Annotated in this window: 90 protein-coding genes (1 of these 90 running past the window's edge); 36 read left to right on the plus strand and 54 right to left on the minus strand. The window is 64.5% G+C overall.

The features are described 5' to 3' along the window. Positions 1-259: 259 nt before the first annotated feature. A complete protein-coding gene (locus tag K7W42_RS11585; RefSeq protein ID WP_224574803.1) occupies positions 260-772 on the minus strand; it encodes a hypothetical protein in 513 nt (170 codons plus the stop codon). 54 nt (positions 773-826) lie between these two features. Continuing rightward, positions 827-1450 (minus strand): hypothetical protein, encoded by a 624-nt coding sequence (locus K7W42_RS11590; RefSeq protein WP_224574806.1) that lies wholly within the window; start codon positions 1448-1450, stop codon positions 827-829. 102 nt (positions 1451-1552) lie between these two features. Here K7W42_RS11590 and K7W42_RS11595 point away from each other — a divergent pair, with 102 nt between their 5' ends. The 6 genes from K7W42_RS11595 (at position 1553) to K7W42_RS11620 (ending at position 9610) form a co-directional block, all read left to right on the plus strand. Beyond that, positions 1553-1777, plus strand: a complete 225-nt coding sequence (locus K7W42_RS11595; RefSeq protein ID WP_224574808.1) for a helix-turn-helix domain-containing protein — start codon at positions 1553-1555, stop codon at positions 1775-1777. A 296-nt stretch (positions 1778-2073) separates the two neighbouring features. After that, entirely contained in the window at positions 2074-4956 is a 2883-nt protein-coding gene (locus K7W42_RS11600; protein WP_224574810.1) for an eCIS core domain-containing protein, read from the plus strand. A gap of 96 nt (positions 4957-5052) precedes the next feature. Continuing rightward, the gene (locus K7W42_RS11605; protein WP_224574812.1) at positions 5053-5862 is read left to right on the plus strand and encodes a hypothetical protein; all 810 of its coding nucleotides are present in this window, start codon (positions 5053-5055) and stop codon (positions 5860-5862) included. A gap of 352 nt (positions 5863-6214) precedes the next feature. Next, on the plus strand, positions 6215-6559 hold the full coding sequence (locus K7W42_RS11610) for a hypothetical protein (RefSeq protein ID WP_224574814.1): 345 nt from the start codon (positions 6215-6217) through the stop codon (positions 6557-6559). A 568-nt stretch (positions 6560-7127) separates the two neighbouring features. After that, complete coding sequence (locus K7W42_RS11615) at positions 7128-8699, plus strand: TnsB C-terminal domain-containing protein (protein WP_224574816.1); 1572 nt, start codon at positions 7128-7130, stop codon at positions 8697-8699. After that, positions 8696-9610, plus strand: coding sequence for a TniB family NTP-binding protein (locus tag K7W42_RS11620; RefSeq protein ID WP_224574818.1), 915 nt, complete (start codon positions 8696-8698; stop codon positions 9608-9610). Before K7W42_RS11615 ends, K7W42_RS11620 begins: the two co-directional genes overlap by 4 nt. A gap of 683 nt (positions 9611-10293) precedes the next feature. Here K7W42_RS11620 and K7W42_RS11625 read toward each other — a convergent pair. After that, the gene (locus K7W42_RS11625; RefSeq protein ID WP_224574819.1) at positions 10294-10704 is read right to left on the minus strand and encodes a M1 family aminopeptidase; all 411 of its coding nucleotides are present in this window, start codon (positions 10702-10704) and stop codon (positions 10294-10296) included. Beyond that, positions 10701-11669: a gluzincin family metallopeptidase gene (locus tag K7W42_RS11630; RefSeq protein WP_224574821.1), complete on the minus strand. Its 969-nt coding sequence runs from the start codon at positions 11667-11669 to the stop codon at positions 10701-10703. The genes K7W42_RS11625 and K7W42_RS11630 overlap by 4 nt, the downstream gene beginning before the upstream one ends. Positions 11670-12622: 953 nt before the next feature. Between K7W42_RS11630 and K7W42_RS11635 the strand changes: the two genes are divergently transcribed. Then, positions 12623-13375, plus strand: coding sequence for a M23 family metallopeptidase (locus tag K7W42_RS11635; protein ID WP_224574823.1), 753 nt, complete (start codon positions 12623-12625; stop codon positions 13373-13375). After that, positions 13372-14571 (plus strand): LysM peptidoglycan-binding domain-containing protein, encoded by a 1200-nt coding sequence (locus K7W42_RS11640; protein ID WP_224574825.1) that lies wholly within the window; start codon positions 13372-13374, stop codon positions 14569-14571. Before K7W42_RS11635 ends, K7W42_RS11640 begins: the two co-directional genes overlap by 4 nt. A 217-nt stretch (positions 14572-14788) precedes the next feature. Here K7W42_RS11640 and K7W42_RS11645 read toward each other — a convergent pair whose 3' ends face one another. After that, positions 14789-15217: a winged helix-turn-helix transcriptional regulator gene (locus tag K7W42_RS11645; RefSeq protein ID WP_224574826.1), complete on the minus strand. Its 429-nt coding sequence runs from the start codon at positions 15215-15217 to the stop codon at positions 14789-14791. An 89-nt stretch (positions 15218-15306) separates the two neighbouring features. Between K7W42_RS11645 and K7W42_RS11650 the strand changes: the two genes are divergently transcribed. Then, positions 15307-16119, plus strand: coding sequence for an SDR family NAD(P)-dependent oxidoreductase (locus tag K7W42_RS11650; protein WP_224574828.1), 813 nt, complete (start codon positions 15307-15309; stop codon positions 16117-16119). A gap of 63 nt (positions 16120-16182) precedes the next feature. On the opposite strand, the gene K7W42_RS11655 is transcribed toward K7W42_RS11650, so the two are convergent. The 6 genes from K7W42_RS11655 to K7W42_RS11680 all read right to left on the minus strand — a co-directional run bounded on the left by K7W42_RS11655 (position 16183) and on the right by K7W42_RS11680 (position 24958). Next, a complete protein-coding gene (locus K7W42_RS11655; RefSeq protein ID WP_224574830.1) occupies positions 16183-18012 on the minus strand; it encodes a glycoside hydrolase family 3 protein in 1830 nt (609 codons plus the stop codon). Between the two features lie 29 nt (positions 18013-18041). Beyond that, the gene (locus K7W42_RS11660) at positions 18042-19103 is read right to left on the minus strand and encodes an ABC transporter ATP-binding protein (protein ID WP_224574832.1); all 1062 of its coding nucleotides are present in this window, start codon (positions 19101-19103) and stop codon (positions 18042-18044) included. Further along, on the minus strand, positions 19090-21024 hold the full coding sequence (locus tag K7W42_RS11665) for a dipeptide/oligopeptide/nickel ABC transporter permease/ATP-binding protein (protein WP_224574834.1): 1935 nt from the start codon (positions 21022-21024) through the stop codon (positions 19090-19092). The genes K7W42_RS11660 and K7W42_RS11665 overlap by 14 nt, the downstream gene beginning before the upstream one ends. Beyond that, the gene (locus K7W42_RS11670) at positions 21021-22007 is read right to left on the minus strand and encodes an ABC transporter permease (RefSeq protein WP_224574835.1); all 987 of its coding nucleotides are present in this window, start codon (positions 22005-22007) and stop codon (positions 21021-21023) included. The genes K7W42_RS11665 and K7W42_RS11670 overlap by 4 nt, the downstream gene beginning before the upstream one ends. A gap of 60 nt (positions 22008-22067) precedes the next feature. After that, positions 22068-23696 carry an ABC transporter substrate-binding protein gene (locus K7W42_RS11675; RefSeq protein WP_224574836.1) on the minus strand — a complete coding sequence of 543 codons (1629 nt, stop codon included), beginning with the start codon at positions 23694-23696 and terminating at the stop codon, positions 22068-22070. A 74-nt stretch (positions 23697-23770) separates the two neighbouring features. Then, complete coding sequence (locus K7W42_RS11680) at positions 23771-24958, minus strand: ROK family transcriptional regulator (protein ID WP_224574837.1); 1188 nt, start codon at positions 24956-24958, stop codon at positions 23771-23773. Positions 24959-25149: 191 nt separating this feature from the next. On the opposite strand from K7W42_RS11680, the gene K7W42_RS11685 reads away from it, so the two are divergent. From K7W42_RS11685 to K7W42_RS11695, 3 genes are read left to right on the plus strand one after another with little or no spacing between them, the layout of a single operon-like run. Further along, positions 25150-25614, plus strand: a complete 465-nt coding sequence (locus K7W42_RS11685; protein WP_224574838.1) for a universal stress protein — start codon at positions 25150-25152, stop codon at positions 25612-25614. Continuing rightward, positions 25615-26112 carry a MarR family winged helix-turn-helix transcriptional regulator gene (locus K7W42_RS11690; RefSeq protein WP_224574839.1) on the plus strand — a complete coding sequence of 166 codons (498 nt, stop codon included), beginning with the start codon at positions 25615-25617 and terminating at the stop codon, positions 26110-26112. After that, entirely contained in the window at positions 26109-28175 is a 2067-nt protein-coding gene (locus K7W42_RS11695; protein ID WP_224574840.1) for an MDR family MFS transporter, read from the plus strand. The genes K7W42_RS11690 and K7W42_RS11695 overlap by 4 nt, the downstream gene beginning before the upstream one ends. Positions 28176-28602: 427 nt before the next feature. On the opposite strand, the gene K7W42_RS11700 is transcribed toward K7W42_RS11695, so the two are convergent. The 16 genes from K7W42_RS11700 to K7W42_RS11750 all read right to left on the minus strand — a co-directional run bounded on the left by K7W42_RS11700 (position 28603) and on the right by K7W42_RS11750 (position 43810). Continuing rightward, entirely contained in the window at positions 28603-29217 is a 615-nt protein-coding gene (locus tag K7W42_RS11700) for a helix-turn-helix domain-containing protein (RefSeq protein ID WP_224574841.1), read from the minus strand. Continuing rightward, on the minus strand, positions 29214-30719 hold the full coding sequence (locus tag K7W42_RS11705) for a hypothetical protein (protein ID WP_224574842.1): 1506 nt from the start codon (positions 30717-30719) through the stop codon (positions 29214-29216). Before K7W42_RS11705 ends, K7W42_RS11700 begins: the two co-directional genes overlap by 4 nt. Next, positions 30712-31425: an ATP-binding cassette domain-containing protein gene (locus tag K7W42_RS11710; RefSeq protein ID WP_224574843.1), complete on the minus strand. Its 714-nt coding sequence runs from the start codon at positions 31423-31425 to the stop codon at positions 30712-30714. The genes K7W42_RS11705 and K7W42_RS11710 overlap by 8 nt, the downstream gene beginning before the upstream one ends. Further along, positions 31412-31960 (minus strand): hypothetical protein, encoded by a 549-nt coding sequence (locus tag K7W42_RS11715; RefSeq protein WP_224574845.1) that lies wholly within the window; start codon positions 31958-31960, stop codon positions 31412-31414. The genes K7W42_RS11710 and K7W42_RS11715 overlap by 14 nt, the downstream gene beginning before the upstream one ends. Continuing rightward, positions 31941-32849, minus strand: a complete 909-nt coding sequence (locus K7W42_RS11720) for a hypothetical protein (protein WP_224574847.1) — start codon at positions 32847-32849, stop codon at positions 31941-31943. The genes K7W42_RS11715 and K7W42_RS11720 overlap by 20 nt, the downstream gene beginning before the upstream one ends. Then, positions 32846-33814: a DUF6895 family protein gene (locus tag K7W42_RS11725; RefSeq protein WP_157457628.1), complete on the minus strand. Its 969-nt coding sequence runs from the start codon at positions 33812-33814 to the stop codon at positions 32846-32848. The genes K7W42_RS11720 and K7W42_RS11725 overlap by 4 nt, the downstream gene beginning before the upstream one ends. Continuing rightward, complete coding sequence (locus K7W42_RS11730) at positions 33811-36498, minus strand: insulinase family protein (protein ID WP_224574849.1); 2688 nt, start codon at positions 36496-36498, stop codon at positions 33811-33813. The genes K7W42_RS11725 and K7W42_RS11730 overlap by 4 nt, the downstream gene beginning before the upstream one ends. Then, positions 36498-37277, minus strand: coding sequence for an ABC transporter permease (locus K7W42_RS11735; protein WP_157457630.1), 780 nt, complete (start codon positions 37275-37277; stop codon positions 36498-36500). Before K7W42_RS11735 ends, K7W42_RS11730 begins: the two co-directional genes overlap by 1 nt. Further along, a complete protein-coding gene (locus tag K7W42_RS11740) occupies positions 37270-38202 on the minus strand; it encodes an ABC transporter ATP-binding protein (RefSeq protein WP_224574851.1) in 933 nt (310 codons plus the stop codon). The genes K7W42_RS11735 and K7W42_RS11740 overlap by 8 nt, the downstream gene beginning before the upstream one ends. Positions 38203-38315: 113 nt before the next feature. Continuing rightward, positions 38316-38444 (minus strand): hypothetical protein, encoded by a 129-nt coding sequence (locus K7W42_RS22970; protein WP_255639246.1) that lies wholly within the window; start codon positions 38442-38444, stop codon positions 38316-38318. 12 nt (positions 38445-38456) lie between these two features. Further along, positions 38457-38585 (minus strand): hypothetical protein, encoded by a 129-nt coding sequence (locus tag K7W42_RS22975; protein ID WP_255639247.1) that lies wholly within the window; start codon positions 38583-38585, stop codon positions 38457-38459. A gap of 12 nt (positions 38586-38597) precedes the next feature. Next, positions 38598-38726, minus strand: coding sequence for a hypothetical protein (locus tag K7W42_RS22980; RefSeq protein WP_255639248.1), 129 nt, complete (start codon positions 38724-38726; stop codon positions 38598-38600). An 11-nt stretch (positions 38727-38737) separates the two neighbouring features. Then, positions 38738-38866, minus strand: coding sequence for a hypothetical protein (locus K7W42_RS22985; protein ID WP_255639248.1), 129 nt, complete (start codon positions 38864-38866; stop codon positions 38738-38740). Positions 38867-38959: 93 nt separating this feature from the next. Further along, positions 38960-39085 carry a hypothetical protein gene (locus K7W42_RS22990; protein ID WP_255449180.1) on the minus strand — a complete coding sequence of 42 codons (126 nt, stop codon included), beginning with the start codon at positions 39083-39085 and terminating at the stop codon, positions 38960-38962. 318 nt (positions 39086-39403) lie between these two features. Next, positions 39404-40543 (minus strand): FAD-dependent oxidoreductase, encoded by a 1140-nt coding sequence (locus K7W42_RS11745; RefSeq protein WP_224574853.1) that lies wholly within the window; start codon positions 40541-40543, stop codon positions 39404-39406. Positions 40544-40990: 447 nt separating this feature from the next. Next, the gene (locus K7W42_RS11750) at positions 40991-43810 is read right to left on the minus strand and encodes an AfsR/SARP family transcriptional regulator (protein ID WP_224574855.1); all 2820 of its coding nucleotides are present in this window, start codon (positions 43808-43810) and stop codon (positions 40991-40993) included. A 1293-nt stretch (positions 43811-45103) separates the two neighbouring features. On the opposite strand from K7W42_RS11750, the gene K7W42_RS11755 reads away from it, so the two are divergent. Both K7W42_RS11755 and K7W42_RS11760 read left to right on the plus strand, forming a co-directional pair. Then, positions 45104-49069, plus strand: a complete 3966-nt coding sequence (locus K7W42_RS11755; RefSeq protein ID WP_224574856.1) for an Ig domain-containing protein — start codon at positions 45104-45106, stop codon at positions 49067-49069. Positions 49070-49213: 144 nt separating this feature from the next. Further along, complete coding sequence (locus K7W42_RS11760) at positions 49214-51610, plus strand: Hint domain-containing protein (protein ID WP_224574858.1); 2397 nt, start codon at positions 49214-49216, stop codon at positions 51608-51610. A 141-nt stretch (positions 51611-51751) separates the two neighbouring features. Here K7W42_RS11760 and K7W42_RS11765 read toward each other — a convergent pair whose 3' ends face one another. The 3 genes from K7W42_RS11765 to K7W42_RS11775 form a co-directional block, all read right to left on the minus strand. Then, positions 51752-52498 (minus strand): carbonic anhydrase, encoded by a 747-nt coding sequence (locus K7W42_RS11765; RefSeq protein WP_224574860.1) that lies wholly within the window; start codon positions 52496-52498, stop codon positions 51752-51754. Between the two features lie 436 nt (positions 52499-52934). Further along, positions 52935-53918, minus strand: coding sequence for a DUF3103 family protein (locus K7W42_RS11770; RefSeq protein ID WP_224574862.1), 984 nt, complete (start codon positions 53916-53918; stop codon positions 52935-52937). 401 nt (positions 53919-54319) lie between these two features. Then, a complete protein-coding gene (locus tag K7W42_RS11775; protein ID WP_224574864.1) occupies positions 54320-55498 on the minus strand; it encodes an epoxide hydrolase family protein in 1179 nt (392 codons plus the stop codon). A 46-nt stretch (positions 55499-55544) separates the two neighbouring features. Here K7W42_RS11775 and K7W42_RS11780 point away from each other — a divergent pair, with 46 nt between their 5' ends. After that, entirely contained in the window at positions 55545-56081 is a 537-nt protein-coding gene (locus K7W42_RS11780) for a CGNR zinc finger domain-containing protein (RefSeq protein ID WP_224574866.1), read from the plus strand. Here the strand turns inward: K7W42_RS11780 and K7W42_RS11785 are convergent. After that, positions 56078-56683 (minus strand): TetR/AcrR family transcriptional regulator, encoded by a 606-nt coding sequence (locus K7W42_RS11785; protein ID WP_224574868.1) that lies wholly within the window; start codon positions 56681-56683, stop codon positions 56078-56080. The two genes, K7W42_RS11780 and K7W42_RS11785, sit on opposite strands and share 4 nt — an antisense overlap. 74 nt (positions 56684-56757) lie before the next feature. Between K7W42_RS11785 and K7W42_RS11790 the strand changes: the two genes are divergently transcribed. Both K7W42_RS11790 and K7W42_RS11795 read left to right on the plus strand, forming a co-directional pair. Continuing rightward, positions 56758-57162 (plus strand): VOC family protein, encoded by a 405-nt coding sequence (locus K7W42_RS11790; RefSeq protein WP_224574870.1) that lies wholly within the window; start codon positions 56758-56760, stop codon positions 57160-57162. Between the two features lie 383 nt (positions 57163-57545). Next, positions 57546-58304, plus strand: a complete 759-nt coding sequence (locus tag K7W42_RS11795; protein WP_224574872.1) for an SDR family oxidoreductase — start codon at positions 57546-57548, stop codon at positions 58302-58304. Positions 58305-58347: 43 nt separating this feature from the next. Here K7W42_RS11795 and K7W42_RS11800 read toward each other — a convergent pair whose 3' ends face one another. Beyond that, positions 58348-58899: a dihydrofolate reductase family protein gene (locus K7W42_RS11800; protein WP_224574873.1), complete on the minus strand. Its 552-nt coding sequence runs from the start codon at positions 58897-58899 to the stop codon at positions 58348-58350. A 362-nt stretch (positions 58900-59261) separates the two neighbouring features. Continuing rightward, positions 59262-60212, minus strand: coding sequence for a tyrosine-type recombinase/integrase (locus K7W42_RS11805; RefSeq protein WP_224574874.1), 951 nt, complete (start codon positions 60210-60212; stop codon positions 59262-59264). Positions 60213-60499: 287 nt separating this feature from the next. Between K7W42_RS11805 and K7W42_RS23270 the strand changes: the two genes are divergently transcribed. From K7W42_RS23270 to K7W42_RS11820, 3 genes are all read left to right on the plus strand, one after another. After that, positions 60500-62143, plus strand: coding sequence for a GGDEF domain-containing protein (locus K7W42_RS23270; protein ID WP_224574875.1), 1644 nt, complete (start codon positions 60500-60502; stop codon positions 62141-62143). Positions 62144-62274: 131 nt separating this feature from the next. Further along, a complete protein-coding gene (locus K7W42_RS11815) occupies positions 62275-62478 on the plus strand; it encodes a CopZ family metallochaperone (RefSeq protein ID WP_224574876.1) in 204 nt (67 codons plus the stop codon). A 1-nt stretch (position 62479) separates the two neighbouring features. Further along, positions 62480-62782, plus strand: a complete 303-nt coding sequence (locus K7W42_RS11820; protein ID WP_224574877.1) for a metal-sensitive transcriptional regulator — start codon at positions 62480-62482, stop codon at positions 62780-62782. 118 nt (positions 62783-62900) lie between these two features. Here K7W42_RS11820 and K7W42_RS11825 read toward each other — a convergent pair whose 3' ends face one another. Next, the gene (locus K7W42_RS11825) at positions 62901-64748 is read right to left on the minus strand and encodes a cellulose binding domain-containing protein (RefSeq protein WP_224574878.1); all 1848 of its coding nucleotides are present in this window, start codon (positions 64746-64748) and stop codon (positions 62901-62903) included. A 544-nt stretch (positions 64749-65292) separates the two neighbouring features. Continuing rightward, positions 65293-66789 carry a sensor domain-containing diguanylate cyclase gene (locus K7W42_RS11830; RefSeq protein WP_224574879.1) on the minus strand — a complete coding sequence of 499 codons (1497 nt, stop codon included), beginning with the start codon at positions 66787-66789 and terminating at the stop codon, positions 65293-65295. A 74-nt stretch (positions 66790-66863) separates the two neighbouring features. On the opposite strand from K7W42_RS11830, the gene K7W42_RS11835 reads away from it, so the two are divergent. The 5 genes from K7W42_RS11835 to K7W42_RS11855 all read left to right on the plus strand — a co-directional run bounded on the left by K7W42_RS11835 (position 66864) and on the right by K7W42_RS11855 (position 76102). Continuing rightward, entirely contained in the window at positions 66864-68684 is a 1821-nt protein-coding gene (locus K7W42_RS11835; protein WP_224574880.1) for an ABC transporter ATP-binding protein, read from the plus strand. Positions 68685-68852: 168 nt separating this feature from the next. Then, positions 68853-70691, plus strand: a complete 1839-nt coding sequence (locus tag K7W42_RS11840) for a sensor histidine kinase (protein ID WP_224574882.1) — start codon at positions 68853-68855, stop codon at positions 70689-70691. Between the two features lie 136 nt (positions 70692-70827). After that, entirely contained in the window at positions 70828-72108 is a 1281-nt protein-coding gene (locus K7W42_RS11845; protein WP_224574925.1) for an AMP-binding protein, read from the plus strand. A gap of 262 nt (positions 72109-72370) precedes the next feature. Continuing rightward, positions 72371-73645: a S8 family serine peptidase gene (locus tag K7W42_RS11850; RefSeq protein WP_224574884.1), complete on the plus strand. Its 1275-nt coding sequence runs from the start codon at positions 72371-72373 to the stop codon at positions 73643-73645. 30 nt (positions 73646-73675) lie between these two features. Then, positions 73676-76102, plus strand: coding sequence for an EAL domain-containing protein (locus tag K7W42_RS11855; protein WP_224574886.1), 2427 nt, complete (start codon positions 73676-73678; stop codon positions 76100-76102). 74 nt (positions 76103-76176) lie between these two features. Here the strand turns inward: K7W42_RS11855 and K7W42_RS11860 are convergent, their stop codons facing one another. The 8 genes from K7W42_RS11860 to K7W42_RS11895 all read right to left on the minus strand — a co-directional run bounded on the left by K7W42_RS11860 (position 76177) and on the right by K7W42_RS11895 (position 82273). Continuing rightward, a complete protein-coding gene (locus K7W42_RS11860) occupies positions 76177-76881 on the minus strand; it encodes a histidine phosphatase family protein (protein ID WP_224574888.1) in 705 nt (234 codons plus the stop codon). Continuing rightward, positions 76878-77963 (minus strand): phosphotransferase family protein, encoded by a 1086-nt coding sequence (locus K7W42_RS11865; RefSeq protein WP_224574890.1) that lies wholly within the window; start codon positions 77961-77963, stop codon positions 76878-76880. Before K7W42_RS11865 ends, K7W42_RS11860 begins: the two co-directional genes overlap by 4 nt. Before the next feature lie 4 nt (positions 77964-77967). Continuing rightward, positions 77968-78747 carry an SDR family oxidoreductase gene (locus K7W42_RS11870; RefSeq protein ID WP_224574892.1) on the minus strand — a complete coding sequence of 260 codons (780 nt, stop codon included), beginning with the start codon at positions 78745-78747 and terminating at the stop codon, positions 77968-77970. 90 nt (positions 78748-78837) lie between these two features. Beyond that, positions 78838-80061 carry an acyl-CoA dehydrogenase family protein gene (locus K7W42_RS11875; RefSeq protein ID WP_224574894.1) on the minus strand — a complete coding sequence of 408 codons (1224 nt, stop codon included), beginning with the start codon at positions 80059-80061 and terminating at the stop codon, positions 78838-78840. Beyond that, entirely contained in the window at positions 80058-80402 is a 345-nt protein-coding gene (locus K7W42_RS11880) for a hypothetical protein (RefSeq protein WP_224574896.1), read from the minus strand. The genes K7W42_RS11875 and K7W42_RS11880 overlap by 4 nt, the downstream gene beginning before the upstream one ends. Beyond that, on the minus strand, positions 80396-80881 hold the full coding sequence (locus tag K7W42_RS11885) for a macro domain-containing protein (protein WP_224574897.1): 486 nt from the start codon (positions 80879-80881) through the stop codon (positions 80396-80398). Before K7W42_RS11885 ends, K7W42_RS11880 begins: the two co-directional genes overlap by 7 nt. Next, positions 80878-81468: a hypothetical protein gene (locus K7W42_RS11890; protein ID WP_224574899.1), complete on the minus strand. Its 591-nt coding sequence runs from the start codon at positions 81466-81468 to the stop codon at positions 80878-80880. The genes K7W42_RS11885 and K7W42_RS11890 overlap by 4 nt, the downstream gene beginning before the upstream one ends. Positions 81469-81496: 28 nt before the next feature. Then, positions 81497-82273, minus strand: coding sequence for an SDR family oxidoreductase (locus K7W42_RS11895; RefSeq protein WP_224574901.1), 777 nt, complete (start codon positions 82271-82273; stop codon positions 81497-81499). 183 nt (positions 82274-82456) lie between these two features. Here K7W42_RS11895 and K7W42_RS11900 point away from each other — a divergent pair, with 183 nt between their 5' ends. Then, positions 82457-83905 carry an NAD-dependent succinate-semialdehyde dehydrogenase gene (locus tag K7W42_RS11900; protein WP_224574903.1) on the plus strand — a complete coding sequence of 483 codons (1449 nt, stop codon included), beginning with the start codon at positions 82457-82459 and terminating at the stop codon, positions 83903-83905. A gap of 206 nt (positions 83906-84111) precedes the next feature. Here the strand turns inward: K7W42_RS11900 and K7W42_RS11905 are convergent, their stop codons facing one another. The 10 genes from K7W42_RS11905 to K7W42_RS11950 form a co-directional block, all read right to left on the minus strand. Continuing rightward, positions 84112-86079 (minus strand): ATP-binding protein, encoded by a 1968-nt coding sequence (locus tag K7W42_RS11905; RefSeq protein WP_224574904.1) that lies wholly within the window; start codon positions 86077-86079, stop codon positions 84112-84114. Beyond that, on the minus strand, positions 86079-86453 hold the full coding sequence (locus K7W42_RS11910) for a hypothetical protein (RefSeq protein WP_224574906.1): 375 nt from the start codon (positions 86451-86453) through the stop codon (positions 86079-86081). The genes K7W42_RS11905 and K7W42_RS11910 overlap by 1 nt, the downstream gene beginning before the upstream one ends. A 241-nt stretch (positions 86454-86694) precedes the next feature. Beyond that, entirely contained in the window at positions 86695-88746 is a 2052-nt protein-coding gene (locus K7W42_RS23275; protein WP_224574907.1) for a C39 family peptidase, read from the minus strand. 98 nt (positions 88747-88844) lie between these two features. Further along, on the minus strand, positions 88845-90629 hold the full coding sequence (locus K7W42_RS11920) for a VgrG-related protein (RefSeq protein ID WP_157457663.1): 1785 nt from the start codon (positions 90627-90629) through the stop codon (positions 88845-88847). A gap of 3 nt (positions 90630-90632) precedes the next feature. Then, positions 90633-91271 (minus strand): CIS tube protein, encoded by a 639-nt coding sequence (locus K7W42_RS11925; protein WP_224574908.1) that lies wholly within the window; start codon positions 91269-91271, stop codon positions 90633-90635. A 22-nt stretch (positions 91272-91293) separates the two neighbouring features. Further along, complete coding sequence (locus K7W42_RS11930; protein WP_224574909.1) at positions 91294-96138, minus strand: FHA domain-containing serine/threonine-protein kinase; 4845 nt, start codon at positions 96136-96138, stop codon at positions 91294-91296. Then, positions 96135-97094 carry an FHA domain-containing protein gene (locus K7W42_RS11935; protein WP_224574910.1) on the minus strand — a complete coding sequence of 320 codons (960 nt, stop codon included), beginning with the start codon at positions 97092-97094 and terminating at the stop codon, positions 96135-96137. The genes K7W42_RS11930 and K7W42_RS11935 overlap by 4 nt, the downstream gene beginning before the upstream one ends. Continuing rightward, positions 97094-99196: a putative baseplate assembly protein gene (locus K7W42_RS11940; RefSeq protein WP_157457666.1), complete on the minus strand. Its 2103-nt coding sequence runs from the start codon at positions 99194-99196 to the stop codon at positions 97094-97096. Before K7W42_RS11940 ends, K7W42_RS11935 begins: the two co-directional genes overlap by 1 nt. A 26-nt stretch (positions 99197-99222) precedes the next feature. Beyond that, positions 99223-99636 (minus strand): GPW/gp25 family protein, encoded by a 414-nt coding sequence (locus tag K7W42_RS11945; protein ID WP_157457667.1) that lies wholly within the window; start codon positions 99634-99636, stop codon positions 99223-99225. A gap of 40 nt (positions 99637-99676) precedes the next feature. Then, positions 99677-100501 (minus strand): Pvc16 family protein, encoded by an 825-nt coding sequence (locus tag K7W42_RS11950; RefSeq protein WP_224574911.1) that lies wholly within the window; start codon positions 100499-100501, stop codon positions 99677-99679. A gap of 281 nt (positions 100502-100782) precedes the next feature. Between K7W42_RS11950 and K7W42_RS11955 the strand changes: the two genes are divergently transcribed. The 6 genes from K7W42_RS11955 (at position 100783) to K7W42_RS11980 (ending at position 109102) form a co-directional block, all read left to right on the plus strand. Then, complete coding sequence (locus K7W42_RS11955) at positions 100783-102408, plus strand: phage tail sheath family protein (protein ID WP_157457668.1); 1626 nt, start codon at positions 100783-100785, stop codon at positions 102406-102408. An 88-nt stretch (positions 102409-102496) separates the two neighbouring features. Further along, the gene (locus K7W42_RS11960; RefSeq protein WP_224574912.1) at positions 102497-102961 is read left to right on the plus strand and encodes a phage tail protein; all 465 of its coding nucleotides are present in this window, start codon (positions 102497-102499) and stop codon (positions 102959-102961) included. A gap of 22 nt (positions 102962-102983) precedes the next feature. Continuing rightward, entirely contained in the window at positions 102984-103388 is a 405-nt protein-coding gene (locus K7W42_RS11965; RefSeq protein ID WP_224574913.1) for a hypothetical protein, read from the plus strand. Then, positions 103385-103555, plus strand: a complete 171-nt coding sequence (locus K7W42_RS11970; protein ID WP_224574914.1) for a hypothetical protein — start codon at positions 103385-103387, stop codon at positions 103553-103555. The genes K7W42_RS11965 and K7W42_RS11970 overlap by 4 nt, the downstream gene beginning before the upstream one ends. After that, positions 103552-104115, plus strand: a complete 564-nt coding sequence (locus K7W42_RS11975; RefSeq protein WP_224574915.1) for a phage tail protein — start codon at positions 103552-103554, stop codon at positions 104113-104115. Before K7W42_RS11970 ends, K7W42_RS11975 begins: the two co-directional genes overlap by 4 nt. A gap of 4240 nt (positions 104116-108355) precedes the next feature. Then, entirely contained in the window at positions 108356-109102 is a 747-nt protein-coding gene (locus tag K7W42_RS11980; RefSeq protein WP_224574916.1) for an eCIS core domain-containing protein, read from the plus strand. A 54-nt stretch (positions 109103-109156) separates the two neighbouring features. On the opposite strand, the gene K7W42_RS11985 is transcribed toward K7W42_RS11980, so the two are convergent. Then, positions 109157-111154 (minus strand): glycosyl hydrolase family 18 protein, encoded by a 1998-nt coding sequence (locus K7W42_RS11985; RefSeq protein WP_224574918.1) that lies wholly within the window; start codon positions 111152-111154, stop codon positions 109157-109159. 401 nt (positions 111155-111555) lie between these two features. On the opposite strand from K7W42_RS11985, the gene K7W42_RS11990 reads away from it, so the two are divergent. The 4 genes from K7W42_RS11990 to K7W42_RS12005 form a co-directional block, all read left to right on the plus strand. Further along, a complete protein-coding gene (locus K7W42_RS11990) occupies positions 111556-112419 on the plus strand; it encodes a MurR/RpiR family transcriptional regulator (protein ID WP_224574919.1) in 864 nt (287 codons plus the stop codon). Between the two features lie 36 nt (positions 112420-112455). Next, positions 112456-113712, plus strand: a complete 1257-nt coding sequence (locus K7W42_RS11995; protein ID WP_224574920.1) for an ABC transporter substrate-binding protein — start codon at positions 112456-112458, stop codon at positions 113710-113712. 142 nt (positions 113713-113854) lie between these two features. Next, entirely contained in the window at positions 113855-114760 is a 906-nt protein-coding gene (locus tag K7W42_RS12000; protein WP_157457672.1) for a carbohydrate ABC transporter permease, read from the plus strand. Between the two features lie 139 nt (positions 114761-114899). Next, positions 114900-115343, plus strand: partial view of a carbohydrate ABC transporter permease gene (locus tag K7W42_RS12005; RefSeq protein ID WP_224574921.1) — the 5' portion only. Its footprint extends 435 nt past the window's final position; only the first 444 of its 879 coding nucleotides appear in the window; the start codon lies at positions 114900-114902; its stop codon lies beyond the right edge, outside the window.

Genomic DNA, 115343 nt, shown 5'->3' on the forward strand with positions numbered 1-115343 from the left:
GTGGGGGCGGGTGGCAGGAATGCTTGGGTGTGCTTGACTGAAGCGGTTGGGGAGGACGAAATCCTCGGCGTCTTGCCCGTGCTCCCTGCGTCAGTTGGGGACAGATCAAGGGGGCGTTCGGCGCATTCGCCGTCCCACCCAATTGCTTTGGTGCGCTTAAGCGTGACCGACTGAATCAGGGATCAATAGGTGAAAACTCGGCTATCCGGTTTCTTGCTACCGCGATGCCGAGGTCAGGTTGCCAAAACCGGGCGAGGCATCAAATGTATGGATCGTCTATTTTGAGCTCGCGTGCCTCGTTCAAATCAAATGTGAACGCCCTAACAAGAAATTGCTTATTTATTGACGTGCTACGTACGATTACGTCAGGCAACTTCGTCCGGTTGATCTCAATCTCCACATGCCAAACAGAGTTATTCCTCAGTTCGGCAACGTCTTTAGACGTTAGGGGTAAATCATCGGGCAGGGCATCATCACAATGGATGAACCACCCAAGTTGTTGCATATCCGTCGTCTCAAGAAGGGCGAGGCGGTAACCCCTCCACCATGCGACAGCATAGTCTCTCCCTTCAGCTTTCGGAGATGAGAGTAGTCCTGAACTCAGGATGCGATCGTAAGGAATAATCTGTTGAATAAGCAGAGCAGAGCCATACCGTTTGCCACATAGCATGCTTGGATTTTTAGCGCGTTCCTTACTTTCAGCTAATCTTTTCAAGTAAGCTGCCGCATCACTCGTAAAGTGAATACTTTGCGCTCCATCCGCGACTAACATACTCCCGACCTCACAAGCAACTCCCCGATTGGGAGACCCAATGCTTAATCCTATTCATTTTGATGGGAATGAAGATGATCTGTAAAACGTGATACTTGATGATACAAAGTTTATAGTGACTTTTTGCCAATCAACCCTTATTTCGCTCTGTCCTTTAGCATATATATCAAGAGTTTTTGCATTTTTAGGAACTAATATAGCATAATTACTATTTTTATAAAAAAGTGGCCTTAGTGGGCCATTATCTATTTTCGCCGCAAGTGTGAGGGGTGGCATGACGGAATTACCTTTATCGAAACCAAGCTGATATTTGCTTGGATCAAAAAATATATTCGTTGAGCGATTTTCAAAACCGTAAAATCTATTTTCCAGAAAAATCCTCCCAGTATTGATGTAGCCCTCTCTAAAAATATTTGAGAAGCTACTTAAACTTTTTGATTCAATTGTCAATGTCCTTGCACTGAAATCCGGTTTAAAAACATAGCCGCAGAATGATATGGGGGATTTAACAGCGTCAAAAAACTCTAAGTTTACCGTTCTCGGTTCATCTGGAAAGACGGCCTGCGACTGGTATGTCGCTCGGCTCATGCTGGCCAGCATGAGCCCCTTGCAATTGGCCGGAGTGGCTGCATGCGCGAAGGAGAAGACAAAAAATACGATTGGGACGAAATTTTTCATATCTGAGAAGCCTCCTATAGAGCCTTTCTAGACTAACATGGCTTTAATCAACATGGCTTTAACTGCATGGCCTGAACCTAACAGCATCTCCACGCTGGGTTGGTGGCAAAAACGGACAAGGGGCCCACCCCCTCAAGGCTGACTTTTGGTCGCCGACTACGTGAAGAACGGCAAAAACGGGGGATGACGCTGGAGGACTTGGCTGAAGCTTCGGGGATCACATGGTCTTACATCGCGCAAGTCGAGGTCGGCAGGCGCAATATCAGTGTGGACAACATGCATTTTCTGGCGACGGGTGTCGGCTTGCCTCTCAAGGATTTGTTGTAGAGCGCACGGCTGAAGTAGCGGGTATGCAGGCGAAAGATCGCCCGAGCTCTCTGTGGATTAAGTTTTCAGACCTTGAAAAAGATGATCTATAGCTGTATTCAATCCCCTCTTATCCGCCGATAGAGTGTGTGATGCTACCTCCCTCATCGGTGTTAGCTCTGGTCATAGTCGATATGACAAATTTATTCGGGGGAGGCGTCTTAGAAACGTCTACTCACAGCCGGTTAGCGCGAGCTGGTCATTTTCGCAGGTAACACGCGCGGGTTGTCGGTAAGCTACGTGCCAGGAGGGTGCTCATGACCTTTAACCCCAAGAAACCTGCGCCTGGTACCGCGCCGGCGGTGGCACCATTCCTAAGGAACCGTCAGCAGGACGCGAATCATCTGGCGCAGCCCGCCGAAGCGCTCGTCACTCCGGTGCCCTTTGGGTTGAGCAACTCCCGATCTGCTTCCGCTCCACTCCAACGTGCCCAGGTGGCACCAGTGTGGACTGCAGCCTCGCTGCTTGCGGCCGATCAGACCAGCATTCAGCGGGCGGCAGCGGCGGTGCAGGCTGGCGAGACCGCGGTTCGAGTCTCAGCCGATACCCTGGCCGCCCGTGGCCTGTGCCCCTCACCGGCCAGCAGCTTGCAGCGGCACCGGCCAGCTGATCCACCTGTACGGCCAGCTCTCTCCCCACTGCAGCGGCAAGCCCTGACCGACACTGGCCGGCAGACTGTCACCGCTGCATTGACACGCGACGCCCGATACATCCCTGGTGCGGTTCGGGCTGAGCTGGCGGTGGACGCGCTCCAGCGCGCGGTTGCGCAGGGGGCAGATGGGGCCGCTCTGCACACACATATTGTCTCCCTCGCCATGGCATCTGTGGAGCAGCAGACTGTTCAGCGTGCACTCCAGCTGCAACGGCAGCGGGAAGCCAGTGCGGCCATGCACCGTGAAGACTACACACTACAGGTGGTCCATCAAGGGCTTCAGCGTCAGTTGGCTGAAGCCCAGGCGCAACACGCCGAGGCCACGCTCGGGACGGTCACCGAACGGGTTCGGGCCCGGCAGGGCGGTGGGGAGCTGTTACCTGCCAGCGTGCAGCGTCATCTGGAAGTGGGCCTCAATGCCGATCTCAGTCGCGTGCGTATCCATACCGACGGCGAGGCAGCCAAGCTGGCAGCCAGTGTGCAGGCCGAAGCTTTCACCACGGGTCAAGACATCTACTTCGCTGCCAACCGATACGATCCGAACAGCCCGAATGGTCTGAAACTGCTGGCGCACGAGGCGACCCATACGGTCCAACAGGCGCAGGGCAAGGTGCAGCCTGGCCTGGATCCAGACGCGGCCCTCGAGGCACAGGCGCAGCAGATGGGCGAGCGCCTGGCCACCCTGCCAAGCACTAGCGTGCCGTCATCTCGCACGCCAACGGTGGAATCGGCCTTAGCCCGTTCGGCAGTGCAACGCAGCGTCTCACCTGTCTTCCAGCGCAAGACCGCGCCACCGACCGCCGCTGGCGTGGTGGCAGCACTGCGTCAGCCTGGCCCCGCCCAGGCGATCATCGCTTCTGCTCTCAACCAGAACCTGCCAGACGAATTCTGGACGGATGTCATGGCCTCGGGAAGCCAAAAGTATGGCCGTGAGTGGGCCGACGCCGCTCTCAAAAAGCTGCCCGCCCCGATCAAGGCCAAACTGACCCTGGCCCTGCTTGGTGGTGAACAGGAACTCACCTACGCGGCGTTCGTCAATCAGCTGGCCTACCTCGTCTACAGCAATGATCCCAGTCTGAGTGACTCCAAACAGATCCCAGGCAATACGGCCAAGAGTGCGCAGGGCATCCTTCAAGCCGGTGGTTATCAGGCACATCCCACCATCCAGGGATACTGGGGCTTTCAGATGCGGGTCTTCACGCCTATTAAGGGCCATCCCTCACCTGTCTCCAAGAAGACCATCGTGGCCTTCCGAGGCAGTGAGGGGGTCATGCCGAATCCTTTGGCCTATGCACAGGCCAGCCAGGATCCGAAGTTTCCCAAGCAAAACGAAAGCGGTCTGGACACCATGACCGATCTCGCGGCCTACCACACGGGCTATTCACAGTACGAGGTCAATGAGAAGCAGATCATCGGGCCTGTGCTGAAGGCGTACAGCGGCGACTTGGTGGCGACCGGGCACTCACTTGGTGGGGCCCTGGCCCAAATTGCCGTGGTGAAAAACCCGAGCCGCTTCAGCGAGGTCTACACCTTCCAGGGCGCCAACATCAAAAAGAGCGATGTGGAGAAGCTCGCCGCGATGAAGAAGGTCAAAGCCAGACATTACCGGGTCACGGCAGACGCCGTGCCATCTTCCGGCGAAAAGGGCATTCCTGGACAGGTTTACGAGTTTGACCGGAAGGCCGGCACGGCTGGGCTCAGTGTGAATTGGCGCACCGGTCAGACCAAGTTTTCCCCGGACGCCTCGGACGGCCATAACGCGCCCATCCTGCTGGAGGTGTTGCAGGATCTTCAGGGCCAAGGCCTCGCCAAGAACGCGTTGGCCCAAAATCTGGTCAAGAATGGTTCGCAGGATCCCAACGAGCTGGGGGGCTTCAATACCCAGATGCCACTGCTGCGCACTGTCCCTTCGGCCTTGGATACCACGCCTGGCAAAGAGGGGCTGAAACAGGCGGTGACCGGGGTCGCGTTCCTGCCTCAATTTCAGACGACCTACGAAAACAACGTCATCTACAACATTCTGTTGGAGCAGACGCTGCCTCTGCTTCAGCAGATCACGGTGCAGAGTGTCAAGAATGCCGCAGAGCTCGTGCGGCGCCTGACCGCGGTGGGCGCCAAGGTGGAGACCTTCAAGCTGGCGCACACCCCGCAGTCCCTCAAGATGCTGGAGGTGATCTACGCGGGTCCACAGGCGGCTAAACGCGCAGCGGTTGCCGATTACAAGGCCAAGCTCAAGACAAGCCAGAACATGGCCATCAGCCCTTACAATCCACAGGTGCTCAAGGCGATGGAAGCGCAGTATGAGGAATTTGTCCAGCGCAAGCAGCGCTTCATCGAACTCGATATCCCTCAGAAGATTCTGGACGAGAACCTGGACCGATTGACGGACCTGGGCCGCCTCCTTGACCTGTGGTACACCGTGCATCCGAGCGCAGATGCGCTCTTCTCAGCTGCCCGCTCACTGTCCACCACGCCCCGGGCACGCTGATGACCTGCCCACCCGACCTCCAGGACCGGTGCCATGCGTTTATCCCTTACTTTTCTCCTGCTGATGACCATGACTGCCTGCCGACCAGGGGGGACCGTGACTGAGTCCTCCCCAGATGACGCGTTCCAGGCAGTTCAATCGGCCATCAAGGCGGTTCCCGACCTTTTCTGGATGCCCTGTCAGGGCGGGTCGAGTGATTACCGGTACGTCGCCTGTTATCTGGACGACAGCGGGAATCAGACGGAGAGCTTCCGGCGAGTCGTGCAGCAGTTGGAAGACGCTGGTTTCATGTCCACTTCCCAGGGCAACGAGGACACGGCCCTGAGTACTGTCCTGATGAGAACTGTACCGTCAGCCGAACTGAACGTAACGTACAGCGGCTCTACGCTCCGCGTTCTGATGCAACATCCGGAGACAGGCAAGTTCGGGGCGCCGCCCCGAAAGGAGGGCGCCCCGCCTGCGTTTACCACGACGTACGCGCGGCAAGACAATCAGGGGTTCGCCCGGCAGATGCTCTACAACCTCCTCATTCGGGGCGGCATGAGTCTCAGTGCGATTGCAAACGCCATCCAGACCTGTCCCGAAGAGCAACCTAGCCAGCTCTGCGCCCGAACGGGCTGGACCCAGGCGGACTTTGAGCAAGCCATGGTCGACGACTATTTCGCTGGGAACCGCGAGGTTTTCTCCCAGCTCAATGCCCAACCCACATTCACCTACAACGAGGAGCCGCTCGTCGAGCGCAAGGCCATTGAGACGCCAGCTATTTGGGTGCAGAAGAACGGGAATGGCACGTGGACCAGTCGGGATCGGCAACGGTACCCCGGTGTGGAGGTCATCCTCCGATTCAAACCTGAGCAATCTGGGGAACTTCAAATGCAAGTGCTTAGCGTATCTCGTCAGCCTTAATCATCCTCGTAGCTTTACAGCTTGCAGCTACGTCTGTTCTCCAGTCCCAGTCAGTGCTTATCAGGTGCTGCGTGTCGCCACCCAGAGTGAATGCGGCTGATCTCCTGCCACGAAGGGTCTTCGACTGATCAAGGTCCCACCACGCTTTGAGAGTCTGGCCGACGATGACGGGTTATGACTCCTCGCGTAGTTGGGCCTTTTGATTTCGACCCCAACACGCCCAGCCAGCGCACAGTGCGTGAGACTATTCAGCCCCTGAAAAACTGCGAAGGCAACACCCTCTCCGCAAAACTTAGGGACCCTAAGCCCTGTGCGGCTGAAATAACAGCTCCTTCTCGGATAGGCTGACATCATGGCGCAGCCGAGGAAACGTCGTGGCTACCGCTCCATCATGGTTGACGGGCAACACTACACCTGGCGTTTTCAAGCTGGGCAGAATGCAGGTGTGTTGACGGTGCTCAGTCCTGATCAACCGGCAACCCGCTTCACCGTGCATCTTCCTGAATCTCTGGATCCCTGGCTTTCCGAGTCACAGCCTAAAGTGATGCCCGCTGTCACGCCAGCCGTTGTCGCTGCAATTCTCCGAGCGGTGGTTCAAGGTGACTGGTCTATGGACCAGTCGAAAGCAGCCCACAGGATGGAGTGGCGCGATGGGCTTCTTTACCAACGCCTCCTGGATATCCCAGCCACAACGTGATGCAGGCCAAGAGCACAGCCGCAGAGAACGATCAATCTCGCTTCTCAAAGCAAGTCGCGACCGCACGAAAAACGTCTTCAACTGGGCGTAGACTAGACGCTCAGCCCAATACTCGACCTCTGAGGAGGATCATCATGCCGGGGAAGAAGACAGGACAGGCTGCCACGTCCGCCGCTTCGAACATCATAGGGGCTGGCCGAATAGCTGATAGCTCAACATCTGCGGCAGGCAGTATAGCTGATAGCTCAACATCTGCGGCAGGCAGTGCGCTGCCACAGGTCAAATCTGGGAAGAGCACCAGCGAACAAGCCGCTTAGGGTGCCTCTGAGATGCTTCGGAGCAAGACTCAGTCCAAACGTCCAGGAAGGCAGTTGGCAGCCCACTGGCTTGGAAAAAGTAGCAGGCCGTTTCCACCCGAAATCTATTGTGCGTATCAGACGGCTGCCCTTGAAAGAGGACTGTGGACCTGAGCCACGGACGACTTGATGGCTCGGGCCTGCACCTCTTGGCGCTGTTTCCTCAAATCAATGTTTCGGCTCATAGGAACTGCTCGTGCGGAGGACAACGCGTGACTCAAGCTGCCTTGCGACAAGCCGTGATCTATCTCGACAGCCTTCCCGCTGGCGCGCCTCTTGAGCCATACCTGATGAGTTTGACCGCACAGATCGGATGCTCGACTCGTACTCTTCGGCGACATCTTCACCACTACCGTGCGGCCGGCCGCACCTTCCCTGAATGGCGGCGCACGGGCACCCGACACCAGTTGTCATCCGAAGTGGAAACCCTGATTCAGGACACTTTGCTCAGGGCTTATTTTCGTCCTGAACACCCCGATCTCAACGAAGTGGTGCTGGACATTCAAGCGGAATGTCACGCGCAAGGCTGGTCACGTCCGTCGTATGACACAGTCCGGTCCCGGATGCTGGCCCTCCGGACACCAGCACTCATTGCACGGCGTGACAAACGCGAGGAAACCAAACGACTGTTGGCCACGCCAGGGATTGCCGAACGAGGTCAGCATCCCTTTGACCTGGTGGCCATGGATCATTCACCCCTAGATGTCCACCTTGTGCATCCGGTGACGCGCCTGTCCATGGGGAGAGCCACTTTGACCCTTGTGATTTGCACCTGCTCCCGGCTGATCCTAGGCTTTCTGGTCTCTTTTCAGAAGCCCAGCATCATGTCGGTGGCACTCGCCCTCTCACACGCGGTCCTGCCGAAGGAAGCGTGGCTCCGCGCCCGGGGGTTCGATCCTTTCGTCTGGCCCGTGGCTGGTCTGCCTCAGGCGATTCAGGTGGACAACGCCCGGGAATTTCACAGCGCCGCGTTTGAAACAGCCTGTGCCCGCTGGAATATTCAGATCCATTACCGCCGCAAGGGTCGACCCCGTGACGGCAGTTTGATGGAAAACGTGCTGGGGACGATGAACCGGGCCCAGCATAGCTTGCCAGGAACAACGTTCAGCAATCCTAGAGAACGGCAGCGCTACCCCTCAGAGGACAGGGCCGTGATGAGTCTTATAGAGTTTGAAGTGTGGCTGACACACAAGGTGATCAGTTACAACCACCGTTGTGGCCGGTCTGAAGGCTGGGCTCCTGCCCAGCGGCATGCGCTCGGGGACTTCACCTCTCGACCGGTCCACGACCCCGCAACCTTTACGCTGGATTTCCTACCGCAGGAAGAGCGGGTCGTGACCGAGACAGGCATTGAACTGTTTACAGACCAGTACTGGACGGAGGAGCTCAAACTTTTTGCAGGCCAGCGTGTCCTGGTCAAGTATGACCCGCTGAATCTGGGTCATATCTGGGTCTACGACTCGGTGCGGCGGGGGTATCTGGAGGTGCCATACCGCGATGCCACCAAGGCCCCGAAGAGTTACTGGACGTACCTGGCTGAGCGGCGCGAACGAACACGTCAGCGCGACGAGGTCCAGTTGACACGTGTGCTCAGCCACCATAGGCAGGCAAAGGAAGTGGTTAAGGCCGCAAGTCAACACACGCGCCGTGCCAAAAGGCAACAAGGTCACGTCCGTTCCTTCGATCTGGTGTCTCATGCCCAAGGTGCCCCTGCGCCCACCCCTCAGGCTGAGTTGAACTGGCCCAGTGCAGAGACGCCCCTTGAGCCCTGGCCGATTTCATGACGGCACCACTGTTTGGTCAGCCAGCCTACGAGCATCTCAGTCCAGAGACACGAGCCGTCGTAGGAATGAACTCGAAAGTCAGAGAGGACTGGCTTTACCAAATGCCTTTCTTCGCCTATGACGCCATGTGGCCGATCTTCAATGAGGCAATGTTTTTGGCACGCCAACCCCGGCTCCCCAGGCCGCACAACTTGCTGATTGAAGGGCCCACCAACAGTGGAAAGTCTGCGCTTCTGGCACTGATTGCGGCCGCCTTGAAACCAGGCGGTGATCACGCGCTGGATCACCCGGTGCCGGTCATGCTTTATAAATGTGCCAGTGGGGTGAGACGAGACGATCTGGTCGACGGATTCCTGAGAGGCAGTGGCCTGGAGATCCTTCCCCGCCGGCGCCTGCGGGCCGGTGACCTCATCCACTATGCGCCCATCATGCGCCTTCGGGGTCCACGGGTGGTGCTGATTGATGAGGTGCATAATCTATTCAGCCGCGCCGGCAGCAAACACACCGTGACCGATACCATTCCAACGCTGCGCGACCTGTCGATGCAGTGCCAAGTGCCGCTGATCGCCGCCGGCGTGAAAAAGGCGTTGTATGCCATCCAGTCTGATCCACAACTGGAAAATCGCTTCACTGTGATGAGGCTGCCACCGCTTCAATCAGGAGCACCCTTTGTGCGGATGCTGATGGCCTTTGAGCGGTGGCTCCCGTTGCCAGAGCCATCCCAGCTTCGGCAACCTGCGTTTGCGCAGTATCTCTACGACCTCAGCGGCGGTTGGATCGGTGAACTCAAAGATGTTCTGCACCGTGGCTTGAGATATGCAATCCAGCATCAAACGCCCTGCCTCATCGTTGACCTGATGCAGGCGGCTGGCTGCCTGAGTGCGAAGGAACGCCGAGCTGTCGACATCTGATGGATGCATGTCTTAGCCAAGCTGAGGCTGGATGCATCTGCTGCCTCCTTGACAATCTGACTCAATTCTGATGACAGATAGCGTCGTTGCGCGCAGGGGGTAAGGACAAAAGGTTCCGTACTGCTGACCTTCTTAATTTGATATCACACAGTATCAAAATAGGCATCACAGCTGTCAGGATCTAAATACCCTCGACACCGCGTAGAGCATCCTTCCTCTGCTTCTGGTGACCTTGGAATATTTACCCCGTCTAGGACAGGGTTTTCAAGCCTAGTCAGATTGGTTAAGGTGCCCCAGCCTCCATCCGTCCCTGTCTTTGGAGTTCTACTGCCTGCCGGAACAGAGTCGGCAGTTGGAGGCCGTACTTGCACCTGAATACTGAGTGCCACACAGCGACTAAGCGGAATGGTGAAGAACACAACTATTTAACACTAATTGAGATTGTTGTCAAAAGCCCTCCCTGAAAGACCCCTCCTGTACCCCTCAAAACGGCTTGGCGGCCTCTTCCTGGCCTTCCTATGAGCAAGGTTATTTAAAGAGCGTGTCAGACGCAGAAACTCAAGAGCCGATCAACTTGAAAGATCTAGCGCTGACCACCAGCCCACATGCTAGACACAACAGCATCCCGCTCAGGCATAGATCAGCCTGTCTCGCACATCGCGTTGAAGCTGAAGAACGGCAGCCTAAGATTTTGGAAACGGCGGCATCACCGCATCGTAAATCCAGCGCTGCAGCATCAGCGTGACGCTGGGCTTACCGGTCAGTTCCGCAGCCGCGCGAATGAAGTCTGGCGTGCTGACATTTTTGTACGCAAAGCGCTGGTAATAGCCGCGTAGAAAGCGCTGAAAGGCCGCGTCGCCTACGGTAGCCCGTAAGGCGTGCAGCACCAGAGCGCCCCGTTGGTAGACGCGCGGCGCGAAGAGGTCATGACGGAGAGTCACGTACGGTGCAGGCATGCGGGACGCCTGAGCCTTATTCAAGCGTGTCAGCACTCGCTGCTTGAGGCTGGCGGCGTCCCGCGCGACCCACAGGTCTTCAAAGTAGGTGGCAAAGCCTTCACTCAGCCAGATGTCCTGCCAGTTGGCGGGCGTCACGCTGTTGCCAAACCACTGGTGTAGCCGCCGGCACCGCCTCCCAGGGCCTTGCCGGGATAGGTAATGAGTGCCTGCGTCTCCAGCGCGTAGTCGTCCTGCCCCTGGGTATAGATCAGGCCGAAGGTCTCAAAAGGATAGGGTCCAACCTGCTGCTCCATAAATTTAAGCATGGCCGGAAGCTGCTGCCAGTTGGCCTTCTGAAAATTTGCACCGAGCGCGGTCGGTATGCTGACCATCGCCTCTAGCCCCGCACGCAGCGGCAGAGTGACCTGCGTGTAGCGGTCAATGTGGACCGTGGCCAGATACGTCGCCATTGGACTATCCATGTCATAGGTGAAGGTGCGGGTGCCTGGGCCGCTCACAGTACTGGTCAGCTGCCCGTTGGCAACTGCCCGGAGAGTATCAGGCACCGTGACATGGAAGGTGTAGGTGGCCTTGTCCGACGGAACGTCGTTGCAGGGAAACCACGACATCGCACCGTCCGGTTCGTTCAGCACGTAACTGCTGCGGCGGATGGTCTTCCATCCCACCCCATCCGCGACACCATTGACCACACTGTCACCCGGCTCCAAAACTTGCTGCGGGATACCGCCGTAGTGGATGACCACCTGAAAGGCTGCGCCGGCGGGCAGGGCTTCAGGCAGCTGAATACTCAGGCGATCTGGTGACTGAGAGAACGGAACCAGCTGACCGTCCACCAGAACGATAGTGACTGGTAAGGCATGCAGCGCCAGGGTCAGCTCACTGGCGTCTTGCTTAAGCGAGCCGCTGAGTGTGGCGACGCCGTCCAGCAGCTGGGTGGCCGGATCACTGGTGAGGTCCAGGTCATAGTGCTCCACGTCAATGGCCGGATCCCGCAGCGCCGTTTCAAGGGGTAGACGGGCCGTTGCCGGAGTGGCGACAGTGCTGGCCAGGAGTGAAGGGGTGCAGAGGGTCAGCCACAAGGGCAAGACTAGGCGCTTCATACGTGGTCCTGGGCGGCAGAGGCCATAGCGCCGCTGAGCTTGGGCCACTGGCGCTCGACATCTCTCTGCGGAGCCACGCGCGGCCTCACCGCATCATTCAATATGGCCAAGTCGTTCATTCTCGGATTGCTTTCCCGGACACAACCCACCATCGGCCTGAGATGGTCAGTGCTCTGAATGATAGAGGACGGCAGCCCAGCCGTCTGGGCAGAAAATGAAGTCAGAGCAAGCGGAGATGTTTGAGCCATGTTGAAATCCTTGGGTTGGCGAGGCGAGAGGCGCGGAGCAGCGTCTTTCTGCTGTGGCCGCGCACTGAAATGGGGGAGGGGCCGTCTGGTCTATCCCCTAAGGTACGGCAAGTGGGACGCAGACCAGGAGATCATTTCGTGGGTTCTCAAGACAGCAGTTCAGCGGAACATCCCAGGACCGCTGCTGATTGCAGCGCATCTGAAACATTAAATTTCAGTCGTTCCATGTGGCCATGAAACAGCCGTGGGTGCGGCCCAATCACATGGCAACGCAAACCAGGCTTTCTGGTTGCGCTTCTGCAGTAGTGCTTGGGGCTGTCCAGCAGCTGTCCTCTGTTGTGACGCCTCATGATTGCAGTTGGCAAGCAGAGCCGTCAGCACACCTAGTTGCCAAAGGAGAGGCTGCTTTACAGATATGGATGAGGTGGGGCGGTGAGATTCCATTTGAAGGGCAACACCCAGGAACGGGCCGGCCTCACCCAGCAACTTCTGCCCTGCTCAATTGGTGCCGAACTCACGCCAGTATGCTTCCTGCACCAGAGCGTCACCTGAAAGCAAGTCATCTGGCCCGGCTTCCCGTTCGGAGCCTCATGATGAGATGGAATGCCCTCAGCTCACTCTGTGCCCACACCTGCTCCCGAGCTCTTTGGCTCTCCCCTGGGCCACATGCTTGCCGTTTCCAGCCGTTATTTAGGACGGCACCGCATGACCGTAGGCTCGGTGGTGAAGTTCTGCCTGCTCTGTCTGACGGTCTGTCCTACAGGCATCGGAACGGCCTCAGCGCACTCGGGCAAGCCCGCCGCCTTCTCCAGCCTGCCGCGCCCTACAGGACAGTACGGGCTGCCTTTTGCCTCGCCGCCTGGGCCAGACACCTGGTTGCTGGGTCAGTTCTATGGCAACACGGCCTTTGCCTACGAGCAGCGGCGCACCCTGTACGGCAACGGTCAGGGCATGCACTTTGGGCTGGATTTCAGCGCGCCCTGCGGCACCCCCGTCGTGGCGATTACCGATGGGGTCGTCTCGGAGGTGGACGGCCCGCACGGTTCTGCGCCGCACAACCTGGTGATCAACCATCCAGACGGCCTGTCCAGCCTGTACGGGCATCTGCTGAGTAAGCCAGCGGTCAAAGTAGGGCAGCGTGTGCGGCGCGGCGAGGTGGTGGCCCGGTCGGGCGACTCGCAGGGCACGTGCGTGTCTGAGCCGCACCTGCATCTGGAGATCCGCGACCACTCGCATCAGCTGCTCTTTAACCCAGTGGGCTACCTGCGGGCCGACTGGGCTTCTCTGGGGTTGGTCAATCCAGATATGGCCGGCGCGGGTTTTCAGCAGGACCTGCGCCAGCCCAGCGCCTGGCAGACGCCCGAAGATCAACCGAGCGTCCGACTGCACGGCCCGCTGCTGAACAATTTCGCGCAGCCCTGGCCGCCCCTCGCTCCACGTACGCCGGTGAAGAAATGAGGCGGAATCTGTTCTGGCGCTTCACTCTGCTGGCAACCCTCCTGACTTCTCCAGCGCTGGCGGCCACCTACACGGTCAAGGCGGGCGACACCCTCTACAGTTTGGCCCGGTCGATGGGCCTTACGGTGGCGCAGCTTCAGGCACTCAACGGCCTAACCGGGACGAATCTGAAGGTGGGCCAGGTGTTGGCGTTGCCCGGCGTGGGCGTTCCGTCCGTTTCACCCGCGCCCTTATCCGTCCCAACCCCTTCAGAGGTGCCGAATCTAGATCCTGCTGCCGGGCGTGTTTCCCGGTCCGGCTGCTGTCCCCACCCTGTCTGGGCGGCAGATGGAGAATCCCTGCTGTTCTTGGATCGGCCCGCGAGTCGGGAAGTGGGCCTGTACAGCGTCCCAGCCGACGGCACAGAGCCGAGCGGCACATGGCGCCTTCCGCCGACGCTGCTTTCAGAGAGTGGCCTGTATGGGTTGCAGCCCACAGGCGCGGCGACGGCGCGGGCCGTACCGCTCGGCGACCCCTTAGGGGTACCAGTTACGGTGCCCACCAGTGGCCGGGACGCTATGTGGTCGCTGGGTGGCCGCCTGGCCTGGCCGACGTACGGCGCAGGCGACCGGACCGACTGGATTCCCCTCACCGTCTTTGCCGCCGATCCTTTCCGGGGGAAGACCCCGGTTGCTTCCCGCCCGGTGGTCACTGTGTATGGAGGACGGCTGGTGGGCTGGCTGAACGAAGACACGCTGCTGGTGACGGGGCGCCTGGCCCGGAATGATGCCCGGCGCTCGGTGCTGACGGTTGACCTGGCCACAGGCCGAACGCGCGTATTGGCGCAGGGCCAACAGCTGAGCGGTGTGCGGGCCAGTCCGGACGGCACCCAGGTCCTGTTCCAAGTCACGCTGGACACGGCAGGACGCAACGGGTTATTTGTCGTCGCCGTGGCCGGCGGAGCGGCCTGGCCCGTGCCGACCTTCGGCTCTGGCCGCTGGCAAGACAACACGCGGCTGCTCCTCATACCTTACGAGCCTGGCCTGGCCTCACACCGTCTGTTGCGCGTCGACGTGACCACAGGGCAGACGGAAGAACTTCTGTCCCTTGCCGACAAGATCGCGGGCGACGACTGGCAGGTGGCGCCAGATGGCCTGCGCGTGGTCTACCGCAGCGCGCAGGACCAATCGCTGCGCGTCCTGCCTGTTTTGCGCTAACCAGCCAAGCGGAGGTCGCCTTGAAGGTCGCTGTGCACCTGCTCGTCGAGCCGGCGGAGGGTGGCGCGCCCCAGCCGCCTCTCCCCTGTCCTATTGAACTGGTCGTGCGCGAGTTCTCGGGACTGGCCCCTTCAGACCTGCACAGACACCACCCTTGAGACGCTCGACTCGCTGATGCCAGCTGGCGGTCAGCTTTGGCGTATCTGTGCCACACGATTCATTCGAGATGTGTCCGGCGCAGGTCGGCCATCTGCTGCACCTGATCTGCACGGTTGGCCGCCGGGTCGCCCGCGAGATAACGCTCCTCGACCGGGCGATACTGGTAGCTCCACTCGCTGATCGCCATCAGGACCGGGTAGAGAGCGACGCCCTTCTCGGTCAGCCGGTAGATGACCTTCTGGGCATGGTCCGGGTCGGGGGCGGCAGTCACGATGTCCTGTGCCAGCAGCAGTTTCAGGCGGTCAGCCAGGATGTTCGACGAGATGTGTTCCTCGGAGGCCAGCATCTCCCGGAAATGGCGCTTGCCCCCGAACATCAGGTCGCGGACGATGAGCAGCGTCCAGCGGTCGCCAAAAATGTCCAGCCCCAGGCTCACCGGACAGCCCGAGCGAACGGAGTCGTCGCCTTGCTTCTTCACTGGTTGCATTATCGCACCAGTTTAACTAGGCTGCAACCGGTTCGGGAATGCAACCGCTTTTGATTCGGCTCTGCCTGTCCCGGCCAGGAGGCTTACCCATGCCGAACGACCTGCACACCAACGCCGACCCGCTCACCTCTCTGCCGCACGATACCCGGCTCGCGGGCCAGAAGGCCATCGTCACCGGCTCCACGAGCGGCATCGGTGAGGCCATCGCCCATGTCCTGGCCGCCTCGGGCGCCGAGGTCGTGGTCAGTGGCCGCGACGCCGCCCGCGCCCGGCGGGTCGCGGACGCCGTCACCTCGGCCGGGGGCCGGGCCTGGGCCGTGCCCGCCGACCTCTCCGGCTCCTACGCCGAGCTGCGGGCCTTCGCGCAGGCGGCCACGGCAGCTTTCGGCGGCGGGGTGGACATCCTCGTCAACAACGCCGGGGTCTATCCGGTCACGCCGACCGAGCTGCTCCCGGACCACGACCTTGACGCGCTGCTGGCCACGAACATTCGGGCGCCGCACGTGCTCGTCGCGGCGCTCGCACCCGGTATGGCCGCGCGGGGATCGGGCCACATCGTCAACATCGGGTCCTGGATGGGCCGGGTCGGCACCACCAGCGGGGCGATGTACACCGCCTCTAAGGCCGCCCTGGAGCAGATGACCCGCAACTGGGCGGCGGAATACGGCCCGCGCGGCGTCCGGGTCAACACGGTCGCCCCCGGCGCGACCCTGACGCCGGGCAACGCCGACCTCGCCGCCGTCCTCGACGCGATGACCTCCGCGACCGTGTCCGGCCGGCCGGTCCGGCCTATCGACGTCGCCTACGGCGTCCGGTTTCTCGTCTCTTCCGAGGCCGCGTTCGTCCAGGGCAACATTCTGGATGTCGACGGGGGCATGCTCAGCACCAGACTCCGGTTCTAGGGGGGCTGCCGGGGGGGCGCCCGGTCTCTCACCGGCGCGCCCCCCTGGCCCCACTTCCAGGCTTCAGCCCGTGACCGGCGAGCGCTCCTCGGCCACGTCGGTCGTCTGCCCGGCCCCGACCCGGAACAGCGCGTCCGAGCCCTCACGGCGCGGCAGGTCGGCCAGCGTGCGCGGCCAGTCGAAGGACAGCCGCCCGGTGAAGGGCCGCGCGCCCAGCAGCACGTCGGCCAACCCAGCCCCCTCGCTGCCGGGCAGCCACGCGGCGACGAAGGCGTCCCAGCCTTCCAGGTCCGGCGCGACGATCAGGGGGCGGCCCGAGTACAACACCACGGCCACCTGGTCGCAGCGGGCCCGCATCCGCGCGACGAGGGCGCGGTGCTCGTCGGTCAGGGCCAGCGACGAGCGGTCGCCCATGCCCTCGGCGTAGGGTTCCTCGGCCAGTACGACGAGGCCCACAGGAAAGCGTTCCTCGCCCTCGCCGGCCGGGGCATACTCAATCCGGCGCCCGCCGGCCCCGGCCCGCAGCCCCTCCAGCAGCGTGGTGCCGGTCGTCGTCGCGCCCTCGCCGCCCATCCAGGTGATCGTCCAGCCGCCGCATTGCAGGCCCAGGTCGTCGGCGGCCTTTCCGGCCACGAGCAGGCGGGCATCTTCGGGCAGCGGAAACACGCCTCCGTTCTTGAGGAGCACGGCCGACTTGGCGGCGGCCTCGCGGGCCAGGGCGCGGTGGGCGTCCGAGCCGACCTCGGAGAGCAGCGCCGGGTCGGTGTGCGGTTGCCCGAACAGCCCCAGGGCGTGCTTGGTGTTCAGGATGCGGCGCACGGCGTCGTCGATGCGCTCGCCACTGACCTCGCCCGCCTCCACAGCGCGGCGCAGCGAGGCGATGAAGCTCTCGTAGTCGAAGGGCACCATCACCATGTCCACACCCGCGTTGACGGATTCGCGCACGGCCGTGTCGAAATCGGGCGACACCTGCTGCACGCCCTCCCAGTCGGAGACGACGAAGCCCTCGAAGCCCAGCTCACCCTTGAGCACGTCGGTGATGAGATAGCAGTGCGCGTGCATCTTGAGGCCCTGCCAGCTGCTGTAGGAGACCATCACGTTCAGGGCCCCGGCCTCGATAGCGGCGCGGTAGGGCGGCAGGTGTACGGCGCGCAGCGTCTCCTCGTCAATGGTCGAGTCGCCCTGGTCGATCTGCCACGCCCCCTTGTCGAGCAGGGTCACGAAATCCTCGCCCATCTGGGCGATCGCCAGCGTGCGGTCGTGGTCGGGGTCGGTCATGCGGGCGCGCTTGCCGCTGCCCCAGTCGGTCGCCCCGTCGGCGATGAAGTGCTTGACCGAGGGCAGCACGGCGGTGGCTGAGTTCCAGCCCTCGCCCTTGAAGCCCTCCACGAGCGCGGCGGCCAGCCGGCCCACGAGCGCCGGGTCCTGGCCGTAGCCCTCGTAGCTGCGGCCCCAGCGGAAGTCCTGCGGGATGCTCACGGCGGGCGCGAAGGCCCAGCGCACATTCGTGGCGGCGGCCTCCAGCGCGGTCGCGCGGCCGATGCGGCGCAGCAGTTCCGGGTCGTTCGTCGCCCCCAGACCGACGTTATGCGGGAAGATGGTCGCCCCCACCACGTTGTTGTGCCCGTGCACGGCGTCCGAGCCGTAGAGGAGCGGGATCTTCAGGCGCGACTCCTGCGCCTCGGCGATAAAGGCCGTCACCATGTCGCGCCAGCCCCGGGGGCTGTTGGGGTCGGGGTTGCCGCCGCCGCCGCTCAGGACCGAGCCCAGGCCGAGGCGGGCCACGTCGCCGGGCTTCACGCTGTTCTTTTCGGGCTGGGTCATCTGGCCGATCTTTTCGTCCAGGGTCATGCGCGCGAGGAGGTCTTCTACGAAGGGGATGTGCTGGGGCATGGAAACGTCCTTGTACGGAAAAATCCGGATCAGATCTGGGCGTGGGGGGCCGCAGGCCGCTGGGAATGGCCCTGCTGTTCGGGCAGGGTCGGCTGCGCGGCCAGCACCGGGTCGTGGAGGATGCAGCGGGCCTGGTGCCCCGGCCCCACGTCGTACAGACGGGGCAGGCCCTCGCGGCACGCGGCGCGGGCGTGCGGGCAGCGCGGCTCGAAGGGGCAGCCGGGCGGCAGGTGGCCCAGGTCGGGCACCTCGCCGCGCGCCTCCAGCGGGCCGGCCCCGAAGTTGCCCTCGGGCTTGGGCGCGGCGCTCCGCAGCAGCTGCGTGTAGGGCATCTGGGGGGTGCCGATCACCGCCTCGGAAGGGCCGATCTCGACGAGGTGTCCGGCGTACATCACGGCGACGCGGTCACTCATGTAGCGCGCGCCCGCGAGGTCGTGGGTGATGAACAGCATGGACAGGCCCTCCTGGTCGCGCAGGTCGAGCAGCAGGTTCATGATGTCGAGCCGGATGGACACGTCGAGCGCCGAGGTCGGCTCGTCGGCCAGGATCACGCCCGGGCGCGCGGCCAGGGCGCGGGCGATCACCACCCGCTGGCGCTGCCCGCCCGAAAGTTCGTGGGGCCGTTTGGCGGCGTAGTCCGCGCCGGGCGAGAGGCCCACGCGCTCCAGCAGCGCCGCCACCTGCGGCCCCACCTCGCGCCCGCGCGCCAGTCCGTGAATCTGGAGAGGCCGCCCCACGATGTAGCCGACCGTGTGCAGCGGGTTGAGGCTGGCGAAGGGGTCCTGGAAGATCATCTGGACCTGCCGGCGAAACGACTGCAGCGAGCGGCCCGAGAGCCGCGCGGGGACCGGCTGGCCGTTCAGGCGCAGCGCGCCGCGCGTCGGCTCGTGCAGGCGCGAGAGCAGGCGGGCGACGGTGCTCTTGCCGCTGCCGGACTCGCCCACCAGCCCCAGCACCTCGCCGCGCCCGAGGGTGAGGGTCACGTCGTTCACGGCGGTCACGCTGCGGCCGGACCTCCCCACGGTGAACACCTTGGTCAGGCCATCGAGTTCCAGGGCGGGGACGGTCGGCATGGCGTCAGTCGGCGGCATCGGGGTACTCCTGGGGTTTGACGGCGCTGGAGTGCAGGAAACACGCGACGCGGTGGCCCGGCGCGATCTCCACGCTGGCGGGTTTCTGTGTGTCGCATCTGCCGGGCATGCGGCTCGGGCAGCGGTCGAAGAAGGGACAGCCCGGCAGCTCGGCGCTCAGCGGTGGCGGCCGGCCCGGAATGCCGCCCCGGCGCTCGCGCGGGCCGTCCAGCGGCGGGAAGGCGTGCATCAGGCGCTCGGTGTAGGGGTGCAGCGGGCGGGCATAGAGGTCGGCGGCCGGCGCCTCCTCGATGATCTCGCCCGCGTACATGATGGCGATGCGGTCACTCATCTCGACGAGCAGCGACAGGTCGTGCGTGATGAAGATGACCGAGATGCCCAGGCGGCGGCGGGCCGCGTCGATTTCCTGGAGAATCTGGCGCTGCACCACCACGTCGAGCGCCGTGGTCGGCTCGTCCATCACGACGAGTTTGGGTTCGAGGGCCAGCGCGATGGCGATCACCACGCGCTGCTTCATGCCGCCGGAGAGCTGGTGCGGGTAGGCGCCCAGGTAGTCCGGGCGGATGCCCACCAGCTCGAACAGCGCGCGGGCGCGGGCCTCCAGCCGGGCCGGGTCCTTCACGCCGTGCGCCTGCATCGCGTCGTACACCTGTTCGCGCACGCGCAGCACGGGGTTGAGGATGTTCATGCTCGCCTGGAACACCACCGAGTAGTCGCGCCAGCGCACCCAGCGCAGCTCCTCGGGGCTCAGCGACAGCAGGTCCTGGCCCGACAGGCGCGACTCGCCGCCGAAGACCGTGCCCGGGGCTTCGAGCAGCCGCGTCGCCGCGAAGGCCAGGGTGGACTTGCCGCAGCCCGACTCGCCCGCCAGCCCCACGAACTCGCCGGGCGCGATGTCCAGCGACACGTCGCGCACGGCCCGCACGCGCCCGCTGCCCGCGCGGCCGGTGCGCGGCGTGAGGTAGCCGGCATCGAGGTGCGAGACGGCCAGCAGCGGCGCGGCGGTCGGGGCGGGCGTGGCGGCCAGGGCCGGGGCCGTCTTCGCCCGGCCCGCCGGACGCCGGTCCCTGCGGCGGCCCATCCCCGCATTCACGATGCGCGGGTTGGTGATCTCGTCGATGCCGAAGTTGATGAGCGCGAAGGCCGTGCCCAGCAACGCGATCATCAGGCCCGGCGCGGCGATCCACCACCACGCACCCTGGAGGAGCGCGCCGCGCGCCCCGGCCCAGTACAGCATGGTGCCCCAGGTGACCTGCGATACGTCACCCATGCCCAGGTAGGCCAGCCCGGCCTCCGAGAGCACGGCGTAGAGCGCGGTGCCGAAGAAGCTCGCCGCGATGAGGCCCGCGAGGTTGGGCAGCATCTCCGCGAAGATGATGCGCAGCGGGCGCTCGCCCGAGGCGATGGCGGCCGACACGAAGTCGCGCCCGCGCAGCGCCAGCGCCTGCGAGCGCAGCACCCGCGCCCCCCAGGCCCAGCCGGTGAGCGCGATGACGATGATGATGGACCACACGCCGCCGCCCCGCAGGAAGGCGCTGGCGATGATGAGCAGCGGCAACCCCGGCAGCACCAGGAACACGTTGACGAGCACGTTGATGGCCTCGTCGGTCTTGCCCCCGAAGTAGGCCGCCGTGAGCCCCAGCGACGTGCCGATGAAGGTGGCGACGATGCCGGCCGCGAAGCCGATGAGCAGCGTGAGCCGCGCGCCGTACAGCAGTTGCGTCCAGATGTCCTGGCCCAGCGCGGTCGTGCCCAGGAGGTGCCCGGCCTGCGGCGGCAGCCACGTCCCGAAGTCCTGCGAGGTGGGTGAGTAGGGCGTAAGCAGCGGCGCGAAGAGCGCCAGCGCGAACATGAGGAGCAGCAGCGCTGCCCCGGCCGCCGCGCGTGGCGAGCGCCGCAGGAAGGTCAGGAGATTTCTCATCCGGCCTTCCCGTCGCGCACGCGCGGGTCGAGGACGGCGTACAGCGCGTCCACGATGAAGTTGGCGATGAGCACCGCCAGCGCGATGAACAGGAAGATGGCCTGCATGAGCGGGTAGTCCAGGGTGGTCACGGCGTTGTAGAGCTGGAGTCCCAGCCCCGGGTACGAGAACACCGTCTCGGTCAGGATACTGCCGCCCACCACGAAGCCCAGCGCCATGCCGAAGGCCGTGAAGCTCGGCAGCAGGGCGTTACGCAGCACGTAGCGGTTCAGCAGCCGGCCTTCGCTCAGGCCCTTGGCGCGGGCGAAGGCGACGTAGTCCTCGCCCATCACACCCATCACGTTGTTGCGCATGGTGATCAGCCAGCCGCCCGCCGCCGTCACCACGATGGTCAGGGCCGGCAGCGCGGCGTGACGCAGCAGGCTCTTCCACCAGTCGGCGCTGAACTGCGTCAGGAAGGGGTCGAGGCTGCCGCTCAGCGGAAAGGTGCCGGTGCGGAAGGCCAGCAGGTACAGCAGCAGCAGCGCGAACCAGAAGTACGGCATGGAGTTCAGGAACAGGGCGATGGGCGGCAGGGCGTCGGCCACCCGCCCCCCCCGGCGCCACGCGCTGTAGAGCCCCAGGGCGCTGCCGAGCAGGAAGGCCAGGACGGTGCAGACCCCCACCAGCCCGATGGTCCAGGGCGCGGCCTGGGCGACGATGTCCACGACCGGCGTCGGAAACTGCCCGATGGAGCGCCCGAAGTCGCCGCGCAGCATGTGGCCCAGGTAGGTGACGTACTGCGTCAGGAGGTTGCCCTGGTCGTTCAGGCCGTAGGCGACCGTCAGGGCGTCCACCGCCGAGGGGTCGAGCTTGCCCTGGTACTTGGCGAGCATGGCGCCGATGGGGTCGCCGGGCACGAGGCGCGGCAGGACGAAATTGAGCGTCACCGCCGCCCAGAGGGTGAGCAGCAGAAACAGGAATTTGCGCAGCAGGTAGGGCATGGACACCTCGAACAGACTCGGCCGGGAGGCGGGCAAGACCTCCCGGCCTCCCCGGCGGGCTTACTTGGGCTTGACGTTCAGGTACAGCAGGCGGGCGCCCGCCGTGTCGTCGGCCGTCCCCGCGTTGTAGGGGTTCTGGGCAGTCGGGAAGCCGGTGAAGCGCACCGTCGAGTAATTCGAGAACTCCGAGCGGTCCGTCAGCGGCAGCCAGGGCATGTCGGTCATAACCGCCTTAACGATGGTCGCCATGGCCTTTTTCTGAGTGGCCGCGTCGCTGGTGCTCTGGAACTGTGTCAGGGCCGCCGTGACGGCGGGGTTGGTGTAGCGCGAGAGGTTGCTGGGCGCGGTCTTGCCCACCGGCGCGCTGTACTCGGGCCCGAAGCTCTGGTTGAACAGGTAGTAGGGGGTCGGGCCGCCGCCCCAGCCCCAGCTGATGCCCATGTCGAAGGTGCCGGTCTGCAGGCCACCCGCGTAGCTGCTCCAGGCCTGCTGGTCAATCTGGGTGTTCAGGCCGATCTTCTTGAGGTCGCCGCCGATGACCTGCGCCATCGTGATGAAGTCGGTCCAGCCCGCGCCGACCAGAATCTTGAAGGTGGGCAGGGGCTTGCCGTCTTTGCCCAGACGCACGCCCTGAGCATTCTTCTTGTAGCCGGCCTTGGTCAGGGCGGCGTCGGCGGCGGCCATGTCGTACTTCAGGCTGGGGGTGCCGGCCGGGAGCCACTGCGCCTGCTGCCCCGGGATGATGCCGCTGCTGTGCGCGGCCTTGGCGGCCCCGGCGTAGGCCTTCTCGGCCACGTTCGCAGTGTTCACCGCCTGCGAGATAGCGCGCCGGAAGGCTGGGTCGTTGAAGGGCGCCTTGGTGGTGTTGAAGTATAGGTAGTTGTCACCCGTCACCGGCCACCAGAACTGGTTGTTGGGGCCCTTCTTCTGGTAGCCGTTCACGGGGTCGGCCTGCCCGACGTAGCCGTAATCGGCCTCACCCTTAAGCAGTTTGAGAAGCGCGGCGTCGTTGCTGTTCGTCGAGACCCACACCACCGCGTCGATGTAGGGCTGGCCCTTCATCCAGTAGTTGGGGTTTTTCAGCACGCGCAGGGCCTGCTGACTGTAGGCGTCAAAGGTGAAGGGGCCGGTGCCCACTGGCTTGGCGTTCGTCTCGGTGAGAGGCGAGCTGATCTTGCTCCAGATCGCTTCGGGCACGATCATCTGCCCGGCGATGTAGGGGAAGATGGTCGTGTTGGCCTTGGAGAAGGTCAGGATCAGGGTCGTGTCGTTCGTGGCCTTGGCGCTCGCCAGCCCGTTTTTCCAGATGGCCGACGTGTCCAGCGCCGGGTACTGCTTGAGGTAGTTGAAGGTAAAGGCCGCGTCGCGGGCGCTAAAGGCCGAGCCGTCGTGCCACTTCACGCCGGGGCGGGTGCTGACGGTCAGGGTCTTGTTGTCGGCGCTCCAGGTGTACTTGGTGCCTAGGACCGGCGTCACCTTGCCGTTCAGGGTGTTCACGTAGAACAGCGACTCGTAGATGGCGCTGTTGGTCGGCAGCAGGTGCTGGTCGCCCGGCGCAAACGGGTTGAAGTTCTGCGCGCCCCACTGGGTCGGACGCACCACGGTAAAGACGTTCTTGGGCTGCTGCGCGTGGACGGAGACGGTCAGGGCAGCGGCGAGCACGGCGGTCAGGGTGAGGCGCTTCTTCATGGACGGTCCTTTCGGGACCAGAGCGGGTCCCGGCGCACAAGACAGGGTGTGCTGCGTCAACTGGATTGGGGGGTTTAAGTCGCTGCGGCTTCAGCTGGTGGAGATGGAGAGGACTCGCCAAAAAACTGCTCGACCACCAGGCCAGCAGCGCCGCGCGCCCAGGCGTCGTCGCCCCACGGGTCAATCAGGAGTGGGAGAGTCTGGGCGTCAGCGGTATGCAGGTGGGCGTAGAGGGCGGCGCGCATCGGCGCGAACAGCGGCTCGCCTAGGCGCACGCCCTCGCCGCCCACGATGATCAGTTCGGGGTCCAGCCAGTTGGCAGCCTGCGCCAGCGCGCGGCCCAATCGCGTGCCGGCGTCCGTCACCAGGGTCAGAGCGCCAGGGTCCCCGTCCGCCACCAGGGCAGCAAAGTCGACGGCGTTCGGCACATCTGCGCCCGACTCGGCCAGTTGCTGCGCCAGGCTGGGCTCGGCGGCGTAGGCCTCCAGGCAGCCGCGCTTGCCGCACTCGCACACCCGGCCACCCGGTTCCGAGAGCAGATGCCCCAACTCGCCTGCGCCGCCCCGGCCGCCCCGGTACAGTTCGCCTCCCAGCACCAGCCCCGAGCCGATGCCGCGCCCCACCGTGACCACCAGAAAGTCGCGGGCGTGCTTGCCCCGGCCCACCAGCCGCTCGGCGGTGGCGAAGGCGTTCACGTCGTTGTCGGCCCACACCGGCACCCCCAGGGCGTCCGAGATCAGGCCGGTGATGGGCACCTCGGTCCAGTCCAGCCGGTAGGACTTCAGGCAGGTCCCTGTGTGCGGGTCAATGTTGCCCGGCAGACCCAGCCCCACGCCGCCCAGCCGGGCGCGACTCAAGCCCGCTTGTGCCAGTAGCAAGTTGGTGGCTTCCACAGCGGCGGCCGTGACCCGTTGCGGGGTGTGGTCGCTGTACGTCACGGTCAGGTCGCCCAGGACACTCAACGAGAGATCGGTCAGCACCGCTTCCAGATGGGTCTCCATCACCTTGAGTCCCACGGCGAAATGCCCGGCATAGTTCACGTCCAGCGGTACCGCCCGACCCCGGCTGGTGTGCTGGGCCTGCTCAACCAGCAGGGCTTCGGTCAGGAGGTCGGCCGTTACGAAAGAAACGGCGGCGGGACTGAGTTGGGTTCGTTCCGCCAGTTGGGTTCGGCTGAGCGGGCCACAGCGGCGAAGCTCGTTGAGAATCATGGTTCGGTGGATGACCCGCGCGGCTCGCTGGTCCACTTTCTGGGAGCGCATCTCGTCTCCTTTATTTAATTAATTTAATGGGTCTACAGTACCTCCGGCAAAAAGGAGCTGTCAAGCCAGGAAGGTCAGGATCAGGCCGCCATGCTCCTGCATACATTTTCACTGAGCAAATCGGCGCCTTTCTACTTATTCACTCAAGGCAAACTATTGCCATTAGATAACTATTGGCTTAGAGTGAGGGTATGTCTCCCCTCCCTCCCCTCTATTCGCGCCTGCTTGTTGCGACGGGCGGCGCTCCTCATTCGGTGCTGGCGGTTGAGCGGGCCGCGCAACTGGCCGAGCACTACGGCGCGGCCATTCATCTGGTCACAGTGATTCCTCAGGGTCAGGGCGGGCTGGAAAACGTTGCACTGGCCCTGGGTGCCGGCGGCCCCGATACCCGCACCGCTCAGGCAGAGCGGCAGCGCTTTGAAACGCATTTGCAGCAGACCGCCCAGGCGCTGCGGAGCCGTGGCCTGACGGTCCGGGAACACCTGGTCACTGCCCTTAAACCCGCTGACGCCATCCTCACCGTTGCCCACGACGTGCAGGCCGACCTGATTGTTCTGGGGCGGCGCCATACCAGTGCCTGGAGTGCGGCTCTGGCCGGCAGCGTGTCCGATATGGTCAGCCACGCCTCGCCCGTTGACGTTCTGGTGGTGCGCTGAGTGGTCTCGCCAGCGACAGATGCTCCTGCGGCGCTGCCAGAAGATGCGGTCGCGCGCTTTCTGGGGGGCCTCTGGCAACTCAACCGCCGCTTGAAACAGCTGGCCGAACCGGTTCTGGCCGAGGCCGGAGAACTGGACCTGCAGCGGTTCATCCTGCTGCGGGCCGTCGAGCGCGGCGTCGTCTACCCCAAAGACCTGTCCGCGCACCTGGGCATCATTCCGACGCAGCTCAGCCGCCTGCTGGAGTCCCTGGTGGCTCGTGGCTGGCTGGAACGTCAGCTGGACCCGGAAGATTCCCGCCGCATTCGGCTCAGCCTCACGCCGACGGGCGCCGCCCTTACCCAGCAGGCCAGTCAGGCCATTCAGCAGGTCATTTCCGCACATTTGCAGGGCATGGGTGCCGAGCGGCTCTCGGCCTTGCTGGCGGCCATTGACGTGTTGGCCATGACCGATTCTCTGCCTTCGCCCATCACCCCACCTCGCCCGGAGTCCGAATGACCACCTCGACACCTGTGGCCCTCACAGGCCTGAAACTCACGCCCGCTCAGAGGAATCTGAGCCTGATCTCTCTCATCCTGGCTGTGCTGCTGGCCAGCATGAACCAGACCATCGTGTCCACGGCCGGCCCGGCCATTCAAAAAGCCCTGGGCATTGAGAACAGCCTGTATTCCTGGATTACCACCGCCTACCTGCTCGCCAGCACCACCCTGGTTCCCATCTACGGCAAACTCAGCGACCTGTGGGGCCGCAAGGTCATCCTGATCTTCGGCACGGTGCTATTTATTCTGGGGTCCATCGTGTGTGGTCTGGCCGACGGCGTCGGCGGCTTGATTGCCGGGCGCGCCGTGCAGGGGCTGGGCGGCGCTGCACTGATCGGCCTGATGTACGCCGTCATCGCCGATCTTTACCTCCCGGAAGAACGGGGGCGTTACACCGGTATCATCGGCGCCGTGTTCAGCCTCTCGACGGTGCTGGGCGCGGTGGTGGGCGGCTACGTGACCGACCACTTCGGCTGGCACAACGTCTTTTTCATCAGTGTGCCGCTGGGCATCGCGGCGCTGGCCTTCATGCTGTTTATGCCGGCCTTGCGGCAGGAACGTGAGCGGGCGCCCATTGACGTGCCGGGTGTGCTGCTGCTCAGCGTGTTCAGTATTTCGCTGTTGCTGGCGCTCTCGCTGGGCAAAACCACCGTGGCCCCCGGAGAGAGCGGTTTCCTCTGGGGCTCGTGGCAGATTCTGAGTCTGGGCGCGGTGGCCCTCGTGACGTTCCTCGCCTTCCTGGCCACCGAGCGCCGCGCCGCCGATCCCATCATCGACATCCGCATGTTCAAGGACCGCACGTTCTCGGTGGCCATGGCGATCACCTTTCTGCTCGGGGTGGTGTTCTTCGCGGCGACCGTCTTTCTGCCGCTGTTCATGGTGAATGTCATCGGGCTGTCGGCCACCAACGCCGGGCTCACAACCTTTCCGCTGACCATCGGTCTGGTGCTCAGCAGCATCGTGGCGGGCCAAGTGTTCGCGCGCACAGGGCGCATTAAACCCATCATTGTGCTGGGCACGGTCATCCTGCTGATCGGGTTTGCCCTGATGGGCTGGACCCTCAGCCCGCAAAGCACGCAGTTTGAACTGACCTGGAAGATGATCGTGGTGGGGCTGGGGCTGGGGCCTGTGCTGCCGATGCTCACCCTGGCGATTCAGGGCACCGTCCATCCGCGCGATATCGGTTCGGCCACCGGGGCCAGCAACTTCCTGCGTTCTTTGGGCAGCACCATCGGGGTGGCAATTCTGGGCACCCTGTTTGCCAGCACCCTGAAAGACAACATTCAGACCAGCGTGACGGCGGCCACCACCACCCTGCCCGCCGCCGTGCGCAGTCAGTTCAGCCCCGCTGGCGGCGCCAGTGTGGGCAGTCAAGGTTTTGACGCGGCCCAGGTCAAGCGTCAGGTCAACGAGCGTTTCGACACCCAGCGGGACCTGTATACCTCAGCGCTGCGGGACGGAGACCAGGCCGCCATACAGAAGATGCTGGCCGACCCGCAGACGCCCGAGCAAGTGCGCGCGGTGCTAAACCAGGGCGGCTTTCCCGGTGCGATTGACGGGCAGTTTGAAGCCCAGCGGCAACTGCTGCGGCGGGCCATCGTGGGCCGTGAACCGGCGGCCATTGCCGCAGTGGTGCAGAGTCCCCAGACCCCAGCCCAGGTCCGCGCGCTGGCCCAAACTGGGGCTGGCGACCAGGGACCGCAGGCCTTTGCGCAGGTGGAGGCTGGCCTAGCGGCTCAGCAGCAGGCGGCGCGGGCCACCCAACCGGCAGCCCTGCTCGCCCCCGTGCTGAAGGGGCTGGAGGCCACCCGCGCGGACGTGCTGCCCGTGATTGACCGGGTGGGCCTGGGCATCAAACAGGCGTTTACCGGGTCAGTGGAACTCCTCTATCAGGTCGGCCTGGGCATCACCGTGTTGGCCTTGCTGCTCAGTTTCCTGCTGCCCGAGGCCGAACCCCGCGAAGTCGCGCGTGAGACCCTGCTTGAAGATGAATTCCGGTCCACGGAGATCGGAACCGATTGAAGGTGAAAAAGGGGGCGGCGTCATATCCACATGACGCCGCCCTTTTTCTTTGTCTGACCAAGGCGTCCTCAACTCCCTTTGGGTACATCCTGAGTCGCGCGGTACACGTCCAGAAGTCAGGCGGATCGCATAGCAACTGGCAGAGCACTTCACCTCGAAATGAGCCTGGTCATCTATTGCCTTCCAAGCACTGCTTGAATCAGCGGAACAGGAACCTGGCCCTGAGGTCTTTCAAACACCCTGAGGTGAGTGGGCCAGCACGGCTTCCCAGAAGAGCGAGTCATCACGGAAAGCGGCCTTCGTGGACATGAATAATGTTCGCCGCCGGGCCTTGAGCTGGCTCTCCTGCACCTCAGCTATGCGGATCACACCTGCCTCAACTTGGCCCAAGCGGTTCATGGACGGCCGCCCCGCAGGCCACAACTGGTCAAGAAGCGCAGAGTCGGCGCTGGGCCAGACGCATTCTGGCCTGAACCATCCCGCGCCGCACGTCTTCCCGTGGCAGCCGCTCGTTCAGCGCCTCGATAAGTTCCAGGTCGTCTGGAAAGCGGGCAACCAGCGTCCACAGAGGCTCCAGCTCCTGACTCAGCAGGGCGGCCTGCCGAATGCTCTCGTGCAGATACTCGCGGTACTCGTTCACCGCCGGGGCATCTGACAGGGGAAGCAGTTCACCCCGGTACAGCAGCGCGGCCTCACGGGTCCGGCCCTCCATCAAGAGGTCCTGCACGCTCAGAAAGTCCGCGCCCACCACCCGCACCAGCCGGTAGGGTTTACTGCTCAGCTCCACCAACTTGGAGAGGCGGTGGACTTCGACGGCCTGGTTCTGGGTGTCGCTCCATTCACCGTACAGCGCCGCCGAGAGCTGCCCCCCGGTCAAGCCGTTGGGGTTCGTGGCCAGAATCAGCAGAATCTCGCAGAAGCGGCGGCGCAGTTTGAGGGTCTGGCCGTCCAGTGTGGCCTGCTCGGCACCCAGAAAGGTCAGGTAGAGCCCGGTCGTGTCGTGCAGCGCAACCGGCGGCAGGGTGGTGGCCGGAGTGGTCATACGGGTACCTCCGAGAAGCGGCGGGGCAGGCGGCGGATCAGGTGCGCGGCGCTAAGGACGGCGCTCAGGACCAGCACGAGAGGGGTGTGCTCGGGGTTCAGGGTGTCCAGGGCCCCCAGGTGATTGAACGGCCCGAGATACCACGCCAGAAACAGCAGGCCCTCGCTGGCGGCGTCATTGACCGCCAGGTCACGCAGGGTCAGCAGCAGCAGCGCGGTCAGCAGCGCAGACGCCAGCAGCGCCAGGCTCAGGTCGGGGCGGGTGGGCAGCAGCACCAGCAGCGCACCTGACGCGGGCACCAGCAGCGCCGCAAACGCCGTCGCGGCTCGGACCAGGGGCAGTGCCGGGCCAGCCGGTACGGTTCCCAGCAGGGCTTCTACACCAGCGGCGCGGTCCTGAAACAGCACCCGCGTGGCCACCGGCACGCCCACAATCAGCAGCAGAGGCAGCAGCGGTGAACCGGGATTGGCGGCGGCACTCAGGCCCGCCGCGCCCAGCAGGGCCGCCAGCAGGGGCAGCCAGCGCGGCACACCCAGCAGCGCGGCGCGCAGGTCCAGCGCAGCCAGCCGCAACCCTGACCGGGCCGGCAGGGGCCAGGGCCGCAGGGTGCGGGCTGCACCCACGGGACGCGCCGCACGGGGCTGGCCACGCCTGGGGTCAAACAGGGCCGCCACACCCACCAGCAGCGCGGCCAGCGCCAGCGGCAGGGCCCGTTCGGCAACCTGGGCGGAGGTCCAGGTCAGCCCCGTCCAGGGCTGGGGCACCAGGGGGGCGGTGCGGGCAGCCAGGCCCACGTTCACGCCACTTTGCGCCAGGGTGAACGGCTCCGGAACATGGCCCGTCAGGGCCAGCGTCGCCTGCCGCAGCGGCTCGCGGACGCCCAGCAGGTCTGGGACGGGCGCGGGCGTGCCCAGCGCGGCACCGACCAGCGCGGTCCAGAGCATCATCCCGGCCACGCCGCGTCCCAGACGGGCGCGGGGCATCACGGCGTCCAGCAGGGTCCCCAGGGCTGCCACGAGGGCCAGCACCGGAAAGGCAATCAGGACGCCGGGCAGCAGCAGACCTGAGAGGTCAGGCGCGCCTGTGGCCTCGGCCCGCGCGGCCACCACGGCGGCGCTGCCCAGCAAGACCACACCCCACAGGGCCCACAGCAGCAGCGTGTCGGCCAGGGTGCGCGCGCCCAGCAGCGCCGCGCGCGAGGCCGGGCTGGCCGTCAGAACGGGCCACACGCCAGCCGCCGCGTCGCGCTGAGGCCGGCGGCCCACCAGAAAGAAGGCCGCCAGGCTGAAGGCCAGCGCCCCCAGGATGCCCGTCACCAGGCCGACCCAGGCCCATGAGTAGGCGCCGCGCTGGCCGTCCACACTGAGGGTCAGGTAGGCCGCGTCCCTGGCAGGCAGGTACAGCGCCGTGACCACCACCATGCCCAGCACCAGCAGAGGCAGCCCACCCTGCCGCGCCCGCAGCCGCAGTTCCAGCGCCAGCAACCGCAGCAGGTCAGGCACGGGCCACCTCCCATTCGGGAAGGGGGAAAGGGCCGCTAACAGGAGCAGGCGCGCGCCGCTGCACCGTCTCTCCGGCAATGACGCCTCCTTCCAGGGTCAGGAGCCGGCCGGCTGCCGCGTCCAGGTCTTCTTGAATATGCGTGACCAGCAGCACGACGGCGCGCGTGCCCTGCTCGCGCAGCAGCGCCTGAAAGCGCGCGCGTTCCTCGGCGTCCAGGCCCACGCTGGGCTCGTCCAGAATCAGCAGGGCCGGGTCGCCCAGCAGCGCCTGGGCAATCAGCACCCGCCTCGCCATACCGCCCGAGAAGGACCCGATGGGCCTCCCTGCGTGCGCACTCAGATTCACGGCGTCCAGCAGCGCCGGAATCTGGGCGTCCACCGCGCGCGCGTTCAGACGCTTGGCAGCCCCCATGTACTGCAAAAATTCAGTGGGCGTGAGCTGCGGATACGCGCCCCCAGCCTGCGGCACGTAGCCCAGCACGCGGCGCAGGGCATTAGGGCGCCGCGTCACGTCCTGCCCGTCCCAGACCAGCTGGCCCCCACTGGGGCGCTGCAGGGTCGCCAGAGTGCGGATCAGCGTGCTCTTGCCAGCTCCATTTGCGCCGACCAGGCCAGTCACGCCGGGGCGCAGGCTCAGGGTCACGCCGCGCAGCGCCTCCACGCGGCCGAAGCGCACCCGCAGGTCGCGCACCTCAAGCGTGGACACGGGCCACCTCGCTCAGTTCGTAGGCCGCCAGCGCGCGGGTGACCGCGTGTGTGGCTGGCAGGTGGAAACGCAGGGCCGCCTCGTGCCGCGCAAACGGCGCGGGCCGCAGTGGATTGAGATACCCACACGCCCCGTCGGCCCGCTGCTGGAAAGCCAGGAAATCCGCCACGTCCACGGCGTGGGGGCTGCGCCAGTGCAGCAGCAGCTCCAGCAGCGCCGCAGCGAGGGGGAGGTCATTGTCCCGGCAGGCCGCAAACGCGCAGCCGGGCACGACCATGCCGGCCAGTGGGTCCAGCCCGGCAGGGTGCGGCTGGGCCAGCGCCGCCCGCACCTGCGCCTGAAGCGCCGCCGACTCCAGGTCCAGCCAGGTCGCCAGGGGCAGGGGCTCGGCCTGCGCTGGCAGCGCCGGCACCGTCAGGCCCGCGCAGGCAACCGTGCCGCGCGCCAGCTGGGCCGCGTCTTCTGAAAGGGGCAGGGTCAGCAGGTCCGCTGCCCAGCGGGCAGCCGCTTTAAAGTCAAAGGGAACGACGCGCATCTTGTGGGTCTCCTGAGGGGACTAGGGGCTCTAATTGGCTGGCGGCGGCGCCCAGATTGGCGGCCACCACGGGCCACAACCAGCGGTCCTGAGGGTCTGGCCAGGCCGCCAGGGTGTCTGCTACGAGTTGCAGCGCGCGGCGCAGCAGGGGCGAACTGGGCGCGGCGCTCAGGGCGTGGGCCAGCGCGTGGTCGGCCGCAGCCCGCAGCGCACCCTCACGGTCGGCCGTGTCTGGGGCCTGCAAGCCCCGCAGCGCGTGAATGAGGTTGGCCGCCGTGACCCCGGTGCTCCAGGTCGGCACCCCGAGGCCGCCGCTGCGGGCCGCGCGCAGCAGATAATTCAGGACGCTGACCTTTTCGTAGCACCAGAGCCAGGTCGGGGCGCTGGTGCCCAGGGCAGAGGTCTGCGCCACGTCCGCCGGAACGGGCAGGGCCGCGCGGCTCAGGTTCAGGCCGTCGGCCTGAAGGGCGTGCAGGTGCACACTCAGGTCCAGCAGGTGCATGGGCGTCCATTCGGCGCGGGTGAGCAGCTGGGCGTCCAGCGTGCGCTGCACCGGCCTCAGCACGCCCGGCAGGGCCGCCCAGTGCCGGTGCCACAGGTGCAGGGCCGGCAGGGCCGGGTGCAGCCACTCGGCGTTCGTGAGCAGCAGGTCCTCCCAGAGGGGATGACGCAGCAGCGCGCCCATCACCCGCTGAAGTCGGGTGTCGCCCGGCAGGGCCAGCCCGGCGGGCAGGCACAGCAGGCTGCGGCAGATGGTCGCCAGTTGCTGCACGTCCCGGCTTGCTTCCGGGCCGAACACCTGGCGGGGCAGCGTGTCGTTCAGCACCGTCAGCCACGCCTGGGTTTCCAGAGGGGCAGCGGGCACTGGCGGCGGCAGGAGCGCCGTCATGAGGCCACCGGCACTTTCGTGCCCAGCGCGGGCAGTTCGGGGAGATTGTGGGCCGCAGGAAACAGGGCAGGCATCGCCGCGCCCAGCATCACCAGCGTGGTGTGGTAACTCTGCGTGAAGCGGTAGTGGCCGGCCTGGCTGTCAGGCGCCGCGTCGTCCCGCCCAGGGCGGTAGCTGGGGGCAGGGACCGCCCCGCACGGCAGTTGCAGGGCCGCCAGCCGCTCCCAGGCCAGGCGGGCCGCTGGCGAGTCGGTTTCACCCAGAAAGGCCAGGCACATCAGCAGTTCGCCGCTCAGGTCTGCGTTGCCCGCGCGCAGGGTCAGGCCCAGCGCCCCGCACAGGGTCTCGCCCAACCCCGCTGTGTCTGACCAGCACGCCCTCAGGTCCGCCTCGCCCAGGTCCGCCAGGTAGAAGAGGGTGTGCGTCAGTGAATACAGGTCCGAATCAGTGCAGTGGGGCAGGGGCCGCCCCGTCCCCAGCACCGTGCGGGGCAGGTCCGGGAGCAGCGACCGGGGGTCAAAGTGCAGCTCGGCGCGCGCCACGCTGTAGGCCAGGTCCATCGCGCGGTAGGGCGTGCGGCTCACCCGCACCAGGTCGGGCAGGCCGGTCTGCCGGTAACGGGCGAGCAGGCCGTCCCGCGCCGCGGCGCGCCCGCACAGCGCGTCAAATTCATCGCGCAGGGCGAAGACGATCAGGCCCGCCGGGTCCTGATGCGCGAAAGCGGCGAAATCGTAGGTGCTGAAGGTCTGTGCGCAGAAGGCCGCCAGGGCCGCGAGGTGCGGCTCCTGATGGTGCAGACCGCGCCGCAGAAAGGGGTTCAGAACGAACACCAGTTCAATGAACGGCTTGACGCGCAGCGAATGGTCCGACACGAATGCGTGGTCGGGATGAAAGGCGTCCAGATGCGCCGACACCCACGCGAGCGCGCGGCGAAAGACTGGCAGCGCCGGATGGTCCGTGGTCATAGGGCCCCCAGGGCAACAGCGGGAACCGCCAGCGAAGGGCGGGCAGGGGGAAGACTGGGGGCGGTCAGGCTGGCCGCCACACGGTCCAGATCGTCTGGTGTGGCCGAAAGCAGGCCCCGCAGGAACGCCGCGCGGTGCGGCGCGAACCCGAACTGGGCGTCCAGGGCCGCCTGCCGCGCCTGCATGGCCTGTGAACGCAGGGGAAGCACCTGCCGCACCGCGCCCAGCCGCGCGGCTTCCAGGGCCTCGCCGCGCAGGTCGGGCAGGTGATGGGCCGCCGCGCGGAAGACTTCCAGCGTGCGCTCTGGGTGCGGGTCGCGCGCCGAGACGGCCAGCATGACCCCCGCTTCTGGCAGGGCGCGAACCGTCACGGCGTACGCGCCGCCCTGTGCCCGCACCGGGGCGTGCAGCGCGTCCTGAAGGGCGCGGCCCAGCAGGGCAAAGGCCGGGGCGCTGGGGTGCGCGTACGGCACCGTCGGCCAGGCCAGCGCCGCCGAGCCGGTCAGCGCTGGCCAGGTCGATTCGGCGCTCAGAGGGGGCAGCGCGCCGCTGACGCCAGTCGGCAAGCCCGCCAGCAGGGGCCGCAGCACGGAAGGCAACGCCGCGCCGGGTGCGTCGGCCACAACTACCGCGCGCAAGCCTTCGCGGGACCACAGGGCGGCATGCAGGGCGCGCAGCGTGCTGTCCAGCGCTGGGTGGGCCGCCGCCGCCGCCAGCAGGTCGTGTCCGGTGGTGCCGTCGCACAGCTCCCGGACCCCAAAACCGGGATTGACGGCCAGCGCGGCGCGCAGCATACCCAGTTGCGCCGCCTGCGTGGCCAGGTGGGTGCGCAGCTGGGCGGCCCGGTCACGCAGGGCCTGGGGGGCGTCCACGGGCACGGGGCTCAGGGCTGTCCAGTCCTGGCCCAGCCGGGCCAAGACGTCGGGCATGCGGCCACTCAGGCCCCGCACGTTCAGGGTGACGCTCAGGGTCACCTGGGCCGGATCATGTGGATCGTGCGTGGTGTCCGCATTCACGCTCCAGGTTGCGCCCAGGGCCTGCACTTCACGCGTTAGCGCCTGCCCCAGCGGGCTGCGCGGCAGCACAGCCAGGTAGGCAGGCAGCCAGCCCAGCAGCGTCAGGGGGCTCCTGAGATCCCGGCTGACGCTCAGTTGCGTCAGGGCGCCCGTCACCTGCGCCGCCTGCACCGGTACATCGAGAACCTCGCCCGCGTGAAGTGCCGGCGCGCGGGGCAGGCGAACCCGTTCGGCCAGCGTCCCTGAGCGTGCGCTGATCTGGGCGGGGGCGTGAGTCATCTCAGGGGCGCTCATCTCGGCCGGCACCGGGACCCCGGTGCGGGGGACGGGGTCAGCCGCCAGGGCCAGCTGCACCACGCTGCGGTGCGGATTGTCTACCACCAGTCGGCGGGCCAGGTCCGTCAGGAAGCCCGGTAGGTCCGGCAGGCTTTGAAGCGTCTGCACCGCGCCCGCCAGCGCCTGCGGCAGCGCGTCGTGGCCGTGGTGCGCCGCGCCCAGCACGTCAAACGACAGCTGGACGCCGTATGGAAAGCCGTGGTGCTGGGTGTCCAGGGCGCTCAGGGTGTAGCGGCCCAGCGCCGCGCGCGCCTCTGACTCAGACAGTGGGGTACGCACCACGTTCAGGAGGGTCTCCAGCAGTACGCTGCCGTCCACGGCCGCCGCCACCCCGGCGGCCAGCACGGGCTGGGCGGTGTCCGCGTGCAGGCCACTGCCGTCGGCCAGTGGGCCGCCCAGCACCCGCATGGCACGCGGCAGCGGCGCGTCCGGGTGGCCCAGCAGGGCTAGCCCCAGCACATTCAGGCCCTGAACCTCCAGCGGAGTCAGGTTGGCCGGCAGGGCCCACGCCACCAGGGTCTGCGCGCTGCTGGGGTGCGTCACGGTCCACTTGGGCACCCCGGCCGAGACCGGCTGTGGCGCGGGGGCCGCCTCACCGCGCCGCAGCTCCCGCAGCACCTCGTTCACGCGCCGAGTCACCTCGGGCAGCGGCAGCAGGCCGTACACAAACACCGTGAGGTTGGCCGGCACGTAGTGCTGCGCGTGGTAGGCCCGCACGGCCTGCACCGTGAGGTCTGACAGGGCTTCAGGTGTGCCGCCCGATTGCCAGGCGTAGGGCGAGCCCGGAAACAGCGCCGCGCCGGCCGCTTCGCGCAGCCGCCGCGCCGGGTGGGCCTGCGCCCCACGCATCTCATTCAGGATGACGCCGCCCAGCGAGCCGTCGGCCTGCACGCGCCACGCTTCTTGCCGGAACGCTCCGTCTTCCAGCAGCGGATGAAAGGCCGCGTCCAGCAGGAAGTCCAGGGTCTCCAGCAGGTCGCCGGGCACCGTGCCAGAGGCCGTGAACGCCGTCCAGTCGCGGGTGGTGCTGGCATTCAGGTAATCCAGCAGTTGCCAGCGCTGCCACGCCTGAAAGGCGTCCCGGCCGGGAAAGCGCCGCGAACCCATCAGCACCAGATGTTCCAGAACGTGTGGGTGCCCCGCGTCACTCCAGGCGGGTGTGCGGAACGAGACGCTCAGGGCGCTGCTTTCGTCAGGCGCCGCCACGTGCAGCAGCCGCGCGCCGCTCTCGTGCCGGTACTCTCCGAACGACCCGCCCAGGACCGGCAGGGGGCGCAGCCGCTCCAGGCGGAACCCATGCAGGTGGGCGGCCGGGGGGCAGGGGGGCGTCATCAGTAGCTCCCCAGCAGACCGCGTGTCCGTACCGCGCGGTCGGCGCGGCGGAACACCTGCATGCCCAGCCCAAACCACAGCGCGCCGCCGATCAGCATGACAGCCGCACTCAGGAGGCTCGGGGCGCTGCCGTCCACCATGACAGTCCGCACGCCTGCCGCGCCCGGCACCATCGGCAGCAGCGAAAGCAGGGGGAACAGGGCGGGGGCCGTCTTCTCAAACGGCGTCATCACCACGAACAGCAGCGCAAAATTGGCCAGGTTCAGCAGCTGCTGAATGCGCTTGGCGCCCAGGGCCAGCGCCCCAAACATAAAGGCCAGCCCAAATGCGCCCATCAGCGCCGAGGCGACCGGCACGATCAACCAGGGACTCAGGTGCAGGCGCGTACCCGTGACCAGGCAGATGACACTCAGGACCACCGCGTTCATCAGCAGGGTCCACACCACCCGCGTCAGGCTGCGCAGCACGAACACCCGCGTCAGCCCAAAGCGGGACAGGCAGATCTGCTCCAGCGTGCCGGTCTGCGCCTCATTTTGCGCGTCCATGCTCACGTCGGCCAGCACGAACAGAATCAGCGACCACAGCACGTAGCCCACGACCACGCTGTCCAGCCGCTCTCCGAAACTGCTCATGCCCGACACGTACCGCGTGCTGAAAAACAGTCCCAGAAACACGACCGTCAGGCCCAGCACGCTGCCCACCGTATTGCCCAGGTAGCGGCGCATCAGGATGACCGAGCGCAGCCACTCGGCTTGAAAAAGGCGCGCGGCGTCACGCATACGCCACCTCCGCTTCGCTGTTGACCCGCAGGAACACGTCGGCCAGATCCACCTCGCCTGGGGTCACGGCCCGCAGTTCCAGGGGCCGCAGGGCATCAAGCACCTCGTACAGCAGCGCGCCCGGCCCAAAGTACGACAGGCGGCCCGGCTCCACTTCCTCGGCACCCAGGCTGAGCAGTGCGCGGCGCTGAGGGTCACTCAGGGTCCCTTCAAACCGCAGGTCAAAGCCGCTGCCGCTATAGGCACGTAGCAATTCGCGGGTGGGCTGCTCGGTGATGACCTGCCCCCGGCGCATGATGACCACCCGGTCCGAGAGTTTCTGCGCGACGTCCAGCTGGTGCGTCGTGAGAAGCACCGCGCAGCCGCGCGCCACCAGCGACCTGACCAGCGCCTGCATGTCCAGTGTCGCCTGCACGTCCAGCCCCAGCGTCGGCTCGTCCAGCAGCAGCAGCTGGGGCTCTGGCAGGACAGCCAGAGCGATGGCCAGCTTCTGCTGCATCCCGCGCGACAGCCGCTGCACCTGCGTGTGGCGCTTGTCGGTCAGGTCAAATTCTTCAAGGAGGCCCGGCACGCGGCGGCGCACCTGCGTGCGGCTCAGGCCACGCAGCACGCCGAAATACTCGAAGTTTTCCTGCACGGTCAGCGTCCAGTAGGTGTTGCGGTTGCCCTCCAGCACCGCACCGATGCGTTCCAGCACCCGCGCGTCTGCGTGCGGGTCGCCGCCGCAGATGCGCACCTCGCCACTGTCAGGGCGAATCAGGCCCGTCAGTATCTTCAGCGTGGTGGTCTTCCCTGCGCCGTTTGCGCCCAGGAACGCCACCACCTCGCCTGCACGGCAGCTCAGGCTCACGCCCTGCACCGCCTCCACCACCTGCGCCCCGGACCGATACGACTTTCTGAGGTTCGTCGCCTGCAATACGTCCATGTTTCCCCCCTCCTGGTGGGTCACGCGCACGGTACGCAGGCCAGAGAGAAAGCGTGGAGAAACAAAGGGAGCCGCCCCCAGGCTAGACCTGGGGGCGGCTCTCGGGGCGTGGATTACAGGACTTCGCTGATCAGCAGGCTGTCGAAAGCGGGCTGCTCGTCGTTGGCGATAATCAGGACGTAGCCGGTCAGGGCCAGGACGGCCACGCCGTCGAGTTCGTTCTGCACAGTGAAGTTGTTCATGTCAGGTCTCCTTTATTTGATGTCAGCCGCGATCAGGCTGTCGAAAGCGGGCTGCTCATCGTTGGCGACAATCAGGACGTAGCCGGTCAGGGCCAGGACGGCCACGCCATCGAGTTCGTTCTGCACAGTGAAGTTGTTCATGTCAGGTCTCCTTTATTTGATGTCAGCCGCGATCAGGCTGTCGAAGGCGGGCTGCTCGTCGTTGGCGACGATCAGGACGTAACCGGTCAGGGCCAGGACGGCCACGCCGTCGAGTTCGTTCTGGGCAGTAAAGTTATTCATGTCAGGTCTCCTTATTTGATGTCAGCCGCGATCAGGCTGTCGAAGGCGGGCTGCTCGTCGTTGGCGACGATCAGGACGTAGCCGGTCAGGGCCAGGACGGCCACGCCGTCGAGTTCGTTCTGGGCAGTGAAGTTGTTCATGTCAATCCTCCTGAAGGGTGAGAGCAGACGCCTGCGGGCCCAAGTCGAGGTCCAGAGGCAGGAAGGTGTGGACGTACGGCAAAGAGGCGGTCATCAGTCGACTGTGCTTTCCAGGAAGCCCTGGAATCCTTCCGAAGCGGTGGTGTCGTTCGGCAGGATGAACCGGAAGCCGGTCAGGACGAAGACAGCGAGCTGGTCAGTGGTGTCTGGTTCCTTCATCAGTATTCCCTCCCTGGTTGCGTTCGGGGTTTGCTGCTGTGGGCTGCGTCCCGTTCGTTGAAATGAGTATGCGGGCCCCCCCTTTGCCCCGACTTGACAGTGTTTTTCCAGCTTCTGGCCGGTAGATTGCCGGGACATTACATCCGGTGATTCTGTCGGTAGAGTCGGCTGTTCGCTTGGCATCGGCGGCCGTAGGCGACCATCCTGAGCATTCACCCACGAACTCTCTTGGAGACCGACTTCTCTCAAACCGGCCTGTCTACCGCCCTTGCTCCAGATGGCGGTAGTCACTCAGCTCAATGGGCGGCTTCTTCGAGGTCAGCACCCCAGCCAACCTTTCGGTGCCGCCGCCAGCACTCTGATCAGGCCATGCCACGCCGCCACACCCAGGCGCGTCTCCGGGTTGGCCAGGCGGGGCGTCCCCGGCGGCAGGCGCTGCGCCTGCTCCACGTACGGCCGCATCAGCCGTTCATACGCTTTTAGCCCATCACGCACATCCACATGCGCCGCCACTTCCCCCGCCAGGACATAGGCGCCGGTAAGCGCCAAGCTGGTCCCCATCCCACTGATCGGACTGGCACAGTACGCCGCGTCCCCAACCATCGCCCGCCGTCCCTGTGACCACCGAGGCGCCTTGACCTGGGCCAGCACGTCGAAGTACCAATCGTCTGCCTGTTGAAGCCCGTCCAGGACTCGGTTCGCCTCCCAGCCTGCATCCCTAAACTTCTGTTGGAACAGATGCTGCTGCTCCTCTTCGGACGGGTGAGGCGCGTTGGCTTTGCCCGAGGTATAAGACAGGAGCGCGCGAATGGTCCCGTACCGGTCAGGGCGCAGGTGGACGGCCCGGCCATGGGTGGTGGTGTACCACTGCCACCAGTTCACATCCGAAGCCTGACGAGGGATGGTCAGGAACAGCATCGTCTGGCCCACGGGCTTGACTTGAGGTTCGTCGCCAAACATGAGGTGACGGGTCTTGGAGTGCAGGCCATCGGCGGCGACCACCAAGTCGAACGTCTGAGCTGGTCCATGCTCAAAGGTCACCGCAACCTGTTGGCCTTCATCGTGAAGGGCCTGAATCCGGTCACCAAAACGGTAGGTGACGTCCTGTGCCGTGGCGTCGTACAGGAGCTGCGCCAGGTCCCCGCGGAGAATTTCCAGTTCGGCGGTGGCGCTGTCGTCGTCACCGGGGCGGACCGGAAATTCAGCGACCACCTGACCGTCCTGCCCAATAAAGCGGGTGCCGACTTCACCGGTACTGGCGGCGCGCACGGCGGCTTCGAGCCCCATACGGCGAATGACTTCGCGGCCTGGTCCCCGAAGGTCGACGTTGTGGCCACCCGTGCGGAGGGTAGGCGCCCGTTCGACGACGGTGACGTCCCAGCCATAACGGTGAAGCCAGTAGGCCAGAGCTGGCCCAGCAATGCTGGCCCCAGCGATTAACACGTATCTTGGTGTCATGCCTGCAGAGAAGCAAAGACGGGCGGGAGGATCGGCACGCCCGCTTACAGGGCTGGGCAGAAATGGATGTTTGATAAACATCCCCACGTCGAGATTGGAGGCGTTCACTGCTGGGCAGCAAGAGAGTCATCTCGGCGAGGTGGTCTGTCACGTGACGGCGTCTGGACTCCACCAACAGCATTCACCAACAGGAGAAGACAGGAGTTTCCCCTCTGGCACGCCTTTCGGGTGCAGCCCGACTTGACCGACGGAATTATCAGGTGCGCTGCGGCAAAGGCCCCACAGTCAACGCCTCCACCGCGTCCCTGTGGTGGAGCGTTTCGGCACAGCCCACTGCGGTGCCAGGCCAGTTCCGAAACAGTCAGAAGTTTTCAGAATTGGGTTTGCAGAGCGCTGAAGGCGAGGACCGTTCGGCACTTTTCCAGCTGGGACGGACGTATATCTGTCTCAGCGTGCGTAGCGTTCGCGCAGGGGGGCCGCTGGACGCGCCGCCAGTTCACGGTCCAGCATGCGGGCATACTCGCGGTAGGTGCCCTGCGCGCCCACCGTGTCCCCCGCCTGTTCGTAAGCGTCCAGCAGGGCCAGATAGGTGGCCTCGTGGAGGGGGTCCAGGTGCAGCAGGTGCCGGGCGGTGGCCACAGCTTCGGGCAACTCGGCGCGCGCCATCAGGCGCAGGCCAGCCGCCTGCGCGGCGCCCTGAAGTCGTTCGCGGAAGGCCTCGGCCCACTCCCCTTCCAGGGCGGGCATGAACGGCGCAGCGTGGGCCTGCACGGCTCGGCGTAGCAGGTCCAGATCGGTGCTGTGTTCGGCGTCCAGAATCAGCGTGGCGTCGCTGTGGACAGTCAGGGCCGGGGCCAGGGCATACAGGTTCTTTTCAAAGGGCAGTGGGTTAAACGGCAGGTGATCTTCCAGGGCCGCGCGCAGCTTGCGAATGGTGAGTTTGGCGTAATTGACGGCGCGCGTGTCGTTTGACCCGTCCCACAGGTCCCGGATGATGTCGGCCCGGCTCGCCTGGGCCTGCAGGGCCAGATAAGCCAGCAGGTCCGCCGCCCGGCTGAACGGCAGGTGCAGTGGCGCGCCGTTCAGCGTGGCCTGCACACTGCCGCAGGTCTGGAGGTGCAGTGTAAAGCCCTCGGCAGCAGGAAAAGCCGGAGCAGGCTTAATGGGCGGTGCGGGGCCGCGCAGGGTTACGCTGTGGGCGCGGCGCAGATAGGCAGGCAGCGGCACAGAGCTGGGCTGTCCATCCAGCAGGGCCAGGTACGCGCGGCGCAGGTCGCTGTCCGAGGCGTCTTCCTGCCAGAGGGTCCGGGCTTCGTCCAGTTGGCCCTGGGCAAAAGCCAGCACAGCCCGCGTGAAGGTCAGGGCCGCGCGCAGCGGCTGGTCGGTGGGCGGCAGATTGGCGGCGGCGTCATCAAGCGCCTCCTGGGCCGCGGGAAAGTCGCCCAGCTGGGTCAGGGTGTGCGCGTGGCCCAGCTGAATCCGGGTAATGAGTGGGGTCAGGTGCCGCTGCCGCGCGGCCTCCAGTGCCTGGGCGTAGGCCTGCGCCGCGCCGCCAAACTCCGCGTTCCATAGCAGCACGTCTCCCTGCGTCTCCAGATACACCACCCGCAGGTCCGGCATGCTGCTGCCAATCAGGTCGAGCGCGCGGCCCACCAGCCCCTGCGCTTCTTCCAGCGCGCCCGCCTGAGCACGCAACATCGCCAGGTCGTTCAGACAGACAGCAATCTGCTGGTGGCTGTGCATGGACTCGTACAGATCCAGAGCGCTGCGCAGATGCTGTTCACTCAGCACTGGGTCGCGCAGCTCTTCATAGATGGTGTGCAGAGTGAAGTATGTGCCGGCCCACTCCAGGGGATGCAGAGCCTGGGAGGTGTCCAGCAGCACGTCGGCGCGGGCGGCAGCCTCCTGCGGGCGGCCCAGGCGCAGCAGCGCCGCCACCTCCAAGCGCGCGGCGTCGGCACGCTGCGAGCGGGTCCGTGCGTGCTGGGTCAGAAGCTGCGCGTAATGCAGCTGCATCTGCCGTTCGCCCCGGCGGTGCGCGGCGTGCGCCAGTGCGCGCAGCGCGTCGGGTTCCAGCTCCTGTTCCAGCAGACTCGCGGCCAAGGACTCGCCCTCCTGCACGCGGTCTGTCCGGATAAGGGCCAGTGCCAGCGCGGCGTTCAGGGCGGGCGGAAGGGGCTGCCAGCGCCGCAACTGTTCCAGAGTGCTCAGCACAGAGGGGTAATCAATGCGCCACAGGTACTCACTGCACAGCCGCGTGGCCAGAGTCTGCGCGGGCAGCGCGTGACCCCCGCGTTCGTAGTGCTGCAAAGCCAGCAGCGGCTCTCCGCGCGCCTCGGCCTGCTCCGCCGCCCGGCGGTATAACTGCGCGGCGCGTTCGGGTGTGCGTCCCAGTTCTTCTCGCAGAACGTCCATCACTGCCTGAAGCGGCACAAAGCGGCCTGGGGCCACCGGTGTCATGGGGAGCCCAACATCCTGCGCCGCCTCTATCCAGCCGTCTGGAAGTGACAGCTGCGCGTCTCGGGCGCGGGTCTCGCTCCACTCCTCCAGGGTGGCAGCTTCAGGGAAGGCCGCGCGCACCTTGCTGGGCAGGCGAGACAGGAGGTCGCGCACCAGGTCCAGTGGCGACAGCGTGCCGTGCGCGTTCGCCGCCAGCAGCGCCAGCCCAGCGGGCCAGCCGCTCAGGCCGCGCGTCTCTACCAGATCGGGTACGTACGCGCCGCGCCGCTCGAAGTACGCCTGCGTCTCCTGCGGCGTAAAGCGCAACTGGTCCCCGCTGATCAGAAGCGTCTGCTCGGCCATGAACGCTGTCGGCAGAGGCAAATCCGGGCGGCGCGGCGCGGCGGCCAGCACACGGTGCCCTTCATGCAAGTCCTGCACGAACTCTGCCAACCAGCGCAGGGTATTGACATGGGCCAGGTGCAGGTGATCCAGGGTGAGCAGCACGTGGTCGTCCAGTGCGTTCAGGGCGCGGGCACAGCTGCGGGGGTCTATAAACTCGCGGGGCCCATCGGGCAGGTGCGCTTCTGGAATTTCCTCCCGCAGCGTGTGCAGAAAACGGGTGTTGAAAATGGCGGGATCGCCGTCATCTGGGCTCAGGCTCAGCCACGCAGAGCGGCGTCCTCCCTGCCGGGCATACTGCGCCATCAACGTGGTCTTGCCGAACCCCGACGGGGCAATCAGCAGCACCAGGCTCTCTTCACTGCGCTCAATACGGTCCAGGAGATGCGTGCGGCGAAGTTCATGACGCAGGGGGCGTGGAATCATCACAGCACTCCAGGGAGCAGGCACAAAGAGGATGAGGCCCCCATCAAGAAAATGAGGGAGATGACCCAGTATACATGTGGCTCAGGCCATAGGCCGGCAGATCTAAAAACCTGTCCAGTACGCCGAAACGAGCGCGCCATCTAAAGTCATTCTCCAGGCGATTGTGCTGTTTCTCCCAGTTTTCTCCGAGCGGTTTTTACGCTGTGCTCACTTAGATCACAGGAGGAACACCCATGCGCACCCTCATCATCGTTTTGCTCGCCCTTCTGAATACCTCTGTCGCCTCAGCCGAAGGGACGCCCAATTCCAATACGCTCCAGGGCGGCGTGGGCATCATTCTGCCTATTCCCCTCCCAATTGGTGGTTGCCTACAGCCAGGGCAACCGGTTCCGCCCAGCTGACCAGCAAGCGGTCCTCTGTTGCACCTGCTGTGCGGCTGTCCATGACAGTCACTCTCTTACACCGCTTTGTGAATCCACTCTCTTCGGTGTGCTTGTCATCAAGCACACCGAAGACTGCTGTGAGGCTCTGGACGCTGCCTCTAAATTGCCCTTCAGGAACAGCAGTGGGCTTGCTCGCTCCTGCAGAAGGGAAGTGGAGTTGGGGCGCTGCCGGTTAGAGAAGGGCTCATCAATTCAGACGCAGCCCGGCGAGCAACGTTTTCGTTCTCGCTCCTGAGGTCACCCAATAGCTCTCCCTAAACGCTTAAAGGACCTTTCAGAGCGGTATTTTTTAATTCACACTCCTCTTCTCTCGACCCGCAGTCAGCCATTCGGCTGGCCAAACAAGGCTGATGCCCGGCTCGTGGGTGGCGCCAAGGAGACAGCTGCCGCGCCGCCTGTTCCACGGCACTTTGGGTTTCTGCGGGTCGCCCTGATGGTCTCTCCTATCGTCAAGGCTTATCTCTATCTGCGCCAGATTCGATGCTGCGTGCTTGGCGCCACATGTCCTACGCCGGCAGCTTTAGAGCGCCGGCGTTAACGCGCGGATAACGCTCAAACTCAACAATGAAGCTGTCCAGGCCAGCTGACCCGTCCACAGGCGCGTCTCTCGCCTTGGGCAACGCCATTCTTTCCGTCCTGCTTCGCTTTTTCCCCTGGAGTGTGCCGCTTGCCTGAAGAGCTTCCAGCCGTGAACTAAGGTCTCCGCAGGATCAGCCGGGCCTCAGCGGTTCCGGCCGACCTACAGGTCACCACGGCGCCGCCTCGTTGCGGGGTCGCAGCGTCGTGAGCACCTGCTTCTCTATTGAGCCCTGCCCCGCAATCTGGCACAGACGTGCCAGAGGAGCTTTTCATGACTGCACTCACTGACCGTTCTGCTGCGGCCCGGCCCACCCACATGGCCACGCCTCTACCCCGAACAGACCGCTCTGAGGCACACCTGTTCACGTTGAGCCGCATGAACACCTTTGACAACGGCGCGGGTCCACTGCCAGGGCAGGTCACCTTGCTGCGGCCCGACGTCCACGATCCTTCGCAAGATCAGCTCTTCTTGGACCAGCTGCTGCTCCCGCGCGATGCCTGGCGCTACGACAGTCACGACCGGCGGCTGAGTTGGCGGGGCGCCTTCGGCGGCGGCCAGCTGACCCTGACCACCAGCCGGGGCGGCACGGGGGTCATTGGTCCAGTGGACGCTCCTATCAACGTTGACGCTTCGTCCACAGCCAACTTTCTATGCGACATGGCCCTCAACACCGGCGCCACCTATGAAACCAGCGGCGGCACCGTCGTGGGGTTCAACTGGGACCCCACCTCGCCCGCGTGGGTAAATGCCGGCTGGGTGAAGGGCCGGCTCAACCTCAGCTACACCGTGACCACCGGGGGGCCGTTTCAGCCACCGACCATCACCTTCACCTTCACGGACAACCAGACAGAAGACGTGCCGTGGTCTCCTGGCCTGGGCACCTTCGCCTCAACGCTGCAGCTGGGTAACCGGCACGGGCTGACTGTCTGGGACCTCACCTTCAAATCGAATGTGCCTCCGCAAGATGACCAGGGCGAGCCGTTTACCGGCCCAGACAGTGTGTATCCGTACTGGATGCAGGTGGTGGAAGACGCCGCCGCCAGCGCGCTGGACGGCGTCATGATGATCGACAACCTGGCCCCGCAAGGCACCCTGGTGGGGATGCGGGGGGTCCGGCAAAACGCGCGGATCACCGGCTATTACCAGGCGGCCGAGGGCCAGGCGCCGTTCGGCATTTTCAATGGACAGTTGATGGTAGACGGACAACCGGTGCCTGGGACCGCCGTCCGTGGCGACACCTTGTTCTGGAACGCCCTGCCTGCCGATCTGCAGGGGCGCCTGGGCCTGGCGGCGCAGGGTCAGGCCACCTTTGAGGCGGATGGTTCGCTAGCCGACGCTGGGCAGGGCCAGATGCTGCGGCGACTGAGCGGCAATCACGCCCTGGCGACCCTTAAAGCCCATGAGGACCTGCATCCCGCCTTGACCGCGCGGCATGCAGAGGCAACGGACGCCCTGTACAGCAGCACCCTGGACATTTACGGCCTGCTGGCGATGAATCCCTTCGTTCAGAACAGTCAGGGGCAGTGGGGGGACGCGGTCCAGGCCGCCGTCACCAACGACCTGAGCAACATCATGAACAGCTTTATACCGGCTGACATGTGGAAACTCCTGTTTCCCCAGCAGCCGCAGCCGTCATTGACTGGAGAGCTGGCGGTGGTGGCCAATTCGCCGGTTGAGGGCGTCGCCGATCCGAAAGCCTGGTATCAGTCACTGGCAACGGCAGTGATGACCTCAGGTATGTCCGGCGGCTCCGACGTGAACTGCAACAATATGAACGGCCCACGGGCCGATCAGTGGCTCAAATCGCAGGTAGGCACCTCCAAGGTGTACTACACGCACAGCCAGCTGCTCTTCACCTACGAATGGCAGCAGCGTTTTCCCCTGACGGCCCAGTACCTGACCGATCAGCAGACCAATGCGGGCACGTACAGTCCGCAGATTGACGCCCAGATCGCCCAGAGCGTCAACGACATCAACACCAACGTGGTGGCCGACGCCACCGACCCGGACCTGAAAACCAAGCTGATTACCGAGGTGACGGCGGTTGGGGCCTACGCCAAGACCAATTCGCTGTATTGGGCGTTCGCCTTTTACAGCTACAACACCACGCCGGCGGTCCTGGCCAACATCGCGCTGCAAATGGGCATCAACACGGGGTCCAGCGACGGCACGACATTGTCCCGGCTCTTTCAGCAGAACGTGGCCGTGCTGACCGCACTGGATCCCAGCGGCTACTTCGCGCAGCAGTACACCACCACCATCAACACCTTCATGGCGACGAACATCCTGCCCAGCATGTTCGGCTTTACTGGCGACGCCCAGAGTTTCGACCTCATCAAGCAGTATCTCCAGTACTTCGTGACGCAGAACCTCAACAACGAAGATCAGCAGATCGCACAGGCGGCCGCGCAGATCAGCGCCATCTTGCAAGACGAGGACGCCGACAAGATGCTGCACGATTCCCTTGAGGCGCTGCGCGACTTCTCGGGTGCCATTCAGGACGCCCTCGCGCTGCCCTTTATCGCCAACCGTTTCGTCAAATGGTTCACGGCCAAGTTCCCTAGATTCTCGTCCGTCTCCAATCTGTTCGGTTCCCTGCTAATCGGCGGAATCACTGGCCTGGCTGTCTTTAACCTCGTGACCACGTTTAAGCAGTGGGACAAACTGACCGACGCCCAAAAAGCTCAGGTCGTGATCGAGGCCTCACAGATTGGGCTTCAGATCGTGGCGGCTGTGGTCAAGCGGGGGGTCCGCATTTACGCCATCTACAGCGTCGAAGGCATGACCCGCGCGCAGCGGGCCGCCGCCGTCAGCAAGATCATCACGGTCGGAGAAGACTCCGCGCTGGACCAGGGGCTGGTCCGGATCGGCAATTCTGCTGCCCGCTGGCTGGCCGATACCGAAGGGACCATTGGCAAACTGGCCGTGGTGGATCAAGGGGTCGTGACTGCTGTGCTGGTCAACAGTGCCGAGACGGCAGCGGAACAGGCGGGCTGGGTCGGGAAGGTCTTTGGCCGAAACCTGGACGAGTTTATTGCAACTCGCGTTGGGCCCCTGTTCATCCTGGCGGGCATCGGGTTCAGCATCTACCAGATCAGCCAGGGCGAAAAGGGCATTCAGCTGGCGAGCGACATCATCAATATTGTCAGCGGCTCTTTGATGTTGTTCGGTACCCTGGGGGGATGGGCCGTTTCAGGGGGCCTGATCGCGGCGGACGGGTTTATGGCCGGTCTCATCTCAGTGGCCGGTCCCCTGGCCGTGCTGCTGGCGCTGGCCGGAGTGGGGCTCATGATTTACGAGTTGACCCAGACGCCGCCAGACCCCGTTGAGGAGTTCGTGAAGAAGTACGTCCAACCTGCCGGCTTCTACGTGGCCGGCAAGGCGAGCAGCGTGGATTACGTGACGCAGTACATCAACCCGGATCAGAAGAACCTGCTGATGATCGGCTGCACCCTGGGCGCAGGAACTTCCGTGCTCTCAGTCAGCCCGCAAGGGACTATCGGCGTGGGCGCGGCCACAGCCCTTCCCGACTGCGTGTGGCAAGTTACCACCGACGCGCAGGGCCTGAGTCAGATCATCACGCTGATTCAGCCTGATCCAAAGAGTGCGCCGGTCGCGGGCTTCCTCAGTCTGCTGGATGACCAGACAGTCGCGTTCCGTCCGCAGATGGCCAAGGCGGCCAACCCTCCACAGGGCCTCCTGGCAGACGAACCAAAAGTCACGAGCCAGACCTGGCTGAGCAGGCCCAGCGGCACCGCCACCCTGACCAGCGACGGCAAGAATCTGGCGTCTCTCAATCTGACCTGGCAGGCCGTCCTGCCGGACGCGAAGGGCAACTACGCGCCGGCCCAGGCGGCTGGCTTTCTGGTGCAGACTGCCAGCGGCGTGACCTACCAGGCGGGCAGCGGCTCCACCTTCACCCTACGGATGTCGGGGATGGCGCCGAATTACATGAAGATGGTTGATGTCAACTTCATTCTGAACAGTACACCGTCAGTCCAGCAGAGTTTTGGGCCGGCCTACGGGGTCTATCCAAGTACGCCCGCCACCTTCGCCCTGAGCCCTCAGGCCCCCAGCTTCCTGACGTTTGGGACGACGACCGGCGCGCTGGTGCCGACGGGTCAGCCCGCCACACCAGCGTCCAGCGGCACCTATACCGTGACCGCCCAAAATGCCCTCGGCACCGCCCAGACCACCTTCACCCTCAGCGTGACCGCACCGACTCCACCCGCCTGACCAGCACGCCACTGCCAGGAGCACATGCTTCTGGCAGTGGAAACTGCCCGAACTGCGTTTCACAGCGCCGGGCGTCAACAGCAGGTTACCGCTGAGGCCCATGTCTGGCCTCAGCAGGCCTCCCCAAGCTTCAGGAGAGAATGAATGAGTACCTACCCTCAGCTGCAGGCCCAGTTCGCTCAGGCCATGACCAGCAGTCTTGACAGCGGCGCCGCTCTGGCACTGACCGACGACCCCGTGCTCACCCAGGTCACCGCGCTCGTCAATGCCCTGCCGTACTACGGCGACATGACCATTGAACAGGTGCACCGCAGCGCCCTCGCCACCCTGCTGGAAGTCAATATGCCCAATCCCGGCATCGCGCCTCATCCCAGCGACAGCGGCTTCGGCTATTACACAACCTATTCGTATAATGGAAACTCCAGCGGCTACCAGAATGCCTTCTATAGCGGCGTGGCCCTGTCAGCGACGGCCAATGCCGTGGCCACCCAGGTCCAGGCGACCAGCGGCAATCTGAACAACCAGTGGTGGGGCAATTTTGGCGTCACCGTGCTAACGGACGCGGTTCGGCTGGCTGTCTCGCCCTCGCTGGATACGGGCAAACTCAGCACCGATCTGAGCAACGACAATGCCGCGCTGCTGCCTGCGCTGTCAGCCAGCTACCTCGGCGTGTTTTCCACCGGCTTCTCACCGACCGCTGCGGTGGTCTCGGCCGTGCTGGGTGCAGGGCAGGGAAGCGCGGCTGTGAGCCTGCTGAGCGACGCGGCAGTCAAAGGGCAGTTCACCAGCAACATCAATCAGGCGGTGGCTATGGGGGGCGACAGCACCAACGCCGCCGTCTGGTTTCTGTTCAATCTGTGGATCAGCCTCAAGGCGCTGGGCGCGCCCAACGTGGACGACATTATTCAGCAGAGCGCCGCCGGCGGGCTCACGGTGCCGGCTCAGGTGGGTCCCGGCGTCTGGTGGAGTGGTGGGTACACCAGCTGGTTTGCTGCGCTCAGCGGCAGTGACGTGAGCGCCCAGGCAGCCGGAACCATTGCCGCCGACCTGCCAGAAACCGAGATGACGGCTGTCGCTTCCGATCCCCCGGTCGTCCCTATCCCCTTTTCCACCTCAGAGCCTCACGGGTACGCCACCAGCCTGTGCAACTGGGGGGCACTCAACTGGTATAACCCGCCGCCCAGCAGCTGTTTCGGACGAGGAACACTGGTGTTGATGGCGGACGGCACTGTACAGGCGATTGAGACGCTTGCCATCGGAGATGAGGTGCTGTCCAGCCGGGGGCCTCGCCGGGTCATTCTGATCGAAAGCCCTCTGCGTCAGGGCCGAGCCCTCTACCAGCTGAACGGGCTGGAGGTCTTTGTCACCTCCGCCCATCCTTTCCGTTGTGCAATCAGCGGGGCGGGGCAGACTCCAGCGCTGGCTGCGGTCGATCCCTGGGCGCTGATGGACTCTTTGCCGGACCGGATCAGAGACGGGGTAACCGCCCTGCGCCCTGGCAGTCGTCTGCAGGGCTGGCAACAGGGTGAAACCGAAGTGGAGGTGACACAACTCACGGCTCTTCAGGGCGACGACGCCGAGGAGCGCGTCTATGATCTGCTGCTGGAGCGCTGGACGGAAGATAAGCCGGCCTACTATGTAGGCGGTCCAGACACGTTTCTGGCTGCCGAATCGGAAACAGCAGATCCCAGTTTTGACCTCGCCTGCACCGTGGCGGTCGCCAGCGCCCTTCAAGGCATGATCGGCAGTGCCCAGGCTGAAGTGGCAACGGTCCGCCAAGTGGCCGAAGCCGTAAGTCAGCTCCGCTTGCCGCCGTCAGAGGACGCCTCAGCTGTCCTGGCTGTGCCGGCGACCCTACCGGCCGTGCCCGACGTCAACTTTTATTTGCGAGAAGGTCGGTGGGACGAGCAGGCCTCCATGCTGGAAGCCCAGTTGATCCGTCAACATGCCCGGACCATACGCCGCCGTCTGTCCAGGCCAGCCCTGACAGGCAGTGGCAGGAGTGACACCTCCGCCGGCCTCATCGTGCGGGACCTCGAACTGCTGGGCGACTCCGGGCTTCCTGCACAGGTGAGCTCGACCCTGGAGTTCCGTCTGCGGGGCGCTGGACTGCAAAGCAGGCAGGAAGGTGACCGGGTGTTTGCGCTCCCCCTGGGCCAGGGCGAAAAGACGCGCTGGCTGCTGCTGCTTGATCAGCTGATCGACTTCAAGGTGGCCGGCGGGAGCGGCGGCCCGGCGGCCCTGGTGGGGACCCTGAGCGCTGAGACACTTGTGATCGGCCACTTCCGGTTCAACCTGGAACTGCAGGCGACCCAGGGCGTCCAGGAACACTTCCTCTTCTCCCCCGAGGGCGTCATCGTAGGCCGCCTCGCGGTGGAAGAGGTGACGCTGCACCCATCGGGACCAGAGGTGTCCTCTGCTGAAGCGCCGGGCGTAGGTCAGCAGATGGCCAGGGCCGTGCAGACAGGCGAGCACCTGGCAGAACAGTTCCGGCAAGTGGGCGCGCATCGGCTGGCGCGTACCCGAGTTTCTGGCAATTGAATTTGGGCGGGGGCGGTGGCTTCAGCAGGTGGCCCAAGTGTGAGGGCACTTTTAAACCCTGTCCTGCCAACTGCGTGGCACCACTTCGCTTGCCCCACGCTCCCCTGCTGTCACGTGGCCGCAACCCGCCAAGACACTGGCTTACTCCGGTAAGGTGACGCCAAAACTCACTGCGCCGGTGTCCAGATCATAGTGGCCGCCAACAATTTTGAGCTTTCCACGCTCCACGGCTTCAGCGAGAATGGCTGAGCGCTGTAACCGCTGGATGGTCAGGGCTGTGTTGGCCCGCACAACCTGATCGACACGGGCCGCGCCTTCGCCCTTGCCGTAAAGCACTGCTGGGCGAATGGCGGCCACCAGCGTCTCTATGTTGCCGGGCGCCAACGCCCTCCGTTCAACAACGTCCATCGTTGCCGTGACCGCGCCACAGCGTTCATGTCCCAGCACCACCAGCAAGGGAATCCCCAGTTCAGCAACGCCGAACTCCAGACTCCCCAGGGCGGCACCGTCCAACACATGACCAGCTGTGCGGATCACAAAAAGGTCACCCAGCCCTTCATCGAAGATGAGCTCCGGCGCCTCACGAGAATCTGAGCAGGCAAAAATAATGGCGTATGGCTGCTGCTTGGCAGCGACCAGCGTCCGGCGTTCAAGGGTATTGTCCGGGTGGGTCATCTGGCCCTGTTGAAACCTCAGGTTGCCCAGCGTCAGCTCGCGGAGTGCCGCGTCTGGGTCCGTGATAGGAGAGCGGGCCAGATTACTCCCCGGCGCCGTTGCTTGTGCCAGCACCGCTGGTTTGAGCCCGAACAGGGTCACCCCGGCAAGCGTCTGGACAGCCCTCTGAATGAATCGGCGACGAACGGGTTGAAGCGTGGCTTTTTCTTTCATGACTTATCCTTGCAGTCAATAGAAATGGAATAGCGGGCGCATTGAGTCAAGCCAGGTAAAAGCGTCCTGGGGGCTGATTTCTTCCTTGACTGACACCTATCTCAGGACAAAGAGATGGGTTTGATGGGGAGGCCCCCGGAGTGCACCAGAAAGTTGAACAGGTGGCCATCACGGCTGAACTGTGTGCGTCAAAGAGCCTTATGCATCAAGTAGGGGGGCCTGACGGCAGACGGAGGCCCTGAATCTTGGCAACCTCACACATTCAGGCTCAATAAGAAAAGTAGACCTGAAGCTCTCTACATATGCACGTAGTACTACCCCTGCCCTTCACACAGCTTCAGCAGAAAAATAATTCGGTCTGGTGCGCGGGTATAGCCCCAAACAATACCTTGGGACTATGCCAGTTGCTGCGTTGACCGGCACCAGGCTGCGTGTATCAGTGGGTGTACTGCTTCAGATTACCGAGGTTCACAGTATTGACAGAGGTACCTTCAAACAGCGATTTACGCATGGTGGTACTGCCTAAAAAGTCATTGCTGTCATCAATCTTGATGCCGAACCCATACCCATTCACAGAGATTTCGAAGTCAAAGTTTGACCCGTCTTTCTCGTACCAGTAGAAGCGCACGTCGCTGCTGGTGCATCCAAAGACCTGAATGGCATCCAGGTAATCTCCCGGTTCCGTGACCATCTTCAGCTGACCGTGCCAGCCAATCCCGGTCCCTTTAACAGCCACCCAGATTTCTGCTTTCCCCTTGGTCCAGGGTTCCATGTCGTCATAGAGGTCCAGCCGCACCAGCTTGACCTGGTAACAACCCTGAGCAGCCATTGCCGCGCTGGGTAAAGGCGCTTCCTTCAGCAGCTGACCGTCGGCGTCTACCCGCTCATTGACGCCCACCACCACCACGGGCGCACTTGGAGGCGTGCGGCCATCAAGTTGATGCGCGCGGCCCTGCGCATCGTAGGCCACCACGGGCGCGTATTCGTCGCCGCCTTCTGGGGCCACGGCCACCCAGGGGATCGTGCGCGCCGGATCCCAGGCCGCGCCGCGTACAGCCACCTGCAAGTTCGGAACCTGAGCAGTGAGCGCCGTCAAGCTCTGCGCGCCGAGTTCGGTGGACAGGGCCTGCGCAAACGTGCGGGACCCGACGGCCTGAGCGGCAAGAGTGCGGTACAGGACTTCCGTATCTCCATCGAACTGGAGGGCCGTCTGCTGCGCGATCAGAGACCGCATGTTGGGGTCCGTCAGGCCGGCGGCCAGTTGCCGGGCAAAGGTATGCAGCGCCGCGTTGGTCTGGGCCTGTGTCTGCGTAGGCGCGGCCGCTACGGCCGTCGGGGCGACTGTGGGCTGACCACACGCCGCAAGCGCAAGAAGGAGGCTGAGTGTCAAGGGAACGGGAAGAAAACGAGACAGCGTCATAAAACCCCCTGGGGTCGCCCCCTGAGTCCGCAGCAACACCTGAAATTGGCTGGCAAGAGCACCATACCCTCTTAAAGCGAGCAGTAGGTCTGTACGCAGTCAGATGAACAAGTCATGAAATTTAGGCTTATACGCCGGCCTTTTCTTGAAAGCGGGCATAAACGGGCCACAGCGCCTTTAAAGACACTTGAGGTGAAGGACCTCAGAGGCAGGCATCTATCGCAGGTTCAGGGCGTATATGTCGGGAGAGCCTCCATTTTGCCTTAGGCACCGCGCCACCCCTACTGCCAGGGCTTCCCTGAAGATGACCTCTCGCTCGCCTTAGAGGAATGATTCACTGCATCTGGCCTCACTGCCTGTCATTCCTGGTACACGCCACTTCTGGTTGAAATCATTGACTGTTAGCTCAATGCCAGACCACGGACGAACGCCCGGAAATCCTCGGCATAGACCTCAGGGGCTTCCCAGGCCGGAAAGTGGCCTCCCCGTGCGGGCCGAGAATACTGCCGGACATCGTAAAACCGCTCCGCCCATTCTCTCGGAGCTGTCACCAGATCGGCGGGCCACATGCACACGGCGGTCGGTACATTGACGTGATCCTCTGCGGTTAGAGGGGGGCGAAAATGACGATCATCGAAGTAATAGCGCATGGACGAACCAATCGTTTCCGTGGCCCAGTAAATCATCAGATTGTCAATGAGCAGATCCAATGGAAAGACATCCAACACGTCTTCCCCCGCACCGTGGTCGCTCCATAGGGCAAACTTCTCCACGATCCAACTTGCCAGTCCCACCGGACTATCACTCAGCGCAAAGGCGAGGGTCTGGGGCCGGGTGTAATGCACATGTTCGTAGGCGCCCTCTTCCCGCGCCCACTGGTCGGCCTGCGCCAGGTAGTCGGTTTCCGATGGTGACAGGGGACGGGACGCCGGGGTCAACGGGGGGTCTGCGACGGCAGAGAGGTGAATCCCTGTCACTGCTCCCAGAAACTTCATGGCCAACCGGGTGGCTACACCTGCGCCGATATCAGTCCCAGACGCGAAATACTGGGTATATCCCAGCTCCTCTGTCATCAGGCGGTGAAAAAAATCTTCGGCCAGGACCTGATGTGGCTGGCGAGGCCGATCGGAGAAGCCAAAGCCAGGCAGGGCGGGCATGATGACGTCAAACGACTCATCGGCAGCGCCTCCAAACGCTTCAGGGTCGGCCAGGCGAGGCGCCAGCCGCTGATACTCCGCGAAACTGGAGGGCCACCCATTCATGAGCAGTAGGGGCCGAGGGCGCGGTCCCCTCCCCTTCAGCAGAAGGTAGTGAACTCCAAATCCGTCAATCTCGACCCGGAACTGCGGAATGGCATTCAACCGCTCTTCTGCTGCGTCAAAGTCATACGAGGTCTGCCAGTGGCCGATCAGCGTTCTCAGCACCCCTGGGTTCATGCCATAGCGCCAGTCGGCTGTGACGGCGTCGCTCCACCGGACGGCCGCCAGCCGACGCCGGAGATCGTCCCGCAGCTCCTGGGAAAACTGCACGCGAAATGGCTCGCTTCGCCCCTGCCGGCCCTCGCTCAATTCTGTTACCATATAAATATCTTGAGTGGTAACCGCGTGTTTGGCAAGGAGGTGACGTATGCCAGAACACCGTGAAGGCACGCCCGAAAGATTTCGGGCGTTGGAGTCGTTCCTCTGGCATGACTTTGCTGATGGGGCGCCAGGCTGGCTTGTCTGGAACCAGCGACTCTGGCCTGAAGTCCCTGAAGCTGAAGTCACGACCTCCTGTGCAAACGCTCTCCAATTGCACCAGGCTCTGAGAAGCTTGCAGGCGCACAACAACGGTATCGACAGCGGCGCGCCCGACGAGGCTGCTGCACTGCTGAATCAGTTGATCGTGACTCACGGCGTGCGGCCCGCCGTCGATACCGAGGGGCAAGTGGCGCTGACTACAGCAGCCCAGGGCAATCCCACCGCGCGGCTTCTAGTATTGGCCCTTCAGGCCATGCAACTGGGCGTCTGGCGGCGCTTTAAAGTCTGCCGTGACGCCACCTGTGGCGCGTCTTATTTCGATGCGTCGAAAGCGGCAGTGAAAGCCTGGTGTTCTATGGACACCTGTGGCAGTCGGAATAAAATGCGGCGCTACCGAACGCGACGCTTACAGGAGGGCACCTAAAGCTGTTCATCCTGGGCAGGCGGCCCCAGCATGATCGTCACCAACTGCGCAAGCTGTGAGGCGCTGAGCGCCTGCCGTGAGAACCAGCGCCCGTAGAACAGGGTGCCGAGCAGGCCGGCAGTCAGCAGATCAACATCGGCGGCGTCCGGCAACGCTCCTCGCGTCCTGGCATCCGTCAGGACCGTCCGAACAGCCTGCGCGTGACTGTACTGAAGTTGGCTGTAGACCGCCGCAAGATCAGCATCGCGCTCAGCCGCGTCCATGACCGAGGGCAGGACAGAAGACCAGCGTGAAGCCTGCAGTTGAGCCGTAATAGAGGTCAGAAGCGTCGTGATGTCCTCGTGGAGGTGGCCTGTCGCCGGAACGTCCATGTGGGCGCTCAGGAGGGCGCAGGCGTCGAGGATCAGCGCTGACCGAGTCGGCCAATGCCGGTAGATGGTCGTCTTGGCAATCCCAGAGCGGCGCGCGACCTCGTCAATACTCATGCCCCCGAGGCCCTGTTCAGTCAGGAGATCAAGCGTGACTTGCAGAATGGCCGCCCTGGAACGCAAAACTCGGGCGTCCGTCCTGGGGTCTGCTGTGGCTGGGGTTGATCTGGGCATGGCTTGCTTTTCCTTTAACGCTACGCTACCGTATCGTAGCGTAAAAGCTGTGGTTCAAAATGAGAGGAGGAAGTATGCAACTGGTTTCCCTGCGCATGATGACGGAGAACGTGGACCGTCTTGTTCAATTTTACGAAGCGGTGACAGGTCAGGTCGCCACCCGGTACACGGTAGACTTTGCCGAACTGCGCTGGTCGGCGGTGGCCCTGGCCATCGGCCATCCCAGAACAATGGCTCACATGGGCGCTGAACTGGTGCGTCCAGCGGCCAACCAGAGCGTCATTGTTGAGTTTCTGGTGGACGATGTTGATCAGGTCTTCGAGCGGGTCCGGCAGGTGGCCGAGGTGGTTCAGGAACCCATCACGCAGCCCTGGGGCAACCGGTCTCTGCTCTGCCGTGATCCAGACGGCACGCTGCTCAATTTCTTTACCCCTGTGACCGCCGAAGCACGCCAGCGTCAGCAACCCGCAGAGGGCTGACGCGGACAGTGAACTCCGCCGTGCAAGGCTTCGCAGCTCTATCCCAGCTATAACGCACGTCCTAAACTGTCACTCCACCTGGATTCACTGCTGAGGCACCAAGAGAATCGAAGCGCGTCAAGCTATGATTGATAGGGGGCGCCGCACCACTGACAGGCGATTGAGGCTCTGCTCAGTTGGGATGCGGCGCCTCTAGTCGGTGGTCACGTTCAGCTCAGCACCAACAGATGGCGTACCTGACCCCTGCTCGCACGGCAAGGCTCTACGCCTTCAATTGACCTTCAGTCCCTTATGCACCCTTGCAGCTTGGTTTCTTTGCAGTGTGTAGGGCACTGGCCAGTGCCTTCTTCCACTGGGCGGACTGCGGTTTTACAGTGGCGCCTATGGACATGACTGGGAACACCATCCTGATTACCGGCGGCGGCAGCGGCATTGGCCGCGCCCTCGCTGAGGCCTTTCACCAGCTGGGAAATCAGGTGGTGATTGCCGGTCGCCGTCAAGACGCCCTGGACGCCGTGACGGCGGCCCACCCTGGGATGCGGGGAATTCCCCTTGACCTTGAAAGCGCCCACGGCATTCAGACCTTCGCCGAGCACCTTCTTCAGGAAGTGCCGTCCTTAAACATGGTCATCCATAACGCTGGCGTCATGATCAACGAAGACCTCAAAGACGGCACCACCGAAGCCGCCGAAACGACGGTCACCACCAACCTGCTCGGTCCCATGCGTCTCACTGCCGCCCTGATCGGGCATCTGCTCGAGCAGCCCCGCGCGGCCATCTTGACGGTGACGTCTGGGATTGCCTACTCGCCCTGGGCCCTTACCCCGGCCTACAGCGCCACGAAGGCCGGTCTGCACGCCTACACCCAGACTCTGCGCTACCAGCTTCAGGACACGGCGGTGCAAGTGATTGAGCTGATTCCGCCCTTTACACAGACGGAACTGCAGGGCCCGCAGCAAGCCACAAATCCCCATGCTCTCCCACTGGCCGACTACATCAGGGAAACGATGCAGATTCTCACAGAGCAGCCAGACGCCGAAGAAGTGGTTATTGAGCGGGTCAAGCTGCAACGGTACGCCGAGCGGCGCGGAGAAGCGGACGCCCTCTTCAAGGCCCGCAACGACGCCGCTTACGGCCGCTGAACTGGGACGCGCTGCAGCTTGATGCTCCTGCTGGTTCTCTGACTTAGGCCGTTGGCTGCACGATGTTGTACGTCAAATGCGTGGCGTGGGGCGACTGGACGACACGAACACGTTCCAAGGGAACGCGCTGCCCGAGATGGCCGAACAGCGGCAAGCCCCCACCCAACAGGACGGGCACCAGATGAATCTGCAGGGCGTCCAGCAGTCCGGCTTGGAGACATTGCCGGGCAAGGTCCGCGCCGCCAGCCACGCAGACATCCTGGCGGCCGGCGGCTTCGCGGGCCTGGGCCACACACCGGTGAAGGCCATCCGTGACGAAGGAGAACGTGGCCCCTCCGCGCGTGATGGTGGGCCGTGGCTGATGGGTCAGGATGAAATGCGGCACGTGGTACTCAGTGTCAAAGCCGTCGGGCGCCGTCCCAAAGGCTGTATGCCCCAGGATGATCGCCCCGATGCCGTCCAGGAGTTCCCGCTTGATGTCGTCGGCGGCGCCTTGTTCAGCGAAATACCAGTCGTGCAGACCCCCGTCCTCGCCCTGTGGCCCTGCGATAAAGCCGTCAAGAGACATGGCCAGGTCAAGAAAGACGAGAGACATCAGCGTAGCCCGTGACGACTAAGAGGGTGAAACCATCCGTGTATACGCATCAAATTCTCCTGGTGAAGGCTCGCCGCTGAGTTCTGAGTCCCTCTGCCGTCGCCAAGCTGAGCAGACTTGGCTGGAAGAGGCGCTGCGCCCGTGACCTGATGAAGACTACGCAGCCATCAAGTCGCCGATCCAGCCGAGGCCAGGTGCAGTACAGCACCTTCAAGACGATGCTGGCAAGGCAGACCTGAATGTAGAGCGTCATCTGTGGACCCAGTGCAGTTGGCTTTCTCACTGCGCGGGCTACGGACAAGCGAACCCCTTCCTGTCCTGGCAGACTATGCCTGGCTCTCCAACCCACAGCAGCTTTGACTTTAGAAGTCTTCGACCTCGCTTTGCACGTCATTTTCTTCTAACGCGACATAGCGCCGGGTGGTGTCCACTGAAGAGTGCCCGAGAAACAGGCCAACGCGGGTAAAGTCTTTAGTGGCGCGGTATAGGCGTGTCCCTGAGTGCTTGCGCGCGGCGTGAAAGCCTCGCCAGGCATGCCCCTGCCCCGCTGCGCGGAACGCAAGTGACATCTGGTACTTCGCCTGGTGGTACGTCCAGTCGAACAGCGCGCCCTCTGAACGGACAGGGGCGAGGCCCGCAAGGGCGGCGCGGACCCGCTTGCCCAGAGGGACCTGCCGAATTTTGCCGCCCTTCCCGTGGACAGTCAGCTGGCTCCCCCGCAGGTCGCCCACGGTGACATTCAGCGCCTCGCTGATTCGGAGCCCTGCATGGGCACAGAGCAGCAGGAGGGCCGCAAGACGGGGCTCACACTGAACCAGCACCTCGTCGATCTCGTGCATATACGGCGGGTTCTTGACGATGCCCGGCGTGGGATCAGGCGGGACGTGGGCGTCCTCGAAGGGCTGGGCTTCTGTCGCGCCCGCCCAGCGCAACGCCCGGTACAGCGCCCGCGCGCCCGCCACGTACTGCGCCACGGTTGAAGCACTCAGCGTGCCCGTCCGGCCACGGCCCTGTGACGGCCGGGTCTGGAGCTGCGCCACATAGCGGCCGCCGTCGCGCCGACCCGGCCGGAGCAGTTGGACCCCCTGAGCCTGTGCCCACGGCACAAAATCCCGCACAGCCAGACTGTAGGCCTCCAGTGTTTTTGGACTGGTGCGCGCTCCTTTGCGGCTGCCAGCAAGCATGTACGCCATCGTCATCTGGACCAGCAGCTCAAGATCGTAGGTGGCGGCTGCCTCAACGGCCCGCACCCGGAGGGCCTGATCGGTGAGGTTGGTCAGGGCCAGGGTGTCCGCAGACCGGACAAGGCTCATGGGCAAACTCCTGAAAGAGACTGACATGGAGAGCATGAAGAACAGGGCCGCACGGGCCCTTATGGTACTGGCTCGCCTTTATGTTTGACACTAATACCGGCAAGCCAGCACTTGACCCCCAGCCCTGAGCAGATCGGACGGCACGGCCTGTTTTTCCCTTTCGGGCACTTCTCCAAGGCTGGGCACCTGCTGGTAACTCTCAGCCTGGCATTCAAAGAGTCCAAAAATCACACCCTGGACGCGGTAGTATAGGCCGCAATGACGTCGCTGACGTATTCGAGTTTCAAGTGGGGTGCTTCATCACGGTGACCGATCTGGGGCAGGCGCGGAACGAGCTGGCGGCTTTGACTGCCCAGCTTCAGCATGTAAGTGCGCCGGCCGACCTGACCATGCTGCACCGGGACGCCGCTTACGTTGCGCTGGACCTGGGCGAATCGGCCCTGGCCATGACCCACGCCGTGCAGTGTCTGGACGCGGCCCGCAGTGCCGGCGAGCCAGCGCTAGAAGTGAAGGCGCATGTCACGGTGGCCCTGGTGATGGGCGAGGCTTACGATGACCTGGGCGCCAGCAGCCACTTCGCCGAGGCCGACGCCCTGTCCCGCGCCAGTGGCTACGTGCGCGGCGTGGCCCTGGCAGCGGTCAATGCGTCTCATTTTGAGCTGGAACGCGGACTGTACGGCGCGGCCACCTTGCGGCTGCACGCCCTGCTGACCTCCGAACACGCTGCTGGCCTGCTGATTGTGGATGAGCGCGTGGGCACCGAGCTGTACCAGTCGTTTCACATCAACTATGTCAAGGGATCAAGTCTGGCCCTCCGCCAGAACGAGGTGCCACCGGGTCTGCGCCCAGGCGTGGAAGCCCAGGTCCAGACGTCGGCCGCTGTGCTGGGGACCATGCGCCGCGACGAACAGCTGGCGCCGCGCTGGCAGCCAGACATTCTGGATTCCCTGACGGCCTACGCCCTGCTGCGCCGCCATACCGATGAGGCCCTGGCCCTGGCCACCGAACGCATTCACCTGGCCCGCGCCAGTGGCATCAGAACGCATCTGGGCCGCGCCCTGCTCGAACGCGCCGGCGTGCATGCCGAGCGCCGCGCCTGGGCCGCCGTCATCACCGATGCCCAGGAGGCCGCGCTGCTGTTTGAGCAGGACAGCCGGGAACTGCTGGCCGTTCACGCCTGGCAGGCGGTCGCCGACGCCCGCGCGCAGCAGGGGCACTTCCGCGAGGCGTTTGGGGTGCAGCGGCAGCTGACGCAGCGCACCGAAGCGCTCTACCGCGCCTTTTTTCAGCAGGGCGCGCAGCTGCGGCAGATTGAACGGCAGGCCCGCGAGGCCGAGGTGCGCGCGCAGGCCATGGCGGAGGCGGCCACCCACGATCCACTGACTGGCGCTCCCAACCGCTCGGTGGCCCTGGAAGCTCTGGCAGCCCTCTGGGAAGAGGCCCAGCGGGGCCGGGTCAGCAGTGTGGCCCTGATGGACATTGACCACTTTAAGAGTGTCAACGACCGTTTTGGGCACGCCATAGGCGACGAGGTTCTGATTCGGGTGGTGCAGCATCTCAGCGCTCAGCTAAGTGACCAGGAATGCCTGGCCCGCTTTGGCGGCGAGGAGTTCCTGCTAATTTTGCAGGGCCTGACTCTGGCCGAAGCGCAGCAGGTCTGCGAGGAGCTGCGCGCCGCCCTGCACACCCTCACCTGGGACGATCTCGCTCCGGACCTCACCGTCACCGGGAGCTTCGGGGTCGCCATCATGCAGCCGGGCATTCCACTCAAGCGTACCCTGCAAGAAGCCGACGCAGCGCTCTACGCCGCCAAAGCCGCCGGCCGCAACATGGTGCAACTGGCTGACCCGTTTCGACTTCAGGGGGAGGGTCAAGCAGAAGGCGCCGAACATCCATCTGTCCCGAGGGCCAGCGAGAAGACAGGGCCTTAAGACAGAGATTTCTTGCTTTCGCCGCCGGCTTCCTTGCCCCTCTACCAGACAAAACGCCACTGTCCAGCCGGCTGATCCGACCTCCCTGGCCACGCCTTGACGCACCCCCCCAGGGGGGGTAGCATCCGCGCATGACGACGGAACTTTCGATTACCGGGATGACCTGCGGCCACTGCGAGCGTGCGGTGCGTGAAGCGCTGCTGGCCGTTCCAGGTGTGGAACACGCTCAGGTGAATCTGCCAGCAGGCCAGGCCACGGTGACAGGTTCGGTTGACCCGCAGGCGCTGGTTCAGGCGGTCAGTGCAGAAGGCTACAGCGCCCAGCTTCGCGGCTGACATGGCGCGCGCCGCCTGTCACGACCCCGCCACCCTCTGCATGCCCGAGGAAGCGCGCAAGCGGGCCGCGCGGCGCCTGAGTATTGCCCGCGGGCACCTGGACAGCATTGTGCGGATGCTGGACGATCCCAATGTGTACTGCGTGGACGTGCTGCGGCAGATCAAGGCGGTTCAAGGCGCACTGTCGGGAGCGGGTGAGGTGGTCCTGCGCGGCCATTTGGAGGCCCACGTTGCCACCGCCTCCACACGCGGGGACAGCCTTGAACTGGTCGAAGAGCTGATGGAAGCCTTGAAATACACCTGAAGGCTACCGGCGGGCATCAGTGACTTGACCCGACAGCCTAGCAAAGGTAAACACAACAGGCAGCCCTAAGATCAGGGCCGCCTGCTGTTTTGATGTGGCATAGGGCCAGCGCGCTTTTTTACTGTGCCGGCGGCAGGTCAGGCACGGTTCCCGAGCAGTTGGCGTTGACCACCAGCAGCTGACACACCTTCTGCCCAGTGCTGTTTACACCGGCAGCGCCGGCGGGGGGCTTGGCGTACACGCGCTCTTTCCAGACCTGCCACAGCATCATGCCGTCGCCGGGTCGGCCCTTGTTTTTCATGTAGGTGGCCAGGGTTTCGACGTTGTAATAGCGGGTGGCCTCGTTGTTGGTGCCGGTGTTCATCTCGGCGTCGTACACAGTGCCGGGTTCGGCGTTCAGTTTCAGGATGGCGCCGCCGCTGCCCTCAGGGGCGACTTCCAGCCCCATGGCGATAGGGCCACCGTAAATGGCGCGGTAGCTCTCGTAGCCCTCGCGCGGATCATAGTAGGTGCCGCCGTCATAGGACATCAGGTTGACGCGGTCAATCTTGGCGCCCAGGTCACGCACCACGCGGTACATGGTGCCGCCAAACGGACTGCCCCACTGCACCTTGCCTTCTTCCCAGGGCGTGCCTTTCACGTAATAGGCACCTGTACTCCAGCCCGCAATGCTGATCTGCGTGTTCAGGCCACGCGCGGCAATCTCGGCATCCAGGGTGTTGATGATGTTCTTGATTTCGGCGTCTTTACTGCATGAAAATTGGGCGTCTGCCAACTTATTGCAGCTGCTGCCGCTGGATTCCCAGTCAATGTCCACGCCGCTGGCCCCCAGGTCCTCGGCCAGATCAACCACGCGCTTGGCGTTAAAGCTGGCCCACTGACTGCCCTGGCTGTACGCCCAGCCCCCCACACTGATCCAGACCCGCGTGCCGCGCGCTTTCAGAGCGGCGACATTGTTACGCAGGGTCTGTGCCTGCGCCGCCGTGAACTTCCGCTGACCGTTGGGGGTAGACGCGCCCTCGGCAAATTCAAAACCGGCCACCGCCTGATCGAAGGCGTAGCTGCCTTTGACATAGGTCGTATCTGGGCGGGCGAACGACAGGTTGAGGTCGGTGTAATAAGGCGGAATGTTGCTCGTGGTCAGGTCGCTCACGCTGGTCTGCCAGGTGCCCGCGTACCCCACATAAATGGCCTTGTTGGTTGAAGGCGGCGGGGTAGAGCCGATGGAGACAGTCACGCTGCTAGAGGCGATGTTGGTATTGCCAGCGGCATCGAAGGCTTTGGCGCTGTAGCTGCGGCTCCCGTTGTTGGCACTCGTCACCGCCTCCGACGCCGTGAACGGCGCCGTCGTATCAGTGCTCAGCAGCCGCGTGCCCTGATAAAACTCCACCTTCGTCACCCCCACGTTGTCCGACGCTGTGGCCGTGAGCGTCACGTTCCCGGCACTCGTCACCGTCCCTGGACTGGCGCTGAGACTCACGGTGGGGGCGGTGGTGTCACCGCCCGGGGGTGGGGTGGTCGTGCCCGCACAGCTGGCGCCATTGAGGGTGCAGGTGTTGACGCCCGTGAGTTGCCCAGAGCCGTCATAGCCGATGGTGACACTGCCACCGGCGGGGATGGTGGCGCCGCCCCAGGCGTTGGGGGTGATGGTGTACAGACCACTGCTGTCTTTGGTGATGCTGCCGCCCGCACCCCAAGCGCTGCTGCCGGCAGCAGCGTTGCCATTGAACTTGAACTTGAGGGTCCAGCTGGTGATGGCGCTGGGGCCCGGGTTGGTGAGGGTGATGCGGCCGGTGAAGCCCGTGTCCCAGGTCCCCGTGCTGTCAAACGTCGCTGTCGGGCCGGTCGCCTGCACTTGAAGCAGCGAATCTTGAGCCCCAGCCACACCTGGGTCCGGGGTCTGGGAACAGGCAGCCAGAGCCAAAAGGGCAGTCAGCAACAAGCGGGTGCGCGGGAATCGGTACACGGCAAGCCTCCTTGTCAGGTCAGACAGAAATGGCGGCCCAGAGACAGGGCGACTCTATTCAGCTGTGGCGACTTCACCGTTATACATCTGGCTCAGGACAAGAATGTGAAAATAAATTGCTGCATATCTAGACAGATAGAGCACCGCCGAAGATGGCCTCTTTCGTGTATAGCGTGCTGATTCACTTAAGCGCCTCAAGAATGGGTTTGTTTTTTCTACTATTCAACAAAGCTGAAGAAAATAATTTTCTTGTTTTATCTGATGATCGTATCTGGTTAGCGAGGCACAAGGCTGCGCTCAACAAGTGAGTCGGCATGGTGTTCATCGGAGGTCACTCGCCACATTCATGGGCGCCGGCCTGAGTTGATGCTCCTGAGGTCCATAGAGAGGGCGATGCCCCAATCTCTCCTACCGGCATACGTTCCACGCATTCTCCGACCTATTTCCGACTTCTCAGTTGAAGAGACTCAAGCCAATCCGCTGCTGATGCAATCACGAGATGAAGAACGCGCTGGACCCGTCAGCAACGACTTCGACAGCCTGTTTAGGAGGTCAGCTCTCCGCTCTGGCGCAGGGCCACGCGGCGGCGTTTGACGGCGTACATCCGCTCGTCGGCCAGGCGCAGCAGGGTCTGCGGCTCGCCTTCCTGGCTGTGGGCCACCCCCACGCTGGCCCCAGCCTGCGGCGCCAGCTGACGGGCCGCCAACACCGCCGTGTCTACCTGGTCCAGCAGTAGTTCCTCGTTGGTGGGGGCCGTCAGCACCACGAATTCATCGCCGCCGTAGCGGTATACCTGGCCTGCGCTGCCCACTTCGGCGGCCAGCGTGGCCGCAAATACACGCAGCAGCTTGTCCCCCTGGGCGTGACCGCCCACATCGTTGACTGCTTTCAGGCCGTCCACATCGGCCATCACGAGCATGAAGGGCACCGCCGAGGGCTGGGCCAGGTCCTGTTCCAGGGCGCGGCGGTTCAGGACCCCTGTCAGCACATCCCGCCGGGCCCAGGCCCGCGCCTGGCGGTGGTCCAGGCTGGCGCGCAGGGACCGCGCCGCCGCTTCAAAGAGCGAGCGCTCGGCGGCGCGCCAGCCCCCCTGCGGATGACCGTTCAGGCGCGCGGCCACCAGCCAGAGGGTCTGGTCGGCGTCCATGCCCACCGGTGCCCAGGCCAGGGCCTGTAGGTCAGTTGGTCCAGGGAGGCCCAGCGCCTGAGCGTCATCCAGCAGCGTGGGCCGCTCTGTGCCGGGTAAGTGCGGCCGCAACAGGCGGAACAGCTCATCACCCTCCAGGGCCGCACGCTGTTCGGGCTGAACGCGGGGATGCAGGTGCCCCACGCTGAGCGCGCCCTCATCTCCGTGTATCACCAGCAGCCCCGTCACATCGCTGTGCATGGCCTCGCCCAGCAGGGCGGCGGCGGCCAGCAGCGCGTCCTGGGGCTCCAGGTCCAGGCTCAGCAGCTGTGAAATGCCGTCCAGGGCCTGCGACTGCGCCAGACTGCGCTGCAACTCGGCGCTGTGTTCGCGCTGCGCGTCCAGTGAGAGGGTCAGGCGCTGCTGATAGGCGCGCAGTTCTAACTCGGTGACCACGATGTCCGCCAGGTCTTGCAGCGCCTGAAGGTCCTGCGGGGTCAGGGGATGTGGCTGGGTGTCCGTGACGCACAGGGTGCCGATGCGGTGCCCGCTGGGCATCACCAGCGGGGCGCCGGCGTACATATGCACGTGGGGCTCGCCCGTCACCATCGGGTTCTGAGCAAATCGCGGGTCCAGGTGGGCATTGGGCACCACAAGCGGCTGGTCCTGCTGAATGGTCCAGGCGCAAAAGGAGTCGGCGCGCGGCGCGGTGGTGTCGCCTACCCCCACCGACGCCTTGCCCCACTGCCGGAACTGGTCCACGAAGTTAATCACCGCCACCGGCGTTTTCAGGATGGCGGCGGCCAGCCGAGCAATCCGGTCAAATTGCGGCTCGCGCGGCGTGTCCAGAATGCCGTAGTACGCCAGGGCCATCAGGCGGGCGGACTCGTCAGGCAAGGTGGGGGCGCCGGTCATGGCCCCATGCTAGAGCAAGCGTGACTGTGTTCTCCATGCCGCTGGCTGGGGGCACCAGGCGGCATGCTAACAGGATGCGCGCGCCTCTGCCCGACGACCACCTGCCCCTGCGGGAGCGCCTGCGCGACCTGCGCGCCACGCTGGCGCTGGTGTGGCAGGCCAGTCCCCGCCACAGCCTGACCTACGCCGCCACCAGTCTGGCGGGCAGCGCCCTGCCGGCGGCCAACCTGTACGTGGGCAAGCTGCTGCTTGACGAGGTGGCCCGCGCCGCACAGGGCGGGGTTGCCTACACCTCGCTGCTGACCTTACTGGGCGCACAGGTCAGTCTGGTGGTGCTGGGAAGCCTGCTGTCCACCGTGCAGAGCGCCGCGCAGCAGCTGCTGGGTGACAGCCTGCAACACGGGGTCAGCCGCCGCATTCTGAACAAGGCCGCCACCCTCAGTGTCGAGAACTTCGAGAACGCCGAGACCTATGACCGGCTGCAACAGGCTTACCGGGAGGTGGGGTCAAGGCCCCTGGGGGTGGCCACGCAACTGGTGTCGCTGGGGGGCGCGGCCGTCACGCTGGGCTCGGTGGGCGCCCTGATGGCCACGCTGGGGCCCTGGGTGCTGCCACTGGTCGTGCTGGCCAGCGTGCCAGGCGTGGTCGTGGGCAACCGCTTTGGGGTTGAAGGCTACCGCATGCTGCGGCGGCAAACCCACGACGCCCGCGTGCAAAATTATCTGGGCAGCCTGCTGACCTCGGACGCGCATGTCAAAGAGGTGCGCCTGTTTGGCTTCGAGGGCGAGCTGTTGCGGCGTTGGCGCGACTATTACCTGGGGTTCCGGCAGCATCTGGTGGCCCTGGTGCGCCGCCGCGCCGGCTGGAGCTTCGGGGCGGCGCTGCTCAGCGCCCTGCTCATTGGCCTAGCCAGCGCGCTGATTCTGCGCCGGGCGGCGGCAGGCGAGGTCAGCGTCGGTGAATTCAGTGTGTTTGTGCTCGGCATCGCGCAGGTGCAAGGCACCGTGAGCAGCCTGCTGGGCGGCGGCAGCGCGGTCTACCAGAACCTGCTGTACATGCGTAACCTCTTTGACTTTCTGGAGTTGCCCACCCGGAACCTGGACGCGGGAGAGGTCTGGTCCGGCCCTATCCACACCATCGAATTTCGGGAGGTCGGCTTCCGGTATCCCCTGACCGAGCGCGATGTGCTGCGGGGGGTCAGTTTTACCCTACGCCGCGGCGAGGCGCTGGCCCTGGTGGGCGAGAACGGCGCGGGCAAGACCACGGTGGTCAAGCTACTGACCCTGCTGTTCGTGCCCACCAGCGGGCAGATTCTGCTCAATGGCCAGGACGCCGCGCGCTTCAGTCCCCGCAGCGTGCAGCGGGAAATGAGCATCATCTTTCAGGATTTTGGGCAGTACCAGCTGACAGCCCGCGACAACGTGGCGCTGGCCGACGCGGCGCAGCCCGAAGGCGCCGCGCGGGTGCCCGCAGCCCTGGAGCGGGCTGGGGCCGACTTCGTGGCGGGCCTGCCCGAAGGCCTGGACACCCCACTGGGACGGCTGTTTCAGGGGGGGCGGCAGCTGTCGGGCGGGCAGTGGCAGCGCCTGGCCCTGGCGCGGCTGTACCACAGGGACGCCTCGGTGCTGATCTTTGACGAGCCCACGGCGGCCCTGGACGCCCGCGCCGAGTTCGACACCATTCAGGCGCTGCGTGAGCAGACGCGCGGCCGCCTGACCCTGCTGATTTCGCACCGCTTTTCGACGGTGCGCCTGGCCGATACCATCGTGGTGCTGGAGGGCGGCAAGGTCACCGAGCGCGGCACCCACGCCGAGCTGATGGCGCGCGGCGGTCACTACGCCGAGATGTACACCTTGCAGGCGCGCGGCTACAGCGAAAGCGCAGGGCCAGCGTGATGATGTGGCGGCACGGCGGCGCCGTGTAAAGCGCCGGTGTCAGTCCAGCCAGTCCACCCTCAGACAGCCCCCCTCTGGCCCTGACCTTTCATGCCTGCGGTCTTTGCCCTGGTCTGATGAGACGAGCGCTGGCAAAAGCCGCAACGCACCCGCCAGCCCACCAGCGTTATGCTGCGCGGCGATGAACGGTTCGTGGGGCCCAGCGCAGGACGTTTTGTGACCGCCGAGCAGCCGGGGGCCGACGCGGCGCTGATCGCCTTTGCCGCCTTTACCGACCAGGCGCTGCGCAGCACCAACGTGGCCGAGGTCGCGCAGCGCGCCGTTGAGGTCCTTCAGGTCACCCTGGGCAGTGTCAGTGTCGCTTATCTAGTGCCGCAGGGCCGGCTGTGGCACGCGGCGGCGCTGTCGGCCAGTGTGCCAGTGGCCCTAGCCAGCCGGCTGAGGGCGGGCCTGCCGCTGCGCGGCCCACAAATCGAGGCGGCGCTGTCGGCGCGCGACGTGCTGTTCGTGCCTCAGTGGACCGTGACCGTGCCGGACGTGCCCGACACCGAGACCTTCGGCGCGGTGGCCCTGTGTCCCACCTACCGGGGCGACACCCTGGTGGGGGTGCTGGCAATGGGCATCCAGAGCGCGGCCGACTGGACCGAGCGCGAGCGCAGTGTCTTCCGGGCGGTGGGGCGCAGCCTCAGCCTGGCGCTGGACCGCGCCCACAAAGAAGAGCAGCTGCGCCTGCACAACGCCGCCCTTCAGGCGCAGGCGCGCTCACTGGAAGCCTTTGCGCAGCTCAGCGCCGACCTGGGCGCCCAGGAACACCGCCTGGCCCTGATCCGCCGCGCGCAGGAAGTCGCGCTGGCGCTGCTGCCGCGCGGGTTTGCGGCCTACTACGAACCCGAGGGCGACCTGTGGTGCCTCAAGGCGCAGGTGGGACAGGTGCGCGACCCGGCCCGGCAGGCGGCGCTGGACGCGGGCCTGCCCTTTTCGCAGGCCCAGAGCCTGCAACTGCCGTGGGACAGCGGGGAACCGTACTATCAGGCCGCCTTTGACCCGCAGTCCGACGGCCTGAAGGTGCCGGGCGACGGCCTGGGGGCCCTGGCCAGCCTGCCGCTGCAGGTGGGCGGCGAGCGGCTGGGCGTCTTTACCGTAGGGCAATTTGAGGCCCGGCCCTGGGACGCAGGCGACCGGGCGCTGCTGGCGGCCATCACGCGCAGTCTGGTGCTGGCGCTGGAACGGGCGCGCAGCGTCACCGCGCTGCGGCACTACTCGGCCGAACTGGAACGCAGCAACGCGGCGCTTCAGGGCGCCAACGAGGAACTTGAAGCCTTCGCCTATTCGGTCAGCCACGACCTGCGCGCGCCGGTGCGGCACATTGCGGGCTTTGCCGACTTGCTGGGGCGCGCCCTGGACCCCGACACCCTGGCGCAGCCGAAGGTGGGGCGGGCACTGACCGTGATCCGCGAAGCGGCGGCGCAGATGAACGACCTGATTGACGCCATGCTCAATCTGTCGCGCGCCGGGCGCCAGGAGTTGCGGCTGGCCGAGACCAAGCTGGACGCCCTGGTGGGGAGCATCTGGGCCGAGTTCCAGCCTGAGGTGCAGGCGCGCGAGGCCCAGGGGCATCAGGTCGCCTTTGAACCGGCGCCCCTGCCCCACGTTCAGGCCGACCCAGCCCTGCTGCGGCAGGTGCTGACCAACCTGCTGGGCAACGCCCTGAAGTACACCGCGCAGACGCCGCAGGCCCGCATTGAGGTCTGGGCCGAGACCTCCCCCGACACCTGGACCGTTTTCGTGCGCGACAACGGGGTGGGCTTTGACCCTCGCTACGCCCACAAGCTGTTTGGGGTCTTTCAGCGGCTGCACCGCGCCGAGGACTTCGGCGGCACTGGCGTGGGGCTGGCCAATGTGCGCCGCATCGTGCAGCGGCACGGCGGCACGGTCTCGGCGCAGGGCGAGGTCGGTCAGGGGGCCACCTTCTGCTTCACGTTGCCGCGCCGGCCTGCTCTAGACTGAGACCTCCTGATGCCCGGCGCCCACCGGACAGCTGCAAGCGGTCCAGGCCGGGCTATCTGGTGTGACGGGCGCTGCCCGGTCCTTCCCTCCTCTGCCTGCCTCCGGAGACTTCATGGTTCACGACCTTCCCCTTGACCTGTTTCAGCCTGAGCTGGAAGCCCTGCCGGTCCCGGCCCTGCGCGCCCTGCAACTGACGCGGCTGCAGGCGATGCTGGCGCGGCAGGACAGCCAGGTGCCGGCCTACCGCGCCAAGTTCCAGGCGGCTGGCGTGAGCGCCGCCGACCTGCACACCCTGGACGACCTGACCCGCTTTCCCTTTACCCGCAAGGACGACCTGCGCGCTGCGTACCCGTTGGGGTTGGTGGCGACCCCTCGCAGCAACCTGCGGCGCATTCATGCCAGCAGCGGGACCAGCGGCCGGGCCACCACCGTGGCTTACGACGACCACGATCTGGGAGTCTTTACCGAGGTGGTGGCGCGCAGCCTGTACGCGGCCGGGGCGCGGCCGGGCATGACCTTTCACAACGCCTACGGGTACGGCCTGTTTACTGGGGGTCTGGGCACGCATGCGGGCGCCGAGCGGCTGGGGCTGTGTACGGTGCCGGTCTCGGGCGGCGGCACGGCGCGGCAGGTGGACCTGCTGCTGGACCTGCAACCAGAGGTCATCGCCTGCACGCCCAGCTACGCCCTGGTGCTGGCCGAGGCGCTTGAGGCACGCGGCGTGCACCCCGGCGACCTGGCGCTGCGCTACGCCGTGCTGGGCGCCGAACCCTGGGCCGAGAAAACGCGCGCGGCCGTGCAGGCCCGCCTGGGCGTGCGGGCGACGAACATCTACGGGCTTTCTGAACTGATTGGCCCCGGCGTCAGCAACGAGGATGTGCGCGAGCAGCAGGGCAGTTACGTCTGGGAAGACCATTTCTATCCCGAGATTGTGGACCCCCACAGCGGCGAGGTCCTGCCGGAGGGCGAATGGGGCGTGCTGGTGCTCAGTTCCATGAGCCGCTCGGCCCTGCCGCTGCTGCGCTACTGGACGGGCGACATTACGCGCCTGCTGCCGGGGGACAACCGCACCGGCCGCACCATGCGGCGCATGGACATCATTCGGGGCCGCAGCGACGACCTGATTATCCTGCGCGGCGTCAACGTGTACCCCACGCAGCTGGAAGCTGTGCTGGCCACGCTGGGACAGACCACCCCGCATTATCAGGTTGTTCTCAGACGCACGGGTCTGCTGGACGAGCTGACCCTGCGCCTCGAAGTGCCCTCAGCATCAGCCGCTTTGCAGGACGAGGTGGTGCGGCAGGTCAAAGCTCAGGTGGGGGTCACCATCCGCTGTGAACTGTGCGCGCCAGGAACCTTGCCGCGCAGCGAAGGGGGCAAACTGCGCCGGGTCACCGACCTGCGAGAAGCCAGGTAGGCCCCCACCTGGGGGGATGGTGCCCCCGTTCGTTTCATCAGAACTAAAGACTGGAAGCGCCACCGTACCGCCAGTCTGTGCTGGACTGACCTGCGGTTGTCCAGTCTTTCTGAATTGTTCCACCTCAACTGAGAGGTTAGGTTCAGATGTGGCCTGGATGAAGCCGCTACACTGGGCCGCAGCACAGGCTGCTTCCCCTCTGGACAGGCCGATCAACCGGCGTACACTGGAGCCTCAACCTCGTCAGCTTAAGGAGATTCTCATGCGTCTTACTCTTTCCTGCCTTGCCCTGACTTCGCTGCTGCTCTCTGGTTGTGGGCGGCTGACGACGCCAGCCAACTTGGCCCCCGTCACCATCTTAACGGTCCCTGTGACCGCTGCCCAAAGCGATGAGGACCTGACCCGCCAGTACGGCGGCCGCGTCGAACTGCGTACCGAGACCTTTGCGGTCATCGGCGACCCGACCCATGCGCCCTTGCAGGCGCAGGGCACCGGCCCGGCTCCGCAGGAGAATCAGGACGTGGTGGCCGTCAACCCCGGCCAGACAGAGCCTGGAATGTGGGGCAATATCGTGCGCGACTTCTGGCCCAACGCCCCTGAACTGTGGAGCAGCATCGTGCGCGATGACTGGCGTTTTAACAGCAGCGACGCCTGGGTCTCTGATACCTATTCGCCTCTACCCGTCAATACTGCCGCCTGGAAGAAGATTGGCCTGAAAGAAGCGCATCAGGGCACGGCGCTGGGTGCCGGCAAGATTATCGCCGTCATTGACACCGGCCTTGACCTGACCCACCCGATGTTTACCAATCTGCTGACCCCAGCGAACACCTGGCGGGATTTTGTGGATGACGACGCCACTCCTCAGGACCTTGGGACCGTGGGTAAAGGCTCGTTTGGGCACGGCACCGTCGTGGCCGGTATTGCCGCGCAGCTGGCCCCGCGCGCCAAGATTATGCCGCTGCGTGTGCTGGACAGCGACGGCAGAGGCGACACCCTGAATGTGGCGGCGGCCGTCGTGTGGGCCACCAACCACGGCGCCCACGTCATTAACCTGAGCCTGGGCACGAGCCGGGCTCAGGACGCGCTGACCCAGGCCATCGCCTACGCCAACAGCAAGCGGGTGCTGGTGGTGGCGGCTGCGGGCAACTTCAACAAGGCCGCGCCGGACTACCCAGCCGCCCAGATGAAAGGAGGCCGCTACAGTGTGGCGGTGGGTAGCGTCAATCAGGACGACCTGAAGAGTGATTTTTCCTCCTACGGTGAGGCCATTGGACTGATGGCGCCTGGTCAGGAGATTGCGGCGCCCTTCCCCGATAGGCGTATGGGCCAGTTCTCTGGCACCTCCATGAGTGCGCCCGTGGTGGCCGGCGCCCTGGCCCTGGGACTGGGAGAAGGTGCCGGCGCGGAGCAGACCCTCAAGGCGCTCAAGGATGAGGCGCGGCGCATTGACCGATTGGATGGAAATGCGGCGTATCAGGGCCTGCTGGGCAAGGGCCGCCTTGATCTGAAAGACTTCATTGATGAACTGGATGACTGACCTCAGGCTGCGGCCAAAGTCTGAACGCTGATGGCCACGCCGACAGAAGACCTGCAACAGGTTCTGGACGCCATCCGTACAGGTCGTCTGGAGACTGCTGCGGGGCTTCTCGCTGAGGCCACTGACCTTTCGCCAACCCACCTGAATTACGCCTGGGGGCTCTATTACAAGGCGACGGGGCAGTTGGACCTGGCCCGGCAGCAGCTCTCCGCGGCCCGCGAGGCTGCTGTGGCGGCCAGTGACCAGCTGACGGAAGCCAACATCCTGGTCGCGTTGGCCCACACCCAGCACCTGCTGCTGAACAGCCGCGAAGCCCTGACGCTCCTGCAAGAAGCTGTTCAACTGCGAGAGCGTCAGGGTGATGTCGGCGGACAGATTGCGGCGCTGTGCAATATTGCGGGCATCCACCGGAGCCTGAATGACAACTACAGTGCCATGGTGGCTGTCAGCGGGGCACAAACGCTGTTCGAGACGATGGAGCCGGCAGCCCACCCGACGGTCGAACTGGGCCTTCTCAACACGCTGTCTAACATCCTGAGCGCCCAGAACCGCACGGAAGAGGCCGCGCAGCAGTACCGCCGCTGTCTGGAGGTGGCCCAGCTGGTCGGCGACACTACGGCGTATTTCATCGCGGCGATCAATCTGGGCGACGCTTACCTGAAGCTGGGCCACTATCAGGACGGCCAGACCCTCCTGCAAGAGGTGCTGGCTCATCCCGACCTCCACCAGATTCCGGTGTTGCAGGCCAGTGTCATTCTGAATCTGGCGCTGACGAAGTTTCATCTGGACGGGCTGGACGCCCTGGCGGATGCCCAGCAGGCGCACACCACCTTTGAGCAGTTACAGGACCCCGACGGCCTGATCGAGTCGGGGCTCTTGCTGGCGCGGCTGCATCAGCGGTCGGGCCAGCTCGGCCAGAGCCGGACGGCCGCTGAGCAGGCCCTGGCCCTGGCTGAGGCCGACGGCCGCAAGCAGTCGCAGCTGGACGCCCTGACCATCCTGGCCGACGTGACCGAGGCCGCTGACCCGGCGCAGGCCGCGCGGCACCTGCGCCGGGTGCTGGTCCTGCAGACCGAATTGAATGCAGCGGCGCAGGACAAACAATTACAGGAACTGACGGCTCAGGCCGAGGTTGACAGCGCGCAGCGCCGCGCGGCCTATGAACAGACGCTGCGGCTGCAGGCCGAGGAAACTGTGCAGCGCCAGCTTCAGGAACTGGAGCGGGGCCGGCTGTACGATCCGCTAACCGGGCTGCCCAACCGCCTGATGCTGCACGCCCAGCTGGCCCAACACATTGAACAGGCACAGCGCCAGGGCACTGAGTTTCTGCTGGTGTCCGCCGACCTGAACCGCTTTCAACTGGTCAACGACACCTACGGTCATGACGCGGCCGACGAGCTGCTGCGCGTGGTCGCCGGGCGCCTGCGCGCAGCGCTGCGCGGCGACGAGGTGGTCGCGCGGGTGGGGGGCGACGAATTTACCCTGTTGCTGGGCGGTGGGGGCCACGGTTCCCGGCGCCTGCAAGACGCCATAGACGCCCTGAATCAGCCGGTGGTGGTGGGGGGCCAGAGCCTGCGGATGTCCTGGAGTGTGGGTGCGGCCTGCTGGCCTGCCGACGCACGCGACCCCGAGGCGCTGCGCCAGGCCTCTGAACTGGCCCTGTATGACGCCAAGACCAGCGGCGAGAGCTGCGTGTATTACGACCGCCGCCAGCACGCCCACGCTGGCCTGGAGCGCGCCCTGGCGCACGCGCTGGAACGGAGTGAATTCGAGCTGCATTTTCAGCCCATGCTGGACGTGCGGACGCGCCGCGTGGTCTGCGCCGAAGCCCTGCTGCGCTGGCGCAGCGCCGAACACGGCCTACTTTTTCCAGGCAGCTTCATGCCGATTCTGGAACGCAGCGGCCAGATTGTGGAGGTCGGCGCCTGGGTGCTGCAGGAGGCCTGCCGCCACGCCGCCTGCTGGAAGGGCGTGCGGGTCGCCGTCAATCTTTCGGCGCAGCAGTTTGCCAGCCGTGACCTGCGCCGGGTGGTGGCTGCTGCGCTGGAAGCCAGCGGCCTGCCCCCCGACTGCCTGGAGCTGGAAATTACCGAGAGCCTGATGATGCAGTCCCCCGAACGGGCGGCGCGGATGCTGGCCGAGTTTCAAGCCGACAGCGTGCGGGTCATGCTGGACGACTTTGGCACCGGCTACAGCAGCCTGGGCTACCTGGCCCGTTTTCCCCTGAGTGGTCTCAAGATTGACCGCAGCTTTGTGGCCGCCCTGGAAGAGGAACCGGGGGGCCGCGACGCGGCGATTGTGCGGGCCATTGTGGGCCTGAGCCGGGACCTGGGCTTGGAGCTGGTGGCCGAAGGTGTTGAAACCCTGAGGCAGGTGGACCTGCTTGAGGCCCTAGGCGTGGGCGTGATGCAGGGGTATTACTTTGCACGGCCTATCAAAGACTGGCAGCCAGGCTAAGCAAGGAACATAGGGGGCTTCGCCCGATCAGCCTTGCTGTCCTTACAGCGGCTGACCACCACGGCCCGCCCCTCTCAGCGCCAGGAGCGAAGCTCTGGGGGCATGTGATGGGTCTCGTTGAAACTGTCCAGGCTGACGCGGCCTCGCCCAAAGGTGAAGCGGGTCAGGCTGGCATTCTGAACGCGCCAGTTCAGGCGCAGGGCCGCAGCGTCGGGGGCGTCCAGCGCCAGGGCCACCGCCAGACCAATCACCCCGCCACTGGTAAAGGCTAGGGCCACTGACCCTGAGGGCATCGCCGTGCCCTCTGCAAAAGCAGCCCTGACCCGCGCCCGGAAGGTCGCCCAGGGTTCGACCTCCGTGTGGGTCAGCGTGCCAGCTTGCCAGGCAGCAGCCAGGGGCTCCAGCACCTGCTGAAAGGCACGGTTGCGCTCTGGCCCGGCGCGCTGGGCACCGAAATTTGCCGCCAGAGCCGCAAAAGCCAGGTCACGCGCCGCCAGGACAGGCCACAGGTGCCGCACCAGGCCGTCGCCGTCGTACTCGGCCAGTCGGGGATCAAGGACTGCGGGTGGCCAGAGTCTCCCAGCCGCTTCGGCGGCCAGTTCAGCGCTGCGCCGCTGCCGCACCAGGGGCCCATGCCAGAGGTGGGTGGGCCGCAGCCCTTCAGCCGCCAGCGCCTGCCCCACCGCGTGTGCCTGCGCTTCACCCAGGGCAGAGAGGCGGTCGGTCTCTGTCTCAAAGGGGGTGGCTTGACCATGCCGGATCAGCAGAAGCTGACTCATGCCAGGTCGGCAATGCGGCGCCGCGCCTCGCCCATCAGCCACGCGGCCTGAGCGGCCAGCGGCGCAAAGCGGGGGTCAGCCGTTTGCCCGGCGCGGTAGCGCGCAAAGATTTGCAGCACGATCACGGCCAGCTTGAAATGGCCCAGCACCTCGTACCAGGGCAGGCTGCTCGTCACGTGACGAGCAAGTCGAGCTTCGTAGCGGGCGACCAGTTCGTCGCGCCCTGGAAAGCCGGGCGCCGCCGCGCCAACCTGGGTGGGCGCCCCGCCAGGCTGCTGGGGCATGGTCCAGTAGGTCAGCGTCAATCCCAGGTCCACCAGAGGGTCGCCCACAGTGGTCATTTCCCAGTCCAGCAGCGCCGTGACGCGGCTGGGGTCAGCAGGATCAAACATCAGGTTGTCCAGCTTGAAATCGTTGTGGACGAGGGTATGGGCGCTTTCTGGTGGAAGATGGGCTTCGAGCCAGCCGATGACTTCTTCGTCCCCCAGCGTCTCAGGAGGAGGCAGGTCGCCTGTGCCGTCCAGGGCCGTGCGGGCCCGCCGCCAGCGCCCGGCCCAGCCGTCCACCTGCCGCCCGTTAAAGCCTTCGGGCCGGCCAAGAGAACGCAGGCCAGCCGCGTCAATGTCCACACGGTGAAGGTCGGCCAGCGTATCCATCATGGCGTGTGACAGCTGGGCCGGGGCGTCAGGCAAAGCCGCGTATTCGGGAGGCAACGCCGCGCGGACCACGGCACCGTGGCGGCGCTCCATTAGGTAAAAGGGAGCACCGAGCACCGAGGCGTCCTCCACCAGCAGAATGGGCTGGGGGGCCACCGGCAGCGCCGGATGAACGCGGGCGAGCAGCCCAGCCTCGCGGGTCATGTCGTGGGCGCCTCTGGCCACTGGCCCCAGCGGCGCGCGGCGCAGCACATACTCGGCCTCGCCCAGCCGCAGCAGATAGGTCAGATTCGAGAAGCCACCTGGGAATTGCTCGGCCGAAAGGGCGTCCACATCACCCGGTATGCGGCCGCGCAGCACAGCCCTCAGAGCCTCCAGGGGCAGTTCCTCGCCGGGACGCACCGGGGTTGTCTCAGCGCGGGTCACGGGGTCACGCTCGGTCCTGCCCGCCGCCCAGCAGGGCCATCGCCCGGACCCGCAGCTGCCGCATGCGGCCAATCCAGCCGTCGTAGTCGGCCGCCTTTAAGGCAAAGCCTTTCAGGGTCGTGGGGTGGGTGGTAATCAGAAAGCCGTCTGCGCGCAGGACCGCCAGCGTCTTGTCTACCAGTTCATCGGTTGAAATGGCCGTCTGCTGCAAGATAGGCGCGTTCTGAATCATGGGGGTCCAGACCCCTTCGGGGCACAGGCAGGCCACCCGGATGCCCCGGTCGCCGTAGGTGATGGCCAGCCACTCGGCAAAAGCCAGGGCCGCGTGCTTGGTCACCGCGTAGGGCGCTGAATGCAGTTCAGTCAGGAGACCCGCCGCCGAGGCAGTGTTGAGCAGGTGCCCGCCGCCCCGTTCCAGCATGTGCGGCAACAGGTGACGTGCGGCCCAGACGTGGCTCATGACATTGACGTTATGAATCAGTTGCCAGACGCGGTCTGGCGTCTCTGGGCCCTCTCCCACGGCAATGCCTGCGTTCGAGCAAAAGAGGTCAATGTGGCCCTCGCGCGCCAGCACATCTTCAATCAGCGCCTGGACGCCTTCTTCCCGGCTGATGTCGGCGGCCACGAAGCGCGCCCCCAGTTCGGCCGCGCGGGCAGCCCCCAGCTCTGCCTGCCGGTCCGAGGCAATGACTGTCGCCCCTTCCTGAACGAAGCGCGCTGCCAGCGCCAGCCCAATTCCCGAAGCGGCCCCAGTCACCACGATGACCTTGTCTTGAAAGTCCATAGTTCTCTCCTTCTGTACGGAGCGTCTGACACCTCTGGCGCGTGAGTGGTGGAAGCGGGTACAGGTGCCCTTAACTCTGGGCCATCCGCCTCAGGCCTCAGCGCGCCGGAGTTCTTCTCTGGCCACCGTTTCCAAATGCACGATGTCGGGACCGTCGGCCAGCCGCAGGGTGCGGGCCTGGGCATACATCAGGGCCAGCGGCGTGTCCTGGCTGACGCCCGCGCCGCCGAACACCTGAATGGCGCGATCAATGACCCGCAGGGCCACCGTGGGCGCCACCACCTTGATGGCGGCAATCTGGCCGCGCGCCGCCTTGTTGCCCGCCGTGTCCATTAGGTGCGCGGCGTGCAGCGTCAGCAGCCGGGCCTGGTCGATCTCCAGGCGGGACTGGGCAATCGCCTCGCGCACATGCTGATGGGCGGCCAGGGGTTTGCCAAACGCCACGCGGTTCCCAGCACGCGCCACCATGAGTTCCAGCGCCCGCTCGGCCTGCCCAATCAGGCGCATACAGTGATGAATTCGGCCCGGCCCCAGACGACCCTGCGCGATTTCAAAGCCCCGGCCCTCGCCCAGCAGCATGTTGCTGGCCGGCACCCGCACGTCCGTAAAGCTCATCTGGGCGTGCCCGTGTGGGGCGTCGTCGTAGCCAAAGACAGTCAGCAGCCGGTCAAGGGTCACGCCCGGCGTGCTCATAGGCACCAGAATCATGCTCTGCTGCCGGTGTTTCTCAGCGCTGGGGTCGGTCTTGCCCATGAAGATGGTGACCTGACAGCGGGGATCGCCCGCGCCACTGGTCCACCATTTCTGACCATTCAGGAGGTAGTCGTCGCCGCCGCGCACAATCCGGGCCTCGATGTTCGTGGCGTCGCTGCTGGCCACGTCCGGCTCGGTCATGGAGAAGGCACTGCGCATCTCCCCGTTCAGGAGGGGCGTCAGCCACTGCGCCTGCTGCTCGGGGGTGCCGTAACGGGCCAGCACTTCCATGTTGCCGGTGTCGGGGGCCGAGCAGTTAAACACCTCGGGCGCCCACCACACGCGCCCCATCAGTTCGCAGAGGGGCGCGTAGTCCAGATTGCTCAGGCCCGCGCCAAACTGCCCATCCGGGTCGCTGGCAGGCGGCAGGAACAGGTTCCACAGGCCTTCAGCCCGCGCCATGGGCTTGAGGCACTCCAGCAGAGCCACAGGCGCCCAGCGGTCACCTGTGTTGACCTGCCGCTCAAACTCTGCCTCGTTGGGGTAGATGTGCGCCTCCATGAACGCCCTCAGGCGCGCGTGCAGGTCGCGGGTACGTGGGGAAGGGTCGAACAGGGTCATAGGGGTTCCTCCTCGGGATGCAGTGGACGGAACCCGGCCTGGTCGCCCTCAATACTCAGCAGCAGGTCGCGGTAGCCCGTGCCGCGTGGACTGCGCAGCACCAGGCCCAGGGCCAGAAGCTGCTCCAGGCTCGCTTCGGCCAGGGCCAGCACCTCCGGGGAATCGTCGTCGGCCACCAGCACGGCCAGCCGAGCGTCCTCGTCAAACAGCGCGCGGTAAGGGGCGAAGGCGGCGGTGGCCTCGAACGTGCCGTGAACCACGAACATCTCGGTGTCTGTTACGGTCAGGGTACCCAGGACCGTACCGTCTTTTTCCAGGGTGTAGACAGTGCCCCTCAGCATGGGACCTCCGGGAGGTCATACACGGTGACAGGCAGGCCGGCGAGTTCTTCCTCAATGATGGGCGCGATCACGGCCCAGTCACCGCCGGCCACCCCGGCGCCGATACGGGGCATGTGCACGCTGGCGCCGCCACGCCGGGCTTCCTCGGCCACACGGCGCAGGCCTGTGCGGATGGCTTCGTAGCGCACGGGCGGCGCCGCCGCCGGCCTATTTTTGCGCGCAATGTCATGCTGACCAACCAGATTGGCCACCGTCAGGTCCGGGGCAACGGGCACGAACTGGACCTCTCCCAGCGCGTAGGGCTGGCCAGTGTCGCCTGCTGCCCAGCGCTTGAACGCCTGCTCAGGGGCTTTAAAACGCTTCGAAAGCGCCAGCACAAAACCGCGTCCCCAGGCGCCAATATCGTTACACACGTGGACGAGCAGCTTTGGCCCGTCGCCCTGGGGCTGCGTGGCGTCGCCTGTGACATAGAGAATCATCTTGCCTCCAGCTGTTGTCCTACCCAGACATGCCCGCGCGCAAAGAAATACAGCGGCTCGCCAGAACTGGGGGTTTCCACGCGGTAGGATCGCCGGAGCAGCGAGAGGCGGCGCGCCACTTCTTCACCCTCCAGCACAGCTTCATCCAGACCCGTTTGCCAGTTCAGGCCCAGCAGACGTGGTTGCTGACCACTGAGCTGCGCAGGCAGTGGCCGGGCCGGGGCCGGCGTGAACATGGTCCGGTACATCTCAGCGCGTTCGGGCGACGCCATCACCACCTGCGAACTGGCAAAGTGCGGCCAGCACAGCCACAGCGCCAGATACGCCACGTCGAGCCGCCCCGCACTGGCGCGCGCCCAGGCGTCATGAATGTCCAGCAGCCCTGAGAGCATTCGGCGCCGCAACCAGGCTGGAGGCTCACGCGCGGGCAGGCGGCTCCAGGGGTCTATCCAGAGTTTAACGTAGTCCACGCCGCTGTGGGCAAGGTGTGACCAGTCGGGCGTCATGTTCTGCTGACGCCACTGGTCTACCCGCCGCAGCTGCGTCTGGCCGCCCCGCACCTTGTGCTTGTTGGAGAGGGGCGTCACCGGTCGGCCCAGGGGATGAGGCCGGGCGTCATACCGCCGTAATGCCGCCGTCCACGGCGATGTTCTGCCCGGTGATGTAGGCACCCGCGTCACTGGCCAGCAGCAGGGCCAGGCCCTTGAGGTCGTGTTCACCTCCCAGACGGCGCAGAGGTGTGTGCTCCAGAATGGCCGCCTCGCCGTAGGCCAGGGTGCCGCGCGTCATCTTCGTGGGAAAGTAGCCGGGGCAGATGCTGTTCACCGTGATGCCCTGCGCAGCCACCTCGGCGGCCAGGGCGCGCGTGAAATTGACCATGGCCCCCTTGCTGGTGTTGTAGGCCAGCGTGGGCATCATGCGCGGGTCGTTGCCCTGTAGGCCCGCCACCGACGCCACATTCAGAATCCGGCCCGCGCTGCGCGGCACCATGCAGCGCCTGAGGACACTCTGGGTCAGGGCGAAGGTGCCGTTGACATTGACGTTCATCACCTTGAGCCAGGCGTCCAGCGGGTGCTCGGTGGTGGGAGCACCCCAGGTGGCTCCGGCATTGTTGACCAGAATGTCGATGGGGCCGACCTCCGCCACGAGGCGTTCGACCAGCGCGTCGGCCGTTTCCAGGTCAGCCAGGTCACTGGGGGCGATGTGAGCAGTCACGCCCTGCCCTTCCAGGTGCGCCTTCGCCTCTTCCAGTTCGTGTGCTTTGCGCGCCGTCAGGATGACCGCCGCGCCGTACTCGCCCAGGGCCTCGGCAATTTGTAGCCCCAGGCCACGGCTGCCGCCGGTAATCAGGGCCGTTTTGCCACTCAGGTCAAACAGTTCTTTTAAGGCCATGTGCCGTCCTCCAGGGGTGGGGTCTGCCGCCCAGCATACGGCCGTATTTACGTCAACGGCAATTATGAACGTTAAAGGACAATTCAGCGTCCCATGATGCGGGGCGGTTGTCCTGGCCCCCGCGCTAGGCTGCAGAGGACATCACCTGCTGCCCCCCTGCCCCACACCTTCTAAGGAGGCCCCATGACCACCCTGCTGAATGACCCCGTGACCCGCACCCAGGCGTATTTTGATGGCCAGTGGCGCTCGGCACCCAAGACGTTTGACGTGATTCACCCAGGCACCCTGGAACCGATTGGCGCGGTGGCCGACTGCACCGCCGACGACGCCCGGCGCGCCATTGACGCCGCCGAGGCGGCTCTGCGCGAGTGGCGGCAGGTCAATCCCTACCGGCGCGGCCAGATTCTGCGCCGCTGGCACGACCTGATGTTCGAGCACACAGACGAGTTGGCCCGCCTGATGACTCTGGAGATGGGCAAGCCAATCACCGAAACGCGCGGCGAGGTCAGTTACGCCGCCAGCTTCGTGGAGTGGTGCGCCGAGGAAGCCGGACGCATCAGTGGCGAGCGGATTTCCATGCGCCAGAGCCGCAAACGGGGCTTTACGTCTGCCGAGCCGGTCGGCATCGTTTATGCCGTGACCCCCTGGAATTTTCCAGCGGGCATGATTACCCGCAAGGCGGCACCGGCCCTAGCGGCTGGCTGCGTAATGATTCTTAAGCCCGCCGAGCAGAGCCCCATGACGGCGCTGTATCTGGCCGAGTTGTGGCTGGCCGCCGGCGGCCCGGCCAACACCCTGCAGGTGCTGCCCACCAACGACGCCCCCGCCTTCAGCGCGCCGTTCATGACCGATGAGCGGGTGCGCAAGCTGACCTTTACCGGTTCCACGGCAGTGGGCCGCCTGCTCTACACCCAGGCCGCCCAGACCCTCAAGCGCGTCTCGCTAGAGTTGGGGGGGCACGCGCCGTTTCTGGTTTTCGAGGATGCCGATCTGGACAAGGCCGCGCGTGAGGTGGTGGGCAGCAAGTTCCGCAACGCCGGGCAAACCTGCATCAGCACCAACCGGGTCTACGTGCAGCGCGCGGTGGCGGCCGAATTCACCGACATCCTGACCCGCCTGACGGGCAAGCTGGTGCTGGGCGACCCCCTCCACGAGGGCACAGGCGTTGGGCCGGTTGTGGAGCGGGCAGGCCTCGACAAGATTCAGGCGCAGGTAGACGACGCCCTAAGCCGGGGTGCGCGGGCCACGGTGGGCGGCGGGGTCAAGGAGGGGCTGTACTTTCACCCCACGGTTCTGACCGACGTTCACCCCGACTCGGTGATTCTGCGCGAGGAAACGTTTGGGCCGGTGGCGCCGGTGGTGGCCTTTGACACTGAGGAAGAGGCGCTGCGACTGGCCAACGCCTCAGAGTATGGGCTGGCGGCCTACGCCTACACCCGCGACCTGAGCCGCGCCTGGCGAGTGGCCGAGGCGCTGGAATACGGCATCGTGGGCATTAACGACGGCGTACCCAGCGCCGGAGCGCCCCATGTGCCCTTTGGCGGCATGAAAAACAGTGGGGTGGGCCGCGAGGGTGGTCACTGGGGTCTGGACGAATATCTGGAAACCAAGTTCATCTCGATGGGCCTGTAAATGTAAAGGGCAGTTAGGCCAGAGAGCCGGCAGCGTGCACCCTGCACTCGCCGGCTCTTGCCTGTTCCGCCCTCATATGGATTCCGTCTGTTCCATTGACAGATTGGAACAGAACCGAGGTGTCAACTCCATGCCCGGAACCTGTTCTTCTCGCTCTTCTGCGAAGCGCTGCAAGCCTGCTGCGCAGCCCTGTAAATCCACTCGGATTACAACACCAGGCGGCCCAGTTTGCGGTACTCCAGATGCAGCGCTTCTTCGACCAGCGGCTGACTGAGGGGCACTCCACGCGCCACGGCCATGAACACCGTGTTCATCACCACGCTGCGGATATTGCCCCCTGCCACGTCGGCGGCGGCCAGCCGGGGAAAGTCCAGCATGCTGGTGTCCAGCGTTCTGGGAAAAGCGCCGCGCCATAGCCGCTCGCGTTCCTGGGCCTGCGGGGCGCGGAAGTTGATCACGAACTGCAAGCGGCGCATGAACGCCACGTCCATGCTGCTTTCCATGTTGGTGGTCAGCACCGCCAGGCCGTTGAAACTTTCCAGGCGTTGCAGAAGGTAGTTCACCTGGACGTTGGCGTAGCGGTCGTTGCTGTCACGCACCTCACCGCGCTTGCCGAAGACACTGTCGGCCTCGTCGAACAGCAGCACGCAGCCACCCTGGTCAGCAGCATCAAAGATTTTCTTGAGGTTCTTTTCGGTCTCGCCAATGTATTTGCTGACGGTACTGCTCAGGTCCACCCGGTACAGGTCTAGGTTCAGATCACGCGCCAGCACCTCGGCGCTCAGGGTCTTGCCAGTGCCACTGGGGCCGCTAAACAGCGCGGCAATCGAGCGGCCCCGGCCTGGGCGGGCCATGCCCATATCTTCATAGACCTGCGAGCGGTGACGCACATGCGCGGCAATCTGTTCCAGAGCGGCGCGGTCAGCCGGCGGCAGAATCAGGTCGTCCCAGCCCGCACGGGTCTCAATGCGCTGGGCCAGCGACCCCATCAGGCGGCGGTTGGCGGTCTTGGCGGCCTCCCACGCCCTTTCAATGCGGGTCTGGTGTGCCGCGTTGCCCGGCAGCGCGGCGCGGGCCTCGCGGGCCAGGGTGTCGATGCGTTCCAGGCTCAGCTGATATTGGTCGCCCAACTGCCGCAGCAGGGGCGGCTCGCCACTGACCCCCAGCGCTTGCCCCCAGCGTTCGCGCTGCTCGGCCGAAGTGGGGGCCGTGACCTCTAGAGGCAGCAGGGCGCGCGCTGAGTCGAGCGGCAGCGGCTCGGGGGCCAGAATGACGCATGGGCCGGTGGCTACACCGAGCAGGCGGGTCGTGAGGTCATCCAGCGTCTGGCCCTCTGGAGCGTCGCCCGTGACATCCAGGACCAGCGGCGCGGCAGTCACCCGGCCTTCGCGGTCCAGTGCCCGCAGGGTCACGTCCAGCGCCTCAGGAGAGAGGGTGGCCAGGGCCGCCACATCCAGCAGCAGGGCGCGGCCACTCCCGGCCAGCAGATGCCCGGCCAGTGAACGCATCGCCTGCACCTGTGAGCCGTACAGCAGCGCGGCTCGCTCGTTCCCTTGACGCGACAGGTGCTTACTGGCGGTCTGCAAGGTTTGTTCCTGAGAATCACTCAGGAGGCCGCCGGCTCCCAGCGGCTGGGTCACGCTACGCAATTCCAGGGCTATACCCTCGTCACCGCGCAAAAAGGCCAGCGCGCCCGCCGTCAGGCGAATAGGCGTCAGGGATTCCAGCACACTGGAATTGACGCTCTGCCCAAATTCGATGAGGTGGTAACGGGTCAGGGCGCTGCCCGCCTGAAAGGCCCCCATCTCGGTCCAGTCAGCGCCCGGCAGCCAGCGGCGGCACAGCGACGGCGTTAGGAAGCCGGTGTAAGGCCCGTCCAGTTGCAGAGCCGTGCCGCACGCCGCCAGCATCCGCTCCGGGTAGAGCTCGGTGGCCAGCGCCAGCGCCATAACCCCCAGCTCAAACTCCGTGAGGCCCAGGCCCTGTTGTAAGGCGCCCAGCCGGGTCTGCGCAGCCTCTTCAGGCAGCACCACCTCAAACGTGGCTTCCGGGTCACCCTGTTCACTCAGGGCGGCGTCCAGCACCTGAGCACTCAGGCTTTCACAGACCGCCTGGAGCAGCAGATGGCTGTCTTGCGGCGGCGTAGGCGTAGGGCGGGAGGCAGCACGCGGCATTAATCGTCCAGCTCAATGGCGTAATTCACGCTGGAATACCCTTCGCCGTCATCCACCGTCCGGAACCACGCCTTGAAGGTTTTGGTGGCGCCGCTGGCCAGCCGCACCTTGCCGCCGCCGACCGTGCAGCGCGCCTCGGTTTGCAGCTGACGGTAACACGCACTGAGCTTCTGCCCACTGATGGGCGCCCCCAGGACCAGCCGGGTAAAGTTACCCAGCAGGTTCAGGGTGGCGGCGGGGAGTGTCTTTTGCACCGTCGTGCCCACCATCAGGTCAGTAAACGTGACGACGTTTTTCTCGGCGTGGACTGTCAGCTCTGGGTAAAATTTCCCCTGTTCACGGGCGGTCAGTACCTCGTCACTTCGCAGGCGCATCTCGCGGCCCGCCACAACCCAGACGACATCACCGCTGTCGCCAAAAAAACTGTCAATGCCTATGCAAGCGTATTGGCGACAGAACGCAGCGGTTTCAACAATCGCGGGCGACGGAATTGCCCCCTCTCCCGTTTCTACAGGAGTCAGGAGTTTCTGTCCCAGAACGCTTTGCGCTGCCATAACAGCAGGCGAAAGGGTCAGACCCAACAGCGCAATGAATCGTAGAGGCGTCTTCTTCATTTCACTTCTTTTTGACCGAAGCAATCCAGAGCATTGCATGTTGTTTTACGCTGTCCCAGGTCCAGACCGTATTGTTCCCACTTTGACCTGCATCATGGTCATACTTTCCAGCTCTGTATTTGGCTTCCAGATTGGTGTTTTTAAGGAGGACCGACTTCCCGTATGGATCATCTACGATGAGGCCTTTTTCATTCATCCCTTGCAAACGAACAATGTGGCCATTGATGCTAAACATCACAGCATTGCCTTGGGACAGCTCGCCTTTGATGTCGGATTCCCAGAACTCACGCTCGGTGCTAGGCTGAATAATTTTATGACTCGCGCCCATCAGTTCTAACACCTTACCCCAGCCTTCTTGCATAGTGCGGTGAAAACGACCGTAAGATCCTTTCCAGGCCTTCTTTTGTGACAGTCCTGCCTTCAACAGTTCCTGATACCGGGCATCCACAAACTTACGGCGCAGGTCCTCCAGATAATCCTCAAACTGTGGGAAGTGCTCAGGGTCTGGGTTTTCGATCCCCAATTGTTCCAGCACCATTGCGGCGCTCGTCAGGTTGCACATGACATTACCGATCCGGGCGCCCTGACGGTCTCCATCGACATCCCGTCCCAGGCTCAAGTTGTTGCGCTGGGAATGGTGGGGCGTCTTCTCCTGCAAAATCAGGTACAGCTCTGGCCTCGCCGACTGAGGTTGTAACTTGATGACTTCGCGCGCCACCCGAATCTGCTGGAAGGTGTATTCGGGCGTGGCTTCCTTGAACTTCATCAGGCGGTCCAGGGTGTCTGGTTCGTCTGAGGGTTCCTGGTCGTTGGGGACAGCCTGCGCCGGGGGCTTGGGAAACTCCTGCGCTGGCACCGGTGTTGGTGTCACTGGGTCAAGGCTGAACAGAGGCAGACCGTTGTCGTACTTCTCGTTGTAGACATAAAACAGCTGCAGCTTACCCTCGAATTTTCGCGTGGTGGGTTTGAGGTGACGGCTGCGCTCATCCAGATTGGCCTGAAAATTCTTAGTAAATTTTCCGCGAACAGTGTCTGCCGCTTCAGTCGGGGTGTTGTGACCGTCGTTGTCGGCATCCATTGGATTTTGGCGGTAAGCCGCGCTTCCTTCACTGACCCAGACATCTTTCTGGGCGTAGGTGGCACTCCCACCCAGATGGCCCATATAGACCTCTTCTAGTGAGGTTGTCTTCCCTGCTGCCTTCTTCTTTTTGTCCACACCATGCATATGAAGTTGCAAGTGGATTTCAATATACGCCAGTTGCTGCGTCGCACTCAGGGCTGTGAGTTCGTTTGTTGAATTCAGTATTTTTAGAGCCAGATTGTGTTTCTGAATATGACGATTGATATCTTTACGCGCCGCGTCACCAATCTGCCCCAAGCCCTTGTACTGCGAGGCCTTATCTTTGTTGATAGCCGGATTCAGGCTGCTTTCCAGATTTAAAAACGCCAGCACAATTTCTGGCGTGGTGTTGACGCTGGCGGCCACCTGCCGCAGCCGGGGCAGAAAGCCGGGTTCCCGCAGAGCGGGCAGATCAGGCAGGGCGCCTGTGTGTGGGCCACCTGTGTGTGGGCCACCTGTGTGTGGGCCACCGGCCTGCGGGGTGCTGGCCGCCGGCTGAGGCTTGGGGGCCGCTTGAGGTTTCGGTGCGGCTGGGGTTAAGCGCGCAAAGGTGATGTCCTGGAGGGCAAACTTACGGTTCTTGAACTCGCTGACACGGGGCACGCCGCCGCGCAGCGACCCTGCAAAGCGCGCGCCGTTCTGAGTGCCCACTAGAGTAAAGGTGTCGTCTTTGAGGAGCTTGCCGGTCAGTGGCCAGTTTTGCCCGCGCGACTTGCCCTTGGGCTGCACGGCGTAATGCCCACCCAGCGACCCGTCTGGCCCGCGTTTCAGGTGCAGGTGCATGGTCAGCTGGCCAGTGTCGTGCTTAAAATCGCGCGTCCAGGTCTGGCCGGTTTTGACAGAGGGAGCACCCGGCGCCTTCGCTGGCTTGGGCTGCTCCAGGCCCAGGGCGTCCCGCACAAAGTCGGTCAGCCCGTCCAGCCCCCGCTCCACCTGTTCCAGAAAGCCGCCTTCGGCTGGTCGTTGTTGAAGAGTCATGCCGCCTCCATGCTGAGAAAGGAAGAGGACGCAAGGCCGGAGTCTGGCCGCCCTCAGTTCAGGTTGATCATGACGCCGCGCACGTCTACATTGCCGCCGCCTGCGTCAATACTGATGCCCGTCGTGGCTTTGAGTTCCAGCTTCCCCGTGCTCTTGATGGTCACGGTGTTGCTGCGGGTATTCAGGAGCACCTCGTTACCGTTCTTGTCCCGGAGAATGACCTGCGGCGCACTGCCCTCGGTCAGCGTCAGGCGGTGACCATCCTTAGAGCGGAGTTCGACGAACGGTTTCTTCTTGTCGTCATTCAGTTCGAGCGCATGTTTCTTACTGCTCTGGAGGGTGATTTTGGGCGGCTCGGGATCGTCCGGGTCCTCGTAAATAAATTCGTGGCCGAGGCGGGTGCGGTAGACCCGCTGAATCACCTTGCCGTTCTTGACGGCCTTGCTGCTGGGGCGCGGCGGCGCGTCCTTGCCGTTCCAGAGGCCACCGATGACATAAGGGTGGTGAATGTCGCCGTGCTCAAACCCCACCAGCACCTCATCGTTCACTTCCGGCAGGGTCTGTGAGCCCCGGTTGCTGCCGTTGCCCAGCCCCACCACGCGCGCCCAGTCGCTTTCGTCTTCCTCGGTCAAGGCCGGGAGCTTCAACTTGACGCGGCCCTGGTTTTCGGGGTCGTTGTTGTTGGTCACGATGCCAATCATCAGGCCTTGGACCGGCGTATACGGCGCGTCGCCGCCCCCGCTGCCGCCTGTCCCGGCTGCCCGCAGCAGGCTGCCCAGCGAATCGGGGCGGCTGCCCGTCACGCTGAATTCGGTGCTGTAGCCCTCCCCGTTGCGGTAGATGTGGCGCACGTTGCTGGCCACATACTTGCCGCTAAAGCGCTTGCCCACATTCTTGATGTTCAAGGTGGTGCCGGCGGTCAGGCGGGGATAGCCAGCGGTCACGCCGCGTGCTTCGAGCAGCTGCTCGGCCACCGTATTGCGCTGGGCCTGGGCGATAGCCGCAGCGTAGCCCTGCTCGCGCACGATCAGGGTGCTGGAGGTGGCTGGCGCTTTCATGTTGAAAGCCTGCTGCGCCACGCCCTCGCTCTTGGTGCTTTCGCTGACCTCGGCCTTGCCCTGGCCGCTGGTGGCCTGGCCAACCACACTGCGTTTTTGCTTGGGGTCCCAGGACCGCACGGTGCTCTGACTGGTCTGCGCCATGCTGGTCAGTCGCGGCAGAAACTCGGCGAGGTTGTCGCCCCAGGCCAGGTCAATGGCGTCCTGGCCCTTGACCGGCTGGCAGTGCAGGGTGGTGCCGTCGGCGTACAGAATCAGGCCCAGACGTGAGACCCGCTCGCGCAGGAACGCCAGGTTGGTCTGATTGTGCTGTAGCACGTAGGGATGCACCACGCTGCTGCCTTCTGTCTTGGCCGTCATGCCCGCCTCGCCGGCCAGCTTTTTCACCAGGTCCAAGTCGCTGATGTTCTGAAACGAACGGGTATGCGTGCCGCGCGCCAGGCGGTGCAAGCGGTCAAAGGCGCGCAGCCGCAGCTGCTGGGTGGCCCGTACAAACCGGGGTTCGACCTCGACCAGTTCCCCGTCAAAGACCGTTTCCTTGTGGTCCTGCACCTGCGACACAATCTTGATGCGGGCACCCAGCCGGAATTTCTCGTCGTCCACCAGGACGCCCTCGGGATCGCGCAGCGTGATCGTCGCCACATCTGGCAGCTGCAAGCTACTGTCCACCGTGATTTCGTGAATCAGCTCGAACAGGTCGCGGGACATGTCCTGCCCGTCCACATTCATATAGAGACTGCTGACAGACCCTTCAAGGGGATCTCGAACCGTACGGGTCATCGTTTAGCCTTTCCCATAAGGCGTGCGGCGCAGGTCGCCCACGAAGCCGGCCGAATTCGCTGTGTTGCGAATCCCCCGGCTGACGTGGGCGGTGCGTGGGCCCCCCGCATCCTCGCCGTAAAAGGCCGTGGCTTTATCGGCCTGTTCAAAGGTCACCTTGATAATGGAGCGCACCGGCGTGCCGTCTGGCATAAACAGCGTGAACTTCTGTTCCATATCCAGAATCACGGCCTCGAAATGCCAGGTGCCCCCCCACTGAAACAGCACTTTCGTGGGCCGGTTCTTTTTGACGGCAGACTGCTTGGAGGTCTCCGAAGAGTTTTCATCTCGCCGCGTAAGTTCCCACAGGCGCTCGGTGTGCTTCCGTACATCCTCGACCGTTTCGGCATTTTTCCGGAATGCGTAAGTGTCGAAGAAAAGTTCCAGGGTGAGCTTGGCGGGCGAGCCTCCCTTATACACCTTGTTTCCCGTGTCGTTGCTGTCATTGGAGGCCGTCTCCCACATGATGCTGCGGGAAATGGTGTATTCGCTGGGGTTGAACATGCACTTGATCGGAGCGTATTTTCTCCGGTTTTTGCCTTCACCTTCGACGGGCACAATCTGCGCGCGGGCAAACTGTCCTCCTGCACCTGATAGAGCCATGACTCATCCTCCTTTGGCTTGCTTAGCGGCAACTCTGAGGGGCGGGGGTGTTGGGGCGGTAAGCGCACCAGCGTTCGCTCTGGCCCCGCAGGGTGTAGAAGCCTTCCAGCGCTTTCCGACCAGTGACCAGTGAGCCGACGAAACGGAAGTTTTCTAGGTTCGGCGACAGGGCGGTAATAGAGCTTCCGGTAAAGGTCAGTTCGATGGGCAAGTCCGGAATGTCACCGCGGTTACTGGTGAAGGTGCCGGTCGCACGCCGCCCATTAACCCCCACAATCGTAAAGGAGCCGAAGGGGTGTTCCCACTCTCCTTCAAGGTCTGCATAAGCGCTGGCGGGCGCCGTGACATTGACGGTCACCAGGTTGCTGCGCAGCTGGGCACCGTTGGCCCCTGTGGCAATGAGGACATACTGGGTGGTCTGGGCAGGCGTGACTTTCGTACGGCCGCTGGCTGGGAAGGTGCCCTCGACGCCTTCAATCCGCACACTGCTGACGCCAATGGTCCCCCAACTGAGGGTAACGGCCGTGCCAGCCTTAACGCTCTTGGGCGTGGCCACAAAGGAGGTGATGCGCGGCTGTTGCACGTTGGCCGGTGGATTAACGGGCGGCTTGACGGGTGGATCGGAAGGCGGGGTGACAATAGGTTGGGTTCCCGTCGTCTTCGGTGTCACATTTACGGTGATGCTGCGCTGCTGTGAGCCCGAGGTCAGCACAAACACGGTGGTCTTGCTGAGCTGCAGCGACGTACTCCCCTGCGCCTTCCACAGGCCACCAGCCAGCGGTCCAGCCACGCCTGCAATCCGCACGGCGCTGGCGTTGGCGACATTCCAGCTGAGCGTCACCTTCCCAGGTGCCGGGAGGGAATACGAGGAGGCCCGGAAGCTGTCAATTCGCGGGGTTGGCGGCGCCTTGACCGTGACGGTCTGGCTCTGAGAACTCTCGCCGGCGCGCAGGATAAAGGTGCGTGTGGCGTTCACAGGGACAGTGGCGCGGCCTTTTGCTGGCCAAGAGCCGTCATTGTTGGGGCCACGCACACCGTCAATACGGACGGCAGCGGCATTTTCTACATCCCAGTTCAGAACGGTAGTGCCCGAACCGGTGATCTGCGTGGGCTGCACTGTGAAGCTGTTGATGGTAACGGGGAGAGGCCGGACATTCACCGTCAGCGGCTTCTGCAGTTGCCCCACGCTGAGTGTGAAGGTTCGCGTGCGCGGCAAATTCACCACTGTGGTGCCCTTCGCTGGCCATTTGCCGCCTGTGAGCGGCCCAGCCAGACCCGCAATCCGCACGGCACTCGCGTTGGCGACGTTCCACTTCAATGTCACTGGACCCGGTGCAGCCAGACTGGTGCTGGACGCGCTGAAGTCCCGAATCTCGGCAGGGCGCGGCTTGACGGTCACGGTGCGGTTCAGTTTCAGCAGCTTGCCGTTTCGGAGCGGCAGAATCAGGGTGTAGATACGGGTCTTGTTCAGCTTCTCGTCGGTTTCGCTGCCCTGGGCCTCAAACTTGTTATTGATCGGCCCTTTCAGCGGCGCCACCGTCACGTAGGTCCAGCCGGGCGCGTTCCAGGTCACGGTCACGTCGCCCTCGCCCAGAATCTCTTTGGGTTCAGCTGTGAAGGTGATTTTCTGGATGTTGGCTTTTTCGGCGGCTGCAGCTTTACGGTCCTCTTCTTGACGCGTCTTTTCGGCGGCGGCGGCAGCCTCGGCCGCGGCATCCACAGGGGTGACCGTAATTTGCTTGCTCACGGGCACCTGGTCGCCCGCGTCGTTGCGTGCTGTCAGGGTGACTGTGAAATCAGAGGCGGGGGGCGATTTCACCGAACTGCCTTCAGGGCCGCTGTCCTCAGCACCCGAGCCGTAGTTCACGTTCACAGCGCTGGCATTCTTGGTCTTCCAGTTAATCGTGACCTGGCCGTCCGAGCGCACCGGATTCGGCGTCACCGTAAACTCGGTGAATTCCGGCTTAGGCGAGGTGATGTCCAAGCGGGCATTGGCACTCTTGGTCAGGTTGCCGCCACCGACTGCCGTCACGGTGTAGGTGGTGCTTTCCTTGGGCGTCACGGTCCGGTTGCCCTTTACGGGCACGGTGCCGAGGCCGTCAATGGTGACCGTCGTGGCGTTGCGGATGTCCCAACTCAGCACCGCACTCTCGCCCTTCTGGATTTCCGCAGGCTTGATCTCGAACAGCTCAACCTCTGGTCCCAGCACACTCACGGTGCGGGTGTCGGATTCGCGTTCGGTTCCGTTCTGCGCGGTGAGAGAGAGGGTCACATCTTTGTCCGGGATAAAGGTGCGCTTGCCGCTGGCAGGTACCTTGCCCAGTTCGGTGATGGTCACCTGCTCGGCGTTGCGGACCTTCCAGGTCACGGTGATCTTCTGATTGCCGGCCACACGCGGCGGGTTCACGTCAAATTGCTCGATGACAGGGCGGTCAAACCGCGCTTGCACCACCTCGAACTTCTCGGCGCGGCGGCCAATCAGCGAGCGGGCCACCAGGGTGTAGCGCTGGTCCTTAGCAATGCCCTTCTTGACCTGGAAAGTCCCATCGGCGGGCAGGTTCTGTCCATCGGCCCCCAGCTCCAAGATACTGATCCGGCGAGCGTTGGAGGTGTCCCAGCGCAGGGTAAAAGGCTGGCCTGGGCGCACCGCTGTATCGCTGCCACTCAGCGCAAACTGGGTGATGAGGGGCGGCCGCGTCAGCCACCAGATCAGGATGCCCAGCAGCAGCAGCAGAATAGGAATCAGCCACAGCGGAATCAGCGGGTTGTGGTGCAAGGTGGCCCGCGCCTGGGTCAGCAGGTGAACTGGTGCGTCTTCCGCTTCGGGCACGCTGTAGAGGTCCACGCGCATCTCGTGCTGCGAGCTGGTGCCGAACCAGCGCAGGGGCACCTGCACCTTCAGGGTTTCCTCCTCCGACTGACCCGGCTCTAGCGTCAGCATGGCTGGCAGCCCGTCCATGCGAATGCGGCCCCGGCCCCCCAGAACGCGCTGGACAGCCGTCGCCGCAGCGGTCCGGGCCTGCTGCTGGGCCTGCCGCGCCGCTTCCTGGGCCAGGAGGGTGGGGTCAATGCCCCGGCCCATGCCCATCATGGGCAGCTGGGGAATATTGGTGTTCAGGAGGTCCTGTGGGCGCGGCACCGCTACGACCTGACCCTCGTGGTCGAGCAGCTTGGTCAGCGCCTGTTGAGGCGTGTTGCCTTTGTTCTCCACACGCAGCACATAGGTTGTGCGCCGCCAGGTGCGCCGCACAGCCGGCAGCAGGGTGGCGGTCAGGTCGTGGAACGGCAGAACCTCGATGGTCATGGGTGCCGACCCCGACTCGGCCGGGTTCTCGCGCGAGCGGGCCAGCACCTTGACGTCGTAGACGCCAGCGCGGCTGCGGCTGTCGCGCGGAGCCAGGATGGTCAGACTGGTCTGCCCCTGCATGCCGGGATTCAGCTGCACCTCGCCGTGGGCGTCCCGGACCCACTCGGGCGGAATGCCGTCCAGGCTGACCCGGAAGTGGTCCACCGTGCGGCCAGTGTTGGCCAGCATGATGTCCAGTTCATAGGGCACGCCGGGCGAGAGCTGAATACGGTCCCGTTCTGGCTTGACCACGATGCGCGGGCGCGGCGCGGCCGACTGCGGCTCGACCAGCACCAGCCAGTAGGGCCGCAGATACAGCGGCGTGCGCACAGGCCAGCGCAGGCGGGTCATGGGGGTCAGGGGCAGACCGTCCATAACCGTGCCGTTGGTGGCGGTCAGTTCGGTGACATGCGCCTGGCCGCTGGTGAATTCCACATTCAGGTGGTGGCGGCTGACGCCCACATGCTCCAGGACCACGGCGTTGTCGGGCGCGCGGCCTATCGTCAGGGTGGGACTGGTGACGGGCAGGGCGCGCTCCAGTTCATGGCGTTCGCTGAACACCAGCAGCTGCATATTGGCGGCTGGCTGCACGCCGTCCAGCCTGGGCGGCGGCGGCAGCACTGGCAGCGCGCTTAAGCGCAGGGTCGGCTCGGGGCCACCAGGCATCAGGGCGTTAAGAACCTCTTGCAGCGCCGCTTCTAATGCCTGGGCGTGGGGGTAGCGGTCGTCTGGGTCCTTGGCCAGGCAGGTCAGAATGATTTCTTCCAGTGCGGGCGGTATCTCGGGGCGCAGGCGGCTGGGCTGGCGCGGCGCGACGTGCTGGTGCTTTTCCAGGGCGTCGGCGGCGTCCCGGATTTCAAAGGGCACCATGCCCGTCACGAGTTCGTACAGGATCAGACCCAGGGCGTACAGGTCGGTGCGCAGTTCGTTGCGCACGCCCCGGCACTGCTCGGGGCTCATGTACGCCAGGGCACCCACCACCGCGCGGTCGTGGGTGCCGTAACTCCCGGCGCGCAGCTCAGCCAGGCCAAAGTCACTCAGCTGGGTGACGTAGCCGGTCTGCCCCAGCAAGGCGCGGCCTGGCTGCAAAATCAGGTTCTCGGGCTTGAGGTTGCCGTGCATCAGCCCCTGGCCGTGCGCGTGAGCCAGGCCGGCCGCCGCCTGCCGAATCAGCTCGGTGGCGGTGACAATAGGCAGCGGCTGAGCGGCGCGCGCCTGGCTTTGCAGCAGCTGGCGCGCGCTGCCCTGGCGGCCCAGCTCCATGGCGTAGAAGGCGCGGTGGTCGCGCTGCTGGAGCATCTCGGTGGGCAGGATGTGCGCGTGGCGCAGCGAGGTGACTTTGAGCAGTAGCCGTTCGAGCTGCATGATGAGAAACGACTGGCCGCTGCTGGCGTCGTCCAGAATGCGCAGCGCGACCTCGCGGTTCTCGTCGAGGTCGGTGGCGGCGTACACGGAACCGAGCCAACCGCCGCCGAGCAGGCGGCCCAGCTGATAGTGGTGAAAAATCTTGGTGTCAGTCATGCGCGGCGTCCTGTGGCCGAACCGTCACGCGGAGGCGCGGCGTCGGAAGTGGGAGAGGTGGGCGGGGAAGGCTCCACAAACTCTACGGTGACACGGACGTGCGCAGGGGCATGCATGAAGATGAACTGCGTGATGGCCTCACGGCTGGCGGTGTCTTCGCCGTCGGGCGAATCGAGGAGTTGCAAGGTCAGGGTGTGCGGCTGGGCGGTGTCCTCGCGCAGCACGGGAGTCAGGCCGTACACCGTTTCCAGCGCGCGGGTCAGGCCGTAGCGGGTGCCGCGCCAGCGGTAGAGCGTGATGGCCTCGCGCAGCCAGGCGCGCTGGCGGCCCTCCGGCCAGTGGGGGTCCAGGGGAATGCCCAGCCAGCCGGCCATCCAACCCAGGACCTGCGGCGGCGCCACTCGGGGGTCGAAATGGAGTTCGATGCTGTCCTGCCGGCGCTGCATCGGTTCCCAGAGAGCCTCAAAGATCTTGAGGTAGCGCCCTAGAAACTCGGATTCCTGAAAGAAGGGCGGCAGGAACTCGGTGTAAAGCGCCGCGCCGTCGCGGGGGGGCTGCTCCGCCGGAAAGGTGGGCAGGGGTAACCGGGCCGGGCGCGCCCTAAGTTCGCCCTGCACGTCCACGCGGCCACTGGAGGGCGTAGGGGTAACCGCCGCCGTGACGTCGGCCAGAAACGACAGGGTGAAGGGCCCAATCTGAATCTCGTCGCCCTGCTCCAGGCGGTGCGGCTGGTTGGGCGCCAGGCGGTGCCCGTTCACAAAGGTCACAGCTTCGCCGCCCGTCAGGTCGGTCAGCAGCAGCGCGCCGCTTTCGGCGGTAATCTCCGCGTGGCGAATGGCGACGCTGGGGTCGCGCAGCGGGAGGCCGTTGTCAGGGGTGCGGCCGATAGACAATTGACGGCTAAGCACCACCACCCGCAGCACTTCGCCCCGCTGCCGCACCTGCAACTGGGCCATTAGTGGTCCACCCGCACGTGATGCACGTCCGAGACGATCAGCGCCTGGGGGGGCAGTGGGAGGCTTCCGGTAATCGTTTCACGGCTCTCGGGCTGGCCCGGCTCGGTCAGGACCACCTGCACGTCTTCCGCGACCTCCACACCGGGCACGCCGCGCAGCAGGCCGTACAACTCGCTCAGGCTCAGAGTACGGCCAAAAGGCCAGCCCTTGCCGTCGGGGCCGCCCGTAAAGGGATTAAGGTAACCGTACAGCGCCTGCATGGCGCGGCGGCGCACGTCCTCTCGCACTGGACGGCTGGCCCCGGCGGCGGCGCGCAGAGTGGCCGTCACGCTCACCCACACGTACTGCGGCGCACGCAAGTCCAGGGTGGTGCCCACCGGGCGGCGCAGGTCCAGCTCCTCTTGCACCGCCCCGCGCAGCTCGGCGCTCAGGGTCAGGCGTTCGGGAGCGATGCGGCTGGTCAGCGGCGACAGGGGATCGGCGCTCACGTCGTCCAGGGCAATCAGGTCGTCAAAGGACACCTGCGGCAGCAGCGCCAGCGTGACCTGCCCGGCCGGCACCTGCAGCGCGCGAATCTGGCCCGGATAGGTCTGGCCTGGCACCGCCATATTCGGCGTGACGCAGCGGGCGCGGGCCACGCCGGGCACCTGGGCCGCCAGCAATTCATAATCGTCGGCCGTTACGGCGCGGTTGCGCAGGCGCAGCAGGTAGGGCACGCGCTGGACCGCGTCTTCCAGCAGCTGGCCATTGCGGCCACCGGCGGCCGGGGCATGGTTGGTCACCCGCGCCACGTAGGGCACGCTGGATTTCAGAACGCTCAGGGCGCGCGCCGGCACGTTGCCGCCTGCGCCCCCGCCGTACTGGTAGCGCCGCATACGGATGGTTGACCCCTGTGGCGGCACCGCGCCAAAACGGTACACGCTGCCGTCGGCTTGCAGGACACTGGGCCCGAAGGCCACCTCGCCGGTGGTCGCGTCCAGGGTGAAATGACGGTCATCGGGCACCGAGGTCGAAAAGTCCGGCACCGGCATATACAGCGCGGCGTCGCCCTCAATGGTGGTGACCTCTAGCACGTCGCGCTCAGGGTCAAGGTGGAGTACAGGGCCGTGAAGCAGCCGGAAGCGCTGGCCTGGCGCGCCGCTACTCTGGCCCAGCAACTCATTGGAGACATTGGTGGCGTGCCGCGCCGACACCGTGATGCCGCGTGCGTCCAGCCGCAGGGTTTCCAGATCGGGGCTGACCTTGTATCCGGCGTGCATCTGCTCGTTGGTCAGGCGGCAGCGCAGCCAGTACCCGTTCTGTTCGAAAAAGGTGCCTTCCCGCATGGTCGGCACCCGCAAAATCAACTCGCCCGAGACGTTAAACGCCTGGGTCCCGTCATATTCAATTTCACAGGTCGCCCAGCGGCTGACCCCACCTTGCCACGCTTCCCAGACGTAGGGGGGGTGGTTGGGGTTGACCCCTGCGCCCCCGGCCAATTCCACGCCGAAGCTCAGGGCCAGCACATGCTCGCTGTGGTCACCTTCCAGCTGAATAAACAGTGCGTCACCGGGGCGCGGCTGCGACTGAAAGATAGGAAAGCGGTGACCCGGCAACCCCAGCTGCGCCAGGTCGTGCGGCGTGGCCTCGCCTTGCCCTTCTCCGCCCTGCCCCTCGGTGTCCAGCCGCACCTGCGCCAATGTGTTGGCGGTGTACAGCCCGCGCAGGGTTGGCGGCCGAATCAAGGCGGCGCGCTCGGTCGAGAACACGATGGCCTCGTTGACCTCGGTGCGCAACGTGGCGACCTCAGTGCCAGCGGCGATGCTCAGGGCGGTGTCCTGCGGCGCACTCAGATAAAAGGTCACTGGCGCCCCTGACGCGCGGGGCGGGGCCAGCTGCACGCCGATCATGTCCAGAAAAGCAATCAATAGCTTGTCCGGCACCTGGTTGACCCGGTACAGCAGCAGGTCGGTCATCCAGGCGAAGACCTCCAGGATCGCCATCCCGGGGTCCGAAGCGTTGTGGTCGGTCCATTCGGGGCAAAACTGCGGAATAAGGCGCCGCGCCTCGTCCATGATGTCGTCGAAGCGGCGGTCGTCTAGGTTCACGGTGGGTAGAGGCAAGGCAGAGTCTCCGGGAGAGGGGGGCTTTAGGGGGTGCGGTAGAAGGGAAACACCAGCGACCGGGGTTCAGGAATTCCCTTGAAACGGTAGATCAGCTCAATGATGATGCGGGCGCTGTCCGATGGATCAAGTCGGGCCTGCACGTTTTCCACCTCGATGCGCGGCTCCCAGGTTCGCAGCGCCTCGTCCACGTAATACGACGCCAGCCCCAGCGTGGTGGCATCGCCAGGCGCAAACACCAGTTCGTGAATGCGGCAGCCGTATTCGGGCCTCATCACGCGCTGGCCACGCGCCGTCATCAGCAGGGTCAGGATGGCCTGGGTCACAGCCCGTTCGCCGGAGATCATGCTGAGCTGCCCGCGTGCATTCATGCTTACAGGAAAAGCGACGCCGGTGCCCAGCACATCCGTGTTTTGCAGTGCCAGGCTGGATTTGGTCATGCGGCGGGCCTCTGTGGGCACCGGGTCAGGTCGGGGCAGCTCATGGGGTCTCCTCCAGGTGCAGTTGCGCCTGAGCCGTCTCGGGACTCAGGGTCAGCTGGCGTCCGTCCAGCGTCAGAATATCCAGACGGCCCACCTCTTCACGGAGAACATCCAGATGAACGATGCCACGCGCGTCACTGAACGCGCGCGCCCCGCCGTTCGTCCTCACCAGGGCGTCGGCCAGCGGCAGTCCCTCGGCGTCGCGCAGTTGCCAGCTGGACCGGCGGCGCGCACTGACAGGCACAGCATTCTCGCCCACGCCAGAGTAAAACCGCAGGTCGCGCTCCAGGACCAGCGGCGACAGACTGCTCACATTCAGGTCCAGCGGCACCGTCACGGTGTAGTTCAGGTGGGGCCGCACCGATTGGCCCAGGCTGCTGAACACGCTCTGGGTGCCCTCAGCAGGGCCGACACTGCCCAGAATCCCGACGTCCAGGCGCCGCGCCTCGTCAGGAAGATACGAGTCGTCCCAGTCGCCCTGACGCATCAGGGCTGCCAGCACCCGCCACAGCACATTCCACTCGTCGCGCCCCAGTTCGTCTAACTGCGCCTTGAAAAACACCGTCACCAGAAACCGCAGGTCAATGCGGCGGGCCGCCAACGTGCGCTGCACACCCCCGCGCACCTGGGTCTGGCTGAACTCCATGGAACGCAGGGCGGCATTTTCCCGCAGGTCATACATAAAGAAGTTCAGGGTGGGGCGCGTCAGACCAGACACCCAATTGGGGGTGGGCGCCGCAAAGCGGATGTCCAGGGCTTCTCGGGGTAAGGCCGCTTCGGTATAGACGAGTTCCTTGAGACCCTGCTGGACATCAGCGATCACAGGTCGGCTCCTGGCAAATGCCAAGTTCCGGCGGTTTGAACAGCAAAAACTGTGAGATTTGTCATGGCTGGCGTTTGTCCTGAAACAGTATTCATTAGAGATTGAGCGATTGCTCGCGTGAGTGACTGGTCAGTATAAACCCCTCCGGAGCCGCATGTCTGCTGACTTGCGGTTTACATGTGCGTCCACATCTGGCATGGTGGAAGCTATCAGTGTTTTCTGCACACTAGCCCACTGAGGCCGAGGTGCTGCTAACCCCTGCATGTTTCCCGGAGGAATCCATGGCTGAATACTTGTCCCCAGGCGTTTATATCGAAGAATCCCAGAGTGGACCGAGACCCATTGAGGGCATCAGCACCACCACGGCGGCTTTTGTGGGCTTTGCGCCTAACGGTCCGGCCAACACGCCTGTGTTTGTGGCCAACTGGCAGCAGTTCACCGAAATCTTCGGCACCCTGGACGCCAACGGTCGGCGCAGCCCATTCATGGAAGGCGCCTATCTGGCCCAGAGTGTGTACGCCTTTTTCAACAACGGCGGCACACGCTGCTACGTCGTGCGCCTGGTCCCTCAGCAGGGCGACAGCGCAGGCAAGCGCACTGTCGAGGCGGCGCGCCCACTGCAACTGCCCAGCCGGGCCAGCAAAGCAGTGCCCAGCCTGAGCATCGTGGCCAAAGATGGCCGCCAGAGCGACATTCAGATTGAAGTCCTGGCGCCCGACCCCATCAAGCCGCAGGACGCCAAGCCCAAGGACGGCAAGGGCCCGCAAGACCCCGAAGAAGGGCCAGACGGCCTGTTCACCCTGAAAGTCACGCGTAACGACGTCACCGAGACGTTCCCCAACGTCTCGATTGGCAAAAAGCACACGCGCACTGTGGCTGAGGTCGTGAACAAGGAAAGCACCCTAATCACCATCGAAGAGGCCAGCGCCACCGGCCCGCTGGTTGAGCGCGCCCCAGAACTGGGCAGCTACGTGCTACAGGCCGACAGCAACCTCATTGAGCAGCGCCGCGAGATGAAGGGCCAGGATTTCGTGGGCAGCGTGGACAGCCGCAGCGGGATCGAGAGCCTGGAAATCGCTGAGGAAGTCAGTATGATTGCTGTACCTGACCTGATGAGCGCCTACCAGGCCGGTATGATTAACGCCGACGGTGTCAAGGCCGTGCAGCGCGCCCTGATTGACCACTGTGAGCGCAACGCCAACCGCATCGCCCTGCTGGATACCCTGCCGGACCTGACCCCCCAGCAGGCGGTGAAGTGGCGCAACGTGGACACCAACTTCGACTCCAGCTACGCCGCGATGTACTACCCCTGGGTCCGAATTGAGGGGCCAGACGGCTCGCCGATGATGGTGCCGCCCAGCGGCTTTGTGGCGGGGATTTATGCCCGCAGCGACGTGGAACGCGGCGTTCACAAAGCGCCAGCCAACGAAGTGGTGCGCGGCATTCTGGGGCCAGCCATTCAGGTCACCAAGAGCGAGCAGGACATCCTGAACCCCATCGGTGTGAACTGCATCCGCGAGTTCCCTGGCATGGGCGTGCGCGTCTGGGGCGCCCGGACGCTGTCCAGCAATGCCCAGTGGCGCTACGTACCTGTGCGCCGCCTGTTCAACTACGTCGAAAAGAGCATCGAGCGTGGCACCCAGTGGGCCGTCTTTGAGCCCAACGACGAGAACCTGTGGTTCCGCATTCGCCGCGACATCAACTCTTTCCTGAACAGCGTGTGGCGTGACGGCGCGCTGTTCGGCAGCACCCCGCGCGAAGCGTTCTACGTGAAGTGCGATAAGGAACTGAACCCTGACGACCTGCGTGACCGTGGCGTCCTGCAAGTTGAAATTGGTCTGGCCCCCGTGAAACCCGCCGAATTCATCGTCTTCCGCTTCAGTCAGTACGCCGGCGGCGGACAGTAAAGACAGGTTTATGGACAGGCACGTTACACTACGCCTGTCCTGACCGCAAGCCTAACGTCTCTTCCCATTTCTCTTTGGAGGTACAGTCATGACCGCACCCGCATCCAACCGTAAAGACCCTTTGGTGGCCGCCTACTTTAGCGTGCAGTTTGATAACAAAGTCGTTGGTGCCTTCCGTGAATGCACCGGCCTGGGCAGCCAGAGCCAAGTGGTCGAGTACCGCGCCACAGATGAGAAGGGCCGTCCTGTGCTTATTCGTGAGGCGGGTACCATGAAGTACAACGATATCGTGCTGAAGCGCGGCATCACTGACGACATGGATATGTGGACTTGGCGTCAGCAAGTGGAAGAAGGCAAGATGGACGAAGCTCGCCGTAGTGGCACCATTACTCTGCACAATCAAGCTGGCCAGCCCATTGCAGCCTGGACGTTTGATCGCGCCTGGCCTAGTAACCTCAACGGCCCTACTTACGATGCCAAGAGCAACGAAGTGGCGATTGAGGAACTGACCATCACGCACGAGGGCTATAAGCGCGTGCCGGTTGGTGGCTAAAGCCGCTTCCTGTGACTGAAGCGTGAACGAGCTTCCCTTCATGCTGCCCGTCGGACTGTTTACGTCCGACGGGCAGGTTCACCGCAGCGGCGTGATGCGTCTGGCCACTGCACTGGACGAAATCGAACCCCTGGGCGACGCCCGCGTACAGCAGAACGAGGCCTACTATAGCCTTCTTCTGCTAGCCCGCGTGGTCACGCGTCTGGGGCCATTTTCGCCTGTCACGCCTGAAGTGCTGGCGGTGCTGCCTGCCGCTGACTTTGCCCATCTTCAGGCTCTGTACGCTCATCTGAACACCGTGCACCCTGTCAGCTGGTCGGCACCTGCTCCGAGTGTGCTACCTGCAGACAACACCCTGGAAACCGAGTGTCCTCACTGCGGAGCGCTGCTGGAACTTGACCTGACCCAGGAGCTCAGTCCCGCATGAGCGGAGCGCCCCAGCCGTCCCCTGGGGGGGCCACAGCCGCAGTGGGCACCCGTGCAGCGGCGCAGTCCCCCGGCCTGGACCTCGAGGAAGTGGCGCGGCGGGTGTACGCGCTGTTGTTAGAAGATTTGCGGCTTGAGCGTGCCCGCCGCACAGGAGGACAACCATGAGCATCAGGGTCGCCGCCAGTGTTCGCGCTGGTCCGTCTGGAGTTAGCGGGAACGCCCGTATTTCGGCCGGTCCCGTGACTGTCTCTGGCAACTTTGGTCTAGCAACACCTGTGCCGACCACACCTCAGAAAGCTGCTTACGGCATTCTATCTAATCACCGCTATCACGTCGCTATAGACGGCATCGAACATGCGGCCTTTAGTGAGGTCAGCGGGCTTCAGATAGAAACCGAGACCATGGATCACATTGAGGGTGGCGTCAATGACCGGGTCATGCGCCTTCCAGTGCGGTCCAAAATGGGGAACCTGACGCTGAAACGAGGGGTGGTGGCTGGCCAGCAGCTGCTGGAATGGTATTTGGACATCGTCAACGGTTACTTAGATACCCGCAACGTTACCGTCATCGTCTACCAGGCCAAGGGTGATGTGCTGGTGCGCTTTGAGTTCCTTCAGGCCTATCCCGTGAAGTGGAGTGGACCTCAATTCGCCGGCACAGGCGATGCGGTGGCCGTAGAGACCCTGGAACTGGCCCACGCCGGTTTCCTGCAACTCAGCCGCTAACGCCCGCCGCTGCGACCGGCATGCTCCTGTCCAGCGGCGCACAATGGAAAGGAGTTTTGTGAGCATCTTCGACGACCGGCTCCGCCGATTAAAACACGCTTCCCGCATGGCCGTCACTCAACAGGATATCCCGGCGCGGCCCACCGCTCCGGCGTTGCCCTGGCCGGCTCTACCAACCGGCAGGGTCACTCCGCCTGTGAGTGTTTCTGCGCCGCGCCGTGTCGTCGCTCGCCTGGTGACGATGCCACCTACGCCTGCAGAGCCAGTGCTGACGCCCGTTGCACCTGCACCGCCAGCACCTTCGCCGGCCAGCCGTCTGGCAGAGAGGCTGTCTTTCCAGAGTGAACCTGTCCCGCGAACTCCTGACGTAGCAGTGCCACCAGTAAAGGCTCCCGAAGCGTTTTCAAGTGATCCTGTCTGGGAGAGCGAACAGCAAGACCCATATGGAGACACCCAAGAGGCGCTAGAAGCCGGCCTGCTCACGTCACCGCCCGTTCAGGGCATGCCCCCTGCCCCCTGGGCAGCCCCAGAGCCAGACGAGACACCAGTCACACCAGCAGCTCCCCGCCGCGCACTGTCTTTCGCAGAAACTCTAGCCCTTAATCAGCAGCTGGAGACTCTTCAGCCCCGCGATCAGGGTGAGCAGGCTGGAGCTGCCCAGCCGCCTGTTCTCTCTCCGGCGGCGCCTCTGCCCCCAGCAATCTCTGTGGCAAAGCCAGTCGCTCTACCAGAGAGTCGCTCTGCCTCGGCCGAATCCTCTGCAATCCCAGCAGCAAACAGGCCTCAGGCTCAACTGCCTGCCCCTGCACCGCTGACGCCTGAGCGAGAAGCCCCCAGCATCCCAGTTTCGCCGCCAGTGACGGCCACAGCGGCAGAGCCAGCGCACCCACAGCTTTCTCTTCCTGAAGCCCAGTTACCAGCTGTGGACGAAACTCAAGTTACGCCACAGGACGCCCAGAACCTCTCGCAGACGGCGGCTACCACCGAGCCCAGCAATGATTCAGCGATCCTAGCGGAAGAGCCACCTCCTCTGCTGTCTCCCTTAACTGCTGATGTGCGCGCGGCCCACGAGCAGGAGCGCCGCGAACTGGAAGCCCTGCTGCGGGCCACTAACAGCGATATCCCGGTGCGCCTGCCCCGTCGGCCGCGTCCAGTGGTGCCGCCACGTCCAGCCGCACCCCCTGTAGAAGAGAAGGAAGTCAAACCAGCGGCCCCTATTCCAGCCGAGCAGTCGCAGAGCATTCTTGCTCGCCTGAACCGCTACGCAGAACTGGAGGCCAGCGGCGAGGTCAGCGCCTCTATGATTCCGCTGCACCGCATGGAGAGTTGGGACGATCACCACCCAGACCAGAATCTTGCGGCTGAAGCGCAGACCACCGAAACAGCCAGCGAGACGGTAGCCCCAGCACCAGTCTTCTCCAACGCGGCGGTACCGGCCACCCCAGCCCCTACCCGCTTGAAAGCGCGGGCCAGTCGCGCTGGGCACAGTAAGGAGGCCCGCTCAGCTTCCACCCGCCGCAAAGACACGGGCGCTGAGGCCGACGAAGAACCGGACACAGCGCTTCCCCGCGCCGCATCCCCGCCGGGTGAGGCCGTGATGTCAGCCCCCAGCGTGCCTCAACCTGGGCAGCCGCGACAGGCATTTGCTGTTCGACAATCAGATCTAGAGGATGCAGCAGCAGAAAGCAACGACACAGTAGAGCGGCCGCGCTTGCTGACAGCTCCTCTCCAGCTCCCTGAATTGCCATCTCTGGACCGCTCTCCCTTAGATGAGATTGACCTGGTAATGCCTCAGGCCATGTCTCCTGAGCTGGGTGCGCGCGCGTTGACGCGGCAGGAATCAAGCTCTTTCCTCCTCAAGAGGGCACCAGTGGAGCAGCAGCAGCCCCAAATCCGCTCTGCCACTTCAGAGAGTGCACCTCCCCCAGCCCCGATCCGAGGACCAGGCGCGACGTTGCCGGTAGCCCCATTGGCAAAGTCCATGCCCGAGGTGCGAGAGGCCACATCGCTTGAGGACCTGGCACCGCAAGGACAGGAAGAAAGGGCTTCTTTACCTGATCAACTGGCACCGGTGGTTGCCCCTCAGCAAACTATTCCTTCGGCTCCGGTCATAGATGCCGCCATCTCTAAGCCCGTTGGAGCAGTTCAATTTCCACCATCGCTGCCTATAGCTTCACCTACTGCACAGCAACCGACAGTGATCCTGCCCAGCGTGCCACTTTCACGCGCGCTCGAACCACAGTCTGAGGCTTTTACGACGTTCACCGACCCTGTGAAGCCCATGCCTAGGCGCGAATTGGTGGAGGGTGGGTCACCCTTGCCTGAGCCTAAGGCACCTGTGGTGCTGTCAGCTTTTCCAGAGTCCCCTCAGCCAGATCAACCAGACTTGGCAATCTCGCCTCTGCCAGCTCAGCTAACTACAAGCAGTGAGCGCACTGCGCCTCTGGTGGCAGCTCCTACTATACAGACGCCGACACCGCATCTGGCCGTACCGGCAGCAGTCCTCCCGACCTTTACACCGGTGCCACCTCAGCAAGAGTCAGTCCTGGCTCCTCGCCCTACACCGGCCTTAAATGCTCAAGTGTTGGCAGCTGCCGCTTCTCTTCTACCAGCGCCTCTCATTCCCTCTCTTTTCAATGGACAGGAATCAAGGCCTACACCCACAGCTGCGGCGCCTTTGCCGTCTTTGGCTGCTCCCTTCTCGCTGACGCCACCCCACTCAAATGCTGTCCAGCGTGTTGAGGCGCCTGCGCAGAGGGATCACATTCTCCAGACGACACCCAATTTCACGGTGCCTAGCACAAACCCAGGGGATATGGCACCAGAGGCAAAGGCCAGCGCCTCTCTGCCTCTCAGTGCAACTGAGATCTTAGAGCCAGCGCTGACTGCCTGGTCGGCTGGACCCGCGCTGTCAGCACCTCCTCGCCCCAACAGCATTGACTCTGAGTCCTTCAGACCTCAGACCACAGCGCCTCAAGCTTTGGTGATACCGGAATCAAGACCGACGCGGCCTGACTTGGCGCCTCAGCCTGCGGCTCTGTCTCACCCCACTGTGAATGGGCCAACACCAGTGATGCCTGTTCAGCTGCCGCCGTCAGGGGCTGCCCTTTCATCAAAAGCATTGCCCGTTCCAGCTGCCGTACAGACATCAGGCACTCCAGCACTACTCCAGAATGGGCCAGCCAGGTGGAATCCATTAACACCAGCTAGACCTGTTGTAGAGTCAGTCACTCAGCCTGTACTGCCGCAGTTCAGCACCCCAGCTGAGGTGACCAGAACCGAGAGCTTCGGGGCTATGGCACCCGCGATTCAGTGGCCTGCTGCACCGCCTCGCCTTCCTGCTCCTCAGGCAGATGTAGTAGAACCAGGTGGAATCGCAGCTTCAGCCGCCGTCATACTGCCCAGCGTCCCCACCCAGTTTGACAGGGCACAGGCCGTGTTACCTGCCCTGACACCGGCGCTTCAGCCAGTGCTGACGATGCCTGCGTTGGGGCAAGTTAACCCTCAACTGCCAGAACTGGCCACGCTTGGCTCGCCGCCTTCCTCTCTCCCAATTACACCTGTTGCGGTTGCGCCTGTACCTGCGCCTTGGTCTGGGCCACAAATAGCCGAAGCAGTCAAGCCGGGGGCACTGCCCTCTGCATTTCCAGTGGCACCGTCAGATCTAGCAATGCCAGTGCTCAGGACCCCAGTTTTCACTGAGCCGAGCAGGGCCCAGCCGCCTACGACCGAGAGCGGGGCGTCAGCTTTACCAGGAACACCAAGTTTGAGTGCGGTGGCTGGCTCGCCGCTGCTTCCAGTCACACCACCTACCAGCACAAGCTTCGACTCCAGGTGGTCTGCGCCTCAACCAGCGAGGAGTTTGCCAGAAGCCACCTGGCCTGATGTCGGTGGCCTACTTCCGCCAGTGGTCCAGGCGGCCTCACCTGTGGCATCTGGCCTTCTCGCTTTGCCGAACAATGCTGTGGTCTCGCCGGTGAGTCAAACGGCGCCATCTCTGACACCTGTTGCTGCTCCACTAGGTATCCAGCCCATCAGTGCTGGCCCTGCGCTGGGAACGGCCCAGCCCATCATGCCGCCAGCCCCACTTGGGCGGGCGCCGGCTGAAGTCAGACCGCCCCCAGCGCGGCTGGGGCCGCCTACCCTGGGCAAACCCCGCAGCGGTTCACCATTGCCCAGTCAGCCTGTCGTTCCGGGGACTCCGCTAGAGACGCCGGGACAAGCTCCTCTGGCACAGGCCGTGCAGACTGCCTTTCAAAGAGACGGCCACGGTCAGGCCTTCGCACCCAGCGTGCAAGCGGCACTCCAGCGAACGCTGGGCACGGACCTGGGCGACGTGCGCGTGGTGCAGAACGTTCATGTCCCCGCCGCTCTGAAGGCCGCCCAGGCCCACGGCTTAACCGTAGGACAAACAGTGTTTCTGGCCCCAGAGACGCGGCTGGATACGCCAGCTGGTCTGGCCCTAGCGGCCCACGAGGTCACGCACGCGGTCCGGCACACCCGGCCCAACTTTGTCCCCGAAGTGCTACGCCGCGCCGCGCCACAGGCGCAGAGCCATGACGAAGAGGGCGTGGCGCTAGCCACTGAACATGCCGCGCTGCGAGAACACACGACGCGGCCTGATTCGGCCAGCGTAGAGCAGGGCCGTCGAGGAACTCAGGCCAACCGTCTGCCCGGTCTGCCGGCACCCTGGGACGCCATGCCCGTCTGGGATGAACCAGCCGCGGCAAGCACTCGCCATCACACCGCCCCGCCTGCGGCCATGCCCCTGCCAGCTGCACCACCTCCTCAGGCTGGGCCTACCCCCTGGGCACATGCGGCCGCCGCAGACCGCCCAGCCCCCAGCAGCGCGCCGCCGCCTGCGGCTAGCACCCCTTCGGTGGGCCGGCGCGTGGCACCCACGCCGCAGGTGGACCTGGATCAGGTGGCGCGCGAGGTATATGCCCGCCTGCGTGACCGGCTGGGCGCCGAACTGCGCCGACTGTAAAGCCACAAGAGGAGCGCCCCACCGTTCTGGCTGGGGCGCTCCTTCTAATTCGGTTTACTTCAGGCCGTTGGCCACGGCTTTGGCCAGCGTTCCCTGCGCATCGTCGCCGTCCAGGGACCAGGCCATGGCGCCGCCCAGACCCTTCTGCTTGATGTAGGCCATCTTGGTGGCAATGACTTCGGGGTCGTCATAGCTCCAGAAGGTCGTGCCGTCGAACTTCCACATCTGCTTGGTCACGGGATCGCGGTAGATCGTGCCAGGGGCAGTTTTCAGGACCTTGAAGTCCTCGTAGCCCGCTTCATAGGTGCCGCGCGCCGCGCCAGTGGCCCGCTGGTACAGGCCGCTATTGGCATTCGTCACGCCCGTCCAGCCCCGTCCATAGAAGGGCACACCAATCACCAGTTTGTTGGCGGGCATACCAGCGTTCAGGAACGCCGTGACTGCTGTATCCACCGAGTAATTCTTGGTGACACCTGTCCCAGGATCGTTGGGGCTGGGGTACAGGTTCGAGTGAAAGTTGGTGGGACCGGTGGCGTCCCAGGCGCCCCGGAAGTCATACGACATGATGTTTACCCAGTCCACGGCGTTCTTGTAGGCGGCCGGGTCCTGGTTGGCAATCTTGTCGGCGCCGCCGGGCGCGGCGATGGTCAGCAGTAGCCCCGACTTGTAAGCGTCAAGCTGACGGCGGAATTCTTGCAGCAGCAGCGTGAAGTTCTGCTTGTCCTGCGGGCTGACCGAGTTGGTGGGCAAGCCGCCGCCGCCGGGGTATTCCCAGTCGATGTCGATGCCGTCGAAGACGCCCGCCGCTGCCCCAGGGCCGCCCGCACCGTCGGCCACCGGCAGATTGCCCTTGATGTAAACGTCAATGCAGGAGCTGACCAGTGCCTTGCGAGAAGCGTCGGTCAGGGCCGCCGTGCTGAAGTGCTTGCTCCAGGTCCAGCCGCCCAGCGAAATCAGCACCTTGAGGCCGGGGTACTTGGCCTTAAGCTTCTTGAGCTGGTTGAAGTTGCCCTTGAGTGGCTGGTTCCAGACATCGGCCACGCCGTCCACGCTGGTCGCGGTGTCAAAGGACTTCCCGTAATCGGCAAAGCCGTCGCCGCCGTCGCCATTGCCGCTCTCGGCGCGGGTCACGATGTTGCAGCGGTAGGTGCCGCCCTCGTTGTAGATGTTGCCGAAGGCGTAATTGATGTGCGTCAGGGTGGCGGCTGTGCCACTGGTGTCCATCGTCTTGACCTGATAGTTCCGCTGATAGATCCCCCACTGGGTAAAGTACCCGACGCGCTTATAGCCGCCTGTGTTGGGTGGGGGGTTGGAGCCGATGCTGACGGTCACGCTGCTAGAGGCGGTGTTGGTGTTGCCAGCGGCATCGAAGGCTTTGGCGCTGTAGCTGCGGCTCCCGTTGTTGGCACTCGTCACCGCCTCCGACGCCGTGAACGGCGCCGTCGTATCAGTGCTCAGCAGCCGCGTGCCCTGATAAAACTCCACCTTCGTCACCCCCACGTTGTCCGACGCTGTGGCCGTGAGCGTCACGTTCCCGGCACTCGTCACCGTCCCTGGACTGGCGCTGAGACTCACGGTGGGGGCGGTGGTGTCACCGCCCGGGGGTGGGGTGGTCGTGCCCGCACAGCTGGCGCCATTGAGGGTGCAGGTGTTGACGCCCGTGAGTTGCCCAGAGCCGTCATAGCCGATGGTGACACTGCCACCGGCGGGGATGGTGGCGCCGCCCCAGGCGTTGGGGGTGATGGTGTACAGACCACTGCTGTCTTTGGTGATGCTGCCGCCCGCACCCCAAGCGCTGCTGCCGGCAGCAGCGTTGCCATTGAACTTGAACTTGAGGGTCCAGCCGGTGATGGCGCTGGGGCCCGGGTTGGTGAGGGTGATGCGGCCGGTGAAGCCCGTGTCCCAGGTCCCCGTGCTGTCAAACGTCGCGGTGGGCCCCGTGGCCTGGGCCTGTAGGGTGGCCTGGTGCGCCACCGGCGCCTGCGTCCCACACGATCCAAGGGCCAATGTCAGGGCCAGAAGGGCTGTAAACCGAGCAGCAGTCTTGTGCATACCTCACCTCAAAGGGGTTGAACGGGAACGGCACACCGGGGTCTTTCGTTTTGTGGACAGTCGCATCATGCAAATATTTTTTCAGGATGTCAAGAAGGAAGAATAATTTTTTTCATACCTCAGCCGGTCGGCTGCTTCGAGTCTTTTGAGGAAGAGCAAAGCAGGAGGAAGAACTGAAGAGCAACAGCGCTCAAGCTGGCGCTGAGCAGGAAAACGACTGCCTCCTAAGAGAAGTTTTTTGCTGTTGGACAGCATCCGAAAGCCATCGCGGCGCATGAAGCCCCACGCGATTCGCCAGACCTGAAAATTCCCGCCTGGATTTTTCAGGATTTGACAAAAATAATTTTCATCCCTAAGCTGTCTTTATCAAACTCACTGCCGACCCCAGGCCAAGGAGGCCCATGAGTCAAACGCTCTCACGCCCCGCCCACACGCAGGGAGCCATTAGCCGTATTCGGCTACACGCCCACAGCCTCTCGCCTTCTCTCAAACAAGTCGCCGACCACGTCCTGCGTGACGCTGAAACCGTGCTCCATCAGACGATTACCGAACTGGCTTCGTCGGCGGGCGTAGGGGAAGCCACCATCACCCGGCTGTGCCGCAAGCTGGATTTTGCTGGCTTTCACGCCTTCAAAATTGCTCTGGCTGCCGATGTGGCCGGGCGCGATACAGCCCCCGAGAATGTCAGCGGCGCCGACCTGACGGGCCACACCGCCCGCCTGGTCAAGCAAAGCGCCCTGACGTTGGAAGACACCGGCCGCCTCCTTGACCCCGCTGTAATTGAAGCGGTGGCCGACCAGCTGGCCCGCGCGCCACGGGTGGACATGACCGGCCAGGGCAATTCAGGGTTGGTGGCGCAGCTGTTTGCGCACCGCCTGCTGCGCCTGGGCATCACGGCTGTGGCCCACACCGACCCGCATGTGGCGGCCGTCAGCATCTCCACCCTGCCGCGCGGCGGCGTGGTGATCGGCCTGACCAGTTCGGGCAGCACCATTGACACCGTGCAGCACCTGCGCCTGGCCCAGAGCCACGGCCACTACACCGTCGCCATTACCCACCGGGCCAGTTCACCCGTGACCCGCTACGCCAGCAAGGTGCTGTTTACCTCGCGCCAGGAAGAGCCCCTGACCGACGCCGTGCTGGACACCCTGATGTCCCAGACGCTGGTGCTGGAAGTGCTGTACGCCGCCCTGCTCGCCCGCCGCCCCGAGGCCGCCGCCGTTCTGCGCGTCACGGCCGAGAGTGTGGTCGAGAAAAAGTATTAAGTTCCCCTGCCTGTCACGTCCCCCAAGGAGACTGCCATGAAACGTACCCTGACCGTTCTGACCCTCAGCCTCGGCCTCTCGGCGCTGTCCAGCGCAAACGCGCAGACCACCACGGTCACGTTCTGGACGTGGTATCTGAGCCCCAAGTTTGACAGCTACATCAAGTCCACGATTGCCGCCTTCGAAAAGGCCAACCCGACCATCAAGGTGCAGTGGTTCGACAAGCAGGACTCGATGATGCAGGACTTTGTGGCGGCGGTGAACCTGGGGAACGCCCCCGACGTGGTCAACCTGAACATTGACGAAACCCAGAAGGCCGCCCAGAACGGCTTCCTGGCCGCCGCCAGCGACCTGACCCCCGCCGCCACCCTGAGCCGCACCTTCTACGGCCAGAGCCTGAAGAACTTCACCTCGGGCAGCAAGGTCTACGCCTACCCCTGGTACGGCTGGCTGAACGAGGGCGTGCTGCTGTACAACCCCGACCTGCTGCAAAAAGCCGGCCTGAGCCGCGCGCCCCGCTCCACCAGCGAACTGCTGACCTACGCCAAGACGGTCAAGGACAAGACCGGCGCCTACGCCTGGGTGCCGGCCCTGAAAGACCCCAACACCGCGTCGTTCCTGGGGTACTTCTACGCCGAGGGCTTGCCCATCTACGCCGCCGACGGCAAGGCCATGTTCAACAGCGCCCAGCACGCCGCGCTGCTCAACCAGTTCGTCACGCTGTACCGCGGCGGCTACATCCCGGAAGACGCCGTGCGCCGTGAGGCCTTCCAGCTGGCGACCGAGTTGTACGCCCAAAACCGCGTGGCCATGATCGTGGGTGGCCCGCAGGCCCTGACCCGCATCAAGGACACCAACCCCAGCCTGTACGCCAAGACCGTGGTGACCGAAGCCCCCGTGGGCAAAGCCAACGTGCAGACCGGCGGCAGCATGGGCCTGGTAGTCCCCAAGGCCAGCAAGAACCCGCAGGCCGCCGCCAAACTGGCCGCCTTCTTCACGAACAACGCCAACCAGCTGGCCTTCGCCAAGGTGGTGCCGGTCGTGCCCACCACCCTGGGGGCCCAGACCAGCGTGCAGTTCAAAGTGACCAGTCAGGACCCCGTTGCCAAGGCCACCGGCCTGGTCGGCGCTTCGGGCCGCTTTATCAACCCCGGCTACAAGGCGCCCGGCAACAGCGACGACCTGTACAAGAACTTCAATGACAACATCGAGGCCGCGCTGCTGGGCAAAAAGAGCGCGCAGCAGGCCCTGAACGACTCGGTGACGTACTGGAACGCCAACATGAAGAAGTAACCCTCTGAGGTGGCCCTGCAGCCACCCAGAGCCGGAGCGGCCGCGCCGCCCACCCGCTCTTCAAGGCCCGCTCGATTTCCGGGCGGGCCGGTTTGTTTCCCTGGCCCCCGGTCCCTCCCCTCTTTGCAAAGGACGTTGCCCCATGCGAGTTTCCTGGCGTTCCACGCTGCTGTCGTACACCTTCTTGGCCCCGGCCCTGGTACTGCTGGCGGTGTTTACCTTCTACCCTCTGTTGTACGGCTCTTACCTGGGCTTCACGGAATACAACGGCGCGCGCTTTGCGAACGGGCTGGCCCCGAAGTGGGTGGGCACCGACAATTTCGAGAAGCTGTTTGCCGACCCCCTGTTTCTCACGGCCCTGAAAAACAGCGTGAAATACCTGCTGGTGGTGCCGGCCCTGCAACTGGGGGCGCTGGCCGTGGCGGTGCTGGTGAACAAGCAACTGCCGGGTATGGCGATTTTCCGGGCGGGGTATTACGTGCCGGTGGTGACGTCCGTGTCGCTGGCGGCGGTCATGTGGGAGTGGGTCTTTAACCGCGAGGGCACCCTGAACTGGCTGCTGCGCTCGCTGGGCCTGACGTCCACCGAGTCGCAGTTTGGCTGGCTGAACTCGGAGGCCTGGGCCTTCTGGGCGGTCATGCTGGTGACCTTCTGGCGCGGCTTTGGGTACTACATGGTGCTGTATCTGGCTGGCCTGCAAACCATTCCTGAAGAACTGGAGGAAGCGGCGGTGCTGGACGGCGCCAGTGCGTGGCAGCGGTTCTGGCGCATCACGGTGCCACTCATGCGGCCCACCATCCTGCTGTGTACCCTGCTGTCCACCATTGCGGCGCTGCGGGTGCTGGAAGAAGTGCTGGTGCTGACCAACGGCGGCCCCCTCAACTCCACTTACACCGCCCTGATGTACGTCTACGCCAAGGCCTTCCAGGGCTTTGACTTCGACTACGGCCTGGCCAGTGCGGCCGGCCTGGTGGTGGCGGCCGTGGCGCTGCTGCTCTCGGCCGTGAACTTCCGGCTGTTTCACCGCCCCGAGGAGGAGCAGGCATGAAGCGGCTTCTATTTGCGGCCCAGAGGCCTTACCGGATAACCCCCTCCGCGCCCGACCTCTCTGCCGCTCTGCTCTCGTGCTTCTCAACTTGCTCTGCTCGACTTGAAGGGCGACAGGGCGCCCCTCAACCGGAGTTCTTATGAGCCTGACTGCTGCGTCCCCCGCCCAGACGGCCCACCGCCCGGTGGCCTGGCGCAAACCCGCCCGGCTGGCCCTGCGCTACGCCCTGCTGCTGCTGATTCTGGTGTTTGCCCTGTTCCCGTTCATCTGGACACTGGCCATCGCCCTGACAGACAAGACGGCAGGGACCTCCATCTACGCCTTTCCGGCCAGCCTGCTGCCCAAGCGCGTGACCCTGTACAACTTTGCCGATGTGTTCCGGACCTTTAGCCTGGGCAAAGCGCTGTGGAATTCGGTGTCCATTACCGCGATGACGGTGGTGGGCACCCTGCTGGTCTCTGCCCTGGCCGCCTACCCGCTGGCCCGGTTCCGCTTTCCAGGCCGCAACCTGATTTTCGGAGCGATTCTGGCGACCCTGGTGCTGCCCTCGGAAACCACCTTTATCGTCAACACCCTGACGCTG

Source organism: Deinococcus betulae (assembly GCF_020166395.1).
Taxonomy (GTDB): Bacteria; Deinococcota; Deinococci; order Deinococcales; family Deinococcaceae; genus Deinococcus; species Deinococcus betulae.

Excerpts from the sequence above, each read along its gene's own strand:
- K7W42_RS11585 (WP_224574803.1), bottom strand. The coding sequence starts at position 772 with ATGTTAGTCGCGGATGGAGCGCAAAGTATTCACTTTACGAGTGATGCG.
- K7W42_RS11590 (WP_224574806.1), bottom strand. The coding sequence starts at position 1,450 with ATGAAAAATTTCGTCCCAATCGTATTTTTTGTCTTCTCCTTCGCGCAT.
- K7W42_RS11600 (WP_224574810.1), top strand. The coding sequence starts at position 2,074 with ATGACCTTTAACCCCAAGAAACCTGCGCCTGGTACCGCGCCGGCGGTG.
- K7W42_RS11610 (WP_224574814.1), top strand. The coding sequence starts at position 6,215 with ATGGCGCAGCCGAGGAAACGTCGTGGCTACCGCTCCATCATGGTTGAC.
- K7W42_RS11620 (WP_224574818.1), top strand. The coding sequence starts at position 8,696 with ATGACGGCACCACTGTTTGGTCAGCCAGCCTACGAGCATCTCAGTCCA.
- K7W42_RS11630 (WP_224574821.1), bottom strand. The coding sequence starts at position 11,669 with ATGAAGCGCCTAGTCTTGCCCTTGTGGCTGACCCTCTGCACCCCTTCA.
- K7W42_RS11635 (WP_224574823.1), top strand. The coding sequence starts at position 12,623 with ATGACCGTAGGCTCGGTGGTGAAGTTCTGCCTGCTCTGTCTGACGGTC.
- K7W42_RS11640 (WP_224574825.1), top strand. The coding sequence starts at position 13,372 with ATGAGGCGGAATCTGTTCTGGCGCTTCACTCTGCTGGCAACCCTCCTG.
- K7W42_RS11645 (WP_224574826.1), bottom strand. The coding sequence starts at position 15,217 with ATGCAACCAGTGAAGAAGCAAGGCGACGACTCCGTTCGCTCGGGCTGT.
- K7W42_RS11650 (WP_224574828.1), top strand. The coding sequence starts at position 15,307 with ATGCCGAACGACCTGCACACCAACGCCGACCCGCTCACCTCTCTGCCG.
- K7W42_RS11655 (WP_224574830.1), bottom strand. The coding sequence starts at position 18,012 with ATGCCCCAGCACATCCCCTTCGTAGAAGACCTCCTCGCGCGCATGACC.
- K7W42_RS11660 (WP_224574832.1), bottom strand. The coding sequence starts at position 19,103 with ATGCCGCCGACTGACGCCATGCCGACCGTCCCCGCCCTGGAACTCGAT.
- K7W42_RS11665 (WP_224574834.1), bottom strand. The coding sequence starts at position 21,024 with ATGAGAAATCTCCTGACCTTCCTGCGGCGCTCGCCACGCGCGGCGGCC.
- K7W42_RS11670 (WP_224574835.1), bottom strand. The coding sequence starts at position 22,007 with ATGCCCTACCTGCTGCGCAAATTCCTGTTTCTGCTGCTCACCCTCTGG.
- K7W42_RS11675 (WP_224574836.1), bottom strand. The coding sequence starts at position 23,696 with ATGAAGAAGCGCCTCACCCTGACCGCCGTGCTCGCCGCTGCCCTGACC.
- K7W42_RS11680 (WP_224574837.1), bottom strand. The coding sequence starts at position 24,958 with ATGCGCTCCCAGAAAGTGGACCAGCGAGCCGCGCGGGTCATCCACCGA.
- K7W42_RS11685 (WP_224574838.1), top strand. The coding sequence starts at position 25,150 with ATGTCTCCCCTCCCTCCCCTCTATTCGCGCCTGCTTGTTGCGACGGGC.
- K7W42_RS11695 (WP_224574840.1), top strand. The coding sequence starts at position 26,109 with ATGACCACCTCGACACCTGTGGCCCTCACAGGCCTGAAACTCACGCCC.
- K7W42_RS11700 (WP_224574841.1), bottom strand. The coding sequence starts at position 29,217 with ATGACCACTCCGGCCACCACCCTGCCGCCGGTTGCGCTGCACGACACG.
- K7W42_RS11715 (WP_224574845.1), bottom strand. The coding sequence starts at position 31,960 with ATGCGCGTCGTTCCCTTTGACTTTAAAGCGGCTGCCCGCTGGGCAGCG.
- K7W42_RS11720 (WP_224574847.1), bottom strand. The coding sequence starts at position 32,849 with ATGACGGCGCTCCTGCCGCCGCCAGTGCCCGCTGCCCCTCTGGAAACC.
- K7W42_RS11725 (WP_157457628.1), bottom strand. The coding sequence starts at position 33,814 with ATGACCACGGACCATCCGGCGCTGCCAGTCTTTCGCCGCGCGCTCGCG.
- K7W42_RS11730 (WP_224574849.1), bottom strand. The coding sequence starts at position 36,498 with ATGACGCCCCCCTGCCCCCCGGCCGCCCACCTGCATGGGTTCCGCCTG.
- K7W42_RS11735 (WP_157457630.1), bottom strand. The coding sequence starts at position 37,277 with ATGCGTGACGCCGCGCGCCTTTTTCAAGCCGAGTGGCTGCGCTCGGTC.
- K7W42_RS11740 (WP_224574851.1), bottom strand. The coding sequence starts at position 38,202 with ATGGACGTATTGCAGGCGACGAACCTCAGAAAGTCGTATCGGTCCGGG.
- K7W42_RS22970 (WP_255639246.1), bottom strand. The coding sequence starts at position 38,444 with ATGAACAACTTCACTGTGCAGAACGAACTCGACGGCGTGGCCGTCCTG.
- K7W42_RS22975 (WP_255639247.1), bottom strand. The coding sequence starts at position 38,585 with ATGAACAACTTCACTGTGCAGAACGAACTCGATGGCGTGGCCGTCCTG.
- K7W42_RS22980 (WP_255639248.1), bottom strand. The coding sequence starts at position 38,726 with ATGAATAACTTTACTGCCCAGAACGAACTCGACGGCGTGGCCGTCCTG.
- K7W42_RS22985 (WP_255639248.1), bottom strand. The coding sequence starts at position 38,866 with ATGAACAACTTCACTGCCCAGAACGAACTCGACGGCGTGGCCGTCCTG.
- K7W42_RS22990 (WP_255449180.1), bottom strand. The coding sequence starts at position 39,085 with ATGAAGGAACCAGACACCACTGACCAGCTCGCTGTCTTCGTCCTGACC.
- K7W42_RS11745 (WP_224574853.1), bottom strand. The coding sequence starts at position 40,543 with ATGACACCAAGATACGTGTTAATCGCTGGGGCCAGCATTGCTGGGCCA.
- K7W42_RS11750 (WP_224574855.1), bottom strand. The coding sequence starts at position 43,810 with ATGATTCCACGCCCCCTGCGTCATGAACTTCGCCGCACGCATCTCCTG.
- K7W42_RS11755 (WP_224574856.1), top strand. The coding sequence starts at position 45,104 with ATGACTGCACTCACTGACCGTTCTGCTGCGGCCCGGCCCACCCACATG.
- K7W42_RS11760 (WP_224574858.1), top strand. The coding sequence starts at position 49,214 with ATGAGTACCTACCCTCAGCTGCAGGCCCAGTTCGCTCAGGCCATGACC.
- K7W42_RS11765 (WP_224574860.1), bottom strand. The coding sequence starts at position 52,498 with ATGAAAGAAAAAGCCACGCTTCAACCCGTTCGTCGCCGATTCATTCAG.
- K7W42_RS11770 (WP_224574862.1), bottom strand. The coding sequence starts at position 53,918 with ATGACGCTGTCTCGTTTTCTTCCCGTTCCCTTGACACTCAGCCTCCTT.
- K7W42_RS11775 (WP_224574864.1), bottom strand. The coding sequence starts at position 55,498 with ATGGTAACAGAATTGAGCGAGGGCCGGCAGGGGCGAAGCGAGCCATTT.
- K7W42_RS11780 (WP_224574866.1), top strand. The coding sequence starts at position 55,545 with ATGCCAGAACACCGTGAAGGCACGCCCGAAAGATTTCGGGCGTTGGAG.
- K7W42_RS11785 (WP_224574868.1), bottom strand. The coding sequence starts at position 56,683 with ATGCCCAGATCAACCCCAGCCACAGCAGACCCCAGGACGGACGCCCGA.
- K7W42_RS11790 (WP_224574870.1), top strand. The coding sequence starts at position 56,758 with ATGCAACTGGTTTCCCTGCGCATGATGACGGAGAACGTGGACCGTCTT.
- K7W42_RS11795 (WP_224574872.1), top strand. The coding sequence starts at position 57,546 with ATGGACATGACTGGGAACACCATCCTGATTACCGGCGGCGGCAGCGGC.
- K7W42_RS11800 (WP_224574873.1), bottom strand. The coding sequence starts at position 58,899 with ATGTCTCTCGTCTTTCTTGACCTGGCCATGTCTCTTGACGGCTTTATC.
- K7W42_RS11805 (WP_224574874.1), bottom strand. The coding sequence starts at position 60,212 with ATGAGCCTTGTCCGGTCTGCGGACACCCTGGCCCTGACCAACCTCACC.
- K7W42_RS11815 (WP_224574876.1), top strand. The coding sequence starts at position 62,275 with ATGACGACGGAACTTTCGATTACCGGGATGACCTGCGGCCACTGCGAG.
- K7W42_RS11820 (WP_224574877.1), top strand. The coding sequence starts at position 62,480 with ATGGCGCGCGCCGCCTGTCACGACCCCGCCACCCTCTGCATGCCCGAG.
- K7W42_RS11830 (WP_224574879.1), bottom strand. The coding sequence starts at position 66,789 with ATGACCGGCGCCCCCACCTTGCCTGACGAGTCCGCCCGCCTGATGGCC.
- K7W42_RS11835 (WP_224574880.1), top strand. The coding sequence starts at position 66,864 with ATGCGCGCGCCTCTGCCCGACGACCACCTGCCCCTGCGGGAGCGCCTG.
- K7W42_RS11840 (WP_224574882.1), top strand. The coding sequence starts at position 68,853 with ATGCTGCGCGGCGATGAACGGTTCGTGGGGCCCAGCGCAGGACGTTTT.
- K7W42_RS11850 (WP_224574884.1), top strand. The coding sequence starts at position 72,371 with ATGCGTCTTACTCTTTCCTGCCTTGCCCTGACTTCGCTGCTGCTCTCT.
- K7W42_RS11855 (WP_224574886.1), top strand. The coding sequence starts at position 73,676 with ATGGCCACGCCGACAGAAGACCTGCAACAGGTTCTGGACGCCATCCGT.
- K7W42_RS11860 (WP_224574888.1), bottom strand. The coding sequence starts at position 76,881 with ATGAGTCAGCTTCTGCTGATCCGGCATGGTCAAGCCACCCCCTTTGAG.
- K7W42_RS11870 (WP_224574892.1), bottom strand. The coding sequence starts at position 78,747 with ATGGACTTTCAAGACAAGGTCATCGTGGTGACTGGGGCCGCTTCGGGA.
- K7W42_RS11875 (WP_224574894.1), bottom strand. The coding sequence starts at position 80,061 with ATGACCCTGTTCGACCCTTCCCCACGTACCCGCGACCTGCACGCGCGC.
- K7W42_RS11880 (WP_224574896.1), bottom strand. The coding sequence starts at position 80,402 with ATGCTGAGGGGCACTGTCTACACCCTGGAAAAAGACGGTACGGTCCTG.
- K7W42_RS11885 (WP_224574897.1), bottom strand. The coding sequence starts at position 80,881 with ATGATTCTCTATGTCACAGGCGACGCCACGCAGCCCCAGGGCGACGGG.
- K7W42_RS11895 (WP_224574901.1), bottom strand. The coding sequence starts at position 82,273 with ATGGCCTTAAAAGAACTGTTTGACCTGAGTGGCAAAACGGCCCTGATT.
- K7W42_RS11900 (WP_224574903.1), top strand. The coding sequence starts at position 82,457 with ATGACCACCCTGCTGAATGACCCCGTGACCCGCACCCAGGCGTATTTT.
- K7W42_RS11905 (WP_224574904.1), bottom strand. The coding sequence starts at position 86,079 with ATGCCGCGTGCTGCCTCCCGCCCTACGCCTACGCCGCCGCAAGACAGC.
- K7W42_RS11910 (WP_224574906.1), bottom strand. The coding sequence starts at position 86,453 with ATGCGCCTGCGAAGTGACGAGGTACTGACCGCCCGTGAACAGGGGAAA.
- K7W42_RS11920 (WP_157457663.1), bottom strand. The coding sequence starts at position 90,629 with ATGACCCGTACGGTTCGAGATCCCCTTGAAGGGTCTGTCAGCAGTCTC.
- K7W42_RS11925 (WP_224574908.1), bottom strand. The coding sequence starts at position 91,271 with ATGGCTCTATCAGGTGCAGGAGGACAGTTTGCCCGCGCGCAGATTGTG.
- K7W42_RS11930 (WP_224574909.1), bottom strand. The coding sequence starts at position 96,138 with ATGACTGACACCAAGATTTTTCACCACTATCAGCTGGGCCGCCTGCTC.
- K7W42_RS11935 (WP_224574910.1), bottom strand. The coding sequence starts at position 97,094 with ATGGCCCAGTTGCAGGTGCGGCAGCGGGGCGAAGTGCTGCGGGTGGTG.
- K7W42_RS11945 (WP_157457667.1), bottom strand. The coding sequence starts at position 99,636 with ATGACCAAATCCAGCCTGGCACTGCAAAACACGGATGTGCTGGGCACC.
- K7W42_RS11955 (WP_157457668.1), top strand. The coding sequence starts at position 100,783 with ATGGCTGAATACTTGTCCCCAGGCGTTTATATCGAAGAATCCCAGAGT.
- K7W42_RS11960 (WP_224574912.1), top strand. The coding sequence starts at position 102,497 with ATGACCGCACCCGCATCCAACCGTAAAGACCCTTTGGTGGCCGCCTAC.
- K7W42_RS11970 (WP_224574914.1), top strand. The coding sequence starts at position 103,385 with ATGAGCGGAGCGCCCCAGCCGTCCCCTGGGGGGGCCACAGCCGCAGTG.
- K7W42_RS11975 (WP_224574915.1), top strand. The coding sequence starts at position 103,552 with ATGAGCATCAGGGTCGCCGCCAGTGTTCGCGCTGGTCCGTCTGGAGTT.
- K7W42_RS11985 (WP_224574918.1), bottom strand. The coding sequence starts at position 111,154 with ATGCACAAGACTGCTGCTCGGTTTACAGCCCTTCTGGCCCTGACATTG.
- K7W42_RS11990 (WP_224574919.1), top strand. The coding sequence starts at position 111,556 with ATGAGTCAAACGCTCTCACGCCCCGCCCACACGCAGGGAGCCATTAGC.
- K7W42_RS11995 (WP_224574920.1), top strand. The coding sequence starts at position 112,456 with ATGAAACGTACCCTGACCGTTCTGACCCTCAGCCTCGGCCTCTCGGCG.
- K7W42_RS12000 (WP_157457672.1), top strand. The coding sequence starts at position 113,855 with ATGCGAGTTTCCTGGCGTTCCACGCTGCTGTCGTACACCTTCTTGGCC.